Genomic DNA, 111,433 nt, shown 5'->3' with positions numbered 1-111,433 from the left:
CCGACCAGATCAGCCTGGAAGACGGCCTCGGCCGCGCCAAGCAGACGCTCAGCCACTTCATGCTCGCGCAGACCAACCGCACCTCGCTGGAGACCATGGTCTCCCTGGCCGGCGAGACCGTGCCGGAGAACCTCAACGACCTGGACTTCTCCCTGCTGCTGCCGTCGTTCGTGCTCAGCGAGCTGAAGACCGCGTTCCAGCTGGGCTTCATGATCTTCATCCCGTTCCTGGTGATCGATCTGGTGGTGGCCAGCGTGCTGATGGCGATGGGCATGATGATGCTCTCGCCGATGATGATCTCGCTGCCGTTCAAGCTGATGATCTTCGTGCTGGTGGACGGCTGGGCCCTGATGATGGGCACGCTGACCAGCAGCGTGCAGCCGTTCTAGCGGCCCTGACGGAAAACACGCCATGCTCACTCCGGAAAGCGCCGTCGATATCGTGTCAAACGCCGTGCACATCACCGCGCTGATCGTCTGCGTGCTGATCCTGCCCAGCCTGATCGGCGGCCTGCTGGTCAGCATTTTCCAGGCGGCCACGCAGATCAACGAGCAGATGCTCAGCTTCCTGCCGCGCCTGCTGATCACTCTGGGGATGCTGGTCTTCGCCGGTCACTGGATCCTGCGCACGCTCTCGGAGCTGTTCATCGAGTCGTTCCACCAGGCAGGCCGACTGGTCGGCTGATGCCATGCAACAAGGCGCATCCATCCTGCAGGCCTTCGACTACCTGCAAACGCTGCAGGCCTGGTGGTGGCCCTTCTGCCGGATCATGGCAGTGTTCGCCCTCGCGCCGATCTTCAGCCACAAGGCTATCCCGGCGCGCCTGCGCATCCTCCTCGGCCTGGCCCTGACCGTTGCCCTGGGCGCCGCGCTGCCGCGTCCGCCGGCCATCGATCCGCTGTCCGCGCAGGGCCTGCTGGTGGCGCTGGAGCAGGTCGCCTTCGGCCTGATGCTCGGCCTTTCGCTGATGCTGGTGTTCACCGTGTTCACCCTGGTGGGCGACGTGATCTCCACCCAGCTGGGCTTGAGCATGGCGGTCTACAACGACCCCATGAACGGCGTGTCGTCGTCCTCGATCCTCTATCAGCTGTACTTCATTCTGCTGGTGTTCCTGTTCCTCTCCATCGACGGCCACCTGCTGGTGGTGAGCATCCTCTACCAGAGCTTCATCTACTGGCCGGTGGGCAGCGGGCTGCACTACCTGGGACTGGAGTCGGTGGTCGGCAGCCTCGCCTGGGTGTTCTCCGCCGCCGTGCTGATCACCCTGCCGGTGGTGTTCTGCATGACCCTGGTGCAGTTCTGCTTCGGCCTCCTCAACCGCATCTCGCCGGCGCTCAACCTGTTCTCCCTGGGCTTCCCCATGGCGGTGCTGGCCGGCCTGGTGTGCATCTGGCTGACCCTGCCGGACATCCCCGAGAACTACCTCAAGCTCACCCGCCAGCTGCTCGACGCCATTGGCGTGATCTTCCGCGAGGGGCGCCATGGCTGACCAGCACAGTGCCCAGGAGAAAACGGAAGAGGCGTCCCAGCAGAAGCTCAAGAAGAGCCGCGAGGATGGCCAGGTCAGCCGCTCCAAGGACCTCTCCACGACCCTCTCGCTGCTCGCCACGCTCATCGCCCTGAAATTCTGCGTGGAGCACTTCTACGACGGCATCAGGCAAGGCTTCGCGCTGTCCTTCATCGACTTCAGGCACAGCGAGATCGGCCTGGACGACCTGCCGCTGGTGCTCGGCCATCACCTCGTGCTGTTCATCACCACGCTGCTCCCGCTGCTGGTGACCCCGCTGCTGGTGGTGCTGTTCTCGATGATCCCCGGCGGCTGGATCTTCTCCAGCAAGAACTTCATGCCCAAGCTGTCCAAGCTCAACCCCATCACCGGGCTCGGGCGCATCTTCTCGCTGCAGAACTGGACCGAGCTGGCCAAGTCGCTGCTGAAGATCGTCGTGCTGATCCTCGTCGCCCTCTACCAGCTGCACGGCGCCCTGCCCGGCCTGCTGGCGCTGCAGCGCAGCAACGTGCACAGCGCCATCGCCGCCGCCTTCGGCACCTTCTACGACATCACCGTGTCGCTGCTGGTGGTGTTCATCCTGTTCTCGGTCATCGACATCCCGATCCAGTACTTCTTCTTCAAGAAGAAGCTGCGCATGACCAAGCAGGAGCGCAAGGAAGAACACAAGAACCAGGAAGGCCGCCCGGAAGTGAAGGCGCGCATCCGCCAACTGCAGCGCCAGCTGGTGCACCGGCAGATCAGCAAGACGATCAAGACGGCGGACGTGGTGATCGTGAACCCGGTGCATTTCGCCGTGGCGCTGCGCTACGACCCGAAGAAGGCCCAGGCGCCCTACGTGGTCGCCAAGGGCCTGGACGAGACCGCGCTGTATATCCGCAAGATGGCCAAGGCCCACGACCTGGACGTGCTCGAACTGCCGCCACTGGCGCGCGCCATCTACGCCACTACCCAGGTGAACCAGCAGATCCCCGCGCAGCTGTACAAGGCCGTGGCCCACGTCCTCACCTACATCCTCCAGCTCAAGGCCTGGCGCTCCGGGCGCCGTGAGCGCCCGGAGCTGATCAGGAACGTCCCCATTCCCGAAGAACTGCTGAACAGAGTCTGACCATGCGCCTACTGCAGTCACTATTGCCGACCTTCCAGAGCGGCCGCATCGGCATCCCGCTGATCATCCTGTCGATCCTCTCGATGATCATCCTGCCGCTGCCGCCGCTGGTGCTGGACGCCCTGTTCACCTTCAACATCGTGGTGGCGATCCTGGTGCTGCTGGTCAGCGTGTCGTCGAAGAGTCCGCTGGACTTCTCGCTGCTGCCCACGGTGATCCTGGTCACCACGCTGCTGCGCCTGACCCTGAACGTCGCCTCCACCCGCGTGGTGCTGCTCGACGGCCACACCGGCACCGGCGCGGCGGGCAAGGTGATCGAAGCCTTCGGCCACGTGGTGATCGGCGGCAACTTCATCGTCGGCCTGATCGTCTTCGTGATCCTGATGATCATCAACTTCATGGTCATCACCAAGGGCGGCGAGCGCATCTCCGAGGTGACCGCGCGCTTCACCCTGGACGCCCTGCCCGGCAAACAGATGGCCATCGACGCCGATCTCAACGCCGGCCTGATCGACCAGAACGAAGCCAAGCGCCGCCGCTCGGAAGTGGCCAAGGAAGCCGACTTCTACGGCGCGATGGACGGCGCCTCGAAGTTCGTCCGTGGCGATGCCATCGCCGGCATCCTGATCCTGCTGATCAACCTGTTCGGCGGCCTGGCCATCGGCGTGTTCGTCTACGACCTGCCGGCGGGCGCGGCCTTCCAGCGCTACGCCCTGCTGACCATCGGCGACGGCCTGGTGGCGCAGATTCCGGCGCTGCTGCTGTCCACCGCGGCGGCGATCATCGTCACGCGGGTCAACGAATCGGCGGAAATCACCAGCCTGGTGCGCAAGCAGATGCTGGCCTCGCCGTCGCTGCTCTACACCGTTGCCGGCATCCTCGTGGTGCTCGGCCTGGTGCCGGGCATGCCGCACATCGCCTTCTTCGCCTTCGCCGCGCTGGTGGCCTTCATCGCCTGGCGGCTGTCGCTGGCCGGCCCGCCCATCGAGGCGCAGACCCTGGAGCAGACCGAAGCACTGAGCCAGGCCATGGACCAGGAGCGCGTACAGCAGCTGGGCTGGGAAGACATCCCGCTGGTGGAGCGACTGTCGATCTCGCTGGGCTACAAGCTGGTCAGCCTGGTCAACGAGGCCAGCGGCGCGCCACTGCCGCAACGGATTCGCGGTGTGCGCCAGACGCTCTCGGAGAACCTCGGCTTCCTCCTGCCGGAAGTGCAGATCCGCGACAGCCTGCGCCTGAAGGCCTCGCAGTACGCCATCCACATCAACGGCGAGCGCATCGATGGCGCGGAAATCCACGCCGACCGCCTGATGGCGATCCCTTCGCCGGAGCTCTACGGCGAGATCGACGGCATTCTCGGCGTCGATCCGGCGTACCGCATGCAGGTGGTGTGGATCCTCCCGGCAGACAAGTCGCGCGCGCTGAACCTGGGCTACCAGGTGATCGACTGCGCCAGCGTGGTCGCCACGCACCTGAACAAAGTGGTGCGCGAACACCTGCCGGACATCTTCAAGCACGACGACGTCGAGCACCTGATGCAGCGCCTGACCCTGCAGGCACCCAAGCTCGCCGAATCGCTGAAGGCGCAGCTGACCTACTCGCAGCAGCACCGCGTGTTCCGCCAGCTGCTGCAGGAGGAAGTGGCGCTCAAGGACATCGTCACCATCGCCAGCGCCCTGCTAGAAGGCAGCGAGACCACCAAGGACCCGGTGCTGCTGGCGTCCGATGTGCGCTATGCGCTGCGACGCAGCATCGTCTCGTCGATTGCCGGTGACCGCCCGGAGCTGACCGTGTTCGTGCTGGAGAACGCTCTGGAGAACACCCTGCTCGGCGCCCTGAGCATCGCCCAGCAGGCCGGCCCGGTGAGCCTGGACAACATCCCGGTGGAACCCAGCCTGCTCAACCAGCTGCAGCACAGCATGCCGGTGGTGAAGGAAAAACTGCGCAAGGAAGGCCACCCGCCGATCCTCACTGTGATGCCGCAGCTGCGCCCGCTGCTGGCCCGTTACGCGCGGGTGTTCAGCCCGGGGCTGCACGTGCTGTCGCAGAACGAGATTCCGGAGCGGGTGGGGGTGCAGATATTGGGGACGTTGGGGTGATGACGGTCTGAGAGTTCGGCGTGGGACCTGGCACCCTCTCCCCCCGCCCTCTCCCTGAAGGGAGAGGGTGCCGTTCGGCGTTCTGTTGTTGTCGCGGAGTCAGCCGGCGAGCTCTGACCTAAAGCCCCGCTCGGGACAGTCCCCTCTCCCTTCAGGGAGAGGGTTAGGGAGAGGGCCAGCCCGAGCTCCGGGCTACCCCCCTATCACGACAACCGCGCCCTCCCCAACAGACTGCGGTTGAAACTCACCGACATCGAGGTCACCAGTTCGGTGAATCCCGCACTCGGCCGATCCAGCTTGAAACCCTGTTCGAAGCGCGCGTTCTTGGCGTCCTTTTTCGACCACTGGCAGATCGCGGTGATATCCACCGAACGGGTGTGATCCTCGCGCACCGGTATCTCCAGGCGCATGTCGTAGCAGCTGCCGGGCGCCAGCGGCTCCTCCGTCACCAGCCGCAGGCCACCCATCGAGACATCCAGGACCACCCCCATGGGGTCACCGCTCAGGCGGTTGGTCACGTTGATCTGGCCAATGTGGCGGAAGGTCAAACGACGGTGCTTGCGCATGGCGGCCTCTTGTGGGGAGCGGGCTCTGGATTCAGGGAGCGAAACGCGCGCGCATCCTAGCAGCGCCAGACGCTCAAACGAACTCAAAAGCTATCAACTGGCCAGTATTCGACCGAAAATCGATCGCCTTCCATCGCCCAGTGCGGCGTTGCAACCCTGCAGCGGATACGCTGCAATCTGCGCTGCACGTTTGCGCGCAGTGCTGCGTTTTTGCCTACACCCTTTCGCGCAACCCTGCGGTGTATGGGCTTTCCAGGCTGGCATGCAACATGCCTCGCCTTCTTGCGCGCCTTCAGACGGCCGCATCGCCGTGTTGGGAATTTGCCTTGGAGATCTGCCTTGGAGGGAGAAATGGACCCACTGAAACTGCTGCTGGACAGAGGCCTGCTGCTGTCCGACAGCCTGACGTCCCAGGGACGCTTCATCGAGGTCTCCGCCGAGCAGACCGACCAGCTCGGCTACGCGCCCGGTTCCCTGGACGGCCAGGGCGCCGAGCTGGTCTACACCGCCGACTCGCTGAACGCGCTGATGCAACTGTTCGCCAGCCCGCCGGCGGATGAACGCGTGCAGGACCTGGAGCTGACCCTCATCCGCCACAACGGCGGCCTGCTGCCGGTACTCGCCAGCGGCGTGCTGCAGTGGCGCGACGGCGAGCCCGCGCGCCTGCACCTGGTGAAAATGCCGTTGGGGCCGATCAGTCGCCGCCTGGGCGAACTGCAGAGCGCCAACGAAGTGATGAGCCAGATGCTCTTCAGCGCGCGGGTGGCCTATTGGTGCATCGAGTTCGCCGAGTCGGTGGACGTGCGCGAAACGCCCGACGAGATCGTCCGCCAGGTGTTCGAGAACCGCTCCTACTGGCGCATGTGCAACCGCGCCATGGCCAACATCTACGAGATGCCCGCCGACGTCGATTTCAGCGAGCAGCCGGTGCGCCTCTACTGGCCACGCAGCCCGGCCAACGAAGAGTTCGTGCGGCGCCTGATCGAAGCGGAGTTCCACGTCGACGGCGCACTGTCGGTGGACCGCCGCCACGACGGCTCGCCGGCCTACGTGGAGAACGACGTGCGCGCCAGCATCCACAACGGCCGCCTGCTGCGCATGTGGGGCAGCCTGCGCGACGTCAGCCAGGAACTGCGCATGCAGCACGACGCCGAGCAGCGTATCGAGGCGCTGCGCCGGGTCTTCGACGCGGTGCCCGACGCCGTGCTGGTGATCGACGAGCAGGCCCAGCCGCAATGGCGCAACGCGGCCTTCGAGCAGACCTTCGGCATCACCCGTGCCGCCGGCCTGGCCTCCACGCTGAACCGCATGCCGCTGCCCGAGCGCACCTGGCAGGTACTCGACCTGCCCGACCAGTTCGGCAACTACCAGTCCTTCAACAGCCACTGCTCGCGCATCCTCATCCGCGAGGGCGTGGCCTGGCGCGTCTTCGTGCTGCGCTTGGCAAACAAGGCGACGGAGCTCCATCCATGAGCAAAGAAGCATGAGCGAAGAAGGCTTCTTCGCGCCGCTGCGCATGGGCATGCGCTCCTCGGTCAGCGCGTCGGGCGAGATGCTCTCCGCGTTGCTGGAGACGCCGGCGCTGCACGCCCTGCTCGACAGTTTCAGCGAGGCGGTGATCGTCTGCGACGGCGACTCGCGGGTGCGCTTCATCAACCTCGCGGCGGAACGGGTCAACCGCGTCACCCGCCTCGATGTGCTGGGCCTGAGCGACGTGGACTTCTTCCAGCGCTCGGCGCTGCAATTCGACGACTTCCAGCAGGCCCTGCGCCGCGGCGGCAAGAGCGCACTGACCCGCTCGCGCGACGGCCGGGTGTTCCTCACCCGCGCCCAGGCGGTGCCGACGACGGCCTACGAGAAGCCCTACAACCTGCTGATCCAGCGCGAATACGAGCCGGGCACGGCGGGCAGCCTGCGCAGCCCGTCCGGGCGCGCCTCGACCACCGACCTGCAGGGCCTGGGCGACCCGCAGGACAATGCGCTGCACATGTCCCCACTGCTCTCCTCCATCGCCGACATGGGCGTGCGCGCGTTCCGTCGCCGCGCCCGCCTGCTGCTGCTCGGCGAACCCGGCGTGGGCAAGACCGCCATCGCCCGGCACATCCACCGTGCCGCCGGCTGGGGCGACCGGCCCTTCATCGACGTGAACTGCGCGAGCATCCCGGAAACCCTGTTCGAGTCGGAGATGTTCGGCTATGAGCGCGGCGCCTTCACCGGCGCGCTGCAGTCAGGCAAGCGTGGCTACATCGAGAGCGCCTCGGGCGGTACGCTGTTCCTCGACGAGATCGGCGAGATCCCGCTGCAGGTGCAGGCCAAGCTGCTGAAGTTCCTCGAGGACGGCACCATCCAGCCGGTGGGTTCGCCGCTGTCGAAACAGGTCCAGGTGCAGGTGATCGCCGCGACCAACAAGGATTTGCGCGCCCAGGTGGCCGCCGGCGAGTTCCGCGCCGATCTCTACTACCGCCTGGCCGTGCTGCCGGTGGAGATTCCGCCGCTGCGCGCCCACCGCGACGACCTGCCCGTGCTGATGGACATCCTCCTGGCGCGCATCAACCGCGACCGCCAGCCGCCGCTGCGCTTGTCCTCGAACTGCCGCGAGCGGCTGCTGGCCTATGACTTCCCCGGCAACATCCGTGAGCTGGTGAACATCTTCGAACGTCTCGCCGTGCTGGCCGACGACGTGGCGGAGGAACTGCACCTGCCGCCGGAACTGCTCGGCGCGCCGCCGGCCGGCAGTCCTGTCGCTGCCGTCGCCACCGAGCCGGCGGCGCCCATCGACGACCAGCCGCTCAAGGCCCAGGTGCAGCGCTACGAGCGCCAGGTGATCCTGCGCGCGGTGCGCCTGTGCGGCAGCAAGCGCAAGGCGGCGATCCACCTGGGTATCGACGTCGGCACGCTGATCCGCAAGTTGCAGCGAGACGATTGAGCTCCGCGCCCCTGCATGAAACTCAACGCGGGGCCAGCCCTCTCCCCCGCCCTCTCCCTGAAGGGAGAGGGAGCTATCCGTGCCTCCTGACGCCGTGATTTTTCAGCTTGCGCCGAACTGGTCCCCTCTCCCTTCAGGGAGAGGGCAATCGGCGACACGGAACATCCAGTAGCCACTATTCCGCCTAGGAGCAGCCTTCTCTCGTGTCTCTGCGCGGCGAGACCGCCCGGTCACACCATCTTCCCGCGCCCGGCAGAAGTGCCCCTGCGACAATCCACCGCTGCAAGCCTGCCTACAGGCGTTGTCATTTCTGCTTACACCTGTGTTTCTGTTTTTTAATTTTATCCTTCAATTTCAATAACTTAACAATTTGGCACAGTCTGTGCCCTGTCTCCTTCGACCCGTGACCGTGCACGGGTCCTCGAATCGCGCCGGCGCTCCTGACCGAGAGAACCGGCAGTTCTGGAGGCACAAGAATAATGCTCATCACAGGTATCAAGAGCCGGCCGGTCTACGACCAGTTGCGCCCGCTCGCCGGTGGTCACCACCACATCATCGCCGGCCAGGGCAGCGGCGGCGCCGCCATGCTCCGCCTGCTCGCCGAGATGCCGCGCACCGCGCCCATCCGCGTGCTGTATTCCAGCGAGTCCTTCTCCGGCCAGGATCACCTCGCCGCGCTGCGCGACATCACCGACGTGGAACTGGCGATCTATCCGAGCAACCGCGCACTGGTCGATGACCTGCACGCGCTGCTGGGCCAGTCGCGCATGGGCACCCGTCTTTACCTGGCCGGCTCCGAAAGCTTCATCGGCACCGCCATGCAGGCCGCCGACGCAATCAACCTGAACAGGGACGAAGTGCTGCGCGAGCACGCCGGCTCCTTCGTGCGCCGCGTCTGGTGCGTGCACTGCGATGGCTACACCGAGAACGTCACCCAGCGCGTCTTCGACTGCCCGCACTGCGCCCGCACCCTGGTGGTCCGCGACCACTACTCCCGCCGCCTGGCTGCCTTCCAGGCAGTGAAGGCCGACGCCGAAGTCCCCGGCGAACTGCCCGATGCCGAGGAGCTCGACACATGAGCCAGTCCAACGGAACCCTGAATGTCCGCGTCACCCGCATCGAGCAGGTGACCCCGGAAATCAAGCGCTTCACCCTGGCCTCCACCGACGGCGCGCACCTGACCCCGTTCTCCGGCGGCAGCAACGTCGTGGTGCTGATGCCCCATGCGACCGGCACCTACCGCAACGCCTACTCGCTGATGAGTTCGCCCTACGACGCCAGCGCCTACCAGATCGCCGTACGCCGCGTGGAAGACGGCCGTGGCGGTTCGAAGCACATGCATGACGTGGTGAGGGAAGGCGACGAGCTGGAAATCCTCCGCCCGGTGAACCTGTTCCCGCTGAGCAAACACGCGCGCCTGCACCTGTTCATTGCCGGCGGCGTGGGCATCACCCCGGTGTGCTCGCAGCTGGCCGAGCTGCGCCTGCGCGGCACGCCCTTCGAAGTCCACCTGGCGGTGCGCGGCGACGCCCATGCGCGCCTGGGTGAAGAGCTGCTGCAGGAATACGGCGACGCCGTGCGCCTGTACCGCGACGACCGCGGCGAGCGCCTGAACATCGCCGCGGTGCTGGCCGACCGTCCGCTGGGCAGCGACGTCTACGTCTGCGGCCCCGAGGGGATGATCCAGGCCACTATCGACGCGGCCCATGCCCACGGCTGGACCGACAGCCACATCCACTACGAGCGCTTCCTCGAGCAGGGCAGTGTCGGCGAGGCGTTCCAGGTCACCCTGGCGCGCAGCGGCGCGACCATCGATGTCTCGCCCGACCAGAGCCTGCTCGAAGCCGCCGAGGCCGCCGGCCACGAAATCCCGTACCTGTGCCGCGGCGGTGCCTGCGGCATGTGCGAGACCAACGTCCTGGAACTGGACGGAGAAATCCTCCACACCGACGACTGGCTGTCCGACGAGGACAAGGCCGCCAACACCAAGATCATGCCCTGCGTGTCGCGCGCCAAGTGCTCGCGGCTGGTCATCGACTGCTGAGCCGGAGAACGACCATGACCATCCAATTCCGCCCCGACGAAACCTACCGCGACGATTACACCTACGCGAACAGCCAGGCCTGCATCGACCGCGCACCCTGGCCCTTCCCGGACGACGAGTACATGTACTCGATGAACCTGGAGCCGCATGTCTCGGTGGGCACCGACGCCTTCCGCGCGGTGTTCGACATCGACGAGCACTACATCAGCGAGTGCCGCGACCGTGCGATCACCCTGGAGAAAGACCCGGGCATGCACTACGTCTCTGCGCCGCACATGATGGAGGCGCAGTGGGACCTGCTCGAGCTGATCATGGAGGCCTATGCCAAGGACTATCCGGAGTACTTCTCCCTGGAGAAGGACGGCACCCGCTGGCACTGGACCAACAAGCTGCTGAATATCGACGACACCTTCACCTTCGGTGATCCGTCGACCCTCCCCTACGAGCCGATGGAGTACGTCACCCGCCAGGCCCAGGGCGACTGGGTCCTGCAGGAAGAGCGCGACGGCACCCTGTACTGGGGCGCGGGCATCGCCACCCAGCGCGCCGACTACTCGCTGCGCTTCAACCTGGGCATGGCCTGGCACGAGTTCCACGGCCCGGTGCCGCTGGTGAAGGAAACCGGCATGCTCGACCGCGCGCTGAAGTTCCTCCTGCGCCTGCGCAACGGCCACCCGGTGCGCCGCCTGAACTGGTCGCTGACGGTCAACCCGCGCCTGGACGTGTCCGCCGAGTCGCTGCCCGAGTGGGCGCCGGACCGCACCACGGTCACCGCCGAGAACGCCGGGAAAAAGGTCTACTTGCGCATCGAGCTGCAACCGCTGCACCGTCTGCCGCGCAGCAACGCCATCGTGTTCCCGATCCGCACCTACCTGCTGAGCCTGGAAGACATCGCCACCAATCCGGCGTGGGCCAAGCGCATGCACCGCGTGCTCAAGACCCTCGACCAGCAGCTCGTCGACTACAAGGGCTTCACCCGCTACCACCAGCAGGCGGTGCAGTGGCTCTCGCAGTTTGACGACGGCCAATAAGAAACCTCGCGACAGCACACACAACTACAAACCCGAAAAGGGAACCGGCGGGCGTCGTGAGGCCCGCCGGCCGATTGCCTTCTGCCCATCAACCCCCCGAGAGGAAACAACGATGAGTGGGTCTCCTGCCAAGCGTGCCGCTGGCGTAACCGATTCCGATGCCGAGCAGCTCGCTGCCCTCGGCTACAGCTCCAACTTCGAACGCAGCATGAGCCTGTGGGAGAACTTCTCCCTGGGCTTCACCTACCTGTCGCCGGTCGTCGGCGTCTACACCCTGTTCGGCCTGTGCCTGGCCGCCGGTGGGCCGCCGATGTTCTGGACCTACCTGCTGATCGGCCTGGGCCAGATGCTGGTGTGCCTGGTGTTCTGCGAAGTGGTCTCGCAATTCCCGATCTCCGGCGGCGTCTATCCCTGGGCACGCCGCCTGGTGGGCAAACGCTGGGCGTGGATGGTCGGCTGGGTGTATGCCTGGGCGCTATGCACCTCCATCGCCGGCATCGCCGTCGGCGCCAGCCCCTACATGGCTGCGATGCTCGGCTTCGACATGCACGGCAACGCCGCCATCGGCATCGCCCTGGCGCTGATCGCGCTGTCCACCGTGCTCAACCTGTCCGGCACCAAGCTGCTGGCCCGCGTCGCCATGTTCGGCTTCATCTGCGAGCTGGGCGGTGCGCTGCTGGTGGGCGGCTACCTGCTGATCTTCGAACGCCATCAGCCGTTCAGCGTGCTGTTCAACACCTTCGACATCAGGATCGACGGCAGCTACTGGCCGGCCTTCCTCGCCGCGTCGCTGGCGGGCCTGTTCCAGTACTACGGCTTCGAGGCCTGCGGTGACGTCGCCGAGGAAACCCCCAACCCCGGCAAGATGATCCCCAAGACCATGCGCATGACCATCTACATCGGCGGTGCCGCCGCGATGTTCGCGTGCCTGGCGCTGATCCTCTCGGTGCCGGACATCCAGCGGGTGATCAACGGCGAAGACACCGACCCGGTCACCACCATCCTCGCCAACGCCTTCGGCCCGGTAGGCTCGAAACTGGTGATGGCGGTGGTAATGGTGTCGTTCGTCTCCTGCGTGCTGAGCCTGCAGGCCGCCGCCAGCCGCCTGCTGTTCGCCTATGCCCGCGACGAGATGATCGTCGGCAGCAAGGCCCTGTCGAAGCTGAACACCAACCACGTGCCGGCCGTTGCGCTGGTCGTAGCGGGCGTGATGCCGGCGGCCATCGTCTGCCTGGGCCTGTTCATGGGCGACGCCGTGGCCACCATCGTCGGCTTCGCCGCGATTGGCATCTACGTGTCCTTCCAGCTGATCGTCATCGCCTCGCTGATCGCCCGCGCCAAGGGCTGGGTGCCCGGCGGCCACTTCAGCCTCGGCAAGTGGGGCGTGCCGGTGAACATCGCGGCGCTGATCTACGGCGTGGCGGCGATCACCAACATGGTCTGGCCGCGCACCCCGGATGCACCCTGGTACATGAACTACTCGATGATCCTCACCAGCGTCGTGGTGATCGGCGCGGGCCTGGTCTACATGCTGCTGGCCAAGCCCTATGACAAGGGCACCGCACCGGCGGGCGACGCGCACCGGATCTCCGGCCGCCAACTACCCGCGCGCGCTACGGGCGCGCTGACCGAACCGGCTTGATCGCAACGCTGACGCAATTCGGGCCATACGCCTGAGGGGCTGCGTCTGGATCGTCACCTAACCCTGGTGACGGTCCCCTGCGTTTGCGCAACGGACCCGCCATCCCCGCGATGGCCGGTCCGTTTTTTTATGCTCAGCCAGGAGCACACTATCGGCCGATCCACAACAGACAAAGGGAGAGCGTGACCAGCGACCCCAGCGTCGACACCAGGATGCTCCGCGACACCACCGCCGCCTCGCGCTGGTAGTACTCGGCGAGCATGAACGGCCCGGTGCCGGTGGGCAGCGCGCTGAGCAGCAGCGCCGAATCCGCCCACAGCGGCGGCAGGTCGAACACCTTGTAGGCGAGGAAGCCGGTGAGCAGCGGCTGGCCGACCAGCTTGATCGCCACCAGCGGCCAGGCGCCGACCTGCTCGCCCTCCTGTTTCTGCGCCAGGAACAGGCCCAGGGATACCAGCGCACAAGGCGTGGTCGCCGCCGCGAGCATGTCGAGGAAATGCAGCAGCGGCGCCGGCAGGCCGATACCGGTCACCGCCCACAAGCCACCGATGATCGGCGACACCACCAACGGGTTCTTGCCCAGCGCCTGCGTCACCACCCAAATGGCGCGGCCGATGTGCTTCTCCTCCTGCAGGCCGACCTCGATGCACACCACGGCGATGGCGAACAGCACGCAGACCACCAGCAGGGAGGCGATCAGCGCGGGCTCCAGGCCATCCTGGCCAAACACCAGCAGGCACAGCGGGATGCCCATGTAGCCGGTATTGGCGTAGGACGCACTGAGACCGTCGATGCTTGCCGCCGGCAGAGCGCGACCCTGCATCAGGCGCCAGGCGAGGGTGGCGAAGAACACCAGCAGGCAGCCGCCGGTGAAGGCGGCAAGGAAGCCCGGCTGCCAGATGTCCGCCCAGGTCGCGGTGGCGGTGACCTTGAACAGCAGCGCCGGCAGGCACAGCCAGACCACCAGCCTGTTGATCTCCGACGCCGCCTGCGGGCCGAGACGGTTGGTGCGCCGGCACAGCCAGCCAACCAGGATCAGCGCGAAGATCGGCAGGACGACGGCGAACACGGTGTGCATGGCAGGGAACCTGGAGAGCGGGAGCGGCAGGCGAGCATAGGGTTGCCAATCGATACCGTCCAATGCTTACTAGAGCACCAATTCATACCTAATCCGTATCGATGATCGACTTCCGTCAGCTGCGCTATTTCCTCGCCCTCGCCGAGCACCTGCACTTCGGCCGGGCCGCCGAGGCGCTGCACATCACCCAGCCGCCGCTGAGCCGGCAGATCGCCGCGCTGGAAGAGGAACTGGGCACGCCGCTGTTCGCCCGGCATTCACGCTCGGTGGAGCTGACCGCCGCCGGCCGCGACTTCCAGCAGCAGGCCCGCGCGCTGCTCGCCGGCCTCGACCTGGCCGTGCGCTCGGCACGCGCGACGGCACGCGGGGAGCGCGGCGAGCTGCGCATCGGCTTCACCATGCTGGCTGCCTGGACGCTGCTGCCGCGCCTGCTGAAAACCTTCGCCGACGGACATCCGGAGGTGAAGCTGGTGCTCAACGAGATGCTCCCGCGCGACCTGGGTCCGGCGCTGGAGAGCGGCGAGGTGGACGTCGCCCTGACCTTCCCCGAACGCGAGCCGGGTCAGCGGCTCTACCGCACGCTGCAACGCGAGCCGCTGTGCGCGGTGCTGCCGGCCGGGCATGGCCTGGCGCAGGGCGCGGAACTGGATGTGGCGAAGCTGGCCGGCGAACCCTTCATCACCTTCCCGCCGGCCACCGCGCCGGCGCTGCACGCGTCGGTGATGGAGTGCTGCCGGCAGCACGGCTTCGCCCCGGCGGTGCGTATGGAGACGCACCTGCAACAGACCATCGTCAACCTGGTGGCCGAGGGGCTGGGCGTGTCACTGGTACCGGACTCGATGCGGCGCATGCAGCTGCCCGGCGTGGCCTTCCGCGCCATCGGCCAATCGCCGCAGGTGGAGTACGGCGCCGCCTGGAGCCCGCACAACGACAACCCGTGCCTGGCAGCTTTCCTGCGCAGTGCGGGGGCCGTCGACGCCTGAGGCCCGGATCGGGCCCGCTCCTACAGGTTTACGCCGGCGCCGATACACGTAGGGCGGATAACCCGAGCCAAGTATGCGCCCTACCAAAGCCGCGCAATCACACCCGCCCGGTCACCGGAATGCACGCGCCGGTGATGGCCGCCGCCGCGTCCGAGGCGAGAAACAGCAGCGTCGCCGCCAGTTGCTCGGGCTTCACCCAACGGTCGAACTCGGCGGTCGGCATGTCGGCACGGTTCTGCGGGGTGTCGATGATGCTCGGCATCAGCGCGTTGACGGTGATGCAGGCGTCCTTCAGTTCGTCCGCCAGAGCCTCGGTCAGGCGCATGACGCCGGCCTTGGACGCCGCATAGGCCCCCATGCCCAGTGCCGCGCGGGTGGCGGCTGCGGCGGCAATATTGAGGATGCGCCCGTGTCCGCGGTCCTTCAGGTGCCCCAGCGCGGCCTGGCTGGAGACCACGGCGGTGCGCAGGTTGATGCGGTACATCAGGTCCCAGGTGTCCACGTCGCCGTCGGCCAGGGTTTCCCAGTGGAAGCCGCCGGCCACGTTGATCAGCGCGTCCAGGCCGCCGAAATACTGGTTGACCTGGTCCAGCGCGGCGCGAGCGGCAGCCGGGTCAGTGAGGTCGATGCCGCCGATCGACAACGCGCCGGCCTGTGGGAAGCGCGGGCCGACGGCGCGATCGAGCAGGGCGACCTGCCAGCCGGCCTCGGCGAATGCCTGGCCGACCACGCTGCCCAGATGGCCGAAGCCGCCGGTGATGGCGACGATCCTGTTCATGCTGCTACCTCGTGACAGTGGGAGAGGCGTTCTTATAGGGGTAGCAGGGGTGGCACGGAAGGTCGCGGGCGCCAGATGAGGGGACGGATCGGGACGTCGACGAAACCCTCCCCCGGAGGGAGAGGGCCTGCGTCGGCCTTACTTCACCAGGCGCGCATCCAGGCTGTTCTGCGCCAGCCGCTGCGCCTGCTCCTTGGTCATGCCCAGGTGCTCGTGCAGGGCGTGGAAGTTCTCGGTGACGTAGCCGCCGAAGTAGGCCGGGTCGTCCGAGTTCACCGTCACCTTCACGCCGCGTTCGAGCATGTCGAGGATGTTGTGCTCGCGCATGTGGTCGAACACGCAGAGCTTGGTGTTGGACAACGGGCAGACGGTCAGCGGGATCTGCTCGTCGATGATGCGTTGCATCAGGCGCTCGTCCTCGATGGCGCGCACGCCGTGGTCGATGCGCTCGATCCTGAGCAGGTCCAGGGCCTCCCAGATGTACTCCGGCGGGCCTTCCTCGCCCGCGTGGGCGACAGTGAGGAAGCCTTCGGCGCGGGCGCGGTCGAACACGCGCTGGAACTTGCTCGGCGGATGGCCGACCTCGGAGCTGTCCAGGCCGACGGCAATGAAGGCGTCGCGGAACGGCATCGCCTGCTCCAGGGTCTTGAACGCCTCTTCCTCGGACAGATGGCGCAGGAAGCTGAGGATCAGGCCATGGCTGATGCCCAGCTGCCTCTCGCCGTCCTTGAGCGCGCCCTGGATGCCGCGCAGCACGACTTCGAAGGGAACGCCACGGTCAGTGTGGGTCTGCGGGTCGAAGAACGGCTCGACGTGGATGACGTTCTGCAACTGGCACTTCTGCAGGTACGCCCAGGTCAGGTCGTAAAAGTCCTGCTCGGTACGCAGCACGTCGGCACCGGCGTAGTAGAGGTCGAGGAACTCCTGCAGGTTGTTGAACGCATAGGCCTTGCGCAGGCTCTCGACGTCGCCCCAGGGCAGGGCGACCTTGTTGCGCTCGGCCAGGGCGAAGAGCAGCTCGGGCTCCAGCGAACCTTCCAGGTGCAGGTGCAGTTCGGCCTTGGGCAGGGCATTGAGCCAGTCGTACATGGGTGAGGTCTCGTTATTCAGGCAATCGCGCCAATTATCGCACGGCCCGGCGCGGGTGCAGGCGAAGTTGCCGACGACGGGCGGCAGCCTGCGTTGCGACTCGCGTCCCGCTCACGCCCGGTGGCGGCTGGTGCGCTCACAGGGCATTGCCTAAGATGGCGCACTCGCTCTCTTATGGAATGGACATCCCCTCGATGCTGCGCGCGCTCAAAGACGAAAAATTCCTCCTCCTCGCCCTGCTGGTGGCCGTTGCGGTCTACCCGCTGGAGCACAGCCTTCTCAGCGGCGGCAAGCTGCTCGCGGGGATCACCGCCAGCGTTCTGCTGGCAGTGATCATCGGCGTCTCGCTACGGGTCGCGCACCACGCCGAAATCCTCGCGGAGAAGGTCGGCGAGCCCTACGGCACCATGATCCTCACCCTGGCGGCGGTGCTTGTGGAGGTGGTGATCCTGGCGATCATGATGAACCACAACCACTCGCCGACCCTGGCCCGCGACACCATCTATGCCGCGGTGATGCTCGACATGAACGGCATCCTCGGTCTGGCCGCGCTGCTGGGCGGCCTCAAGCACGGCGAGCAGTCGTACAACGACGACTCGGGCAAGACCTACGTGACCATGATCCTCACCGCCGTAGGCATCTCCATGGTGGTGCCGGAGCTGATCCCGGCCGAGCAGTGGAAGCTCTACTCCTTCTTCACCATCGGCTGCATGGTCATGCTCTACGCGCTGTTCCTGCGCATGCAGACCGGCCAGCACAGCTACTTCTTCAGCTACAACTACGCCACCCACGGCGAGCACGCCGAAGGTCACGAGGCCCCCGGCAACAGCAAGCAGTCCATGGGCCTGCTGGTAGTCGGCGTGGTACTGATCGGCGCGCTGGCCGAAGTGATGTCCAAGGCCCTGGACGCCGGCCTGGAAGGCAGCGGTGTGCCGCCCATCGTGCCGGCGCTGCTGGTGGCGGCGATCTCCGCCAGCCCGGAAATCCTCACGGCCCTGCGCGCGGCCATGGCCAACCGCATGCAGCCGGTGGTCAACATCGCCCTGGGCGCCTCGCTGTCGACCGTGATCCTCACCGTGCCGGTGATCGAAGCACTGGCGTTGTTCAAGGGCCAGCCGATCCAGATGGCGATGACCCCGCTGCAGACCGGGATGATGTTCATCACCCTGATGGTCGCCGGCTACAACCTGCACGACGGCAAGACCAACGCCATCGAAGGCATGACCCACTTCGTGCTGTTCGCCACCTTCCTGATGCTGTCGTTCATGGGACTCTGAGCATGCTCAAGATCTACCTCGCCGGCCCCGATGTGTTCCGCCGCGACGCCCTGGCGCAGGGCGAACGGCTGAAGGCGCTGTGTGGCGAACTCGGTCTGCACGGGCTCTACCCGCTGGACCATTCGGTACCCGAGGGCATCGCCCATCCCCCGGAGCAGGCGCGGTGGATCTACCAGGCCAACCTCGCGCTGATCGCCGAGGCCGATGCGGTGCTGGCCAATCTCAATCCGTTCCGTGGCGCCGAGCCGGACAGCGGCACAGCCTTCGAGCTGGGCTACGCCGCCGCGCTGGGCAAGCCGCTGTTCGGCTACATCGACGAAGGCGGCACCTGTGCCGAGCGCCTGCCCTGCGAGTGGCAAGGCGACGAGCCGGGCTGCGACCGTGACGGCAACCAGATCGAAAACTTCGGCCTGCCGCTGAACCTGATGCTCGGCGTGCCGGCGAAGATCGCCGTGGGCGGGGCGCGGGAGGCACTGGAGCTGCTTTGCAAGGAGCTGGTGCACGTGTAGGCGCGGGCCATGCCCGCGATTCGCCCGTAGGGGCGCTCCCACCTGCCGTTCAACGAAACAAAAAAACGCGCCCTCGGGCGCGTTTTTTTGTTTGGTTCGGCAGGGCGTCAGCGACGCCCTTCAAGCTTGAAGAAGAACACCTTGGTCGCCTGGCGGGCGACAATCCGGCCACCGCTGACACGGGGTTCGAAGCGCCACTTGTCCATGGCATCGCGCACGGCGTTGTCGAACATGCGCGGCGGCGTGGACTCCAGCACCTGGATGTCGGCGATGCGGCCATCGCTGGTGATGGTGAACAGCACCTTGACTCGCCCCTCGATACCACGGTTCAGCGCCATGCGCGGGTAGACCGGCGGGTCCATGCGCAGCGGCTTGATGTCGCTGTCGTTCAGGCTGCCGGTGGGCAGGCCGGCGGGGCCTTGCGAACCGGTGGGCGCGGCCTGGGCGCCCTGGGTGAACTGGCCAACGGTCGGCGCGGCGGGCGGCGGCGGTGCGGCCGGAGTCGGCGGCGCGGCAGCTTCCTCGGCGGGCTCCGGGTCCGGCTCGGGCTTGGGTTTCGGCTTGGGCTTGGACGATACCTTGGGCACGGCCTTCTCGGGCGGCTTGGGCTTGGGCTTGGGCTTTTCCACCGGCTTGGGCGGCTCGATCGGCTTCGGCGGTTCGGGCTCGGGCGGCGGCGGGGTCGGCGCAGCAGCGGGCGGCTGCTGCACTTCAGGCTTGGGCGGCAAGGTGACGACACTCACCTGCATGGCCTTGGGCATCTCGCCCGCGCCCAGATTCAGCTCGGCCGGGGTGGGCATCACCCAGACCAGCGCGGCGACGATGGCCACGTGCATGGCGATTGCCAGGCCCGAGGACGTCCACCAGCCACCGGGCGGCGGCGGTTGATCGCCTTCTTCCACACCTTCGATCGGCGCGGCATAGGGAATCAGGACCTCTTCAGGAACCACTTCTTCGTCACGACGGGGCCCCACACAGCTGACGAGTCGCAGGGTGGCCTCATTGACACGCTGGGCGTTCACGCTGGGCAAATGGGCGCTGTCATCCGCCGTGGCGGAAGTGAACAGCTGTTCCTCAGCGTCCACGGCAGGAACAGGGTCCGCCGCTTTGCGCGGTTGGGGTAACGACATGAGAAAGCCTGCGGGAAGAGTTCACGAAGCAGTATCCGCTGATAATTATTATCATTCACTCGTTACGCGAGGGCAACCTTATCTGTCAGATCGGCGCGATGGCACAGCGCAAAAGTCCGTCCTGCAGGGCCTGCGGATCGAGCTCGGCGGCCAGGATCAGCTCGATCCGGCTGTCCTTGCGCCAGGCGCTGGGCGTCCACGGCGCCGGCCCGACGGTACGGTTGCAGGCCAGCCACGCGTCTTCTGCGTGCAGCACGGCCTTGGCCCGCAACAGGCCGGGGACGCCGGCCAGCCAGGCGTCCAGATCGGCCGTACGGAAGTGCCAGTCGCGGTGGAAACGCCAGCCGACCGCCTGTCGACCGTCCTCGGCGCGCACCTGGCGCAATGGCGATTCGCGCCGCAATAGCATCGCCGGTTCGCCGGACACTGTGCCCTGCGGCAAATCAGCGCCCGCGTTCTCGATGGGCGTGCTCGGCAGCGCGTCCAGCGACAGGCGGCCCTGAGTCGTCCAGTGCCGCGGTACCGCTGGCAGTCGCGCAGCCAGGGCCGCACGCGCGGTGTCGTCCAGGGCTTCAGACTTGTTCAGCAACAGCATCGCCGCCTCGTCCAGTGCCAATTGCTGCGCCTCGGGCAAGGGCAATCCGGCGGCCAGTGCGGCGGCATCGAGTACCATCACCAGCGGCTGTACGGCCAGCACGCCCTGCCAGGGCGCCGCGCGCAGTTGCGCCAGCAGTTGCGCAGGATGGCCGAGGCCGGACGGCTCGATGAACACCCGTTGCGGCCGGGCCTTGCGCAGCAGGCGGCCCAGACCGACCTGGAACGGCGCGCCGTTCACACAGCACAGGCACCCCCCGGCGACTTCGCCCAGGGCGATGCCGTCGTCGTCGCGGGACAGCAGTGCGGCGTCCAGACCGACCTGGCCGAATTCGTTGACCAGCACGGCCCAGCGCTCGCCCGCCGGGCGTTGCGCCAACAGGTCCTGCAGCAGGCTGGTCTTGCCCGCCCCGAGGGGGCCGGCGATGAGATGAGTCGGGATCTGTTTCAACATTCGCCCATGGTGCCGCCTGACGCTCGCCGGGAAAAGCGCTAGAGTCGCGGCTTCCTCACGCCACCCCCGGATCGACCATGCGCCTGTTGCTGCCTCTCGCCCTCGCCTGCCTGCCCCTGCTCGCCCACGGCGAGGCCTGCGTGGTGCACAGCCAGGGCAAGGACGTCGACGTGCAAGTCTGCCAGCAGAACCGCACGATTCCGGAAAACCTGTTCCGCGAAGGCTTCTGCCAGCCGCAGCTGAAAGACCAGAAGGTCGAGGTGACGTACGCCGAGAATTGCCCCAGCGGCGCCTTCGGCATCTGCGAGAACGCGCAGACCCAGGGTGTGCCGTACCGCCAGGACATCCACTACTACGGCGTGGCCAGCGACGCGCGCATCCTCCAGCCGTACTGCGAAAGCCAGAGCAACGGCCACTGGCGCAAACCCCAGTAGCGGTCATCGCCCTGTCACACGCCTCGGGCTTACTGTCCCCGGGTACCTCACACCCTCCCGGCGCCCCACGCCGGACATGATCTTGGTGAATCGGGCCACTCTCCCCGGGTGGCCCATTTTTTTTGCCTGCGCGGACACCTCAGCCGAGCCAGTCGAGCGTGAGCAGCAGGCGCCGCTCACCCGGCGCCGGCAGCGGCGAGCGGTGGACGATGCCAGCACCGAGATTGCCGGCCCATTTCTCGCCCTTGAACAGCCCTACGTCGCCCGCCGCCATCTGGCGGATTTCAGCCCGGCTGACCGGTTCGGCCGCCGCATCGCCGAGCCGCGCGCGCGCCATCGCCCACTCCTCCAGCCACTGGCTGGCGGGCCCGGCGTAGGTGGTAACCAGGCGCAGTGGCACATGGTCGACGTGGAAGCGCGGGCACATCGCCTTGTCCAGGCTGCGCAGGCGCAGGCCGATGCGCCGCGCGCCGGTCAGGCAGGCGAAGGCCTCGGCCAGCCATTGCACATCGCTGCCGAACAACGTGCAGCCATCGAGCATGGCGTACTGGCGCAGCAGGTCACCCAGTTCGACGCGCTCATCGACCACCTCCAGGCTCTGCTTCAGGTCGACCGCCTGGGTGCCCAACCAGCCGGCGAAGGTAACGATCTCCGGGTACAGCGCACGTTGCCAGACGGCCAGGTTGACGTCTTCCTTGAGTACTTCGGCAAGCACCTGCGGATCGTCACCGAGCACCTGGCGCGGCCAGGCGGGCGTTTCGAGGGCGAGCATCAGGCGCCGGCCTCCCAGGGTTCGAACGGGTCGGGGAGTCGTTGCCAGGCGGTGCTGCCGGCGGCCATTTCATCATCGTCCAGCAGGCAGTGGTCCAGTTCGACGAACAGCCGCTCGACGTCCAGGTTCTGGCCGATGAACACCAGTTCCTGACGGCAATCGCCGCTGTCCTCGCGCCAGTGGCGCAGCACGCCCTGCAGCTCGGTGGTGTCCTGCGGCCAGTGCTCGCGCGGGACGAAGCGCCACCAGCGCCCGGCCAGGCCATGCCGCATCAGGCCGCCTGCCTGGGACCAGCTGCCGGCCTCGCGGTAGCGGCTGGCGAGCCAGAAGAAGCCCTTGGAGCGCAGCAGCCGGCCGTTGCTCCAGGGCTGGGCGAGGAAGTCATGGAAGCGCTGCGGGTGGAAGGGCCGGCGCGCCCGGTACACGGTGGAGGAAATGCCGTAAGCCTCGGTCTCCGGCAGGTGCTCGCCGCGCAGCTCCTTGAGCCAGCCTGGTGCCCGTTCGGCACGCTGGAAGTCGAAGCGGCCGGTGTTGAGGAGGCTCGCCAGCGGCACCTGGCCCATCACCATGGGCTGGATGTCGGCGTCAGGGTTCAGCTTGCGCAGGATCGCCAGCAACTCGTCGCGCTCGGCACTGCCGATCAGGTCGATCTTGCTCACCAGGATCACGTCGGCGAACTCCACCTGCTCCACCAGCAGGTCGCAGAGCGAGCGCTCGTCGTCCTCGCCGAGGGTTTCGCCACGCTCGGCGAGGCTGTCCTGGCCCTGGTAGTCGGCGAGGAAGTTCAACCCGTCGACCACCGTGACCAGAGTGTCCAGCCGCGCCAGATCGGACAGGCTGCGGCCCTGCTCGTCGCGGAAAGTGAAGGTCTCGGCCACCGGCAGCGGCTCGGAGATGCCAGTGGATTCGATCAGCAGGTAGTCGAAGCGACCCTCGCCGGCGAGGCGGCTGACCTCTTCCAGCAGGTCCTCGCGCAGGGTGCAGCAGATGCAGCCGTTGCTCATTTCCACCAGGCGTTCCTGGCCACGGTTGAGGCTGACATCGCGCTGCACCTCGCGGCCGTCGATGTTGATTTCGCTCATGTCGTTGACGATCACCGCGACCTTGAGATTCTCGCGGTTCTTCAGCACGTGGTTGAGCAGCGTGCTCTTGCCGGCGCCAAGGAAGCCGGACAGGACGGTAACGGGGAGTGGGGCATTCACGGGGCTGTTCAAGGGGATCATCTCCGGGGATTCAGGCTTCGCGGACGTGCAGTTCGCGCCGTTCCTGGCGCTCCTTGGCCTCGATGCACAGCGAGGCGGTGGGGCGCAGCAGCAGGCGGCGCAGGCCGATCGGTTCGCCGGTTTCCTCGCACCAGCCGTAGTCGCCCCGGGCCAGGCGCTCCAGCGCCTGGTCGATCTTGTCGAGCAGCTTCTTCTCGCGCTCCAGCAGACGCAGCTGCCACTGCCGAGACTCCTCGCGACTGGCGACATCGGCCTCGTCGCTGGCGCGCTCGGTATCCTGCAATGCCTGGAACTCCTCCTCGATGCGCCCCTGCAGTTCGTCGCGTTGCCCCAGCAGCAACGCACGGAAATAGCCCTGTTGCGCCTCGCTCATGTAGGCCTCGCCGGGCTGGGCGAGCAGTTCCTGTTCGGTCATGACCGTCTCCGGAAGGGAGTGATCTTTTATGTTATATTATAACAATGCAACTCCCTGCAATCAGAAGCCGACCACCGCGAATCGACAAGTCCGCTGCTGCCGTGCGATACCGGTATTCCGCTCCGCCCCTTCCGAGACCCCAGATGCCGCGCCGCGCCCTGCTGTCCCCTTTGCTAACACTGCTTGCGAGCCTGTGCGCCCTCGGCGCCCATGCCTCCGGACAGCTGCCGATCCCCTTCCCCGGCGAGGAACCGGCGCGCTGCGCCTGGTCGGCCAACGTGCTGGCCTGCATGGAGGATTCGGGCAGCCTCTACAGCATCGCCACGCAGGGGCGTGACACTTACCTGCGCGGCTTCAAGGCCAGCAGCGGTCGGCACTGGGCGCAGACCGGCACGCGCTACGGCAACCTGACGTTCTTCAGCGGGGTCGCCAGTGACGGGCAGATCTGGGTCGGCACCAGCCGGGGCATCGGCTGGACCAACATCAGCCGCTTCAGCAGTTCGACGGGCGACAGCGCACGCCTGAGTTGTGGGCGGGTCAGTGGCTGCAAGCAGCAGGCACGCTGACAAGCCCATTGCAGGATCGTCGCGTAGCAAATACGTTATGTTATAACAATTGCCAATCGTGACCCGCCATGACCGCCTTGCTGCCCGATATCGCCTGCCAGTCCACCCGCCTGCCCATCCCGCTCGACTGGGTCGGCATGCACGGCATCGCCGTGCCGCTGCGTATAGCCGGCGAGCGCGTCGCCGCCTTCGCCGATGCAGGCGTCAGCCTCGATGAGGCCGAGGCGCGCGGCATCCATATGTCACGGCTGTACCTGGCCCTGGAGGCGCTGGCCGACGAGGAGCTGTCACCCGCTCTGTTGCGCAGCCTGCTGGGGCAATTCCTCAAGAGCCACGCACAGCTCTCCCGGCGCGCCAGCCTGGCGCTGCGCTTCGAGTTGATGCTGCGGCGCAACGCGCTGGTCAGTCCACTGAGCGGCTGGAAGCGCTACCCCTGCGAGATCCACGCTCAGCTGGAAAACGACGTGCTGCAGCTGGAGTTGCGCCTGACGCTGGCCTACTCCTCCACCTGCCCCTGCTCCGCCGCGCTGGCGCGCCAGCTGATCCAGGAGCGCTTCGACAGCGACTTCGCCGGCCGCCCGCTGACGACCAGCGAGGTTCGCGCCTGGCTGAGGACCCCTCAGGGCATCGTCGCCACGCCGCACAGCCAGCGCAGCGAGGCTCGGCTGAGCCTGCAGTTTGACGGGGCTGCGCAGGTGTTCGCCTTCACCGAACTGATTGACCAGGCCGAAACCGCCCTCGGCACGGCGGTGCAGACGGCGGTGAAGCGCGCCGACGAACAGGCCTTCGCCCTGGCCAACGGCCAGAACCTGATGTTCTGCGAGGATGCCGCACGCCGGCTGCACCGAGCACTGATGCAGCGCGATGACGTGGCGGGCTTCGAGGTGCGAGTGGTGCATGCGGAAAGCCTGCACGCCCACGACGCGGTAGCGGTGAGCCGCTGGGTGCGCGATTAGACGCTCAGGTCAAGCGCCAGGCGAATCTGGTCACGGCACTGGATGCCATTCTCGAAGATCGGCTCGGGGTAGTGGCGAACGAAGTGATCGACGTCGATGCCAACGATGCGGAAGCCCACGCGCTGGTACAGGCCGAGCTGGGCCAGGCTGGAGTTTCCGGTGGCAATGGTCAGGCGCTGCAGTCCGGACTCGCGGGCCTGCTCGATAGCGGCCAGCAGCAGGCGCCGGCCCAGGCCTCGTTCCTGCCATTCCTCTTCCACCGCGAGGCTGGTGATCTCGCCGACGCCGGGTTCGCGCGGGGTCAGCGTGAGCACGCCGCGTACCGAATCCGCCTCATTCAACGCCAGCAGGCGAGAGTCGGGCAGGTAGCTCTCGATCTGTTCGCGGCTGGGATCGGCCTTGAGCAGGAGCGACCAGGGCGCCTGCGCGGGAGACAGTTCAACGAGGGACAGGTCGGGGAAGAAATTCACCATGATTCATCTACCAAAGAGTCAGTGGGGAAAGGGGGTTTAGCCTCCCGAGCCCCCCGATGCAAGCTTTTCTCACCACGCCACAAGCACATCGGGCCCACCAAGGCGGGCCCGATGTGCTGGCCGAAAAGGCTCAGGAGTAGATGTCGCGGCGGCTCCATGGCACTTCATGGCCACCGTCCGCCTGCGGCTTGCAGGCAAGAATCTGGTGCAGGTTGATCCAGCCCTTCTTGAAGCCGTAGGCGCAACCCGCCAGGTACAGACGCCAGATGCGCAGGGCCTGGTCCGGCACAAGTTTCGCCGCATCGGCCAGCCTCGCCTCGAGGTTGGCACTCCAGAAGTCCAGGGTGCGCGCGTAATGCAGGCGCAGCCCTTCAACGTCGACCACCTCCAGCCCCGCCTCGCTCATGCGCGCAATGGCCAGGGCCAGGTGCGGCAGCTCGCCGTGGGGGAACACGTAGCGATCGATGAAGTCGCCGGCACCGCGACCGACAGGACGGCCGTCGGTATTGCTGGAGGTAATGCCGTGGTTCATCACCAACCCACCCGGCCGCACGGCGTCGTACAGGTGCTGGAAGTAGAGACCCAGGTTGGCGTGGCCGACGTGCTCGAACATGCCGACACTGACCACCTTGTCATAACGGCCATCGCGGGGCAGATCGCGGTAGTCCAGCAACTCCAGCGTCACCTTGCCATCCAGGCCCTCGGCCTTGACCCGCTCGCGGCCAAGCTTGAGCTGTTCCTCGCTGAGGGTGATGCCGTGTACCTGCACGCCGAACTCCCGCGCGGCCAGGCGCGCCAGCCCTCCCCAGCCGCAGCCAACATCGAGCAGCGTCTCACCGGGTTTCAGGCGCAACTTGCGACAGAGGTGGCGCAGCTTGGCCAACTGGGCGGTGGCCAGGTCCTCGGTACCGGTCTCGTAGTACGCGCAGGAGTACACCATCTCCGGATCGAGCCAGAGCTGGTAGAACGCATTGGACAGGTCGTAGTGGTAATGGATGGCTTCGGCGTCGGTCGCCTTGTCGTGGCTTTCGCGCACGTAGTCGGCGTCACCCTCGTCCTCACCCAGCGCGGCGCTCAGGGCGTCGGCCGTGGCAATCACTTCCCTGATCGGCCCCTCGATGTCCATGCGGTTCTCGACGTAGGCACGACCGAGGATATCGAGGCTGGGATGGGTGATCTCGGTCAGCAGCGTGGGATCGCGAACGACGAGAGTTACCTGCGGGTCGGGGCCCAGGTCGAACGCCTGGGCTTCGCCGATGCGGATACGCAGCGGCAACTGCAGGGACAGCAACTCAGAGGGCAGATTGGCTTTCATGCAAACCTCCTGGTCACAGGGCTGAGGAACTATAGACCAGCACGTCCATAGTCTTCGTCTATGGCCTGGCCCGCGAAAAACTATCGGGCGCCGATCCCTGCAATGAATCTCAGGATTCCTTTGCAGTGGAGTACGCCCCGGCGGGTTGCGTTCCAAATAGAACTGCACGGCAAGATAGTTCGCCTGTAAAGCGTAGCAGCCGCTTCGCTGGTCATCTTTGTCAGCCCTGAGATAGAGCCTTTCCGGCTCGGTAACTATCGTGCCGGCGTGACAGATCGTCGCTGCCTTGCACTACACTGGGGCTCGCCCGCGCCCATCGGCCGGAGCACCTCTGCAGTGAAGGGGGCCTTTCTTGAATACCTTGTCCGAGCCGCGTCCAGCGGTCCGCACCGTGCTGGTCGGGCTGATGCTGGCAATCTTCCTCGGTGCGCTCGACCAGACCATCGTCGCCGTCTCCCTGCCGGCGATCTCCGCAGGCTTCGGCGATTTCAACCTGCTCGCCTGGGTCATCTCCGGCTACATGGTGGCGATGACCATCTCCATGCCGATCTACGGCAAGCTTGGCGACCTCTACGGGCGCCGCGTCCTGATGCTCTTCGCCATCGGCCTGTTCACCGTCGCGTCGCTGCTCTGCGGCGCCGCCCAGAGCATGGAGCAGCTGGTGATCGCCCGCGTCCTGCAGGGCATCGGCGCCGGCGGCATGATGTCGGTGAGCCAGGCGATCATCGGCGACATCGTCCCGCCGCGCGAACGTGGCCGCTACCAGGGCTACTTCAGCAGCATGTACGCGGTGGCGAGCATCGCCGGGCCGGTGCTGGGCGGCCTGCTCACCGAATACCTGTCGTGGCGCTGGGTGTTCCTGATCAACCTGCCGGTGGGCCTGGTTGCCCTCGCGGTGTCGCGCCAGACGCTGCGCGGCCTGCCCGTTCCGGGGCGCAAGCCGGTGATCGACTATCTCGGCACGCTGCTGATGATCGCGGGGCTGGGCAGCCTGCTGCTGGCGATCACCGAGGTGGGCCAGGGCGCACGCTGGAACGACCCGCAGATGCTCGCGCTGTTCGCCGCCGCGCTGGTGCTGATCGCTTTGTTCGTGGCACAGGAACGCCGCGCGTCGGAGCCGCTGGTGCCGATGCACCTGTTCGGCATTCGCGCCGCCACCCTCAGCTGGCTGATCAGCTTCTTCGCCAGCTTCCAGGTCATCTCGTTGTCGGTGCTGGTGCCACTGCGCTTCCAGTCGGTGACCGGCGCGGGTGCGGACAGTGCGGCGCTGCACCTGCTGCCGCTGGCCATGGGCGTGCCGATTGGTGCCTACTGCTGCGGCCGTCTCACGGCAATCATCGGCCGCTACAAGCCACAGATCGTCGGCGGTGCGCTGCTGATGCCACTGGCGATTGCCGGGCTGGCGCTGACGCCACCGAGTGCGTATTTCCTGTCCGGCATCTGCATGCTGCTGACCGGCATTGCCGCCGGCACGCAGTTCCCCACCAGCCTGGTGGCAGCGCAGAGCGCGGTGGAGACGAAACACCTGGGCGTGGCGACCAGCAACATCACGCTGTTCCGCTCGCTGGGCGGTGCGGTAGGGATTGCCCTGATGTCCGCGTTGCTGCTGGCGATGCTGCAGCCGTTGGCGGGGGAAGCGGGGCACGGGCTGTCGGCCAGCGCGCTGCTGGCCAGCCTCAGCGGAGCCGGCCACGAAGCGCAGCGGCTCACGCTGGATGGAGTTTTCGGGCACCTGTTCCTGATCAATGCAAGCTTCGGCGCCCTGGCCTTGCTGATCGCCCTGTCGTTGCCCGACCACGCGTTGCGCGGCCGGAGCAACGACTAGCGGGTTGCGCGGGTCAGTCCTCGTCGTTGAGGTAGCTGACCTTGCGCAGGTCCGGCAGCAGCAGGCAGACCAGCAGCGCCACACCGCACATGACCGAGACGTAGAGGTAGAACACCTCTTCCATGCCCATGGTCTTCAGGCCCAGGGCAGCGTACTCCGCCGAACCGCCGAAGATCGCGTTGCCCACCGCGTAGGACAGGCCCACACCCAGGGCGCGGATTTCCGGCGGGAACATCTCTGCCTTGATCAGTCCGCTGATCGAGGTGTACAGGCTGACGATGGCCATGGCCGCGATGATCAGCACAAAGGCCAGGTAGGGGCTGCTCACTGCTTTCAGCGCGGAGAGGATCGGCCAGGTGAAGATCATCCCCAGCGCGCCGAACCAGAGCATCGAAGTCTTGCGGCCGATCCGGTCGGACAGCGCGCCGAACAGCGGCTGCATGCACATGTAGCAGAACAGCGCGAAGGTCATCACGCCGCTGGCCACCTTCGGGTCCATCCCGGCGGTGTTGACCAGGTACTTCTGCATGTAGGTGGTAAAGGTGTAGAAGATCAGCGAGCCGCCGGCGGTGAAGCCGAGCACGGTGAAGAAGGCGCGCTTGTGGTGGGTGAACAGCTCGGCAAGGGTGCCCGACTCCTTGCGCTTGAGATTGGCTTCCTTGGCCGTCTCGTGCAGCGAACGGCGCAGGTAGAAGGCGATCACCGCGGTGATCGCACCGACCACGAAGGGAATCCGCCAGCCCCATTCCTTCAGTTCGTCGGTCGTCAGCAGTTGCTGCAGGATCACCACCACCAGCACCGCCAGCAACTGGCCGCCGATCAGGGTCACGTACTGGAAGGAGGCGAAAAATCCGCGCTGGCCCTTGAGCGCCACTTCGCTCATGTAGGTCGCGCTGGTGCCGTACTCGCCGCCCACGGACAAGCCCTGGAACAATCGAGCGAGCAGCAGCAGCGCCGGCGCCGCGACGCCGATGCTGGCGTAGGTCGGCATCACCGCGATCGCCAGCGAGCCGCCGCACATCATCAGCACCGAGATCATCATCGCGGTCTTGCGGCCCTTCTTGTCGGCGATGCGGCCGAACAGCCAGCCACCGATGGGACGCATCAGGAAGCCGGCGGCGAAGACCCCGGCGGTATTGAGCAGCTGCACCGTCGGATCGTCCGAGGGGAAGAACGCATGGGCGAAGTACAGCGCGGTGAAGGCGTAGACGTAGAAGTCGAACCACTCCACCAGGTTGCCCGACGAGGCGCCGACGATGGCGAGGATGCGCGAGCGGCGCTCGTGGGCGGAATACTGCGGTGCGGCAGGTGTGTTCATGGGGACTCTCTTGTCGTTGATTCTGGTCGGTACTGCTGCATCCCGTCTCGATGGACGGAAATCCTTCTGCCGTCCCGTGCCAGCGATCGACTCCAGGGAGAAGTTTTTCGGGGACACATCCAGAAACAGTATAGACATCTCCGATAGCCGGCTAACGAAATCCGCGGTTTCGACCGGCCCTTTCGGTTCGAATATCGGACACTTGTGAACGCGCGTTTGTCGTTTCCGATTGACCGGCCAGTAGCCAGCTTCTATCGTTGGCCCGCTCCCCACCCTGCGGGAGACTTGTCAGGTACCCCTCGCAGGGCCGGAGCCCGACCTTGTCCACAAGACAAGGTCGATTTCCATTCCCCTCGTGTAGCGGCCTCTGCCGCCTGGCCTCGGTGCCCCGTCCACACCCCCGGACGTGCAGGCACCGGGGGAATGTTGATTCCCCCGCCCGGTTTTTCCGCCTCCCTGAAACGAAAAAAGGCCCCCGAAGGGACCTTTTCCTGTGCGCCTGCGCTTATTCCACCGTGACGGATTTCGCCAGGTTGCGTGGCTGGTCGACGTCGGTACCCTTGAGCACGGCGACGTAGTAGGACAGCAACTGCAGCGGCACGGTGTAGAGGATCGGCGCCAGGCAGTCGTGGATCGCCGGCATGCCCACCACGTGGGTGCCCTCGCCATCGCTGATGCCGCTGCCGCCTTCGGCGAACACCACCAGTTCACCGCCACGGGCGCGGACTTCCTGCAGGTTGGACTTGAGCTTCTCCAGCAGTTCGTTGTTCGGCGCCACGGTCACCACCGGCATGTCGGCGTCGACCAGGGCCAGCGGGCCATGCTTGAGCTCGCCGGCCGGATAGGCCTCGGCGTGGATATAGGAGATCTCCTTGAGCTTCAGCGCGCCTTCCATCGCCACCGGATACTGGGCGCCACGGCCGAGGAACAGGGTGTGATGCTTCTCGGCGAACAGCTCGCTGACCTTCTCCACCACCTTGTCCATGGACAGGGCTTCTTCCAGGTGGGTCGGCAGCCGACGCAGCTCGGATACCAGCTCAGCCTCGACGCCGTCGTTCAGGCGATTCTGTACCTGGCCGATACCGAGGGTCAGCAGCAGCAGCGCGACCAGTTGGGTGGTGAAGGCCTTGGTGGAGGCCACGCCGATTTCCGGACCCGCATTGGTCAGCAGGGTCATGTCCGACTCGCGGACCAGCGAACTGGTGGCGACGTTGCAGATCGCCAGGCTGGACAGGAAGCCCAGCTCCTTGGCGTAACGCAGCGCGGCCAGGGTGTCGGCAGTCTCGCCGGACTGGGAAATGGTGACAAACAGGGAATCCGGGTGCACCGCGACCTTGCGGTAGCGGAACTCGCTGGCGACCTCGACCTGGCAGGGGATGCCGGTCAGGCTTTCCAACCAGTAACGGGCGACCATACCGGCGTGGTAGCTGGTGCCACAGGCGACGATCTGCACGGTGCGCACCTTGGCCAACAGCTCACGGGCCTGCGGGCCGAAGTTATCCACCAGCACCTGCCCGGTCCCCAGGCGGCCTTCCAGGGTGCGCTGAACCACGGCCGGCTGCTCGTGGATCTCCTTGAGCATGAAGTGGCGATAACCGCCCTTGTCGGCCGCCTCGGCGCCCTCGTGGTAGCGCACTTCCTCGCGCTGCACCGGGTTGCCGTTGACGTCCCACAGCTGAAGGCCGTCGCGGCGAATTTCAGCGATGTCGCCCTCTTCCAGGTAGATGAAGCGGTCGGTGACCTGGCGCAGCGCGAGCTGGTCGGACGCGAGGAAATTCTCGCCATGGCCCAGGCCCACCACCAGCGGACTGCCGCTGCGGGCGGCGAGGATGCGGTCAGGCTGCTTGCTGCTGATTACCGCCAGGCCATAGGCGCCGTGCAGTTCCTTCACGACGGCCTTGAGCGCGACCGTCAGGTCACCCAGCTCACCCAGGCGCAGGTGCAGCAGGTGGGCGATGACCTCGGTGTCGGTCTGCGAGGTGAACACGTAGTCGCGCGCCTTGAGCATTTCACGCAGGGGCTCGAAGTTCTCGATGATGCCGTTGTGCACGACAGCCACTTCGCCATGGGAGAAATGCGGGTGGGCGTTGGCTTCGGTCGGTGCGCCGTGGGTCGCCCAGCGGGTATGGGCAATGCCGAGGCGGCCGAGCAGCGGCTGCTCGACGATAGCCTGTTCCAGACTGGAGACCTTGCCCGCGCGACGGCGGCGGTCCAGCGCGCCGTTATTGTCGATCACCGCCACACCAGCGCTGTCGTAACCACGGTACTCCAGGCGCTTGAGGCCTTCGACGAGGATCGGGGTGATATTGCGCTCGGCGATGGCGCCTACGATTCCACACATGGCTTGGGTCTCCTGTCAGTCTTCGCAGCGCGCGCGGATTACTTTCACGCCGCGCGCCTGGATCAGTTCGAACGCGTCATCACTCAGGCGTTCGTCGGTAATCAGGGTCTGGACGCTGCTCCAGGGCAACTCCAGATTGGGAATGCGTCGGCCCAGTTTGTCGGACTCGGCCATGACGATCACCTCGCGTGCGACCTCGGCCATGACCCGGCTCAGGCCCAGCAGTTCGTTGAAGGTCGTGGTGCCGCGCTCCATGTCCAGTCCGGTGGCACCAATGAACAGCTGATCGAAATCGTAGGAGCGCAGAACCTGTTCGGCCACCTGACCCTGGAATGATTCCGAGTGCGGGTCCCAGGTGCCGCCGGTCATCAGCAACACCGGTTCGCACTCCAGCTCGCGCAGCGCATTGGCGACGCTCAGGGAATTGGTCATCACCACCAGGCCGCGCTTGCGGCCCAGCTCCGGGATCAGCGCAGCGGTGGTGCTGCCGCTGTCGATGATGATCCGCGCATGTTCGCGGATGCACGCTGCGGCCGCCCGGCCAATGGCCTGCTTGTAGCGCGACAGCGGCTGGCTCGGCTCGGCAATCAGCTCATGGGGCATCGGAACCGCGCCACCGTAACGGCGCAGCAGCAGGCCGTTGCCTTCCAGGGCGGCCAGGTCCTTGCGGATGGTCACCTCGGAGGTGGCGAAGCGGCGTGCGAGATCGTCCACGCTGACTTCGCCCTGCTCGGCGAGCAGCGCCAGGATGTCGTGGCGGCGTTGGGGAGTGTTGCGTTTCGACATGAACGACTAAGTTTCGATTCGAAAGAAAAGTGTGCGAATCAAAACCTATGTTCTTTCGGTCGTCAAGAGTTTCCGATCGAAATGAAATGCCTTCCTAGCGGAGCGGCCCATTCCGCTGGTCGCGCGCCTGCCGCCCTCCCGCAGGTCGAGACGCGTCGTCAGTCAGCTTCGAGACGATTGCGTCCCCCGCGCTTGGCGCGGTACAACGCCTGGTCGGCGCGCTCGAAAGCTGCTTCGGCAAGTTCTCCTTCGCGGAAGGCCGTCAGGCCCGCCGAACAGGTGATGCTCAGACGCTCGCCCTTGAAATGGAACGGGCAGGCTTCGATGGCGCCGCGCAGTACCTCGAGCAGCTGCTGCCCGCCTTCCATCGGCGTGGCCGGCAGCAGCACGACGAACTCCTCGCCGCCGTAACGGGCGATGAAGTCGGTCTTGCGCACCCGCTTGGCCAGTTCGTTGGCGATGATCTTCAGAACCTTGTCCCCGGCCAGGTGACCGAAGTCGTCGTTGATCCGCTTGAAGTGGTCGACATCCAGCACCGCCAGCAACAGGTCGCCGCCGTAGCGCTGCCAGCGCGCGACTTCCAGGTCCAGCCGCTCGCTCAGGGCGGCACGGTTGGGCAGGCCGGTCAGGGCATCGGTCATGGCCTTCTGGCGCTGGTCCTCGATGTTCGCCTGGAAGGTGCGGGCCTCTTCTTCCATGCTGGCGACGCGGGTCACCAGCGACTGGATGCGCTCGCCCACCTCGCGTTCACGCACTTCGCGCTCCTCGCGGAAGCGGTCCATGGTGCCGACCAGGCCCTGCAGGCGCGACTCGACGTTGCGCTTGAGGCCCTCCAGATCGGTGGCCTCCAGCACGCTGTCCTTCAGGCCGCTGACCTGCTCGCGCAGGGTATCGTCCAGATCACGGGCGCTGGAACTGGAGCCGCTGTGGCTCTCCTGGACGACCTGCAGGCCGTCGAGGAAAGCGCCCAGGCGTTCGTTGAGTTGATGCAGGTAGCCCTCGAACTCGCGCTGGCCACTGTCGTTGAGCGACAGCACCAGCACGCCCAGGTCATCCAGCACCGGCACCAGTTCGTACCAGTTGAGGCTGCCGTGGATGCGCGAGCGCAACGCCTCGGCCTGGACCTGCTGGGCCGCGGGTAGGTGCATTTCGTCCAGCAGGCGCAGCAGGCTCGCCTCGATGTGCGGCGCCACGGCGCTGTAGCCAGGCTCCGGACGTGGCGGCAGGGCATAGGGGTCGCTGGCATGGCGCGCGTCGTCGGGCGTGCCGAACAGGCCCGGCGGCACCGGCAGGCTGTCAAGTAGCGCGGAGTCGTCGTGGCCAGCTGGCTCTGCAAGGCCAGCCTGGGCAACGGATTCCGACACGGCGATCGATTCCGTTCGCTCGACCGGAAAGGGCGCCGCCACGCTGTCGGGCGCTGTCATAGGAACGTCAGATTCAGCCCGGGCCACCGGCTGAGCCGCGCGCTCAGCTACGGCGGCGACGGCCAGTGCAGGTGCAGGTGCAGGTGCAGGTGCAGGTGCAGGTGCAGGTGCAGGTGCAACGGATTGGGTCTCGGCAGGCAGCGGTGAGTCCAGCACCTCTGCCACCAGGGGTTCGGCATCCGCCGTGTCGACGGGCGCGCCAAGTGCCGCTTCCGCCTCGTCCGTCGCATCGTTCTCGCGACTACCGAACAGCCGCTGCAGGAAGCCGGGGCGCTGTTCACCGCCGCCATCGCCGAAATGGTCCAGTACCTGCCGCTGCAGACGGCTCAGCTCGGCCAGCAACGCCGGCAGCTCGCGGGAGGAACTGCCGCGGCTGGGGATGTCCTTGGCCAGGCGCTTGAGCGGCTTGCGCACGTCGCCCGGCATGTCCAGGGACAGCAGTTGCTGGGACAGCTGGCTGAGTGCTGCAACGTTCTGCTCGATGCGCTGCTGGCGCCGTTGCTCGGAATCAAGCACGGCCTTCTCCAGCTGGGGTATCAGGCGCGACAGGCCGGCGTCCATGTCGTCACGGCGCAGCACCTCGCGCAGCTCCTTCATGCAGGCGTCCACCGCCTTGTCGCTGCCTTCAGCGGCCAGACTGCTGCGCACCAGGCCGCGACGCAGCAGGTCGAGGCGGGCGTCCCAGCGGCGCTCGAGCTTTTCCTGCTGCTCGAGGTTGTCCAGGTATTTCTGCTTCCAGCGTTGGTCGTCGTCGCGACTCATTCAGGGGCCTCGCCGCGCAAGGCGAGCGACGAGGACGAACGCAGGGCATCCGGCAGGCGGATTTCCACGGCCACGGGCAGGTGGTCGGAAATCGGGTGCGGGAGGACACTGACGCGTTCCAGCGCCAGCTCGGAACTGAGCAGGATGTGGTCCAGGCAGCGCTGCGGGCGCCAGCTGGGGAATGTCGCTTCGACCTGCGGGGCAATGAGCTGGAGATCGCGCAATGGCGAACTTTCCAGCAGGTCGGTGGCATGGGTGTTCATGTCGCCCATCAGCACGTGGTGGCGGTAGTCCTGCAGCAGCTCGCGAATATAGGCGAGTTGGCGGGTGCGGGTCCGCGCGCCGAGGGCCAGGTGCATCATCACCACGGCCAGCGCGTCCTTGCCTTCGCCAAAGCGCATGAGGATCGCGCCGCGACCGGGCGGGCCGGGCAACGGGTGGTCTTCCAGGGCGGTGGGCTGCAGACGGCTGAGCAGACCGTTGCTGTGCTGGGCGATGCGCCCGAGATTGCGATTGAGCTGCTGGTACCAGTAGGGGAAGGCACCGAGCTGGGCGAGGTGTTCGACCTGGTTGATGTTGCCGGAGCGGATACTGCCGCCGTCGGCTTCCTGCAGGGCGACCACGTCGTAGTCGTGGAGCAGCTCGCCGATGCGCTGCAGGTTGGTGGCGCGCCCGGCGGCCGGCAGCAGGTGCTGCCAGCCGCGGGTCAGGTAGTGGCGGTACCTCTCGGTACTGATGCCGACCTGGATGTTGAAGCTGAGCAGGCGGAGCCGGCCGTCGTCGGGCAGGCCGGCGGGTGTCCCATGGGCGTCATTCACCCGCGGGATGCAGGCTCCTGCGACACGATCACGAGTCCGCCGGCGCAGCATCGTCGTCGGGCCTTATTGAGCGGCCTTGGCGTCGGCGCGTTCCTTGGCGATCAGCTGGTCAGCCAGCTGCAGCGCCTCGTCCGGGCCACCGGCCGAGCCGATGTCGAAGCGGTACTTGCCATTGACCACCAGGGTCGGCACGCCGCTGATCTGGTAGGCCATCGCCAGTTTCTTGGCCTTCTCGATCTGGCCCTTGATGGCGAAGGAGTTGTAGGTGCTGAGGAACTTGTCCTTGTCCACGCCCTGCTCGGCGACGAAGTCAGCCATCTCTTCCGGCGTGGTCAGGGCCTTCGGGTTGTTATGCAGTTTCTCGAAGATCGAGTGGTGCACCTTCTTTTCCACGCCCATGGATTCCAGGGTCAGGAACAGCTGACCGTGGATGTTCCACAGGCCGCCGAACATGGCCGGGATACGCACGAAGTGAACGTCGGCCGGCAGCTTCTCGACCCACGGATTGATGGTCGGTTCGAAAGCATAGCAGTGCGGGCAGCCGTACCAGAACAGCTCCACCACCTCGATCTTGCCGGGCTGGGAGACCGGGACGGCCTGGTTCAGCTCGGTGTAGTTCTTGCCCGCTTCGAAGTCGGCGGCGTTCGCATTCAGGGCGAACAGGCCGGCGAAGGCAAGAGCGGCGGTGAAAATCAGGTTACGCATGGTTCACTCCTTGGCTGAGCGGAACCGCCACGCTACGGCGCGGCGGGATGAAGCGGTTTGACCGGAGGGGCCGGACACGGTTCCAGCATTGTAGTGGGGGCGGATGCAAAAAAGGGCGGCCTAAGCCACCCTTTTTTCGATCAGGCGTTTCCGCCCGCGCCAGGCCGCTTAGTGCAGGCCTTCGATGTAGCTGGAGATCGCGGCGATGTCCTTGTTGGACAGCTTGCCGGCGATGCTGCGCATGATCATGGCGTCGCCGTCGTTGGTGCGCTCACCTTCGCGGAAGGCGGTCAGCTGCTTGGCGGTGTACGCGGCGTGCTGGCCACCCAGGTGCGGGAAGCCGGCTTCGGCGTTGCCCTGGCCTGCCGGGTTGTGGCAGCCGGTGCAGGCCGGCATGCCTTCGGCGAGCTTGCCGCCACGGAACAGGGCTTCACCCTGGGCGACCAGCTTGGGATCGGCGGCGCCGACGCTGCCGTTCTGGCTGGAGAAGTAGGCGGCGATGTCTGCCAGGTCCTCATCGCTGAGGTTGGTCAGCAGACCGGTCATTTCCAGCACGGTACGCTTGCCGTCCTTGATGTCGTGCATCTGCTTGAGCAGGTAGCGCTCACCCTGCCCGGCCAGTTTCGGGAAGTTGGGCGCCATGCTGTTGCCATCGGCGCCGTGGCAGGCACCACAGACAGCAGCTTTCGCCTGACCGGCCTTGGCATCGCCAGCGGCGTGCGCCACACCGACAAGACCCAGGGTCAACAGCAGACTCACGATCAATTTGTTCATCAGCTAATCCAATAACGGCTAAGGGTGAAAGAGTTAGGCCTGGGAGTTACTTCGACATCCACCGGATAATTGTCTGGTAATCCTCGGCGCTGCAGTCGGTGCACAGGCCGCGAGGCGGCATCGCGTTGAAACCGTTGGTCACATGTTGCACCAGCGTGTCCATGCCCTTGTCCAGGCGTGGCTTCCAAGCGGTGGCGTCGCCCTTCTTCGGCGCCATTGGCAACTGACCATTGTGGCAGGCGCCACAGGCTCTGTTGAAAACGGCTTCCGGATCCTGGGCCGCCAGGGCGCTGGACGCCAGCGCGGCAACGATGGCTGCGAACAGCAGTTTCTTCATGATTATCCTCATCGCAGGGAACATCCGCGTTCTTGATTGCGCGGACTCCAACGTTCCCGTGTGGCTCGACCCTGGGGGATAAAGCGCACACAAAATCCGCGGCATTATATACTTCAGATGCCCAAACGGAAACGAAACCGCCCCCCGCGACACCGCGTCGCACCCGCCGCGAAGTTACCCATGTCCTCTAAGAACGCTACGAAAAACCCGATTCTCGGCCTCTGCCAACAGGCCACTTTCCTCATCTCCGCCGCCAAGGTGAACCAGTGCCCGGAAGACTCCGGACTGGAAGTCGCCTTCGCCGGCCGCTCCAACGCGGGCAAGTCCAGCGCGTTGAATGCGCTGACCCACGCGAACCTGGCACGTACCTCCAAGACCCCCGGTCGCACCCAGTTGCTGAACTTCTTCCGCCTGGATGACGAACGCCGCCTGGTCGACCTGCCCGGCTACGGCTATGCCAAGGTGCCGATTCCGCTGAAGCTGCACTGGCAGCAGCACCTGGAAGCTTATCTCTCCAGCCGCAATGCGCTAGCCGGCGTGGTGCTGTTGATGGATATCCGTCATCCGCTGACCGATTTCGACCGCCTGATGCTCGACTGGGCCCAGGCCAGCCAGTTGCCGATTCACGTGCTGCTGACCAAGGCCGACAAGCTGGCCTACGGTGCGGCGAAGAACGCGCTGCTCAAGACCCGCAAGGAAATCCTCGACGGCTGGGGCGATGTCGCCACCCTGCAGCTGTTCTCGGCGCCCAAGCGCCAGGGTGTCGAAGAGGCGCAGATGGTCCTCGCCGGTTGGCTGGGGCTGCTGGACGAGGAAGAAGAGGAAGCCGGCGAGGAGGCCTGAGGCCGAATCGCGGGCAAAAAAAACCCCGAGCTTCGTATGGGGAGGGGGAAGTTCGGGGTTTAAGTCCGGACCGCTAGGGCGGGGTCCAGGAATCTGCCAACACTAAACACTGCAAAGGAGCATCGAAGGGCTTCACCAGCCATTCACGAGTTCTGACTCGGCTCCCTGCGGGAAAGTTCAGCACGTCACAAAAGATTTTTTCGGCCCACCGCGGAAGCGCCAGAGCAACTGCGCCAGAAGGCCCGCCTGGCGGGCCTTCCGACCGTTCGTCCAGTCGTCAGTGCGCCTCATCCCAGTTCGCGCCGACACCGGCCTCGACGACCAACGGTACGTCCAGCTGTGCCGCGCCACTCATCAGCGGCCGAATGCCATCACGGACCTGATCGACCAGGTCCTCACGTACTTCCAGCACCAGTTCGTCGTGTACCTGGAGGATGACGCGGGCGTCGATTCGGCTTTCCTGCAGCCAGTTATCCACAGCCACCATCGCGCGCTTCATGATGTCCGCGGCCGTGCCCTGCATCGGTGCGTTGATCGCCGTACGCTCGGCGGCCTTGCGCATGGCGCCGTTCTTCGAGGCAATTTCCGGCAGATAGAGGCGCCGGCCGAACAGGGTTTCGACGAAGCCCTGCTCGGCGGCCTGGGCGCGGGTGCGCTCCATGTAGGCCAGCACGCCCGGGTAGCGGGCGAAATAGCGATCGATATAGGCCTGGGCCTCCTTGCGCTCGACACCGATCTGCTTGGCCAGGCCAAAGGCGCTCATGCCATAGATCAGGCCGAAGTTGATCGCCTTGGCGCTGCGACGCTGATCGGACGTCACGTCTTCCAGCGCCACGCCGAAGACTTCGGCGGCGGTGGCCCGGTGCACGTCACGGTCGTGGCGGAAGGCGTCCAGCAGGCCTTCATCCTTGGCCAGGTGGGCCATGATGCGCAGCTCGATCTGCGAATAATCCGCCGCCAGCAGCTTGTAGCCCTTGGGCGCGACGAAGGCCTGGCGAATGCGGCGGCCCTCCGCAGTGCGGATCGGAATGTTCTGCAGGTTCGGGTCGCTGGAGGACAGACGGCCGGTCGCCGCCACTGCCTGGTGGTAGCTGGTGTGGATGCGCCCGGTGCGCGGGTTGATCTGCTCCGGCAGCTTGTCGGTGTAGGTGCTCTTGAGCTTGCTCATGGAGCGGTACTGCATGATCACCTTGGGCAGCTCGTAATCCTGCTCGGCCAGCTCGGCGAGGACGTTCTCGGCGGTGGACGGCTGGCCGGTGGCGGTCTTCGACAGCACCGGCAGGCCGAGCTTTTCATACAGGATGGCGCCCAGTTGCTTGGGCGAACCGAGGTTGAACTCCTCGCCCGCCAGGTCATAGGCCTGGCGCTGCAGCTCGACCATCTTCTCGCCCAGCTCGACACTCTGCTTGCCCAGCAGGTTGGCGTCGACCAGCGCGCCGTTGCGCTCGATGCGCGCCAGCACCGGCACCAGCGGCATCTCGATCTCGGTCAGCACCCTGGCCAGGGACGGGATGGCTTCCAGCTTCTGCCACAGGGTCTGGTGCAGGCGCAGGGTGACATCGGCGTCTTCAGCCGCATAGGGGCCGGCCTGTTCCAGGGCGATCTGGTCGAAGGTCAGCTGCTTGGCGCCCTTGCCGGCGATATCCTCGAAGCGGATGGTGCTGTGGCCCAGGTACTTGAGTGCCAGGCTGTCCATGTCGTGACGGGTCGCGGTGGAGTCCAGCACGTAGGATTCGAGCATGGTGTCGTAGGCGATGCCCTGCACGGAGATAGGCGTCGAGGCGTTGGCCAGAACGTTCATGTCGTACTTGGCATGCTGACCGACCTTGCGTTTCGTCGGATCTTCCAGCAGCGGCTTGAGCGACGTGAGCACCGCGTCGCGGTCCAGCTGCGCCGGCACGCCCATATAGCTGTGGGCCAGCGGCACGTAGGCGGCCTCGCCCTCCTTCACCGCGAAGGACACGCCCACCACTTGCGCCTGCTGCGGGTCAAGGCTGGTGGTCTCGGTGTCAAAGGCGATCAGGTCGGCGGCTTCCAGCTTCTTCAGCCAGGCATCGAAATGCGCTTGTTCCAGAACGATGTCGTACAGCTTCTCTGCCGCAGCAGCCGGGGCTTCCTCCAGTACCAGCTGCGGGCTGCCGGCCTTGGCCGCCTGGCGTTGCAGATCATCCAGCCCGGACTTGAATTCCAGGGTGCGATACAGCTCGGCCAGAGCCTCGCGGTCCGGCTCGCCGGGGTGCAGGGCATCGATCTCGATGTTCAGTTCGACATCGCACTTGATGGTGGCGAGCTTGTAGGACAGGTAGGCCATGTCCTTGTGCTCTTCGAGCTTGGCCGGCAGGCCCTTGGCGCCGCGGATCGGCAGTTCGGGCACCTTGTTCAGGCTGGCGTACAGCACATCCAGGCCGCCACCGACACCGGTGAGCAGGCCCAGGGCGGTCTTCTCACCGACACCGGGCACCCCGGGAATGTTGTCGACCTTGTCGCCCATCAGCGCCAGGTAATCGATGATCAGCTCAGGACCGACACCGAATTTCTCCTTAACGCCATCCACGTCGAGCGCGCTACCGGTCATCGTGTTGACCAGCGTAATGTGCCCGTCGACCAGTTGTGCCATGTCCTTGTCGCCGGTGGAGATCACCACTGCTCGGCCTCCAGCCGCGCTCTGCCGGGCCAGGGTGCCGATCACGTCATCCGCTTCCACGCCTTCCACGCACAGCAGCGGCAGGCCGAGGGCGCGCACGGTGGCGTGCAGCGGCTCGACCTGCACGCGCAGGTCGTCCGGCATCGAGGGTCGATTGGCCTTGTACTCGGCGAACATCTCGTCACGGAAGGTCCCGCCCTTGGCATCGAAGACCACCGCGAAGGGGCTGTCCGGGTATTGCTTGCGCAGGCTCTTGAGCATGTTCAGCACGCCCTTCACCGCTCCCGTGGGCATGCCGGTGGACGTCATCAGCGGCGGCAGGGCATGGAAAGCGCGATACAGGTAGGACGAGCCGTCCACGAGGACGAGGGGTGCTTGGCTCATGAGGGGAATCAACCTTTTCAGAAGGGCACGGGCTAAAATGTCCGTAGCCAATTCGACAAAGGGACAAGGTTATCATGCGTACGTTGAACCGCCTGTTGCTCGCCGCTCTGCTGGGTCTTGGCGCAACCACCGTGCTGGCGGCGGACGATGCCCCGACGCCGGAGCCGGATGTGACCATCCGCCAGGAGGGCGACAAGACCATCCAGGAATACCGTGTGAACGGATTCCTCTACGCCATCAAGGTCGTGCCCAAGCACGGCAAGCCGTACTTCCTGGTACGCCAGGACGGCAGCGACGGCAATTTCATCCGCTCGGACCAGCCCGACAAGCTGATTCCGCAGTGGCAGATATTCAGCTGGTAAACCTTCCCCTCCACGACGCTCCAGAGGATTGAGCATGTCGGTATTCACGCCTCTGGAACGTCCGGTCCTGGAAGACTTTCTCGCCCCCTACGGCCTTGGCCGCCTGCGGGATTTCCGCGGCATCGCCGAGGGATCGGAAAACAGCAACTTCTTCGTCAGCCTGGAGCGGGGCGAATTCGTCCTGACCCTGGTCGAGCGTGGCCCGGTGCAGGAGATGCCGTTCTTCATCGAACTGCTCGACGTGCTGCACGAAGCCGACCTGCCGGTGCCCTACGCCCTGCGCACCAGGGACGGCGAGGCGCTGCGCCACCTCGAAGGCAAGCCGGCGCTGCTGCAACCGCGCCTGGCCGGCCGTCACGAACGCTCACCGAACACCCATCACTGCCAGGAAGTCGGCGCTCTGCTGGCTCGCCTGCACCTGGCGACCCGCGAGCGGATCATCGAGCGCCCCAGCGACCGCGGCTTGAGCTGGATGCTGCAGGAAGGCGAGACGATGCAGTCGCACCTGTCCGGCAACGCCGCGCCCCTGCTGGGCGATGCCCTTGAGGAGATCGCCCGCCTGCTGGCCGAACAACCGGCGTTGCCGCGCGCCAACCTGCACGCCGACCTGTTCCGCGACAACGTGCTGTTCGACGGCCCGCACCTGGCGGGGGTTATCGACTTCTATAACGCCAGTTCCGGCTGGATGCTCTACGACCTGGCAATCACCGTGAACGACTGGTGCTCGACAGACGACGGCGCCCTCGACGGCCCGCGCGCCCGCGCCCTGCTCGCGGCCTACGCGGCCAAGCGGCCGTTCACCGCCCTGGAAGCCGAGCTGTGGCCGGAGATGCTGCGCGTGGCGTGCGTGCGCTTCTGGCTGTCGCGGCTGATCGCCGCCGAGGCATTTGCCGGGCAGGACGTGCTGATCCACGACCCGAGCGAGTTCGAACGACGCCTGGCGCAGCGGCAGACGGTGGGGATTCATTTGCCGTTCGCCCTGTAACTCGTTCGGCGAATCAATCATCGTCTGTAGGAGCAACGGTCTTCTTTTCGTCAGTCCGTGCCAGCTCCCGCCCTCCCCCTGGCTGCGCGCCCCGCTCACAGGGAGAGGGGGCGATAGTGCCGACTGACGCTTAGGTTTCATCCTGCGCCGAACGGTCCCCTCTCCCGCTTGCGGGAGAGGGTCAGGGTGAGGGGCCTTTGTCTTGAAGCGGGTGAGTGAGGATCGAACGAGGAGTCGGCATCCCTGCCGTAACTCCTCTGCTCAAGGTCAGCCCCGGCCTGACCATCCATGGTCAGTCGTTCGCCGGCGCGACATATACGTCGCGTCGCTCCAGCTCACCCACATTTCGAATGCCCGCAGTTCAGGCAGGTGGCACAACCATCCATCTGCACCACCGCCATGGTGTTGCACTTGCCGCACAGTTGGGCGCCGGCTGGGAAGCCTTCGCCGGGCTCGGCCTTGTTGGTGCCTTGGGCGGCTTCGTAGGCGGCGCGCTTCTCGGCGAGGTACAGGCGCTGCTCCTCGTCCAGCTGCGGGCCTTCCATCAGGCCGATGGCGACCAGGTGGCGCTCCACCACGGCGCCGATCTCGGCGACGATCGACGGCATATAGATGCCGCCGCGCTTCAGGTAGCCACCACGCGGGTCGAACACCGCCTTCATCTCCTCCACCAGGAAGGTGCAATCGCCGCCCTTGCGGAACACCGCGGACATGATCCGGGTGAGCGCGACGATCCACTGGAAGTGGTCCATGTTCTTCGAGTTGATGAAGATCTCGAAGGGTCGGCGCTGCTCATAGGGGGTATCCGGGTTGAGCACCACGTCGTTGATGGTCACGTACAGCGCGTGCTCGAACAGCGGCGACTTGATCTTGTAGGTCGCGCCGACCAGCAATTCCGGCCGCTGGAGGGTTTCATCCATCTTCACCACGGCGGCCGCCGCGGCGGCTTCCACACGGGCCTTTTCCTCGGCCACGTCCACCACCTGGAAGCCTTTGATCTTCTGGTTGATCTTGACGCTCATGAGTCTCTCCAGGGGTATCAGTACTTGCCGTAATAGCCTTCTTTCAGGGCATCGAAGAGGTTGGCGGCGGTATGGATCTCGCCGTCGTATTCCACTTCCTCATTGCCCTTGAGTTCCACCACGCTGCCATCCTCCAGCTCGAAGCGGTACAGCGTCTTCTCCAGGTCCGACTCTTTCACCAGCACGCCCTGGAAGGCCGCCGGGTTGAAGCGGAAGGTGGTGCACCCCTTCAGGCCCTGGCGCCACGCGTAGCGGTAGATGTCCTTGAAGTCCTCGAACGGGTAGTCGGTCGGCACGTTGGCAGTCTTGGAGATCGACGAGTCGATCCACTTCTGCGCCGCGGCCTGGATGTCCACGTGCTGCTGCGGGGTGATGTCGTCGGCGGTGATGAAGTAGTCCGGCAGGCGGTGCTTCTCTTCCTCGGCGCCGGGCACGGCGTGGTTGTCGACCTGGTCGCGGTAGGCCAGCAGCTCGTAACTGAAGACCGAGATTTTCTCCTTGGTCTTGCGCCCGGCGCGGATCAGGTTGCGCGAATAGTGGTGGGCGAAGCTGGGCTCGATGCCGTTGGAAGCGTTGTTGGCCAGGCTCAAGCTGATGGTGCCGGTCGGCGCGATGGAGCTGTGGTGGGTGAACCGCGCACCGTGCTCAGCCAGTTCCTCGATCAGCTGCGGCGCGTGCTCGGCCACGCGCTGCATGTAGCGCGAATACCTGGCGTGCAACACGCGGCCGGCCACCTTGTCGCCGACCTTGAGGCCATCGGCCTTCATTTCCGGGCGCTTTCGCAGCATCTCGGCGGTGACGTCGTATTCCTTGACCAGCGCCGGCGCCGGGCCTTTCTCACGGGACAGCTCCAGCGCCACTTCCCAGCCGACCAGGGCCATCTCGCGCGCCACTTCCTCGGTGAACACGCAGGCTTCCGGACTGCCATAGCGAAGCTTGAGCAGCGTCAGCGCCGAGCCGAGGCCGAGGAAGCCCATGCCGTGGCGACGCTTGCCGAGGATTTCCGCGCGCTGCTGCTCCAACGGCAGCCCGTTGATCTCCACCACGTTGTCGAGCATGCGGGTGAACACGCGGACCACTTCGCGGTAGCGCTCCCAGTCGAAACGCGCGTTGTCGCCGAAGGCGTCGACCACGAAGGTGGTCAGGTTCACCGAGCCCAGCAGGCACGAGCCATAGGGCGGCAGCGGCTGCTCGCCGCAGGGGTTGGTGGCGCGGATCGCCTCGCACCACCAGTTGTTGTTCATCTCGTTGACCCGGTCGATCAGGATGAAGCCGGGCTCTGCATAGTCGTAGGTGGACACCATGATCATGTCCCACAGGTGCCGCGCCTTGACCCGGCCATAGACCTTGCAGGCCACGCGGCCATCGTCCCCCACCAGGTACTCGTCGTGCAGCGGCCAGTCGCGCCAGACCACTTCGTCGGCATCCTTCAGGTCGACTTCGTCGCGCTCCTTCTGGTGGATCGGGAACACCAGCGGCCAGTCCTCGTCGTCCTCCACAGCATTCATGAAGCCGTCGGTGATCAGCAGGCTGAGGTTGAACTGGCGCAGGCGGCCGTCTTCGCGCTTGGCGCGGATGAATTCGCGCACATCCGGATGGCTGACGTCGAAGGTGCCCATCTGCGCGCCCCGCCGCCCGCCGGCGGAACTGACGGTGAAGCACATCTTGTCGTAGATATCCATGAACGACAGTGGCCCGCTGGTGTGTGCGCCGGCGCCGGAGACATAGGCGCCGCGCGGGCGCAGGGTGCTGAACTCGTAGCCGATGCCGCAGCCGGCCTTGAGCGTCAGGCCCGCCTCGTGGACCTTCTCCAGGATGTCGTCCATGGAGTCGCGGATGATCCCGGAGACCGTGCAGTTGATGGTCGAGGTGGCCGGCTTGTGCCCCTGGGCGCCGGCGTTGGAGATGATCCGTCCGGCCGGGATGGCGCCGTTGCGCAGGGCCCAGAGGAAACGCTCGTACCAGTGCTCGCGCAGCGCCTTGTTGGTCTCGACGTCGGCCAGGGCGCGAGCGACGCGCTGCCAGGTCTCGTCGACACTGCCGTCGATGGGCTTGCCGCTCTTGTGCTTGAGGCGGTACTTGCTGTCCCAGATGTCCTGCGAGGCGGGTTGCAGGGCGAGAACTCCGTGGTCGGCGCCGCGTGGGCGCGCATCGGTCTTGGCCATCCGGGAAAGAACCTCCTGTCGGTTGGGTGGCAGTCGCAAATGGAGCGCGAGTAGACCCCATATGTAGGCATAGTTTCCTGACCGCCATCAATATCTTGTGTTAGAAGCACCCCAACGGAAACGATAGACGGTTGAGCGGCAGGCGTCGCAAAAGATGCGTTCAGCCGACGATTGGCGCGGAACCAGGGGAGGAAAGGGCGGGAAATTTCAGGCAGAGAAGGTGCGGCGATCAGGCACGGGGATGGCGTTTTGCCGCGCCATCAGGGAACTCGGGTGCGAGCGGAGGCACCCTCTCCCTAACCCTCTCCCTGAAGGGAGAGGGGACCGTCCTGTGCGAGCTGGCAGCTCAACGTTTGCCGGCTAACCCTGCAGTTTCAAAGCATGCCGAACGGCTCCCTCTCCCTTCAGGGAGAGGGCTGGGGGGAGAGGGCCCCAGGCAGAGGATTTTTCCGAGAAGCCCAACTCAGAGCTTCTCCAGACACCCCGCGAACTCGTCCGCCAGGTTGCCCAGCAGATGCTCGTACCCCTGGGCATCCACCTTCACCCCGACGCCCAGGTCATCCAGTTCGGCCAGGCGGACCGGGAGGCCCTGGCTCAGGGTGTCGGCCAGGCGCGGGCGGATCGGCGGTTCGCTGAAGATGCAGGACGGGCCGGCCTTCTGCAGCTGGGCACGCATGGCGGCCACATGACGGGCGCCCGGCTGGACATCGGCGGAGACGGCAAAGACCCCGGCGTGTCGCAGGCCATAGGCCTCTTCGAAATAGTCGAAGGCCTCGTGGAAGACGAAGAACGGCTTGCCCTTGAGCGGGTCGATGCGCTGCTTCAGGCGGGCGTCGAGGGTTTCCATGCGCTCGTCGAAGGCCTTCAGGTTGGCCTGGTAGCGGCTGGCGTTGGCCGGATCCGCGATCGCCAGGTCCTCGGCCATGCGCGCGGCGATCACCTGGGCATTGGCCGGCAGCAGCCAGAGGTGCGCATCGATCATGCCGGGTCGATGATCGTGGTCGTGCCCCAGGTCGTCGTGGTCATCAGCGTGGTCCGGATGGTTCGACCCGCTGAAATCGGCGAACTTGCGCAGGTGCATGCCGGCCTGGTCCTGCAGCGCCACGCTCGGTCCCTTGCGGCTGTCCAGCACCTTGGGCAGGAAGTTCTCCAGGTCCGGGCCGACCCAGTAGAACAGCTGCGCATCGCGCACGCGGCGGATGTCGGACGGGCGCAGCGAGTAGCTGTGGGGCGATGCCCCCGGCGGCAGCAGCACGTCCGGCGTGCCTTCACCGTCCTGGATGGCAGCGGCGATCAGTTGCAGCGGCTTGATGCTGGTCAGCACGCTGACCTCGGCGCGCAAGGGGAGGCTGAGCAGCAGCGCGCAGGCGGCGGTCAGCAGGGCGGCGGGACGGAAGGACACGGCGGCACTCACACAGGGGAGAGATGAAAGAGTAATATAATAACGTCTCTGAACCCGAGCGTCGCCGCCGCATGTACAAGATCGCCCCCAAGACTCCCCTCGCCTGCCGCCCGCACGACCACGCCAATTGCGTGAGCAGCGCCCTGGCCGACGCTGACGCGCTGTGCGCGCGCCAGGGCGTGCGCCTGACGGAGCTGCGCCGGCGCGTGCTGGAGCTGGTCTGGGCGAGCCACAAGCCGCTGGGCGCCTACGACATCCTCGCCGTACTGAGCGAGGAAGACGGCCGCAAGGCGGCGCCACCGACGGTTTATCGCGCTCTGGATTTCCTCCTGGAAAATGGCCTGGTGCACCGCATCGCCTCGCTCAACGCCTTCATCGGCTGCGCCCACCCGGAACATGCCCATGAAGGCCAGTTCCTGATCTGCCGTGCCTGCCACACCGCCATTGAGCTGGAGCAGCCGGCCATCAGCGACGCCATCGTCGCCGGCGCCAAGGGCGTCGGCTTCGCCGTCGAAACCCAGACCGTCGAAGTGGTCGGCCTCTGCGGCGCCTGCGCTCCCGGCCAGCGGGAGGCGTGATGAGCGACACCCTGATCCGCCTGCAAGGCGTCGGCGTCAGCTATGCCGGTCAGGCGGTGCTGCAGAACGTTGACCTGACCATCGCCCCCGGCGAGATCGTCACCCTGATCGGCCCCAACGGTGCCGGAAAGACGACCCTGGTGCGCAGCGTGCTCGGCCTGCTCAAGCCCGACACCGGCAGCGTCTGGCGCCAACCGAAGCTGTCCATCGGCTACATGCCGCAGAAGCTCCACGTCGACCCGACCCTGCCGCTGACCGTTTTCCGCTTCCTGCGCCTGGTCCCCGGTGTGCAGCGTTCCCACGCGCTCGACGCACTGAAGGAAGTGGGTGCGGCCCACGTAATCGACAAGCCGCTGCAGAGCGTTTCCGGTGGCGAGCTGCAGCGCGTGCTGCTGGCCCGCGCCCTGCTGCGCAAGCCGGAACTGCTGGTGCTCGACGAGCCCGTGCAGGGCGTCGACGTCGCCGGCCAGGCCGAGCTGTACCGCCTGATCGGCCGCCTGCGCGACCGCCTGGGCTGCGGCGTGCTGATGGTCTCCCACGACCTGCACCTGGTGATGAGTGCCACCGACAAGGTGGTCTGCCTGAACCGTCACGTCTGCTGTTCCGGGCACCCGGAACAGGTCAGCGGCGACCCGGCCTTCGTCGAGCTGTTCGGCCAGGATGCCCGCAGCCTGGCGGTCTATCACCACCACCACGACCATTCCCACGACCTGCACGGCGAGGTGGTGAAACCCGCCTTCCCCGCCGGCACCCGCTTCACTCCGGTCCACCAGCACGGCCCCGACTGCAACCATGGCTGATTTCCTGCTCAACGCCCTCCTCGCCGGGCTGGCCCTGGCGGTGGTCGCCGGGCCCCTGGGTTCGTTCGTCGTCTGGCGACGCATGGCCTATTTCGGCGACACCCTGTCCCATGCCGCCCTGCTCGGCGTGGCCCTCGGCTTCCTGCTGGACGTCAGCCCGACGCTGGCGGTGACCGTCGGCTGCGTACTGCTCGCCGTGCTGCTGGTCACCCTGCAGCAGCGCCAGCCACTGGCCGCCGACACTCTGCTGGGCATCCTCGCCCACAGCACGCTGTCGCTGGGCCTGGTGACCCTGAGCTTCATGAAGGAAGTGCGTGTCGACCTGATGGCCTACCTGTTCGGCGACCTGCTTGCCGTCAGCCAGACCGACCTCTTGTGGATCATTGCCGGCAGCGCTCTGGTGCTGGGGCTGATCTGCTGGCTGTGGCGACCGTTGCTGGCGATCACCGTGCACGAGGAACTGGCGCGGGTCGAAGGCCTGCCGGTCACCGCCATCCGCCTGGCGCTGATGCTGCTGATCGCCATCGTCATCGCCGTGGCGATGAAGATCGTCGGCGTGCTGCTGATCACTTCGCTGCTGATCATCCCCGCCGCCGCCGCCCAGCGGCATGCGCGCAGCCCGGAGCAGATGGCCTTCGGCGCCAGCCTGATCGGTCTGGTCGCGGTGTGTGCCGGGCTCTCGCTGTCCTGGTTCAAGGACACCCCCGCCGGCCCCTCCATCGTGGTCAGTGCAGCGGCCCTGTTCCTGCTGAGTTTTGTCCTGCCGCGCCGGACAGTGTAGAATTTGGCGATTTTTTGATCAAAAGAGACCCTGACGCATGAAGTCGTTCGTCATCCGCCTGTTCGCGCTGATGGCCATGGCGCTGGCCCTCGCGGCCTGCCAGAGCACCGCGAGCCATCCGCCCAGCAGCAGTGGCTTCGAGACCGAACTGGCCGCCGGCCGCCTGGAGTCCGCGCAGCTTGCGCTGGGATCCGAGCAGGAAGACACCGCCCAGCTCGCCGAGCGCCGCAAGCGCCTCGCCGACGCCTACCTTGAGCGCAGCCGCGAGGCCCTGGCCAAGGGCGACGTCAACGGCGCGACCACCGCCCTGACCCGTGCCCGCTCGCTGATGCCGCGCGCGCCCGGCGTCGCCGCCGACGTGAGCGGCCTGCGCAAGCCGGCCTCGCCCACCAGCCAGCCGACCTGCACGCCATGACCCACGGGCGCCCGTCCGCGGCGCCCGTTATTTCCTTTTGTTCCGTGCTTAGCTGAACAAGGATTAATCAGCCATAAAAAAGCAGGTTAAAATGCGCGGTTTTGGCTGACCGCCTACGCTCGTTGCCAACGCCTGTTCATCCGACGGCCCCGGCAGCGACAGCGCCTCTCCGTACCCACAAGGTTCGCTACGTGATCGAATTCCACGACGTCCACAAGACCTATCGCGTCGCCGGACGCGATATCCCGGCCCTGCAGCCCACCCGCCTGTCCATCGAAGGCGGCCAGGTCTTCGGCCTGATCGGCCATTCCGGCGCCGGTAAGAGCACCCTCCTCCGCCTGATCAACCGCCTGGAAGAACCCAGTGGCGGACGCATCGTCATCGACGGCGAGGACATCACCGCCCTGGACGCCGACGGCCTGCGCCGCTTCCGCCAGCGTGTCGGGATGATCTTCCAGCACTTCAACCTGCTGGCCTCCAAGACGGTCGCCGACAACATCGCCATGCCGATGAAGCTCGCCGGCACCTTCAGCGCCGCCGAGATCACCGCCCGGGTGGACGAACTGCTCGAGCGCGTCGGCCTCAAGGACCACGCGCGCAAGTATCCGGCACAGCTCTCCGGCGGCCAGAAGCAGCGCGTCGGCATTGCCCGCGCGCTGGCCTGCCGTCCGACCATCCTGCTCTGCGACGAGGCCACCAGCGCCCTTGACCCGCAGACCACCGGCCAGGTCCTGCAGTTGCTGGCGGAGATCAACCGCGAGCTGAAGCTGACCATCGTCCTGATCACCCACGAAATGGACGTGATCCGCCGTGTCTGCGACCAGGTCGCGGTGATGGACGCCGGGCGCATCGTCGAACAGGGCGAGGTCGCCGACGTATTCCTCCATCCGCAGCACGACACCACCCGCCGTTTCGTCTTCGAGGCCGAGCGCGTCGACGAAGACGAGCAGCACGATGACTTCGCCCACGTGCCGGGCCGCATCCTGCGCCTGACCTTCCGCGGCGAGGCGACCTACGCACCGCTGCTGGGCACCGTCGCGCGCCAGACCGGCGTGGACTACAGCATCCTCGCGGGGCGTATCGACCGCATCAAGGACCAGCCCTACGGCCAGCTCACCCTGTCCCTGGTGGGCGGTGACATCGAGGCCGCCATGGCGCAGCTGAACGCCGCCGAGGTCCATGTGGAGGTGCTCCGGGCATGAGCGACTTTTTCGTAAACATCGATTGGTCGGAAATCCTCCAGGCCAGCCTCGACACCTTCTGGATGCTCGGCGGTTCGCTGCTGTTCACCGTCATCCTCGGCCTGCCGCTGGGCGTGCTGTTGTTCCTCACCGGGCCCAAGCAGATGTTCGCCAACCGCGGCATCTACGGCGTGCTGGCGTTCATCGTCAACGTGCTGCGCTCGCTGCCGTTCATCATCCTGCTGATCGTGCTGATCCCGCTCACGGTGATCCTGGTCGGTACCTCGCTGGGCGTCGCCGGGGCCATCCCGCCGCTGGTGGTGGGTGCCACGCCGTTCTTCGCGCGCCTGGTGGAAACCGCCCTGCGCGAGGTGGACAAGGGCATCATCGAAGCCACCCAGGCCATGGGCGCCAGCACCCGCCAGATCATCTGGAACGCCCTGCTGCCCGAAGCCCGTCCGGGCATCATCGCCGCCATCACCGTTACCGCCATCACCCTGGTGTCCTACACCGCGATGGCCGGCGTGGTCGGCGCCGGCGGCCTCGGCGACCTGGCGATCCGCTACGGCTACCAACGCTTCCAGGACGACGTGATGCTGCTCACCGTGGTGATGCTGGTGGTGCTCGTCCAGATCCTGCAGACCGTCGGCGACAAGCTGGTGGTCCACTATTCCCGCAAATAACCACAAGGCCCGCCGGATGCGGGCCGACCAAGGAGCCAACCATGAAGAAGCTGTTCGCCGCGTTCGCTGCCGCCGCAGTCATCGCCACCCCGCTGGCCCAGGCCGCCGAGAGCCTGACCGTCGCCGCCACTCCGGTGCCGCACGCCGAGATCCTCAACTTCGTCAAACCCATCCTGGCCAAGGAAGGGGTTGAGCTGAAGGTCAAGGAATTCACCGACTACGTGCAGCCCAACACCCAGGTCGCCGAGAAGCGCCTGGACGCGAACTTCTTCCAGCACCAGCCGTACCTGGATGAGTTCAACAAGACCAAGGGCACCAGCCTGATCGCCGTCACCGGCGTGCACATCGAGCCGCTGGGCGCCTACTCCACCCAGTTCAAGAAGCTCGACGAACTGCCCTCGGGCGCCACCGTGGTGATCCCCAACGACGCCACCAACGGCGGCCGCGCCCTGCTGCTGCTGGACAAGGCCGGCGTGATCAAGCTGAAGGACAACAAGTCCATCACCGCGACCCCGAAAGACATCGTCGAGAACCCGAAGAACATCAAGGTGCGTGAGCTGGAAGCGGCCACCCTGCCGCGCGTGCTGACCCAGGTCGACCTCGCCCTGATCAACACCAACTACGCCCTGGAAGCCAAGCTGAACCCCACCAAGGACGCGCTGGCCATCGAAGGCGCCGACTCGCCCTACGTGAACATCCTGGTGGCCCGTCCGGACAACAAGGACAGCGACGCCATGCAGAAGCTGGCCGCCGCCCTGCACAGCCCCGAGGTGAAGCAGTTCATCCTCGAGAAGTACAAGGGCGCCGTCGTTCCGGCCTTCTGATCGCCGCGACGCTGACGCGTATGAAAAGCCCGGTCGAATGACCGGGCTTTTTCGTTTCAGCACCCCGCAAAGCCGCGCGCCAGGGCCTTTGATCAAAAAATCACCAACCTTTCCTGCATATTTTCCATGCCGCAAAGGCATCGGCTTTTTGCCGATCCGCTGAAACCCACGAATGCTGCGGCCTGCAGCGATCCGCCGAAAACCTATAGCACCGAAAGTTATTTAAATAAGAGAAACAATCACTTCAAGAGCTAAGACGCTCCGCCAATCATGCAGGTCCGTTTCAAGCGCGACGTAGAGCCGCGCAGACCTGCAAGGAGATCGTTCATGGCTCAACCCCAGCATGCCCTCGCGCCGGATGCCTTCCTGCGCCACGTGCCCGGCGGCGACCTGGTCGATCTCGGTCGTCCGCTGCGCCATGCGCTGGAACTGGGCCGCCATGTCCCGGCAAAACCCCGCGCGCTGAGCCGCCGTGAAGCCGTCCTGCTCGGTCTGTTCGCGCTTACGCTGCACGGCGCGGTGATCTACTGGCTGAGCCAGCAGCCCACCCCGCAACTGCCAGAGGTGCCACCACAGGTGCCGCCGATGACCATCGAATTCACCGCGCCGACGCCGCCTGTCGTCGAACCACCGCCGCCCGAGCCGATTCCCGAGCCGGTAGTACAAGAGCCGCCGCCTCCGGTGGTGGACGAGAACGCGGTGAAACCGCCACCGCCCAAGCCGATCCCCAAACCCGTCTCGAAACCTAAGCCGAAGCCGGTCCCCAAGCCCGTGCCCAAGCCGGTCGAGCAACCCACGCCGCCCAAGGCCGAAACCCCGCCGCCACAGCCGGCTCCGCCCGCTCCGGCGGCACCGGCGGCACCGGCGCCAGCTCCGCTGACGCCGCCGTCGGCCAACGCCGGTTACCTGAAGAACCCGGCGCCGGAATACCCGCCACTGGCCCAGCGCCGTGGCTGGGAAGGCACCGTGCTGCTGCGCGTGCATGTTCTCGCCAGCGGTAGCCCGAGCGAGATCCAGGTGCAGAAGAGCAGCGGCCGCGATGCCCTGGACGATGCCGCGGTGCGTGCGGTGAAACGCTGGAGCTTCGTCCCCGCCAAACGCGGCGACGTGGCCCAGGACGGCTGGGTCAGCGTACCCATCGACTTCAAATTGCATTGATTCCATTTGCCCAGATCAGCCGCACGAGAACCGCGGAAGGAGAACACCCATGAGTCTGCCCCTGAACCCCCTGGAATCCGTCGAAGGCGCAGTCATCTGGCTGCTGGTCGGCTTCTCCGTCGTGACCTGGGCGCTGGCCCTGGTGAAAGGCGTCCAGTTCACCCGCCAGAAGTCCCAGGACAAACGCTTCCAGAAGCAGTTCTGGAGCGCCACCAGCCTCGAATCGGCCGGTGACCAGGCCGCCGGCAAGCCCGGCGCTGGCGCCCGAGTCGCCCAGGCCGGTTTCGCCGCCATCCAGGTGCAGGACAACGGCCAGCCGGACCTCGCCCAGTCGATCAACCACCAGGACCGCCTCGAGCGCGCCCTGCGCCAGCAGATCCAGCGTGAGCGCCGCTCCCTGGAGTCCGGGCTGGCGGTGCTTGCCTCGATCGGCTCCACCTCGCCCTTCATCGGCCTGTTCGGCACCGTGTGGGGCATCATGGAAGCGCTCAAGGGCATCAGCGCGGCCGGCTCGGCGAGCCTCGAAACCGTCGCTGGCCCGATCGGCAGCGCACTGATCGCCACTGGCGTGGGTATCGCCGTCGCCGTCCCGGCGGTGCTGGTCTACAACTACTTCCTCCGTCGCCTGAAGCTCACCGCTGCCGACCTCGACGACTTCGCCCACGACTTCTACAGCCTCGCGCAGAAGAGCGCCTTCCGCGTCGTCACCCTGCCCACTGCCGCGCGCAAACCGGCTGCCGGCGCCAGCGTGAAGGAGGCGAGCTGACATGGCCTTCTCGACCCAGGACAGCGACGAGGTTCTCTCCGAGATCAACGTGACCCCGCTGGTGGACGTGATGCTGGTGCTGCTGGTGGTGTTCATCGTCACCGCCCCCCTGCTAACCAACGCCATCCCGATCAACCTGCCCAAGACCGAGGCAGTCGCCCCGCCGGAGCAGAAGGACCCGCTGGTGGTGAGCATCGACGGGGCCGGCAAGTGGTTCATCAACAAGGACGAAATCCAGCCGGACCTGCTGCAAAGCAACCTGGCGGCGGCCAAGGCCAAGGATGCCGAAGTACGTGTGCAACTTCAGGCAGATGAAACGGTGAACTACGGCCAGGTGGCCAAGGCCATGGCCTCCATCGAGAAGGCAGGCATCACCAAGCTGGCGGTAATCACCGCGCGCTGAGGACCTGTAAGACACCTGAAACAGAGCGGGTGTAGAAAGGGACCTCCACAACGTACCGAGCTTCAAGGCCGCTCTCCCAATACTCAGGCAGGGGTGAGCGGCCTTTTTTTATCTGTGGATTCCTGGCTCACCGAGTCGTCGGTGACACCCTATCCCTAACCCTGAGTACGGGAGTTCCCCTGCCAGAAAGCCCCACCGCCCCCGCCGTTCGTCGTCATCCCCGCCCCGGCAATAAACCTATGCCTTTCAGGCCCTTCCGCGGCCGCCGCAGTTCTACTAAGTTGATGACAGTCTGGAGACCTGAGGGGTACCGCATGACATCGTCTCCCGCTTCGGAAGGCCCGTTCTATCCGCCGACACTGGGGGTGCCGGAACGCTTCACACCCGCACAACTGCGCGCCTCGCTCGACATCACCATGAGCGAACACGGCGCCGGCCCTGTGTGGCTGTTCGCCTACGGTTCGCTGATCTGGCGCCCGGAATTCCCGGTGGCCGAGGCCCGACGCGCACGGGTGCACGGCTACCACCGCGGCCTCTACCTGTGGTCGCTCACCCACCGCGGCACGCCGGAAGCACCGGGCCTGGTGCTTGGCCTGGATCGCGGCGGCTCCTGCGCCGGCTTCGCCTTCCGCCTGCCCGACGACAACCTCGATGCCAACCTCTATGCGCTCTGGGAACGGGAGATGCCCTACGCCTCCTACCGCCCGGAATGGCTGAACTGCCGCCTCGACGACGGCAGTCGCGTGCGCGCCCTGGGCTTCGTCCTGGAGCGCCACCTGCCCAGCTACGCCGGCTCCCTGCCCGACAATATCGTCCAGCACGTGCTCGACAGCGCCCAGGGACACTTCGGCACCACCCGCGAGTACGTCGAGCAGACGGCGCGCGCCCTGCGTGAATACGCCATGCCCGACCTCAACCTGGAAGGCATCCTCGCGCGTTGCTGCCCGCTGCGGCGAATGCAGGAATAAGCGCTTATAGCCGTTTGCTTAGTTGAAATACTGCATAAGCAAAGAATTTCTTATTCCTTAACGTATATTAAAACCCTCCCTAGAATGTCTTTCATGACGATTCGAGAGGGCCGATCCATGCGCAATGAACGCATCCGCTACCTGATCGTGCCGGGCTGGCACGGTTCCGACGACGCCCACTGGCAGAGCCACTGGCAGCGCGCCCTGCCGAATGCCGCGCGGGTGCAGCAACAGGACTGGATCACCCCGCAGCACAACGACTGGGTCGCCGAGCTGGACCGCGAGATTCGCCGCGAACCGGGGCGCGTAGTGCTGATCGCGCACAGCCTGGGCTGCGTCACCGTCGCCTCCTGGGCAGCCCGCGCCGACCGACGCGCCCTCGCCCAGGTCGCCGGTGCCCTGCTGGTCGCGCCAGCCGACGTGGAACGGGAAACCTGCCACGAGGCCCTGCGCAACTTCGCGCCGATCGCCGCACAGACCCTGCCCTTCCCTGCGGTGCTGGTGGGTTCGGACAACGACGCCGCCTGCAGCCCGCAACGCGCGCTGATCCTCGGTCGCGCCTGGGGGAGCGAGACGGTGATCCTGCCCTCCGCCGGGCACATCAACGTGAAATCCGGCCACGGCGCCTGGGAATCGGGCTACCGTCACCTGTACCGCCTGCAGTACCTGATCGACCAGCAATCGCGCCAGCGCGCCTGATCCCACGCATGAAGGCGCGCGGTGTGACGTCCGCGCCTATCCCCTCTTGGCGCGGATTCGGCTAGGGTGAGGCATAGCCCCACGCCGGAGACCGCCATGCCACCGTTGCACGACCTGTCCGCCGTCGAACTGCTCGCGCTGTACCGCTCCCACCAGCTCTCTCCCGTCGAGTACCTCGAGCACCTGATCGCCCACATTGATCGCTGGGAGCCCCGGCTCTGCGCGCTCTTCGCCTTCGACCCGCAGCGGGCGATAGAGCAGGCGCGACGCTCGGAGGCGCGCTGGATCCGCTGCGCGCCCTGTGGCGAGCTGGATGGCGTGCCGGTAACCATCAAGGAGCTGATCGCCACCCGCGGCGACCCGATTCCCCAGGGCAGCGCGGCCACCCTGCTGCAACCGTCCGCCGGCGATGCTCCGCCCGCCGCGCGGATGTTCGAGGCTGGCGCGATCCTGCTGGGCAAGACCACGGTGCCGGACTTCGGCATGCTCTCCTCCGGGCTCTCCAGCTTCCACGAACTGGCGCGCAACCCCTGGGACCTGCGCATGAACCCCGGCGGCTCCAGCGCCGGCGCCGCCTCGGCCGCCGCCGCCGGCTACGGGCCCCTGCACATCGGCACCGACATCGGCGGCTCGGTGCGTCTGCCGGCGGGCTGGTGCGGCCTGGTCGGCTTCAAGCCGAGCTTCGGGCGCATTCCCATCGACCCGTACTACACCGGACGCTGCGCCGGGCCCATGACCCGAACGCTGGATGATGCAGCGCTGATGATGAAGCACCTCAGCCGCCCGGACTGGCGCGACGCCACGTCGCTTCCACCGGCGGACCTGGACTGGCACATCGAACCGCTGGACGTGCAGGGGTTGCGTATCGGCCTGCAGCTCGACCCCGGCTGCGGCCTGCAGCCGGACGCGGAAGTCCGTGCTGCCGTCGAGGCGGTCGCGCGGCGCTTCGCCAATGCCGGTGCGGAGATCGTCGAGGTGCAGCCGATCCTCGACCGCGAGCTGCTCGACGGTCTGGACAAGTTCTGGCGCGCACGCCTGTGGGCCGAGCTGGAAAACCTGCCCCGCGAGCGCCAGGCCAAGGTGCTGCCCTACATCTACCAGTGGGCAGAAGGCGGCGCCTCGATCAGCGGCGCCGACGCGGTGCGCGGCTACAACCGCACTTTCGACATGCGTCGACGGGCCGCCGAGCAGTTCCACGAAGTAGACTTCCTGCTCTCGCCGACCAACCAGGTCGCCGCCTTCCCGGCCGAATGGGCCTCGCCCACCAACGACCCGGCGCTGCCCTTCGAGCACATCGGCTTCACCGTGCCCTGGAACATGTCCGAGCAACCGGCACTCTCGATCAACTGCGGCTTCACCAGCAGCGGCATGCCCATCGGCCTGCAGATCGTCGGCCCGCGTTTTGCCGACATCGCCGTGCTGCGCCTGGGCAAGACCTACGAACACTGGCGCGGCTCCGTCAGCCGCTGGCCGCAGCCGCCGGGAGTCAACTAGGCTCAGACCCACCGCCGACCACAAGGAACCGATCGCGCGCCCATGCAGTACACCACCTACATCGCCCACTTCCTGGTCGTCATCCAGTTGCTGGGGATCATCGCCGCCGTCCACGCCGTGCTCAGCGTGCGCACCGCTCAAGGCGCCATCGCCTGGGCGACATCGCTGGTGTTCATGCCGCTGCTGACGCTGGTGCCCTACCTGGTGTTCGGTCGCAGCCGCTTCGACGCCTACATCGGCGCACGCCGGCAGGCCAACGATGAAATGCACGTGGCGGCCGCCGAGCTGGACTGGCGCCCCTGGGTGGAAGAGGCCCTCGCCGCGCGCCAGTACCATGCCTACAAGTCGCTCAAGGCCATGGTCGGGCTGGCGCGCATGCCGACGCTGGCGAACAACAAGGTGCGCCTCCTGGTGAACGGCAAGGCCTCCTTCGACGCGATGTTCGAGGCCATTTCCAGCGCACAGAAAGTGATCCTCGTGCAGTTCTTCATCATCCGCGACGACGCCCTCGGCCAACGCCTCGCACAGTTGCTGCTGGAGCGCGCGGCCAACGGCGTGGATGTGTTCCTGCTGTATGACGGGATCGGCAGCCACGCCCTGTCGCGCCGCTACATCGAGCGCCTGCGCCAGGGCGGTGTGCAGGTACACGCCTTCAGCACTGGCAGCGGGATGATCAACCGCTTCCAGGTGAACTTCCGCAATCACCGCAAGATCGTCGTGGTCGACGGCGTGCGCGGCTTCGTCGGCGGGCATAACGTCGGCGTCGAATACCTGGGCGAGAAGCCACCGCTGGCGCCCTGGCGCGACACCCACATCGAACTGCACGGCCCAGCCGTCGCGTGCCTGCAGGAGTGCTTCGCCGAGGACTGGTTCTGGGCCACCCACACGCTGCCGACACTGATCCTGCCCGATGGCTACGACGACGCCGGCATGCTCTGCCAGGTGGTGCCCAGCGGCCCGGCGGACACCCAGGAAACCTGCTCGCTGTTCTTCGTCGAATCGATCAACGCGGCGGTGGAACGGGTGTGGATCACCACGCCGTATTTCGTCCCGGACGAAGCCGTCGCCGCCGCCCTGCGTCTGGCGGTGCTGCGTGGCGTGGACGTGCGCATCCTGTTGCCCTCGCGGCCGGACCACAGGACGGTCTACGCCGCCTCCAGCCTCTATGCGCTGGAGGCCGTGCGCGCCGGCGTGCGGGTATTCCGCTACCAGCCGGGATTCCTGCACCAGAAGGTGGTGTTGATCGACCACGACAGCGCCGCGGTGGGCAGCGCCAACCTGGACAACCGTTCGTTCCGGCTGAACTTCGAGATCATGGTGATCACCGTCGACGAAGGCTTTGCCCGCGACGTGGAGGCCATGCTGGAGGAAGATTTCGCCCAGTCGGTGGAGATGACCCTGGACGACCGCAAACGCGTGCATCGGCTGCAGCAACTGGGGATGCGGGTGGCGCGGCTGGTGTCGCCGATTCTCTGAAGATTCGGAGCGAGGCTGGCCCTCTCCCCCGCCCTCTCCCTGAAGGGAGAGGGAGCCGTCCTCTGCATCGATACTTTTCGAAGTCAGCCGGAGGGCGCAGAGATATCCGCGTCTGCCGGACAGTCCCCTCTCCCTTCAGGGAGAGGGTTAGGGAGAGGGTGCTAACCCCGCGCGTCAGGACCAGCAGGTAAATATCATCCAAAAGAAAACGCCCGGTTCACTCGCGTGAACCGGGCGTTTCTTTCTCTAGCGCGAGGTCATCAGGCTGGCGCGGAGGAGCGGATCAGGTGGTCGAAGGCGGAGAGCGACGCCTTGGCGCCTTCGCCGACCGCGATCACGATCTGCTTGTACGGTACGGTGGTCACGTCACCGGCGGCGAAGATGCCCGGCAGCGAAGTCTCGCCGCGAGCGTCGACGATGATCTCGCCACGCGGGGTCAGCTCGATGGTGCCCTTGAGCCATTCGCTGTTGGGCAGCAGGCCGATCTGCACGAAGATGCCTTCCAGGTCGATGGACTTGAACTCTTCCGAGTTGCGGTCCTTGTAGACCAGGCCGGTGACCTTCTGGCCATCGCCTTTCACTTCGCTGGTCAGCGCGCTGGTGATCACGTCCACGTTCGGCAGGCTGAACAGCTTGCGTTGCAGCACGGCGTCGGCGCGCAGCTTGCTGTCGAACTCCAGCAGGGTCACGCGGCTGACGATACCGGCCAGGTCGATGGCCGCCTCGACGCCGGAGTTGCCGCCGCCGATCACCGCCACGCGCTTGCCCTTGAACAGCGGGCCGTCGCAGTGCGGGCAGAAGCACACGCCCTTGGCCTTGTACTCCTGCTCGCCCGGCACGCCCATTTCGCGCCAGCGGGCGCCGGTGGCCAGGATCACGGACTTGGCCTTGAGGCTGCCGCCGCCCTCGAACTGCACTTCGTGCAGGCCGCCGGCGGTCTTCGCCGGAATCAGCGCGCTGGCGCGCTGCAGGTTCATGATGTCGACGTCGTAGTGCTTGACGTGCTCTTCCAGCTGACGCGCCAGTTTCGGGCCTTCGGTTTCGGTCACCGAGATGAAGTTCTCGATGGCCATGGTGTCCAGCACCTGGCCGCCGAAGCGCTCGGCTGCGACGCCGGTACGGATGCCTTTACGCGCGGCGTAGATGGCTGCCGCGGCGCCAGCCGGGCCACCGCCGACGACCAGCACGTCGAATTCTTCCTTCGCCGACAGCTTCTCGGCTTCGCGGGCAGCGGCGCCGGTGTCGATCTTGGCGAGGATTTCCTCCACGCCCATGCGGCCCTGGCCGAACACTTCACCGTTGAGGTAGATGCTCGGCACCGCCATCACCTGGCGGCGCTCGACTTCTTCCTGGAACAGCGCGCCGTCGATGGCGACGTGGCGAATGTTCGGGTTGAGCACGGCCATCAGGTTCAGCGCCTGGACGACGTCCGGGCAGTTCTGGCAGGACAGCGAGAAGTAGGTTTCGAACTCGAACGAACCCTGGATGCCCTTGATCTGCTCGATCACGTCGGCATCAAGCTTGGACGGGTGACCGCCGACCTGCAGCAGCGCCAGCACCAGGGAGGTGAATTCGTGGCCCATGGGGATGCCGGCAAACGCCAGGCCGATGTTCGCCCCCGGGCGGTTCAGCGCGAAGGACGGCTTGCGCGCGTCGCTGCCATCTTCACGCAGGGTGATCTTGTCGGTGAGGCCGACGATTTCATGCAGCAGCTCGCTCATCTCGCGGGATTTGTCGCTGTCATCGAGGGACGCGACGATCTCGAACGGCTGCTGGACCTTTTCCAGGTAGGCCTTCAACTGGGTTTTAAGGGTGGCGTCCAACATGATTCAAATCCTCGGAATTTGAGCAAAGGGGTTCCCCGGCAGGCTTTTCAGCCCACCCTACGCACGCTTTTGGCTTGGGTAGGGAGGATGCCGGTAGGCATCCTCGGGGTACTACGTAAAACGGATTGGGAAGCGTCGTGAGCAAGCGCTCAGGCAAGGCGAAATCAGGCGTGGGCGCGGAGTCTACAAATTGTAAATGACAAGGCCCGCGCCTGATTTCAACGCAGCATGAGCGCTGCGCAACAGCTTCCCGGCCGTTTTTAGATCTTGCCGACCAGGTCCAGGGAAGGAGCCAGGGTCTTCTCGCCTTCTTTCCACTTGGCCGGGCAGACTTCGCCCGGGTGAGCGGCGGTGTACTGGGCAGCTTTCAGCTTGCGCAGGGTTTCGCCGACGTCACGAGCGATCTCGTTGGAGTGGATTTCAACGGTCTTGATGATGCCTTCCGGGTTGATCACGAAGGTGCCACGCAGGGCCAGGCCTTCTTCCGGGATGTGCACGCCGAAGGCGTTGGTCAGCTGGTGGGTCGGGTCGCCGATCAGCGGGAACTGGGCTTTGCCAACGGCCGGGGAAGTTTCGTGCCACACCTTGTGGGAGAAGTGGGTATCGGTGGTCACGATGTAGACCTCGGTACCGGCCTTCTGGAACTCGGCGTAGTTGTTGGCGGCGTCTTCGATCTCGGTCGGGCAGTTGAAGGTGAAGGCTGCCGGCATGAAGATCAGAACGGACCACTTGCCCTTGAGGGATTCTTCGGTGACTTCGATGAACTTGCCGTTATGGAAAGCGTTGACCTTGAACGGTTGAACGGGGGTGTTGATCAGGGACATTAGGCAATTCCTCAATGAGAGTTTGTCGTTTAATCGAGTGGTCGATCGGTTGAAATTCGACAGGGGCAAGATTATCGCCTGATGACAGAAAAGGCCCATTGATTTAGGGCATCACGAATATTGAGTATCTCTATCGAGATATCTATAAAAGGAAGAAGTTTCCTATCAAGCGAAACGCGCCATCCACCCTGCGGACGGCTGTCGCGAGGCCTCTGGCCTGCGGTGTTGCGCCCTGCCCCTGCAACCCGGCGGCACGCGCCGGTCCGACCACCTTCGCCTGAAAGCGCCGCGAGAACAACGCCAATCGCGACGTACGGCACCTGGATCAATGTTCATAAGCGGCGATTTTCCTGCCCCACTGGTCAAGCCTGCCCACCGGCCTATGCTTGTGCCTGAGCGCCGTTCGCCACGGCTCCCGACGCCCACGGACAGCCTTCGAGACGCGGCGCCGCCGCACGCATGACGACGAGGACTCCCGATGATCCAGTTCCTGCTCGGCGACGAAACGGTCCAGGCCGACGGCTTCGCGCCCGAGACCAGCCTGCTCGACTACCTGCGCATCCACCGCGCACGCACCGGCACCAAGGAGGGCTGCGCCTCGGGCGATTGCGGCGCCTGCACCGTGGTGCTCGCCGAACCCGACGGCGATGCATTGCGCTACCGCGCGGTAAACGCCTGCATCACGCTGCTGGGCGCAGTCCATGGTCGCCAGGTGCTGACGGTGGAGCACCTCGGCACTCCCGACACACTGCATTCGGTGCAACAGGCGATGGTGGACTGCCACGGGTCGCAGTGCGGCTTCTGCACGCCGGGCATCGTCATGTCGTTGTTCGCCTGGCACCACTCACCCCTGCCGCATGACCGCGAAACGGCGCTGACCGCGCTCTCCGGCAACCTGTGCCGTTGCACCGGCTACCGGCCGATCCTCGACGCCGCCACGCAGATCGCCGGGCTACCGTGCCTCGACAGCTTCGCGCAGAACACCACGCTGACGGTCGCGCGCCTGCGTGAGATAGCCACCGCCGGCACGCTGCGCGACGCCGAGGCGCAGGCGTGGTTGCCCGGCTCGCTGGATGAGCTCGACGCCCTGCTGCAGGCCCGCCCGACTGCCCGGCTGATCGCCGGCGGCACCGACCTGGCGCTGGACGCCACGCAGAACCTGAAGGCCTTCCCGGCGCTGATCCACCTCGATCGGCTGAGTGAACTGCAGCGCCTGGAAGTCCATCCCGATCATCTGCTGATCGGCGCGGCGCGGACCTACGCCGACTGCCTCGACGCGCTCAGCGAATTCCCCGGCGTCCCCGCCCTGCTGGAGCGCCTGGGTTCGCTGCAGATCCGCCAGCGCGGCACCCTGGGCGGCAACATCGCCAACGCCTCGCCCATCGGCGACATGCCACCGGTGCTGCTGGCACTGGATGCGCGCCTGCGCCTGCGCAGGGCGGGTGCCGTGCGCGACGTCCCCATCGACAGCTTCTTCACCGGCTACCGCACGACCATCCTGCAACCTGGCGAGTACATCGAGGCGGTGCTGATACCGCGCCTGCGCGGCAACCAGCGGTTCCGCGTCGACAAGGTCTCCAAACGCCGTGACGACGACATCTCCGCCGTGTGCCTGGCCCTGCGCCTGGACCTCGACGACGCCGGCAGCGTCATCGACGCGCGCCTCGCCTGCGGCGGTATGGCCGCCACGCCGTTACGCGGCACGCAGACCGAAGCAGCCTTGCGCGGCAGGCCTTTCGACGCTGCGGCCGTTGCCGCGGCACAGGCCGCGATTCCGCTGGACTTCCAGCCCATCGACGACCTGCGCGCCAGCGCCGCCTATCGCCTGAAAGTGGCGCAGAACCTGTTGCAGCGCGCACTACTGGAGTGGCCAGGATGCTCTGCGGAGGTGTGTCATGCGTAGCCTGCCACCGCTGGCCAGCAACGGCGTCGCGGTCGCCATCCACAGCGCGGGCAAGCCCCGTGAACACGACAGCGCCACGCTGCACGTGCGCGGTGCTGCCCGCTACGTGGACGACCTGAGGGAACCTCGCGAGCTGCTGCACGCCGCCGTCGGCCTGACTGAAATCGCCTGCGGCGCCGTGCTGTCCCTTGACCTCGACGCCGTGCGTAGCGCACCCGGCGTCATCGCCGTGCTCACCCTGGGCGACGTCCCCGGCCATACCGACATCGGCCCGGTGTTCCCCGGCGACCCACTGCTGGCCGGCGACCGGGTGAAGTACCACGGCCAGGCACTGTTCGCGGTCGCCGCCGAAAGCCTGATCCAGGCGCGCCGGGCGGTACGCCTGGCGAAGGTCGAGTACGCGCGGGAAGACCCACTGATCGATCCGCTGCGAGCCAAGGCCGAGGAGCGTTTCGTGCGCCCGCCGCACCACATGCACCGGGGCGATGCGCAGGCAGCGCTGGAGAGCGCCCCACAGGTACTGGAAGCCCACCAGTTCATCGGCGGCCAGGAACATTTCTACCTCGAAGGCCAGGCCTCGCTCGCCCTGCCCGGTGACGACGGCGGGATGCTGGTGCATACCTCCAGCCAGCACCCGAGTGAAGTGCAGAAGCTGGTGGCCGAGGTGCTGGCGATCCCACTGGCCAAGGTCACGGTGGAAGTGCGGCGCATGGGCGGCGGCTTCGGCGGCAAGGAAACCCAGGCCGCTCCCTTCGCCTGCCTCGCCGCGCTGCTGGCGAGCAGGACCGGTCGTGCGGTGAAGCTGCGCCTGCCGCGTGCCGACGACATGCGCCTGACCGGCAAGCGCCATCCCTTCCACAACCACTACCGTATCGGCTTCGACGACGAGGGCCGGCTGCTCGCTGCGCAGCTCGACGTGGTGGGCGACTGCGGTCATTCGCCAGACCTCTCCGACGCCATCGTCGACCGCGCGATGTTCCATGCCGACAACGCCTACTTCATCCCCGACGTGGCCATCTCCGGCTACCGCAGCTTCACCAATATCGTCTCGCACACCGCCTTCCGTGGCTTCGGCGGGCCACAGGGGATGATGATCATCGAGCGCGCGATGGACGACATCGCCCGCACGGTGGGCAAGGACCCGCTCGAAGTGCGCAAGCTCAATCTCTATGGAGGAATTGGACGGGAGCTGACGCCCTACCACCAGAAGGTCGAGCACAACCTGCTGGGCGAACTGATTGCGCGGCTGGAACAGAGCAGCGACTACGCCGCGCGGCGCTCGGCGATCCACGAGTTCAATGCGCGGAGCCCGGTACTGAAGAAGGGCCTGGCGCTGACGCCGGTGAAGTTCGGCATTTCTTTCACCGCGCAGCACCTCAACCAGGCGGGCGCGCTGGTCCACCTCTACACCGACGGCAGCATCCAGCTGAACCACGGCGGCACCGAGATGGGCCAGGGCCTGAACATCAAGGTCGCGCAGATCGTCGCCGAGGAATTCCAGGTGCCGCTGGAGCGCGTGGTGATCACCGCAACGCGCACCGACAAGGTGCCCAATACCTCGCCCACCGCCGCCTCCAGCGGCACCGATCTGAATGGCATGGCGGCCCGCGACGCCGCACGCACGCTGAAGAAGCGGCTGATCGACTTCCTCGCCGAACGCGATGGCGTGAAGCCGCAGGAGATTCGCTTCGAGCACGGCGGGGTGACGGTCGGGGCGCAGCACCTGGGCTTCACCGAGGTCATCCAGGCGGCCTACTTCGCGCGCATCCAGCTCTCTGCCACCGGCTTCTACCGCACACCGAAGATTTTCTACGACCGCGAGAAGGGCCAGGGCCACCCGTTCTTCTACTTCGCCTACGGCGCGGCAGTGTCGGAGGTGGAAGTGGACACGCTGACCGGTGAATACCGCGTGCGGCGGGTGGACATCCTCCACGACGTCGGTCGCAGCGTGAACCCGGCCATCGACATCGGCCAGATCGAGGGCGGCTTCGTCCAGGGCATGGGCTGGCTGACCACCGAGGAACTGCGCTGGGACGACTCGGGCAAGCTGCTCACCGTTGGGCCGGCGACCTACAAGATCCCGGCGGCGAGCGACGCACCGGAAGATTTCCGCGTGGCGCTGTTCGACCGTCCCAACGAGGAGGACAGCGTGTACCTGTCCAAGGCCGTGGGCGAGCCTCCGTTCATGTTGGCAATCTCGGTGTGGTCGGCGCTGCGCGATGCCATCGCCAGCCTGGCGGATTACCGGCTGAGCCCCGACCTGGATACGCCGGCGACGCCGGAGCGGGTGCTCTGGGCCTGTGAGGCGATGCGCCAGTCTCAGCAAGAGCACCCTCTCCCTAGCCCTCTCCCGCAAGCGGGAGAGGGGACCGTTCGGCGCGAGGCGAACCCACGCATTCAACCGACATCTGCGGCGTCAGACGACCCACTGACCGCGACCGCTGCAGCGGACAGCCCCCTCTCCCTCCGGGAGAGGGTTGGGGTGAGGGAAAATCCGCCAACTCCCGACTCGACCCAGGAACCCCAACCATGACCCGTCACTGGATGGACGCCATCGCCCGCCTGCGCGACAGCGCCGAGAGCTACGTGCTGATCACCGTGATCGGCGTGCAGGGCTCCACGCCGCGGGAGTCCGGCAGCAAGATGCTGGTCACCGCCGGGGAAACCGTCGACACCATCGGCGGCGGCCACCTGGAATTCGCCGCCATCGAACACGCGCGCCAGTTGCTGCTGGCCGGCAAGGACTGCCAGGCGCTCGAACACTTTCCCCTTGGCGCACGGCTGGGCCAGTGCTGCGGCGGGCGCGCCAGCCTGCTGTTCGAATGCTTCGCCGCACGCGGGCCGCAGGTCGTGCTGTTCGGTGCCGGCCATGTGGGCCGCGCCCTCGCGCCGCTGCTGTCGGGGCTGCCGCTGCGCCTGGAATGGGTGGACAGTCGCGCGGCCCAGTTTCCTCAGTCGGTTCCCGCGGGCGTGCTCACGCGCCTGCTGGAGGAGCCGGAAGACGCCGTGCACGAAGCACTGCCGGGCAGCTACTTCCTGGTCATGACCCACAACCATCCGCTGGACTACGCCATCGCCGAGGCCGTGCTCAAGCGCGGCGATGCCGGCTTCCTCGGCATGATCGGCTCGCGCACCAAGGCCCGTCGCTTCCAGATGAGGCTCGAGCAGCAGGGTTATCCACAGGAGGTGATCGCGCAGATGCATTGCCCCATCGGTCTCTCCGAAGTCCCCGGCAAGCGCCCGCTGGAAGTGGCCATCTCGGTCGCCGCCCAGGTCATCGCCCGCTATCAGCAGGACGCGCCACCGCGCCAGACACGCGAAGGCGTCGAGTGGGCAGCGCTGTGTAGCGAAGGCGCGTGCAGCGACGAGCCGGACAGCGCAAAAACCTGACCAGTGGGACAACAGTTTTTCCCGCCGCCGCCGATACACTCAACGACCCCGTCTCTTCGCCCGCCCCCCCGCGGGCGTTTCGTTGTGCGTTCGGAGGAAAACAAGAACATGCGCCTGCGAAGTATCCAGACCCAACTCATCCTCAGCATGGGCGCTGCCCTGCTCATCAGCCTGCTCATCGTCCTCGGCCTGTATGCCGTACTGGTCAATCGCCTCAGCGAGCGCTACCTGCTCCAGCAGGCGCTGCCGGCGAGCATCCAGGCGATCGCCAACGACTTCGAGAAGCGCCTCACCGGCCCCATCACCGCCGCGGCCGGCATCGCCGACAACACCCTGGTGCAGGACTGGCTGGCCGCCGGCGAAAGCCCGGAGAAACTGGCCGAGTTCACCCGCTACCTGAGCGGCATCCGCGCCTCGCAGAAGGCTTTCGCCGCGCTGATCACCTCCAACGCCAGCGGCGCCTACTACAGCGACAAGGGCAAGGAACGCACGCTGAGCCGCAGCGATCCGAAGGACAGCTGGTACTTCCAGTTCATCGACAGCGGCAAGCCGCGCATGTGGAACATCGACACCGACGGCAGCACCGGCGAGCTCGCGCTGTTCATCGACCAGCGCGTGGAGCGTGACGGCAAGCTCCTGGGTATCGCCGGCCTGGGCCTGGAGATGCGCGAGTTGTCGACGCTGATTCGCGACTTCCGTTTCGGCCAGTCCGGCCGCGTGTACCTGGTGAAGAACGACGGCCAGGTACAGATCCATCCTGATCCCGCGCTGCCCAAGGGACGTAACCTCGGCGACCTGATCGGCGCCAGCGCTGCCAGCGCGCTGCTCGGCCAGCAAGGCTTCCACAGCGCCCGCTTCGAGCGCGACGGCGAGGACTACCTGGCCGCCAGCCTGCCGCTGCACGACCTCGGCTGGACCCTGGTGAGCGAAGTACCGGAGGCGGAGATCTACGCCGATGCCCGCGAGGCGCTGGCCTTATCCGGCCTCGCCGGAGCTCTGGTCGCCCTGCTCTGCCTGGCACTGGTGGTGCTGATGGCGCGCAGCCTGGCCAGGCCGATCCGTCAGGTCACCAGCGCCCTGCTGGAGATCGGCGGTGGCGGCGGTGACCTGACACGTCGCCTGGATGACAGCCGTGCCGACGAACTGGGCGACCTGGCCCGCGGCTTCAACCGCTTTCTCGAAGGCCAGCGCGCACTGATCGGCGCCGTGCTCGCCACCAGCCAGCAGTTGCTGCGCACCGTCGGCGAAGTGGCGCAGGTGGTGGACAACACCGCCGATCGCGCTGGCCGGCAGCAGGAAATGACCGACATGGTCGCCACCGCGGTGAACGAAATGGGCAGCACGGTGCAGGAAATCGCCCGCAACGCCGAGCAGGCCGCCAGTGCCTCGCAGCAGGCGCGCGAGGAGGCCGGCGAAGCGCGGCGGGTGGTCGGCGGCTCCCTGCAGGTCGGCCAGCGCATGTCCGGAGAGATCGGCGAGGCCGCCGGCGCCGTGGGCGAGCTGGCCGGGCAGGTGGCGAGCATCGACCAGGTGCTCGCGGTGATCCGTGGTGTTTCCGAGCAGACCAACCTGCTCGCCCTCAACGCGGCCATCGAGGCAGCGCGCGCCGGCGAACTGGGCCGCGGCTTCGCCGTGGTCGCCGATGAGGTGCGCACGCTGGCCAGCCGCACCCAGGGCTCCACCGACGAGATCCTCGCGATCATCCAGCGCCTGAAGGACGGCGCGGAAGCCGCGGTACGCTCGATGCAGTCCAGCCAGCAGACCACCGGGCAGAGCCTGGCCGCCAGCGAACAGGCCGGCGCCTCGCTGGGCGCCATCGCCGACCAGGTGGAACGCATCAGCGACATCAACCACCAGGTCGCCACAGCCACCGAGGAGCAGTCGGCGGTGACCGAGGAGATCAATCGCAACGTGCAGGGCATCGCCGATCTCGCCCACGCCACCACCCGCGAAGTGCAGCACGGGCGCGAGCAGTGCCGGCAACTGCGCAACCTGACCGACGACCTGGCGCGGCAGATGGCACAGTTCCGCCTTTGAAGGCTCTGGCACCGGCGTTGCGCCGGTGCCTTTTCCCCAGAGTTACCCACAGATTTTCCAAGCGAAGCGGCAGGCTTTCCGCTATAGCAGGCGGGTGATGGCGGCCGATCAGCGCACGAAGTGTCACGCCAGCGAGACACCTTGCCCACAACTTGCCCACAGATTGTCCAGAGACTTGCCCCCACCCCTGGACAGGCTACCTGCCAATCCGCCGAAAAGCCCGAACCCAGGCCCTGCAAGCCCTGCATCAGCCCAACGAATAACTCACCGAACGCTCGGAGGTGACAACGCGCGCCGTATCCGGGGTATTTCACCCACATCTTATCCACAGCTTGTTCATATTTTGCTCAACAGGGCGAAGACCGATTGCTCAAAAAATGATCGATGATCCGCAGGCCACGAAGCACTTGGGCAGGAGAAGTCCTGCCACAGGTTATCCACAGGCGGTTCCACGACAATTGGGGAGAAGGATCAGGTGTCCAGCAACGCCGCCTGAACGCGACCGCGGCTGAGGTCGTTGAGCAGTTTCTGCAGCGGTTCGACCTGGGTGGTCGGCAGGTTCAGCGTCATGCGCACGCCTTCCGCGCCAAAGGTCTCGTCTTCGACGCTGGCACCCAGCGCCAGCACCCGCGCCTTGAACAACGCGTGCTCGGCAAAGCTGCAGTCGAACGCCAGCCGGCTGCTGGGTACGAGCTCGATGCGCTCGGCGTCCTGCAAACATTTCGCCGCGCAGCCGCCATAGGCGCGGGCCAGACCGCCGGTACCGAGCTTGATGCCACCGAACCAGCGACTGACCACGACCACCACGCGGTCCATGTCCTGCCCTTCGATGGCGACCAGCATGGGGCGGCCAGCGGTGCCGCCGGGCTCGCCGTCATCGCTGAAACGGTACTGGTTACCCAGCTTCCACGCCCAGCAGTTGTGCCCGGCGCTGGGGTCGCGGTGCGCAGCGAGGAAGGCCTGGGCCTCGGCCTCGCTGGCGATGGGAGCAGCGACGCAGTGGAAGCGGCTCTTGCGGATGTATTCTTCGTACACCGCAAGGCCGGCGAGGGTGAAGCTCATGCGGAGGCTGGCGGCGGCGTCAGCCCGCAACCCTTGAGGATGATGCGGATGAGGTTGTCGCTGGCGGCGCTGAAGTCCTGTTTGGACAGGCGCTTGCGGCCGGTGACGAAGCCGATCTGGGTGGCGAAGTCGGCGTAATGCTGGGTACTGCTCCAGATCAGGAAGATCAGGTTCACCGGGTCCACGGCCTCCATCTTGCCGGCGTCGATCCAGGCCTGGAACACGGCGGCGCGGCCGGAGAACCAGGTGCGGTAGTCCTGGCTGAAGTGCTCGGACAGGCATTCGCCACCGCTGATGATCTCCATCGCGAACACCCGCGAGGCCTGCGGGTAGCGACGGGAGAACTCCATCTTGGCGCGGATGTAGGTGGCGAGCGCGATGGCCGGGTCATCGTCCACGGTGAGGTGGTTGAAGGTGCTGTCCCACAGCTCGAGGATGTTGCTCAGCACCGCCACGTACAGCCCCAGCTTGTTGCTGAAGTAGTAGTGCAGGTTGGCCTTGGGCAGGCCGACGCGCTGGGCGATGGTGTTCATGCTGGTGCCCTTGAAGCCGTGGCGAGCGAACTCTTCCTCGGCGGCGGCGAGGATGGCTTCCTCGTTCTTCTGGCGAATGCGGCCGGCGGGCTTTTCGCCGTTGGTCGCGGTATGGGCGGGTACCTGGAGGGTCATGCGGGATGTCCGTGCATTGAGCGGGGGCGCTGCATGGATAACCCAGCACGGGAGGCGGCATCAAGGGCCGTCGATGACTTTCTGCGCCGGAGCGCAAAGGCCCCGCCATGACGGCAGGGCCTTTCCAGCATCAGAAGTGGTACTTGACCAGTGCGCTGACGGTGTTCTGGTCGGTGGTGAAGTACTGCGAATCCTTGATGCCGTACTTGTCGGACCAGTAGTCGTACTCGATACCCACGTACAGGTGCTTGGCCTCGTAGCCCAGGGACTTGCCCAGGTCGTACTTGAGCTGCGGGTTGAAGTGCAGGTTGGCGTGGTAGTCGCTCTGGTTGCGCTCGCTGGAGCTGGCGCTCTTGTTGTTGACGACCCAGTCCATGAAGCCGTCGAACAGGATGTCGGAGTTGCCCACCGGGATGGTGATGGCCCAGGCCGGGGTGACCTGCCAGGCCCCGGACGGCACGCGGTTGCCATCAGGCTTGCGGTAGTAGAAGTTCAGCTGGAAGTAGTCGAAGCCCGGCAGCGCCAGGTCGAAGCCCGGGCCAACCAGGTAGGACTCGACGTCGCCTTCGCCGAATTCGTAGGTGGTGGCCAGCAGCACGTCCTTGACCGGCCCGAAGGACAGGTCGGCACCGGTGATCTTGCCGAACGACAGGCGCGGGCTGAACTCGCCGTAGTAGGTGTTCTTGCCGTTGGTGGCGCTTTCTTTTCCGTTGTAGTTGATCTGGTCGACGAAGAACCAGATGTCACCCCAGGTCCAGGCGCTCGCACTCTCGAAGGTGAAGGTCTGCTGGATCGGCGGGTCTACCTTGAAGTTCTTGCCCCACAGGTAGGTCAGGCTTTCGTTGTGCCAGATCAGCGGGCCGTCGTTGGAAGCCGGCGCCGGGGTCAGGTCTTCACCGCCAGCCATGGCCTGCCCGGCCGCGAGCAGCCCGCCGGCGAGCAGCAGGGATGCGAGAGTGCGAGTCATGCGTTGCTCCTAATCAGTGCAGTCGTGTTGCGTTTTTAATTGTCGGTGGAACCTGTCCGGTTGGTCAGGCCTGGCGAGGAAAAGCAAGATTGGCGCCAATCCTGACCAGATGTTCCACTTTTATGACGAACCCCTTCAGGTCCGCTCCTTTGGCAGGGAAGACGCAGGTGCACGGGCCGGGCCATTTCCTGACTCACAGGACAACTTCGCCTGTTTCGAGGGCATCGGCCCCAGCAGGAGGCACTGAAATGGCGATCGCCGACCGGAAGATTGGATACACGACGAACATGTGTTGAAACGAATCAACACAATTTATGTATACAACTATCCTGTGGGAAATCTACACAACAGCCGCAGGACCACACCACGCGTTTTTCCGGGCGCGGATAATGCCAGACAAGGGCCTTCACCACACCTGCCAAAGTGCCTCGGACCGCCCGGCGGTCGCCTTGCCGGAGGCTTCCTCCCGGTGTCGAACGCCGCCGTTCGGGACGGCAATGGCTCCGATCCGGCTTGAGGCACGTGGAGCGGCCTGCCAGACTGCGCCATCCAGCGACATTACCTGCAGATAGATCGATGAAAGGACAAGCTCCCGAACTGCAACGCCTGATCCCCGTGCTCGACCGCCTGCCCCGGCCGGTCTATGCGCGGGCCGAGCGGCTGCGCGCGGGCTCCTGGACGAGCCGGCACCATCACGCCTGGGTCCAGTTGTCCTATGCGATTACCGGGGTGCTGGGTGTACACACGGCCGAGGGCAGCTTCTTCGCGCCGCCACAGCGGGCGATCTGGATTCCGGCCTTCCTCGATCACGAAGTGGTGACCTCGACCCAGGCGGACATGCGCAGCCTGTATATCCGCGACGACGCCTGCCAGTGGGCGCCGGACCGCTGCCGGGTGCTGGAGGTGACGCCGCTGGCCCGCGAGCTGATCAAGAGCTTCTGCGAGCTGCCGGTGGATTATCCACAGGGCGACAGCGCCGACTCGCGACTGGTGCAGGTGCTGCTGGACCAGTTGCGCCACCTGCCGGAGGTTGCCTTCTCCCTGCCGATGCCGCAGGAAAGCCGCTTGCTGCAGTTGTGCCAGACGCTGATCGACCACCCCACCGACAGCCACACGCTGGGCGACTGGGCGCAGCGCATCGGCACCTCGGAGAAGACCCTGTCGCGGCTGTTCCAGCGCGAAACCGGGATGACCTTCCGTCTCTGGCGCCAGCGCCAGCGCCTGCTGGCGTCCCTCGGCTCGCTGGAAGCCGGCGACAGCGTGACGGCGGCGGCGCTCGACTGCGGCTATGACTCCACCTCGGCGTACATTGCGTCGTTCAAGGGCTTGTTCGGGTTTACGCCGGGGGAATTATTCAAGCAGCGCTGAATCCTGAGTCAATCGCCTTTGCCAGGTCGGCACTATCCGACATCAAATCCAAATGGCGCTGCCCAGTGTGCGAAAAAGATCATGCTTCCGTTATACTCGCCACACGTAGAGTACTCACTAACGGCCGGACTTCATGCAAGCAGACAGCATTGAAATGCATAACTGGAAAATAGGATTATCGGACAGCCTAGTTCAGTATTTTCGCTCGCCCGCCATCCTACACCCTGCCGCCGCGTTCATTTCAGCACTCCTGATATATACAAACCTCAGAGCGACGGAAGCAACAGGGTGGACCACTCTCGGGATAATTATTTTCGGAATCCTGACTCTTATACGAGCACCTCGCTTTATAGTATACGGCGCTCTGGCCATTGGAATGGTATCACTCATTGGATGGTATGTTTGCGTTGACGCATTAGGGCCACAGGCAAATGTCGCTGATCGAGCAGAGGCGGTCATTATATCGGCCCAGGCTCTTATTAATGGTGAAAACCCATGGTCACACGCCACACACTACTCCAACCCAATCACTACCGGACCATCCAGTATTCTCCTCGCACTGCCCTGGGTCGCCACCACTGGTAATCTCTCTGAGATTACCTTTGTACTCTGGGTGACATTCCTGGCCTTCATGCTGATCGGCGATTGCATGGCAAGGAACAATCTCTTCCCCGTGGGCTGCCTAATCACGCTGATCCCTGTTTCCGGCTTTTTTACCACATGGCATCTGGCGTTGGATGAGCTGTACTTTGCCGCGATTCTACTTCCCTCAGTGTGGTTCTTGCTTAGAATGAACTGGTTCTTCGCTGCTGGCATGGCGATGGGTTTCCTGCTACTAAGCCGGGCAAATTATGCCTTTGCCGTTCTGGCGATCGGGGTTTGGTGGATGTGGAGCGGAGCATTCAGTTGGGCTCGCTCCTGGAAACTATTGGCAGGTGGAGTATTTTATTGCATAGCCACTCTTTTGCTATTTTGGTTCATTGGCGGCGAGCGCTTCCTCAAAGTGAATTTTATCACCATCAATTCGACAATTGGCTCCGCTGCCATTTTCATTCCAGACTACATTGCTAAAAGTGAATGGTTATCCCAGGCAGTTGGCGCGCTGACAAATTCCAACGCTCGGCTATTGCTCGCGATATCTATCTGTATAGGGATCTGCTGGAGGTTACGAGGCTCCGAGAATCCATTCTTCCAGGTGGCAGCCTCTATGTTTGTCGCTCACACGGTCGTCTTCTACCCTCAATACTTGGATAACTATATTCTTCTATTTGTAGTCCCAATGATATATGGAGTCATGTACTTAAGACCCGCAAGAGCGGAGTAAGAAGCAGCGCTTTTCGCTAAGCCAGGGTCACGATCCAAGCCAGCCCGTCCTATGTTGTTTGAGACTTGGTACGCCAAGTCTCAAATCTTCACAGCTGTACCTCTGCAATAAGCCTCGCGCCACTGAGCGGATTTCCGCTCAGTGCCCCCTATCGCTCAGCATATCTCTGCCGACGCGCGCCCCTCCAATACACGTGCACCTCAGTAACGGTGTGGCTTCTACCAGTTGGCACGCTGCCTGCTATCGCCCTCGACACTGCGCCGCCCTCGCGGCGCGCCGGCGTGACGTTCCGAGTAGTCCGCACGCCTGACGACAACAACGACAAAGAGGAATACCCATGGATAGCGCAAGCGCCGTCTCCGCTTCTGCCGCACCCCGCACGACTTCCCAGCGCATCAAGTCGATCTTCAGTGGCTCGGTCGGCAACCTGGTCGAGTGGTACGACTGGTACGTCTACGCCGCCTTCTCGCTGTACTTCGCCAAGGCGTTCTTCCCCCAGGGCGACATGACCGCCCAGTTGCTGAACACCGCCGCGATCTTCGCCGTGGGCTTCCTCATGCGTCCGATCGGCGGCTGGCTGATGGGCATCTACGCCGACCGCAAGGGCCGCAAGGCGGCGCTGCTGGCCTCTGTGCTGCTGATGTGCTTCGGCTCGCTGATCATCGCCCTGACCCCCAGCTATGAAACCATCGGCGTCGGCGCCCCGATCCTGCTGGTGCTCGCGCGCCTGCTGCAGGGCCTGTCGGTCGGCGGCGAATACGGCACATCCGCGACCTACCTGAGCGAGATGGCGAACAAGGAGCAGCGCGGCTTCTTCTCCAGTTTCCAGTACGTCACCCTGATCTCCGGCCAGCTCATCGCCCTGGCGGTGCTGATCGTGCTGCAGCAGACCCTGACCACCGAGCAGCTGGAAAGCTGGGGCTGGCGCGTGCCGTTCTTCATCGGTGCCCTGTGCGCGGTCGTGGCCATGTTCCTGCGTCGCGGCATGGAAGAGACCGAGTCCTTCACCACCAAGAAGGAAGAGCCCAAGGAAAGCCTGATGCGCTCGCTGCTGCGCCATCCGAAGGAAGTCCTGACCGTGGTCGGCCTGACCATGGGCGGTACCCTGGCCTTCTACACCTACACCACCTACATGCAGAAATACCTGGTGAACACGGTGGGGATGAGCAAGAACGACTCGACCATGATCTCGGCGGCCACCCTGTTCCTGTTCATGCTGCTGCAGCCCATCGTCGGCGCGCTGTCGGACAAGATCGGCCGTCGTCCGATCCTGATCGCCTTCGGCGTCCTGGGCACTGTCTTCACCTACCCGATCCTCAGCACCCTGCACACCATCGACACCTGGTGGGGCGCGTTCTTCCTGATCATGGCCGCACTGGTCATCGTCAGCGGCTACACCTCGATCAACGCCGTGGTGAAGGCCGAGCTGTTCCCCACCGAGATCCGCGCCCTGGGCGTGGGCCTGCCCTACGCGCTGACCGTGTCGATCTTCGGCGGCACCGCCGAGTACGTGGCGCTGTGGTTCAAGAGCATCGGCATGGAGAGCGGCTTCTACTGGTACGTCACCGCGTGCATCGCCTGCTCGCTGCTGGTCTACGTGACCATGAAGGACACCCAGAAGCATTCGAAGATCACCACCGACTGATTGGGCTCCTTGCTCAGGCCCCGGCGCACACGCCCGGGGTTTTTTATCCACAAGGCCCGGCTCATGCCGGGCCTTGTCGTTCCGGGACCCGGCATTTCACATTGCCGCGACACCCGCCCTTGATATCCTCGCCGGCGACTCTCCCGGCAGATCAGGCCCATGAACCCTCCGCAGATTCCCCTCGGCCCGTTGCAGGCCCGCGCGTTGCGCGGCGCGTACAGCGGCCCCTTCGATCTCGACCTGGCGCCCGGCCGCTGCACGGTGCTCAGCGGACCGTCGGGCATCGGCAAGAGCCTGCTGCTGCGCATGCTCGCCGACCTCGACCCGAACCAGGGCCGCGTCAGCCTCGCCGGCGTCGACCGCGAAAGCCTGCCGGCCAGCACCTGGCGACGCCTGGTGACCTACCTGGCAGCCGAGTCCGGCTGGTGGGAGGACGACGTCGCCGCGCACTTCGGCGATCTGGACGCCGTGCGCCCGTTGCTGCCACAGGTGAACCTCGACCCGGCACTGCTGCAGGCCCAGGTCATGCAGCTCTCCACCGGCGAACGGCAACGCCTGGCGCTGCTCCGTGCGGTCGTGCAGAACCCCCGCTTCCTGCTGCTGGACGAACCGACGGCAGCGCTCGACCCGGACAGCCGCGAGGCCGTCGAACAACTGCTGCGAGGCCTGCAGGCACACGGCACGGGCCTGCTGCTGGTCAGCCACGACGCCGAACAGGCACGTCGCCTGGGCGATGTCCGGCTGCTGCTCGACAGCCAGGGGCTGCGCGAGGTCAGCGTATGACGCCACTCCAGCTGAGCCTGCCGGAACTGGCCCTCGCGGCCCTGCTGATCGTCGCTGCCGCCGCGTTGTCCTGGGCACTGCGCCTCGGCCTGCAGCGCACCCTGCTGATCTCCGCCGTGCGCCTGGTGGTGCAGCTGGTGCTCGTCGGGCTGTTCCTGCGCCAGGTGTTCGCCCTGTCCTCGCCCTGGCTGACCGCCCTGGTGGTGGCAGGCATGCTCGCGGCCGCCACGTTCGAAGTCGGTTCCCGTCAGCGGCGCCGCCTCGCCGGTTTCTGGCACCTGGGCATCGGCGGCAGCACGCTGGGTGTCGCCACGCTCGGCATCGCGCTGTTCGCCCTGTCCAGCAGCCTGCGCCCGCAACCCTGGTATGACCCGCGCCACGCCATTCCCCTGGTGGGCATCATCCTCGGCACCGCGATGAACGCCGCGAGCCTGGCCCTGAACCAGGTCTTCGCCAGCGTCACCCGCGAGCGCGCCGCCATCGAGGCGCGCCTGGCGCTCGGCGCGGATCGCTACACCGCGCTGGATGGTGTGCTGCGCCGCGCCCTCTACACCGGCCTGATCCCCACGCTGAACCAGATGGCCGCCGCCGGCATCATCACCCTGCCGGGCATCATGACCGGGCAGATTCTCGCCGGCATGGACCCACTGGACGCCGCGCGCTACCAGATTCTGCTGATGTTCCTGCTCACCGCCGCCGGCTTCGCCACCGCCCTGGGCGCGGTCTGGCTATCGGCCTGGCGGCTCACCGACGAGCGCGACCGGTTGCGCCTGGACCGCCTGCGCGCGGAGAACTGAGCAGGTATGCTGAGGGCTTTTCAACGGTACCGGAGAACGCCATGAGCACTGCCAAATCCGCCCTGATCATCGGCGCCTCGCGCGGCCTCGGTCTGGGCCTGGTGCGCGAGCTGCTGGAGCGCGGCTGGGACATCACCGCCACCGTGCGTGACGCCGCCAACGCCGGCGAACTGGCGGCGCTGCCGGTGCGCGTCGAATCCCTGCTGCTCGATGACGCGCAGTCCCAGGACCGCCTCGCCGAAGCCCTGGCCGGCGCCCGCTTCGACCTCATCTACATCAACGCCGGCATCTACGGTCCGCCGCACCAGTCGAGCATCGACGCCAGCCTCGCCGAGGTCGGCCAGCTGTTCATGGTCAACGCTATCGCCCCGCTGCGCCTGGCCGAACGCCTGCTGCCGCGCCTGGATGCCGAACACGGCGTGCTGGCCTTCATGACCTCGGAACTGGGCAGCGTCGCCGGCAACCAATCCGGCGGCATGGCGCTGTACCGCGCGAGCAAGGCAGCGCTCAATTCGCTGACCCGCAGCTTCGTCGCCGAGCTGGGCGAGACCGGCATCACCCTGCTCAACCTGCACCCGGGCTGGGTGCGCACCGACATGGGCGGCGAGTCCGCGCCGCTGGACGTGCCGACCAGCGTGAAGGGCCTCGCCGACCAGGTCGAAAGCCACGCCGGCCGTGGCGGCCAGTTCTACCTGGACTACCAGGGAACGACGATCGACTGGTGACGGCTCGCGCCGTGGGCGTTACCATGCGCCCACGTCTGACTTCCGGGTCAACGGACCTGGATCAGCAGACAGGGTGAACACTGAGCTGGCTTCCCATGACCCCATGGAGCCGGATCGCTACGAACGGCTCCGTCCGTTTGGAGAACTCACCCATGTCTTCCCCGCGTCTCTGGCTGCGCAACCCGCTGGCCATCTTCACCGCCAACGACCTCGACGCCCGTGGCGGCCTCGTGGTCCAGGACGGCCGCATCGTCGAACTGGTCGCCGCCGGCCAGCAGCCTTCAACTCCCGTCCAGCAGACCTTCGACGCCAGCCAGCACGTGCTGACGCCCGGCCTGATCAACACCCACCACCACTTCTACCAGACCCTCACCCGCGCCTGGGCGCCGGTGGTCAACCAGCCGCTGTTCCCCTGGCTGAAGACGCTCTACCCGGTGTGGGCGCGGCTGACCCCCGAGCAGCTCGGCGTGGCCACCCAGGTCGCGCTGGCCGAACTGCTGCTGTCAGGCTGTACCACCGCCGCCGACCACCACTACCTGTTCCCCGACGGTCTGGAGCAGGCCATCGACGTGCAGGCCGGTGTGGTCCAGGAACTGGGCATGCGCGCCATGCTCACCCGTGGCTCGATGAGCCTGGGCGAAGCCGATGGCGGCCTGCCGCCGCAGCAGACCGTGCAGAGCGCCGAGGCCATCCTCGACGACAGCCAGCGTCTGATCCGCGCGTACCACCAGCGCGGCGAAGGCGCCCAGGTGCAGATTGCCCTGGCGCCCTGCTCGCCGTTCTCGGTCACCCCGGAAATCATGCGTGCCAGCGCCGAACTGGCCGAACGCGAGGACGTGCGCCTGCACACCCACCTCGCCGAAACCCTCGACGAGGAAGACTTCTGCCTGCAGCGCTTCGGCCAGCGCACGGTGGATTACCTGGACAGCGTTGGCTGGCTCGGCCCGCGCACCTGGCTGGCCCACGGCATCCACTTCAACGACGAGGAAATCCGCCGTCTGGGCGAAGCCGGTACCGGTGTCTGCCACTGTCCCAGCTCGAACATGCGCCTGGCCTCGGGCATCTGCCCAACCGTGGCGCTGGAAGCCGCCGGTGCACCGGTGGGCATCGGCGTGGATGGCTCGGCCTCCAACGACGCGTCGAACATGATCCTCGAAGCCCGCCAGGCCCTGTACATCCAGCGCCTGCGCTATGGCGCCGAGCAGATCACCCCGGAACGCGCCCTGGGCTGGGCCACCCGGGGTTCGGCGAAGCTGATCGGCCGCAGCGACATCGGTGAGCTGGCCGTGGGCAAGCAGGCCGACCTCGCGCTGTTCAAGCTCGACGAACTGCGCTTCTCCGGCAGCCACGATCCGCTCTCGGCCTTGCTGCTGTGCGGCGCCGACAAGGCCGACCGGATCATGATCGGCGGCACCTGGCGCGTGGTGGATGGTGAGGTGGAAGGCCTCGACCTCAAGCGCCTGATCGCCGACCACACCCAGGCGGCGCGCCAGCTGCTCGGTACGCTGTAAGCCCCCGACCGGGAGCATCCTGCGCTCGAGTCTCCCCTCTCCCCCGCCCTCTCCCTGAAGGGAGAGGGAGCTGTCCGTGCCGGCTGACGCTGCCGTTTCATCCTGCACCGAACGGTCCCCTCGCCCTTAGGGAGAGGGAACCAGGCAGAGAGAGTCGGCGGGAGGCAGTTGCGATCCGCCTCTGTCTCACCTCTTCACCGTGGCTCCGGATGCCATCCCGGCCGGCACGTTTTGTCATCGAAAAATCGCTACAGCCCGCGTCACACAAGGCCTGCGAGCTACCGCCCGTCGCCCTCCGGACAGCGACGATGAACGGCCATTCAGCGAAAACCCCTCTAGATCAAGGGTCTATCCCTGGTGACGGGAATGTGCCGCCAGTTTGACATCACCCAACGGCACTCTAGTTTTAAATCGCTGGGCCGAATTCCTGCTCAAGACGTTGTCAGCAGCCGTTTGGCCCGGATACCGGCGCCCGGCAATGGAGTGCACTGAATGCGCGATTCACAGTTGAGCCCCCAGGCGGTTCAAGCAGCCAGCCAGGATTGGCCACGGCGCCTCATCATCCAGACCCTGCCCTGGGCGGTCGTGGCTGTACTGTGCGCGGTTGGCGTGCCGTTCTGGTGGATGCTGCCGGTGGGCTGGCTCTCGAGCCTGGTGCTGAGCAGCCTGCTGTGCGGTACCGGGAAGGCCGGCGGCGATGCCCAGGCGACCAACCTGCGCAACGACGAACTGCCGCACTGGCGACCACTGCAGGAAGGCATGGAAGGCCATCTGGCTTCGCTCAACGGTCATACCCACCAAATCGACAGCCTCCTGCACCAGGCCATCCGCCAGTTGACCGACAGCTTCCATGCCCTCGCCGAGCGCATCGACACCCAGCGCGGCCTGTCCCACTCGTTGATCGAGCGCTACGACGGTCGCGGCCACATGGACGGTGACATCGACTTCCAACGCTTCATCCACGCCACCCAGGAAACCCTCGGGCTGTTCGTCGAAGCCACCCTGGAAACCAGCCGCACCTCGCAGCAACTGGTGGAACGCATGGACCGCGTGACCCACAAGATCGCCGAGATCCTGCAGTCCACCCAGGACATGGACGCCATCGCCAAGCAGACCAACCTGCTGGCCCTTAACGCCGCCATCGAAGCCGCCCGCGCCGGCGAAAGCGGCCGGGGCTTTGCCGTGGTGGCCGACGAGGTCCGCGCGCTGTCGACCCGCTCCACGCACTTCTCGCAAGCCATTCGTGAACACGTCGACGTGGTCTACCACGAGATCAAGGATGCCGAAGGCGCCATCAGCCAACTGGCGGACAAGGACATGACCTTCGCCCTGGATTCGCGCCAGAAGATCCAGAGCATGCTCGACGACCTCGACACCATGAACCAGCACACCGTGAAGGTGGTGCAGGAGCTGGACCGCATCTCCCTGGAAGTAGGCGACGGCGTCAACGCCGCAGTCACCGCCCTGCAGTTCCAGGACATGAGCAGCCAGCTGCTCGGCCAGATCGGCAAGCACAGCGCCCGCCTCGGCGCCCTCGCCGTCGGCCTGGGAGCGCTGGATGGCCGCGAACCCGGCGAGTGGGGCGAACGCCTGCGCGGCGAAGTCGCCGAGCTCGGCCGCCCTCTGAGCAACCCGGTCGCCCAGACCAGCCTCAACGCTGGCGAGGTGGAACTGTTCTGACCTGAAGGCAACGCAGGAGCCCCGACATGCTGCAGCCCGTCTTCGAATACCTGGCCAACCTCGCCCTCATCGGCTGAGCCCCACACACCATTTCCGCGCGCCGGGATGGCGCGAGCTTTCGTGCGCCTGGCGACAACAAACGCATTGCAATCCGAGGAGAACCAACGCAATGGGAAAGCAGATTCTGATCGTCGATGACTCGGCCTCCATCCGGCAGATGCTGAGCTTCACGCTCAAATCCGCCGGCTATGAGGTGGACGAGGCCGTGGACGGCAAGGACGGCCTGGGCAAGGCCCAGCGCAAGACCTACAACCTGGTCTTCACCGACCAGAACATGCCGAACATGGATGGCCTGACACTGATCCGCAGCCTGCGCGACATGGCCGGCTACCGTGGCACGCCGATCCTGATGCTCACCACCGAATCCAGCGACGCCATGAAGCAGCAGGGCAAGAGCGCGGGCGCCACCGGCTGGCTGGTGAAGCCGTTCGACCCGCCGAAACTGCTGGAAGTGACCCGCAAGGTCCTGCCCTAGGGGAACCCTGAATGGCGACCGGAATGGAGCAATTCCTCCAGGTGTTCTTCGAGGAAACCGACGAACACCTGGCGACCCTCGAACTCCTGCTGATCGGGCTCGACCTCGATCAGCCGGACGCCGAGACGCTCAATGGCATTTTCCGCGCGGCCCACTCGATCAAGGGCTCCAGCGGCATGTTCGGCTTTGAAGACCTGACCGCCGTGACCCACGAACTGGAAACCCTGCTCGACCGCATCCGCTGCGGGCAGACCGCCCTGCACGCGGACATGATCGGCGTGTTTCTCGAAGCCCGTGACGTGCTGCAGCGCCTGCTCGATGCGCACCGCAGCCAGATACCCGATCCGGACGTACCGGTGGCCGCCACCGTGGAACGCCTGCGCGCCTGGCTCGCGGAGCCTGTCGTGCATGCTGCCGATGAGGGTGTCGGCTTGTTCGATGAGCCGCGCCTGGCATCTGACGCCAGCGCCAGCGACGACGCGTTCGGTTTCTTCGATGATGCGCCCGGCACTCCCGGCGCCAGCACAACCAGCGCCAGCAGCGATGACGACTTCGGTTTCTTCGGCGACGCCCCCGGCGCGCCGGACGCCAACCCCGTCGAGCCCTACGGCATCTTCGACAAGGCGCCTGGCGCCCCCGCGGTGGCTGCACGGGTTGCAACGCCCAGCGAACAGCCCAAGGCCGCGCCCGCCGCAGCCGCCAAGCCAGCCACCCGCACCGACAGCGAATCCAGCTCCATCCGCGTCAGCGTCGAGAAGATCGACAGCCTGATCAACCTGGTGGGCGAGTTGGTGATCACCCAGGCCATGCTCAGCCAGCTCAGCGAAGACCTCGACCCCACGCACTTCGAGCGCCTGCAGCAGGCCCTGGCACAACTGGAGCACAACACCCGTGACCTGCAGGAATCGGTGATGTCGATCCGCATGCTGCCGATCAGCTTCATCTTCAGCCGCTTCCCGCGCCTGGTGCACGACACCTCCGCGCGCCTGGGCAAGCAGGTCGAGCTGATTCTGCACGGCGAGCACACCGAGCTGGACAAGAGCGTCATCGAAAAGCTCAGCGACCCGCTCACCCACATCGTCCGCAACAGCATCGACCACGGCATCGAGACACCCGCCGAACGCCTGGCCGCGGGCAAGCCGGCCCAGGGCTCGGTGAAGCTCGCCGCCAGCCACCAGGGCGGCAGCGTGGTGGTGGAGATCTCCGATGATGGTCGTGGCCTGTCCCGCGAGCGCATCCTCGCCAAGGCCCGCGAAAAGGGCCTGCCGGTGCACGACGGAATGAGCGACGCGGAGGTCTGGCAACTGATCTTCATGCCCGGCTTCTCCACCGCCGAAGCGGTCACCGAGCTCTCCGGCCGGGGTGTGGGCATGGACGTGGTGCGGCGCAACATCCAGGCCATGGGCGGACGGATCGATATCGATTCGGCGCCCGGCATGGGCACGCGCATGAGCATCCGCCTGCCGCTGACCCTGGCCATCCTCGACGGCCTGATCGTCGCCGTGGAGAAGGTCAATTACGTCGTCCCGCTGACCTACATCGTCGAATCGCTGCAGGCCCGCGCCGACGACGTGCGCGGACTGGCCGGCGAGGAATCGACGGTGATCCGCGTGCGTGGCGAATACCTGCCGCTGTTCTCTCTCAACCAGTTGCTGCGCATTGGCGCGGACCCCGTGCCGCCGGAGCGGGGGATCGTGGTGATCCTCGAATCCGAGGGCAAGAGCTTCGCGCTGCAGGTGGACGAACTGGTTGGCCAGCAGCAGGTGGTGATCAAGAGCCTGGAGCAGAACTTCCGCCGGATCGACGGGATCGCCGGCGCCACCATCATGGGCGACGGCAGCGTTGCCCTGATCCTCGATGTCGATGCCCTGCCACGCCTGGCGGCGCAAGGAGAAACCACCCATGAGCGCAGCTGAAGCCACTGTCGCGACAAGCCCCGCGCAGGAATACCTGACCTTCACCCTGGGCCGCGAGGAGTACGCCATCGACATCCTGCGCGTGCAGGAGATCCGTGGGTACGACCAGGTCACGGCGATCGCCAACGCACCGGCCTTCATCAAGGGCGTGATCAACCTGCGTGGCGCCATCGTTCCCATCGTCGACCTGCGCATCAAGTTCAACCTGGCGGACATCAGCTACGACCAGTTCACCGTGGTGATCATCCTCAACGTCGGCCGGCGCATCGTCGGCGCGGTGGTGGACTCGGTCTCCGACGTGATCGCCCTGGCCGGCGACGAGATCAAGCCACGCCCCGAATTCGCCGCCAGCTTCGACACCGAGTACCTGCTGGGCCTGGCCACCGCCGGTGAGCGGATGCTCATCCTGGTGGACATCGAAAAACTCATGACCAGCCGCGAAATGGCGCTGGTCGACGAAACCGCCGCCTGATCGCGACCGAGGACAATCAACATGGGTCTGTTCAACGCACACGCTGTGGCGCAGCAACGCGCCGACCGCATCACCGCCATCCTCCACAGCCTGGTGGACGGCAACCTCGACGTCGCCATCGGCGAAGCGCCTGCCGCCGGCTACGAGCGCCTCTACGACGGACTGCGCAACGTCCAGCGCAGCCTGCGTGAGCAGCGCGCCGAACAGGCCCAGGTGGAAGCCCTGGAAGCCGGTCTGGTGGAAATGACCCGCCAGCACGAGCTGGGCTGGATCGACGAGGTGATCCCGGTGGACAAGTTCGCCGGCCGCCCGGCGCGAATCGCCAAGGGCATCAACGACCTGGTCGCCGCGCACATCGCAGTGAAGATGAAGGTCGTCGCCACTGTCACCGCCTACGGCAAGGGCGACTATTCGGTGGACATGGATCGCCTGCCGGGCAAGAAAGCCATCATCACCGAGGCCATCGACGGCGTGCGCGACAGCCTCAAGGCCAACGCCGATGCCGCCGAGTACAACGCGCGGATCAAGAGCGCGCTGGATAACGTCTCGGCCAACGTGATGATCGCCAACAACGATCTCGACATCATCTACATGAACCGCACCGTCACCGAGATGCTCGGCAATGCCGAGGCCGACATCCGCAAGCAGCTGCCGAACTTCAACGCCAGCCGCCTGATGGGCGCCAACATCGACATGTTCCACAAGAACCCGGCGCACCAGCGCGGCATGCTCGCGCACCTCACCGCGCGGCATAAGGCCGAGCTGAGCCTGGGCGGCCGCCGCTTCGCACTCGACGTGGTGCCGGTGTTCAACGATGCCGGCGAGCGCCTGGGCTCGGCGGTGCAGTGGACCGACCGGACCGAGGAGTTCCGCGCCGAGCAGGAAGTCTCGCAACTGGTCGACGCCGCCGTCGCCGGCGACTTCACCAAGCGCATCGAGGCCTCCAACAAGGAAGGCTTCTTCCTCAAGATTGCCAACGGCCTGAACAACCTGGTGGACACCGCCGACAAGGGCCTGCGCGATGTCACCCGCGTGCTTGGTGCCCTGGCCCAGGGCGACCTGACCCAGCGCATCGACACTGATTACCAGGGCACCTTCGGCGAACTCAAGGACTACGCCAACGAGACCGCGCAGAGCCTGTCGCGGATGCTCGGGCAGATCCGCGAAGCGGCCGATACCATCCACACCGCTGCCAGCGAGATCGCCAGCGGCAACGCCGAGCTTTCCACCCGTACCGAGCAGCAGGCGTCGAGCCTGGAAGAAACCGCGTCGAGCATGGAAGAGCTGACCAGCACCGTGAAACTCAACGCCGAGAACGCGCGCCAGGCCAACTCGCTGGCGGTCAACGCGTCCGAAGTCGCCACCCAGGGCGGCAGCGTGGTGCAGAAGGTGGTCGGCACCATGTCAGCCATCAACGACTCGGCACGCAAGATCGCCGACATCATCGGGGTGATCGACGGCATCGCCTTCCAGACCAATATCCTCGCGCTCAACGCGGCTGTCGAAGCGGCGCGTGCCGGCGAACAGGGCCGCGGCTTCGCGGTCGTGGCCGGAGAAGTGCGCACCCTGGCGCAGCGTTCCGCCGCCGCCGCCAAGGAGATCAAGACGCTGATCAACGACTCGGTGGACAAGGTCGAGAGCGGCAACACCCTGGTCGCCCAGGCCGGCCAGACCATGAGTGACATCGTGGTCGCCATCAAGCGCGTCACCGACATCATGGCCGAGATCGCCGCCGCGTCCGCCGAGCAGAGCAGCGGCATCGAAGAGGTGAACGGCGCGGTGTCGCAGATGGACGAGATGACCCAGCAGAACGCCGCGCTGGTGGAAGAAGCCGCCGCCTCGGCCGAGGCCCTGCAGGAGCAGGCCGGCATGCTCAACCAGCAGGTTGCGGTGTTCAAGCTCGAATCCATCGCGGCCACCGTGGTGCCGCTGGCCTCCGCCCGCCCGGCCCGTGCCGAGCCGGCTGCGCATGCTTCGCGGGCCGCCCGTGGCGTGGCGAAGGCAGTGCGTGCCAAGGGCAAGGAGGACGACTGGGAAGAGTTCTGATCGGGCGGGGCTGAAGGACAGCGGTGGCCGGAGCAATGGGAGGGTCGGCCGCCGCGCGCGGACCAGGGATGGTCAGGCGATACCACCGCACACAGTGATCCTGTAGGAGCGGGCCATGCCCGCGACAGTCCGGCACGATACGGAGCGCGGGCATGGCCCATACGTCTGATCCGCACGCAACCCGCTCACCACCGAGACAACCCGATGTCGATCAACCTGCCCGCCCCCGAGCACGAATTCCACTACACCCGCCGGGACTTCCAGCAGGTGCGTGAGCGCCTGTACCGGCACGCCGGCATCAGCCTCTCGGAGAACAAGCAGCAACTGGTCTACAGCCGCCTCTCGCGACGCCTGCGCAGTCTGCGCCTGGGCAGCTTCGCCGAGTACTTCGCCTACCTGGAGCACCACGAGGAGGAGTGGCAGCAGTTCGTCAACGCACTGACCACCAACCTCACCGCCTTCTTCCGCGAGAAGCACCACTTCGATCACCTCGGCCGCTTCGCCGCCGATCAGTTGCGCGACCACCAGCCACTGCGTTTCTGGTCCACCGCCTCGAGCACCGGCGAGGAACCCTACTCCATGGCCATGACCCTGGTGGACGCGCTGGGCAGCTTCGCCCCACCCATCGAACTGATCGCCTCGGACATCGACACCGGCGTGCTCGGCCAGGCGCGCCAGGGCATCTACCCGCTGGAACGCCTCGAGGCGCTGAGCCCGGCGCAGAAGAAGCGCTTCTTCCTCCGCGGCACCGGCGGCAATGCCGGCAAGGCGCGGGTGGTGCGCGAACTGCGGCAGATGATCGACTACCGGCAGATCAACCTGCTCGACCGCGACTGGGGCATTGCCGGTGGCCTGGACGCGATCTTCTGTCGCAACGTGATGATCTATTTCGACAAGCCGACCCAGACCCGCCTGCTCGAACGCATGGTGCGTCTGCTGCGATCCGGCGGGCTGTTCTTCGCCGGGCACTCGGAGAATTTCGTCCACGCCAGCCACCTGGTGCGCTCGGTGGGCCGCACGACCTACCAGGCCGTGGGGAGTCCTTGATGGGCGCAGCCCTGGACCAGCCCAATCGCTATTACGACCCGCGCTTCGGCATGGACGCGGTGAAACTGTTGCCGGGCGAGTGCTACGTCACCGCCGACCCGGTGATGCTGGTCACCGTGCTCGGCTCCTGCGTCTCGGTGTGCCTGCGCGACCGCAGCAGCGGCCTGGGCGGCATGAACCACTTCATGCTGCCCGGCGACACCGGCGTGCAGGGCCTGCTGTCCAATTCCGGGCGCTACGGCGTGCACGCCATGGACCTGCTGATCAACGGCCTGATGCGCCGGGGTGCCCAGCGCCGGTATTTCGAGGCCAAGGTGTTTGGCGGCGGTTCGGTGCTGAAGAACCTCAGCGCCGACGTCGGCCAGCGCAACGTCGAGTTCGTCCTGCAGTACCTGGAGAACGAGGGCATCCCGCTGGCAGCCCAGGACCTGCTCGACGTCTATCCGCGCAAGGTCTATTTCTTTCCCGGCAGTGGCCGTGTGCTGGTGCGCAAGTTGCGCACCCTGGCCAACGACACCGTGCTGCAGCGCGAGCGGCAGTACTGCCAGCAACTGTCCCGCCGGGAGCGTGGCGGGAGCATCGACCTGTTCTGAAAGGAGGGACGAGCGATGACAGTCAAGGTCCTGATCGTCGACGACTCGGCGCTGATCCGCAGCCTGCTCAAGGACATCATCCAGAACGACCCAGAGCTGCAGCTGGTGGGCGCCGCGCCCGACGCCTTCGTCGCCCGCGACCTGATCAAGCAGCATTCGCCGGATGTCATCACCCTCGACGTGGAAATGCCGCGCATGGACGGCCTGACCTTCCTCGACAAGCTGATGAAGGGACGGCCGACCCCGGTGCTGATGATCTCCTCACTCACCGAAAAGGGCTCCGAGGCGACCCTGCGCGCGCTGGAGCTGGGCGCCATCGACTTCATCGCCAAGCCGCGGCTGGGGATCGCCGAAGGCATGCAGGCCTACGCCGAGGAAATCTGCGCCAAGCTCAAGACCGCTGCCCGCGCTCGTCTGCCGCGCGCCCGTCCGGCCGCCTCGACCGGCATACCGGCAACCAGCAACGCGCCGCTGCTGAGTACCGAAAAGATCTTCGCCATCGGCGCCTCCACCGGCGGCACCGAGGCGATCAAGGAAGTCCTCCAGGGCCTGCCACCGGACTGCCCCGGCACCGTGGTCACCCTGCACATGCCGCCGGGCTTCACCAAGTCCTACGCCGACCGCCTGGACCGCCAGACGCGCCTGTCCGTGCGCGAAGCCCGCGATGGCGACCGTATCCTCCCCGGCCACGTATTGCTCGCCCCCGGCGACTACCACATGGAAGTGCAGCGCAGCGGCGCCAACTATGTCGTGCGGCTGCACCGCGAGGCGGCGGTGAACGGCCATCGCCCGGCTGTGGACGTCATGTTCAATTCCCTCGCCCGCTGCGCCGGGCGCAACCTCATCGCCGCACTGCTCACCGGCATGGGCAAGGATGGGGCCCGTGGCTTGCAGGCGATCCGCCAGGCCGGCGGCCACACAGTGGCCCAGGACGAGGCCACCTGCGTGGTCTACGGCATGCCCCGCGAGGCCGTGGACCTGGGTGCAGCCAAGGAAGTCCTGCCACTGGAACGCATCGCCGGCTCGCTCCTGCAGCAGGCGCGCCAGAGCGGAAGCGGTAACCGCGTCTAGTTCTGCAGGACTCCTCCGGCGGCACCGAGCGACTTTTCGCACAGCGTCTAGACTCAGGCCAATTGACCGGCGCCAATATTATGGCGATCCGATATCAATTTGGTTTGATTGTGCCCGTATACAAAATGCACAATTGAGCTTTCGCCAAAAGACCGGCACACGGCGGGCGACACGGGGAATCAAGATAGCCATGGCGGCAAGATGGGGGTTGCGCGGCAAATCGGTGGTGGCATTGCTCATCGCCTGTCTCCTGGCGCTGGTACCGGCAGTCATGCTGGGCTGGAAAGCCATGGAAGACATCCGCACGCATTTCGGCCTCGCCTTCGCGAGAAACTTCACGCTGCTCAACCAGCAGAAGATCATTGCGCCGGTGATCCGCGAACTGGCGCTCTCGCGGCGCCTGGCCGAGTCCGTGGTGACGCAGGACTGGCTGCTGGCCGAGAACGATCCAGCGCGCCGTGCGCTGTTCTTCCGCGAGGCCGAAGGCTTCCGCGCCGACCAGCACAACTACTCCTACTTCGTCGTAGTGGACTCCTCGCGCCACTACTACTTCAACGACTCCAGCTCGCCGCTCTCCAACTCCCCGCGCTATACCCTCAGCGACACCGACCCGCAGGACCGCTGGTACTTCGATACGCTGGCTCGCGATGAGACCTACAACATCAATGTCAACTACGACGCCAAGCTGAAAGTCACCAAGGTCTGGTTCAACATGGTGGTGCGCGCCGGCAACGAGAAAGTCGGCCTGGCCGGTGGCGGCCTGGACCTCACCGAATTCCTCGACCAGTTCATCTCGCGCCGCGAAGCCGGGGTGACGCCAATGATCGTCGACCCCGACGGCGCCATCCAGGCGCACCCGGACACCCGCCTGATCGCCTACTCCTCGGGCTCCAGCGGGCAGGCCAAGCACCACGTCTACGACCTGCTGGCCAATGACCAGGAACGCACCGCCCTGCGCCAGACCCTGCGCCAGGCCGAGGCCAATCCCGGCGAAGTGGAAACCCTGTGGGGCACCATCGACGGCAAGGAACAGCTCATCGCCACCGCCTACATCCCGCAACTGCGCTGGCACGTGCTCAGCGCCATCGACCTGCACGCCGCCCAGGTGCTCGACAGCCGCTGGATCTGGCCGCTGGTGGGCACCCTCGCCGGGCTGCTGGCGATCCTGCTGATCGGCTTCGCCTACACCGTCGACCTGCTGGTGCTGCGCCCGCTGCGCGGCCTCAAGCAGTCGGCCAAGGCGATTGCCGCCGGGCAGTACGACAGCCCGCTGCCGCGTACCCGCCCGGATGAGATCGGCGAGCTGTCCAGCGCCTTCGCCAGCATGGCCGACCAGGTCCGCCGACACACCGAGGAACTGGAAGACAAGGTCCAGCAGCGCACCCAGGCCCTGGAAGCAGCCAACCGCGAGATGGCCGCCGCGCAGAAGAAGATCGGCGACTCCATCGACTACGCCAGCCTGATCCAGCGCGCCATCCTCCCGGATCGCCAGCTGCAGGCGTCCCTGGGCGAGCACCATTTCGTCCTGTGGAAGCCGCGCGACGTGGTGGGCGGCGACTTCTACATCTACCGCGAAGGCCCGGTGGACAGCCTGATCGGTGTCGTCGACTGCGCCGGCCACGGCGTGCCCGGTGCGCTGATGACCATGCTCGCCCTGGCCGCCATCGACCACGCCATCGACAGCGTGAAGAGCCATGACCCGGCGGCCATCCTGCGCGAGACCGACCATGTGATGCGCGGCATGCTCGGCCAGGAAGAGTTCACCCACTCGCTGGCCACCAACATGGACGCCGGTCTGGTGCGGGTCGATCACCAGCGCAAGCTGCTGCACTTCTCCGGGGCGAAGATTTCCCTGTTCGCCAGCGACGGCAACGACGTGCGCGAGTACAAGGGCGCACGCCGCGCCATCGGCGACAAGCGCCAGGGCGACTACCAGGATGTGGAAATCCCGATGGAAGCCGGTTGGACCTATTACCTGTGCACCGACGGCTTCCTCGACCAGGCCGGCGGCGAGCATGGCTTCGGCTTCGGCAACAGCCGATTCGCCGACCTGCTGCGCAACCACGCGCGCCGACCGCTGGCCGAACAGGCCGACGTGTTCGCCGCTACCCTCGCCCAGTACCAGGGCGAGCAGCCGCAGCGCGACGACATCACCATTCTCTCTTTCCGCTTCGACTAGGGGTTAATCCATGGAATCGCTAGATCTGTTGGCCATGCGCGAAAGCTACACCCGGCAACGCATATTGCTCTGCTTCAACGGGCCCATCTCGCGCAGCCTGATCGAGGAAATCGGTCACGCGCTGCGCAACTACATGCAGGCCGAACAGGCGCACCCCAGCGAAGCGATGGACGTGTTCGCCGTCTACATCGAGATGACCCAGAACATCCGCCACTACGCCAGCCTGCGCGGCTACAACGACCAGGAGGCCTCGGCCACCGTGGCGATTGCCCGCGATGACGAAGGCCACTACGTGGTCTCCGCCGGCAACCTGGTGGAACTGGCCGACGGCCAGGGCCTGGTGCGCAGCATCGACGCCATCGCCGGGCTCGACAAGGCCCAGCTCAAGGCCGCCTACAAGGAACAGCTGCGCCGCCCGCGCGACGCCGAAGCCTCCACCGGCGCAGGTCTTGGCCTGCTGGACATCGCCCGCAAATCCAGCGCGCCGCTCAAGACCTCCCTCACCGAACAACCCGACGGCCGCGCCTTCTTCAGCCTGCGCGCCGTGATCTGAACTGCGAAATTCAGGAAGACCCGACATGAGCGATCTCAACGTCACCGGAACCCAATCAACCCCACAGATCCATGGCGACTGGCAGGCCGGCATCCTCGCGATGCAGGGCGACTCCTACCCGGAGAACTCCTATGAGCTGTTCGGCCAGGTCATCGAGTGGGTCGAACGTTTCCTCACCCAGGAGCAGCGTCCGCTGGAACTCGACCTGCGCCTGCTGTACCTCAACACCAGCTCGATCAAGGCCATGATGGACATCTTCGACCTGCTCGAAGAAGCCCACGGCCAGGGCCGCACCACCCGCGTGGCGTGGCACTACGACCGCCGCAACGAGCGCGTCGCCGAACTGGCCGAGGAATTCCGCGAGGACTGTACCTTCCCGTTCGTCATCCAAGCCTACGACGAGTAACGGCCATGACTAGCGAGCGCGAGCTGGACCTGCTGATCGAAGAGCTGCTGGCCGACCCCCAGTACGAAGGGCATCCCCTGCGCGAGGCCCTGTACCAGAAGCACCAGCAATCCCTCGACCAGCTCGCGCGCCTGGAGCGCATCGCGCGGATTTCCGACGGTTTCCAGTCCATGGCCCGGCAGCAGAACAGCACGCTGTCCGAGCGCTACCACAAGCAACTGCGCCAGCTGGAAAAGGTCGCGCGCATCTCCGACCGCTACCAGGACATGATGCGTGACCTCAACGTCGCGCTGAAGGAAGCCTCGACCCACGACACCCTCACCGGCATCGCCAACCGCCGCCTGCTGATGGAGCGCCTGCGCGAGGAAAGCGAGCGCGCCCAGCGTCACGGCGAGTCCTACGTGCTGGCCATGCTCGACGTCGACCGCTTCAAGCAGGTCAACGACACCTGGGGTCACGAAGTGGGCGACCGCGTGCTGGTGGAAATCGGCCGCGCCATGGAGTCCGCCCTGCGCCAGTACGATCTCTGCGGCCGCTGGGGCGGCGAGGAATTCCTGCTGATTCTGCCCGACACCCGCCTGGCCGACGCCGCCGCCATCATCGAGCGTGTGCGCAACGACATCCGCTGCCTCGCCGTACGCGTGGGCACCAACGCCCTGTCCGTCACCGCCAGCTTCGGCGTCGCCGAACACCATCCGGGCGAGAGCTACTCCCAGACCCTCAGCCGCGCCGACGCCGCCCTGCTGGACGCCAAGCGCAGCGGGCGCGACAAGTGCGAGTTCGCGCAGGCGTAAGCCGGCGCAGGGCACACGGACGCTCCACCCGGTTGGCATCCCGGGGCGAACCCGATTAAGGTCCATGGACCACATGCAAAGGATGCAGCATGGCCACCAAGCCCCCAGTCCCCCGCCAGCAGAAGCACCTCGCCGTCCTGATCGACGCCGACAACGCCCCCGCCGCCATCGTCGAAGGGTTGTTCGAGGAGATCGCCAAGTACGGCGTCGCCAGCGTCAAGCGCATCTACGGCGACTGGACCAAGCCCAACCTGGGCAAGTGGAAGCAGGTCCTGCTGGACCACTCCATCCAGCCCATGCAGCAGTTCGCCTACACCAGTGGCAAGAACGCCACCGACAGCGCGTTGATCATCGACGCCATGGACCTGCTCTACACCCGGCGCTTCGACGGTTTCTGCCTGGTCTCCAGCGACAGCGACTTCACCCGACTGGCCGCACGCCTGCGTGAAGAGGGCCTGACCGTCTACGGCTTCGGCGAGGAGAAGACGCCCAAGCCGTTCGTCTCCGCGTGCGACAAGTTCATCTACACCGAGATCCTGCGCGCCGCGCCAGAGCCCGTCGCAGACCCTGTGCAGACCACCGATAAGTCCGTCGCCCCCAGCACCACGGAAACGCCAAGGCCTGCCAGCAAGACCAAATCGCAGAAGGTCCCGCTGGACTTCATCGCCAAGGTGCTCGACGACATCGATGGCGACGATGATGACTGGGTGCAACTCGGCGCCCTGGGACAGAACATCAGCAAGCTGCAGCCCGCGTTCGACCCACGCTTGTATGGCTTCAAGAAGCTCAGCGACCTGATCAAGGGACATCCCAAGCGCTTCGAGCTGCAGGCACGGGGCACCAGTGGCACCGGTGGCAAGGACCTGTACGTGCGCAACGTCGGCCCCGCGCGCTGATACTGCACCAGCGCAATGAACGGGCCGATCGCCGGGCGTTAGACTGCGCGGCAAACCCGCAACGGAGACGCCCCATGCGCCCCTGGCTGATCGCCCTCCTCCTGACCCTGGCCGCCGGCACCGCACACGCCGGCACCCTGCGCTGCGGCACCAGCCTGATCAACGAGGGCGATCCGATGGACGAGGTGCTCGCCAAGTGCGGTGAACCGGTCAAACGCGACATTGTCCCGCCGACCCCGCCGCGGCGCGGGCAGGACGGCAAGATCATTCCCGGCGGCCCACAACTGGAAACCTGGATGTACGGCCCCAGCAACGGCGCCTATCGCTACCTGCGCTTTCGCGATACCACGCTGGAACTGATAAGGACCTCCCGGAAAGAGGAAATCTGAACGCAGGGCGCAGCTGGAGGCCCCTGCATTTGCGCACCGCCGTACCCGCCGCTACCAAAGGCGCCTACCCATCGCGGCGGCATCTCCCTAGACTGGTCGCCTTCGCCAATCCGGAGGGCACCATGCACAGCCAATTCGATTTCACCCTCGGCATCGACCCACAGGCACGCGACGTCGTGGTCAAGGGCCTGCTCGCCTACAACCTGGGGCAGATGGGCCGCAGCAACACCTACGACGACTTCGAGCTCTACGCCCGCAGCAACGACGGCGAAGTAGTCGGCGGCATGTTCGGCCAATCCGGCATGGGCTGGCTCTACATCGACTACCTCTGGCTGCAGGACGACCAGCGCGGCAGCGGCCTGGGCAGCCAGCTCATCGCCCTGGCCGAAGACGAAGCCCGCCGCCGCGGCTGTGTCGGCCTGTTCCTCTACACCTACAGCTTCCAGGCTCCCGGCTTCTACGAGAAACAGGGCTTCGAACGCATGGGCGTCCTCGAAGACTGCCCGCCGGGGCATCAGCGCATCTACCTGAAGAAGCACCTGGGCTGATCGCCGGGTCCGGCACAGGCGAGGCAGTTTGCACACGCCGCCTTCGCTCACCTGAAAACAAAAAAGGCCGGTCAACTGACCGGCCTTTTTTGTTAGCTATTCACCCTCAGCCATTGCTGGGGAAGGCGAACTGCGCCGCTTCGTGCGACTTGCGCTGCGGCCAGCGCTGGGTAATGGCCTTGCGCTTGGTGTAGAAGCGCACGCCATCCGGGCCGTAGGCGTGCAGGTCGCCGAACAGCGAACGCTTCCAGCCGCCGAAGCTGTGGTAGGCCACCGGTACCGGCAGCGGTACGTTGACGCCGACCATGCCGACTTCGATCTCGTCGCAGAACAGGCGGGCCGCTTCACCGTCGCGGGTGAAGATGCAGGTGCCGTTGCCGTATTCGTGGTCGTTGATCAGCTGCATGGCTTCTTCCAGGCTGTTCACACGCACGATGCACAGCACCGGGCCGAAGATCTCTTCCTGGTAGATGGTCATGTCCGGGGTCACCTTGTCGAACAGGGTGCCACCGACGAAGAAGCCGTTCTCGTGGCCGGCAACCTTGTAGTTGCGGCCGTCGACCAGCAGCTGCGCGCCCTGTTCGACGCCGGCGTCGATGTAGCCGGTGACTTTCTGCTGGGCAGCGCCGGTGACCAGCGGGCCCATGTCGAGGCCGCAGGAGGTGCCGGCGCCGATTTTCAGGGCCTTGATCTGCGGAACGATCTTCTCGACCAGCGCGTCGCCGATCTGGTCGCCCACGCACACGGCGACGGAGATGGCCATGCAGCGCTCACCGCAGGAGCCGTAGGCCGCACCCATCAGGGCGCTGACGGCGTTGTCCAGGTCGCAGTCGGGCATCAGCACCGCGTGGTTCTTGGCGCCGCCCAGGGCCTGCACGCGCTTGCCGCGCTTGGTGCCTTCGGAATAGATGTACTCGGCGATCGGGGTCGAGCCGACAAAGCTCAGGGCTTTGACTTCCGGAGCCTCGATCAGCGCGTCCACAGCGGTCTTGTCGCCGTGCACCACGTTCAGCACGCCCTTGGGCAGGCCGGCTTCTTCGAACAGTTCGGCGATCAGCAGGGTAGAGCTCGGGTCACGCTCGGACGGCTTGAGGATGAAGGTGTTGCCGCAGGCGATGGCCAGCGGGTACATCCACAGCGGCACCATGGCCGGGAAGTTGAACGGGGTGATGCCGGCGACCACGCCGATCGGCTGGAAGTCGCTCCAGGCGTCGATGTTCGGGCCGACGTTGCGGCTGTATTCGCCCTTCAGGATTTCCGGGGCGGCGCTGGCGTACTCGACGTTCTCGATGCCGCGCTTGAGTTCACCGGCAGCGTCTTCCAGGGTCTTGCCGTGTTCTTCGCTGATCAGCTGGCTGATGCGCGCTTCGTTGGCTTCGAGCAGTTGCTTGAAGCGGAACAGCACCTGGGCGCGCTTGGCCGGCGGGGTGTTGCGCCAGGCCGGGAAGGCGGCCTTGGCGGCGTCGATGGCCTGCTGCACGGTTTCGCGGCTGGCCAGCGGGACCTTGCGGATGGCTTCGCCGGTGGACGGGTTGAAAACGTCGGCGGTGCGGCCGGTGTCGGCGATCATCTCGCCGCCGATCAGGTGCTTGACGGTGGTCATGGGAAGTCTCTTCTCGCTGAAAGTGTGGGGGCGGGCTCTCTCAAGAGCCCCCTCTCCCTAGCCCTCTCCCTGAAGGGAGAGGGGATTTGTACGGTGCACGGGTCGAGCGTCGAGGCTCGCCGGGAAGGCCACTCTACGGTGACATCCGCCGGCATGCCTTCTCGCGTGCCCGCGCGCTCAGTGGCTGTGCGGGTGGTCGTCGCTCTTGAGCTCGATCTCGATGAAGGCCACTTCGTGATCGCAAGGGTTGATCACGTTATGTTCGGTACCGATCTGGCGGGTGTAGCTCGCACCCAGGACCAGCGGCGCGCGCCGCTCGCCCTCGGGGGTCTCAAGCAGCAGTTCGCCGTTGGTCACCGGGACCACGACGTATTCCATGCCGTGGCGGTGCCAGCCGGTCTCGGCACCGGGGGCGAAGCGCCACTCGGTGACCAGGACCTTGTCGTTGTCGATCTGTACCGTCGGGACGGCCTTCGGACGCTCGCTCACTTACGCCACCCCATTGAGGGCGTCGCCGACGGCGCTGAACAGGCGGTCCAGGTCTTCGGGCTTGGCGTTGAAGGTCGGGCCAAACTGCAGGGTGTCGCCGCCGAAGCGCACGTAGAAGCCTTCTTTCCACAGCTTCATGCTGGCTTCGAACGGACGCACGATGGCGTCGCCGTCACGGGCGCCGATCTGGATCGCGCCGGCCAGGCCGCAGTTGCGGATGTCGATGACGTTCTTCGCGCCCTTCAGGCCGTGCAGGGCCTTCTCGAAGTAGGGAGCCAGTTCCAGCGACTGCTGGATCAGGTTCTCTTTTTCCAGCAGGTCCAGCGCGGCGATGCCGGCGGCGCAGGCGACCGGGTGCGCGGAGTAGGTGTAGCCATGGCCGAACTCGACGGCGTATTCCGGCAGGTTCTGGCCCATGAAGGTGTCGTAGATTTCGCTGCTGGCAATCACGGCACCCATCGGAATCGCACCGTTGGTGACCTGTTTGGCGACGTTCATGATGTCCGGCTTCACGCCGAAGAACTCGGCGCCGGTGGCCTTGCCCATGCGGCCGAAGGCGGTGATCACTTCGTCGAAGATCAGCAGGATGTTGTGCTGGTCGCAGATTTCGCGCAGGCGCTGCAGGTAGCCCTTCGGCGGTACCAGGACCCCGGCGGAACCGGACATCGGCTCGACGATGACGGCGGCGATGTTCGAGGCGTCATGCAGTTCGATCAGCTTCAGCAGTTCGTTGGCCAGCTCGACGCCGCCAGTCTCGGCCATGCCCTGGGTGAAGGCCATGCCCGGCTGCAGGGTGTGCGGCAGGTGGTCGACGTCCATCAGCTGGCCGAACATCTTGCGGTTGCCACCGATGCCGCCCAGGGCGGTGCCGGCGACGTTCACGCCGTGGTAGCCACGGGCGCGGCCGATCAGCTTGGTCTTCTGCGCCTGGCCTTTGAGGCGCCAGTAGGCGCGGGCCATCTTGATCGAGGTGTCGGCGCACTCGGAGCCCGAACCGGTGAAGAACACGTGGTCGAGACCGGCCGGGGTCAGCTGGGTGATCTTCTCGGCCAGCTTGAAGGACAGCGGGTGGCCGTACTGGAACGCCGGGGAGTAGTCGAGGGTGGTCAGCTGCTTGGCGACCGCGTCGGCGATTTCCTTGCGCGAGTGACCGGCGCCGCAGGTCCACAGGCCCGACAGGCTGTCGTAGATCTTGCGGCCCTTGTCGTCCACCAGCCAGCTGCCTTCGGCGGCCACGATGATGCGCGGATCTTTATGGAAGTTGCGGTTGGCGCTGAAGGGCATCCAGTGGGCCTTCAGGTTCAGTTCGCTGGCCACCGACGGGGTGACGTTCACTTGCTGGTTCATGCAGCTTGTCCTCGAAGACAGTCTTGTTGGGCGCGCAGGCCGCGTCGGGCCTGGTGCGATGCTCGTAGATTGGGCCTGACTTAACGTGAGTTAAAGCTTATTCTTCTCACGTTCAGTTTCGGATTGGTAAAACTAAAATGGCGAAACAACGAGCGCCTTCCCTGGGCCAGGTCAGCGACTTCGAGATCCGCCTGCTGCGCATCTTCAAAACCATAGTCGAGTGCGGCAGCTTCTCGGCCGCCGAGAGCACGCTGGGCATCAGCCGCTCGGCCATCAGCCTGCACATGGGCGACCTGGAAAAGCGCCTGGGGATGCGCCTGTGCCAGCGCGGCCGGGCGGGCTTCGCGCTGACCGACGAGGGCCGCGAGGTGTACCGCGCGACCCAGTCGCTGCTGGCGGCGCTGGAGGGCTTCCGCGCCGAGGTCAACGAGCTGCACCAGCACCTGCGCGGCGAGCTGAACATCGGCATCATCAATAACCTGGTGACCCTGCCGCAGATGCGCATCACCCACGCCCTGCGCGCGCTGAAGGCCAGCGGGCCGGGCGTGCGGATCAACATCGGCATGACCACGCCCAACGAGATCGAGCTCGGGGTTCTCGACGGACGGTTGCATGTCGGCGTCGTGCCGCTCATCAGCCCACTATCGGGGCTGGAGTATTCCGCCCTCTATGAAGAGCGCTCGCTGCTGTTCTGCAGCCAGGAACATCCGCTGTTCGAGCGCGACGACGCGAGCATTACCGTGCCGGAAATCCATGCCTGCGACGCGGTGGCGCCGAGCTACCGCATCCCAGCCGAGGCGCAGGAGCGCCACCAGGAACTGCGCGGCAGTGCCAACGCCTCGGACCGCGAGGGCATGGCCTTCCTGATCCTCACGGGTAGCTACATCGGCTACCTGCCCGACCACTATGCCGCCGACTGGGTCGCCCAGGGCCGCCTGCGCCCACTGCGGCCGGAGCGCTTCCACTACGACATCCCGCTGACCGTGGTGACCCGCAAGGGCCGCCGGCCGAACCTGGTGCTGGAGCGGTTCATCGAGGCGGTGGCGGAAAGTCGCTGACCGAGGCATCGATAGGTAGGAGCGAGCTTGCTCGCGAACAGAGTCCGCTGTGGGGCGTGTTCGCGAGCAAGGGCTAGGCGTCCCCTCGGTCCTAAAAAGAGCCGCCCGCACTGAACAGGCCACATTTTGCCTATCCAATTTGTCGCCCCAGCCACCAAAAATCCTATATCCCCTCCCCTGCAGCCCGCGGGCCGCGGGGTTTGCGTGGGTGCAGCTTTTCCCTAGCCTGCGACTACAAAAAACATAATTTCGCTATTCACAGCCTCTGAACAGAATGCGGCCAACACCTCATCGCAAGCCGCAACAAGAACAAACGTGATCAGAGTCTGAGGAAGCAAGCCATGACCGACCTGAATCCAGGCGCCTTCGGCAAGAAGTCGCTTGATAACCTGGAAATCGACACGCTGGTCGTTGGCGCCGGACAAGCCGGCGTGGCCATGAGCGAGCACCTGACCCAGCAGGGCGTGCCGCACATCGTGCTGGAAAAGAGCCGCATCGCCGAAGCCTGGCGCACCGGCCGCTGGGACTCGCTGGTCGCCAACGGCCCTGCCTGGCACGACCGCTTCCCGAACATGGAATTCCCGGTCGGCCCGGACGACTTTCCGGCCAAGGAGCAGGTAGCCGACTACTTCGTCGCCTACGCCAAGCAGTTCAACGCACCGATCCGCACCGGCGTGGAAGTGAAGAAGGTCACCCGCAACGAAGGCCGCCCCGGCTTCAGCGTGGAAACCTCCGAGGGCACCCTGCAGGCCCTGCGCATCGTCTCCGCCACCGGGCCGTTCCAGCGCCCGGTGATCCCGGCCATCGCCCCGAAGGACGAAGGCCTGTACCAGATCCACTCGGCCCAATACTTCAACCCGCAGCAACTGCCCGAGGGCGCGGTGCTGGTGATCGGTGCCGGCTCCTCCGGCGTGCAGATCGCCGACGAGCTGAACCGCGCCGGCAAGAAGACCTACCTCTCCGTGGGCGCCCATGACCGTCCACCGCGCTCCTACCGCAACCGCGACTTCGTCTGGTGGCTGGGCGTGCTCGGCCTGTGGGACGCCGAGGAAGTGCAACCCGGCCGCGAGCACGTGACCATCGCCGTGAGCGGTGCCCGTGGTGGCGAGACCATCGATTTCCGCCGTCTGGCCAACGAGGGCATCACCCTGACCGGCCTGACCAAGTCCTTCGCTGACGGCAAGGTGACCTTCCAGGACGACCTGGTGGCCAACCTGAAAGCCGGCGACGACAACTACCTCGGCCTGCTCGACGCCGCCGACGCCTACATCGAGCGCAACGGCCTGGACCTGCCGCTCGAGCCGGAAGCCCGCAAGGTCTACCCGGACGCCGAGTGCATCCGCCACCCGATCCAGCAGCTGGACCTGGCCGAGGCCGGCATCACCGCGATCATCTGGGCCACCGGCTACGCCGTGGACTTCAAGTGGTTGCAGGTGGATGCCTTCGACGACAAGGGCAAACCCAAGCACCAGCGCGGCGTGTCCCGCGAGCCGGGCGTGTATTTCGTCGGCCTGCCATGGCTGTCGCGCCGCGGCTCCTCGTTCATCTGGGGCGTGTGGCACGACGCCAAGCACGTGGCCGGCCACATCGCCACCCAACGCCGTTATGTCGAATATCAGGATGCCTCGCAGCGCGAAGGCTCCGTTCCGAAAGCCGCTTCCTGGGAGTAAGAGATGCCTACCCACACCCGCATCCGCATGTTCAACACCAAGGACACCTACCCGAACCAGTCCCTGGACAACGACCTCTGCCAGGCCGTTCGCGCCGGCAACACCGTGTACGTACGCGGCCAGGTCGGTACCGACTTCGAGGGCAATCTGGTCGGGCTGGGTGACCCGCGTGCCCAGGCCGAACAGGCGATGAAGAACGTCAAGCAACTGCTGGAAGAAGCCGGCAGCGACCTGTCGCACATCGTCAAGACCACCACCTACCTCATCGACCCGCGCTACCGCGAGCCGGTGTACCAGGAAGTCGGCAAGTGGCTGAAGGGCGTGTTCCCGATCTCCACCGGCCTGGTGGTGTCGGCCCTCGGCCAGCCGCAGTGGTTGATGGAAATCGACGTCATCGCGGTCATTCCGGACTGAACGCTACTGCGCTAGGCCAAGCGGCATTGGGGCCGGTCGAGAAAATGCTCATTTGCTACAGCAAACTCCGCTTTTCTCGACCAACCCCGCCTTGCCTGGCCGTCGCTCGTGACGCTTTCAAGCGTGCAGGCGATGCGGATTATCCGCATCGCCCTTTGTCGTTTTAGCTACCAGAACAAGCAAGGAGCCACCATGACCTTCTCCATCGTCGGCCGCTGCGCCGAAACCGGACAACTGGGTATCGCCATCAGCTCCTCGAGTATCGCCGTGGGCGCCCGCTGCCCCTGGGTACGCGCCGGCGTCGGCGCGGTCGCCACGCAGAACATCACCCTGCCGGCCCTCGGCCCGCAGATCCTCGACCAGCTCGAAGCCGGCCTGGAGCCGGGCGCGGCGCTGGACAAGGCACTCTCCAGCAACGGCTACAGCCAATACCGCCAGGTGACGGTGATCGACCAGCACGGCAAGGTCGCGCTGTTCACCGGCAGCGAAGCGCTGGGCGTGTACAACGCCGTGGCCGGCGAAAACTGCGTGGCGGCGGGCAACCTGCTGTCGTCCCCCGCGGTGATCGAAGCCATGACCCAGGCCTTCGAAAGCGCCAACGGCTGCCTGGCCGAGCGCCTGCTCGCCGCAATGCAGGCAGCGATGGCCGCCGGTGGCGAAGCCGGCCCGGTGCATTCGGCCGCCCTGAAAGTGGTCGGCGATCTCGTCTGGCCAATCGTCGACCTGCGCGTGGACTGGGCGGACGAAGCGCCAATCGATGAGCTGGAAAAACTCTGGGTGGCCTACAAGCCGCAGTTGGAGGATTACCTCGTCCGTGCCCTCGACCCGACCAAGGCACCGAGCTACGGTGTGCCGGGCGACGAGTAACGCCATGTATCTGTGGGAGCGAGCTTGCTCGCGAACCTGGCCCCCGCCGCGGAGGCTGTTCGCGAGCAAGCTCGCTCCTACAAAAAGCGCTCTTCCATGCAGGACCCGACCATGCCTTCCAGCCGTGAAATCCTCGCCGACCTGATCGCCTTCGACACCGTCAGCCGCCACTCCAACCTGGCGCTGATCCACTACATCCGCGACTACCTCGCCGGCTTCGGCATCGCCTGCGAGCTGTTCCACGATGCCGAAGGTGGCAAGGCCAATCTCTACGCCACGCTGGGTCCGCAGGATCGCGGCGGCGTGTGCCTCTCCGGGCACACTGACGTGGTGCCGACTGACGGCCAGCCGTGGACGGTCCCGCCGTTCGAGCTGACCGAACGCGACGGCCGCCTCTACGGACGCGGCACGGCGGACATGAAGGGCTACATCGCCTGCGTGCTGGCGGCGGTGCCGGCGTTCCTCGCCCAGCCGCTGCGCCTGCCGGTGCACCTGGCCTTCTCCTACGACGAGGAAGTCGGCTGCCTCGGCGTGCGCTCGCTGCTCGCCGCGCTGGAGCACCGCGAGCACAAGCCGATGCTGTGCATCATCGGCGAACCCACCGAACTCAAGCCGGTGCTCGGCCACAAGGGCAAGCTCGCCATGCGCTGCCAGGTGCACGGCGCGCCGTGCCACTCGGCCTATGCGCCCCAGGGCGTGAACGCCATCGAGTACGCGGCGAAGCTGATTGGCCGCCTCGGCGAGATCGGCACCCGCCTGGCGGCTCCCGAGCGCCATGACCCGCGCTTCGACCCGCCCTATTCCACCGTGCAGACCGGCGTGATCAGCGGTGGTCGCGCACTGAACATCGTGCCCGCCGAGTGCCAGTTCGATTTCGAGGTACGCGCGCTGCCCAGCGACGACCCGCAAGAGGTCGCCGACGACCTGCGCGCCTTCGCCGAGACCGAGCTGCTGCCGAAGATGCGCGCCGTGAAGGCCGAGACGGACATCCGCTTCAGCGAGATTTCCGCCTATCCGGCATTGGTGACTGACCAGCAGGCCCAGGCCGCCGAGCTGATCGCGTTGCTGAGCGGTTCGCGGGATTTCACCACCGTCGCCTACGGCACCGAGGGCGGGCTGTTCCACCAGGCCGGCATCCCCACCGTGGTCTGCGGCCCGGGCAGCATGGACCAGGGCCACAAGCCGGACGAGTTCGTCAGCCTGGAGCAGTTGGCCAGGTGCGATGAGATGATGGGCCGGCTGGCGGAGTGGTTGCGCGGCTGAGCCTGGCAACCACTGCGCAGGAGCGGACGTCGTCAGCGAGCGCCGGCCAGTCGCGGGCGTGGCCCGCTCCTATAGGTCGAGTGCTGCGCGGTCAGGCAAACGCCGCGCGCAGCTCGTCCAGGCTCGCGAAGTAGTGGGCCGGGTTCTCCGCCATCAGCTCGTCGCGGCTGCCGAAGCCATAGCCGACACCCGCCGCGGACAGGCCATTGCGGTGCGCACCGATCAGGTCGTGCTTGCGGTCGCCGATCATCAGGGTCTGCGCAGGATCGAGCTGTTCGATGCCCAACAGGTGCTCGATCAGCTCGACCTTGTTGGTGCGGGTACCGTCCAGCTCGCTGCCATAGATCACCTTGAAGTGCCGGGCAAAGCCGAAGTGGCGGGCGATTTCCGCCGCGAACACCGTCGGCTTGCTGGTGCAGATGAACAACGTGCGGCCCTGGCCGCCGAGCAGTTGCAGCAGCTCGGCGACACCGTCGAACACCTTGTTCTCGTACAGCCCGGTGTCCTTGAAGCGCACGCGGTAGTGGTTCACCGCCTCCCAGGCGCGCGCCTCGTCGAAGTCATAGGTGCTCATGAAACACTGCAACAGCGGCGGGCCGATGAAGTGCTCGAGCTGGCGCAGGTCGGGCTCGTCGATTCCCAACTGGGCGAGGGCGTACTGGATCGAACGGGTGATGCCCTCGCGCGGGTCGGTGAGGGTACCGTCGAGGTCGAAGAGGATGTTCTGGTAATGCATGGGATCAGCGTCCGGCCGCGAAAGTCGGGCGGGAAGGATACTGCGCATGGCCGCCTGCGCGAAGCACCGAACGCCGAACGACACCTCAGGGCGCCGCGCCCTGCCCCTGCTTGAGCACGCGGAAGCCGCCGCTGACGCTCACCGGCTCGGCCTCGCCGGCGCCGTAGGTCCGGACCGTGGACGAATCGTCCTGCTCGTCCTCCGGCTGCGCCAGACGGCCGGTCAGGCTCTGCTGCACACGGGCGCCAAGGTGATCGACACCGGACATCACCCCGCCGTCCGGATCACGCATGAGCGCCAGCCACTGTTCGTCGAAGGCGGCATTGATCTCCTTGCGCAGCTGGGTCTCCACTTCGGGCCGGTCGTGGTCATTGCCGGCCATGCTGAACAGCGTGAAGGCCACCGAAATCACCGAGCCGGCGACCTTGCCCGCCGCGCTCGCCACCACGCCGGCGATGCTGCGGTTGCGCAGTTCGTGGACCAGCTTGGCACTGGTGCGCTGGGCCACCGGCGAGACACCGCTGACCCGGGTGCCGGCGCCCGCCTTGCCCGCCGCCGTGCGGATGTTCTGCATCAGCGCGGCAAAGGCCGGCAGCTTGCCGATGTCCTTGGCATACACCACCTCATACAGCGAAGCGTTACGACTGGAGGGTGGGCCGAGGGAGATCGCCGGGATGCCCATCAGGTGCTCGGCGAAGGCCTTCTGCGGGATGCCGCGGCGCTGCGGAATGTCCTTCACCGCCACCGTCAGCAGTTCAATGTAATGGCGGGTGGCCTGCTCCATCACCGCGTCGGGGTCGACCTGTTTCGCCACCGGAATCAGCACCTGCTTGCGGTACTGCTCCTGCAGGTAGACGGCGAGCTTGTCGACGGTGGGATCGAGGTCGCCGTGGGAGCCCATCTTGTACCAGGCGACCTTCATGCTCAGCCATTCCTGGGTCCAGTAGCTGGAGAACCAGGGGATGAAGGTCTCGTCGGTGCGCTGGTAGACCAGGTCCATCCACTGCTGCATGGCCTGTTCGGCGTAGGCGCGGGCCTGGGACGTGGCGGCCAGCGACGCGGCGCTGATGTCGGCGTCGACCTGGTGCCAGGTGGCCTCGGGGACGGGAGCGACCGGCTGCGCGGGGTGATGGGCGCAACCACTCAGCGCTAGCAGGAGCAGGGCAATGGCACCGCCGCTCCGCCAGGGCGAAACGGTGGTGCAGGGAGAGCACAGACTGATCATGGCTGCTCGCCGGCTCGGCGGCGCCGCTGTGGCGGGCCGCCCGCTGCTGAACCCGGCCGGGCACGCGCTGGCGTCCGGTCACCTCGGCTCAGTATAGGGCGCGAGGTCCGGCGCGGCGGGCCGTCCGGCGGAGCGGCCGCGATGCAGGGGAGGCGTTATCCGCCATCAGGCCATCGGCAAATGGGCGAACCGCCCACGGCAGGGCGGCTCCGATCAGCCCGCGTACCCCTCGGCGAGGTGCTGGTCCTTCAACTTCACGTAGTTGCCGGCCGTGTAGCTGAAGAACGCGCGCTCCTTGTCGGTCAGCGGGCGCGCCTTCTTCACCGGGCTGCCGACATAGAGGAAGCCGCTCTCCAGCGTCTTGCCCGGCGGCACCAGGCTGCCGGCGCCAAGGATCACCTCGTCCTCGATCACCGCGCCGTCCATGACGATGGAGCCCATGCCCACCAGGATGCGGCTGCCGATGGTGCAACCGTGCAGCAGCACCTTGTGCCCGATGGTGACGTCGTCGCCGAGGGTCAGCGGGAAGCCGTCCGGGTTGAAGGGGCCGGCGTGGGTGATGTGCAGCACGCTGCCATCCTGCACGCTGGTGCGCGCGCCGATGCGGATGCGGTGCATGTCGCCGCGGATGGTGACCAGCGGCCAGACCGAGCTGTCCGCGCCGATCTCCACGTCGCCGATGACCACGGCGCTGGCATCGACGAAGACGCGCTCGCCGAGGGATGGCGTTTTGCCCTGATAGGTTCGAATCGTCACGATAGTCTTACTCTGGCTGCGGTTACGGCCGATTGTATTTAAGATGGCCGGGTGTTTCTTCAGCCAAGGTGCCACCGTGAGCGCGAATCCTCTCCTGCAGAGCTACGACCTGCCGCCCTTCTCGTCCATTCGCCCCGAGCACGTGAAGCCGGCCATCGAGCAGATCCTCGCCGACAACCGCGCGGCCATCGCGCGCATCCTCGCCCAGCAGAACGGCACCCCGACCTGGGCTGGCCTGGTGCTGGCCATGGACGAACTGCATGACCGCCTGGGCAAGGCCTGGAGCCCGGTCAGCCACCTCAATGCGGTGTGCAACAGCGCCGAACTGCGCGACGCCTACGAAGGTTGCCTGCCACTGCTGTCCGCCTACTGGACCGAGCTGGGCCAGAATCGCGAGCTGTTCAAGGCCTACGAGTCGCTGGCCGCCAGCACCGAGTCGAAGGACTTCGACGTCGCCCAGAAGACCATCCTCGAACACGCCCTGCGCGACTTCCGTCTGTCGGGTATCGACCTGCCGGCCGAGCAGCAGCAGCGCTATGCCGAGATCCAGACGCGCCTGTCCGAGCTGGGCAGCCGCTTCTCCAACCAGCTGCTGGACGCCACCCAGGCCTGGACCAAGCACGTCACCGACGAAGCCGCGCTGGCCGGCCTGACCGACTCCGCCAAGGCGCAGATGCAGCAGGCGGCCCAGGCCAAGGAGCTGGACGGCTGGCTGATCAGCCTGGAATTCCCCAGCTACTACGCGGTGATGACCTACGCCGAAGACCGCGCGCTGCGCGAAGAGGTCTACGCCGCGTACTGCACCCGCGCCTCTGATCAGGGCCCGAACGCCGGGCAGAACGACAACGGCCCGGTGATGCAGGAAATCCTCGACCTGCGCCAGGAGCTGTCGCGCCTGCTGGGCTTTGCGAACTTCGCCGAGCTGTCCCTGGCCACCAAGATGGCCGAGACCCCCGAGCAGGTCCTGCACTTCCTCCGCGACCTGGCCGTGCGCAGCAAGCCCTTCGCCGCCCAGGATCTTGCGCAGCTCAAGGCCTACGCCGCCGAGCAGGGTTGCCCGAACCTCTCCAGCTGGGATGCCAGCTACTTCGGCGAGAAGCTGCGCGAAGCGCGCTACAGCGTGTCCCAGGAAGCGCTGCGCGAATACTTCCCGATCGACAAGGTGCTCTCCGGCCTGTTCGCCATCGTGCAGAAGCTCTACGGCATCCAGATCCGCGAGCTCTCCGACTTCGAGCGCTGGCACCCGGACGTGCGCCTGTTCGAGATCGAGGAAAACGGCCAGCACGTCGGTCGCTTCTACTTTGACCTTTACGCCCGCGCCAACAAGCGGGGCGGCGCCTGGATGGACGGCGCCCGCGACCGTCGCCGCACCGCCGCTGGCGAGCTGCAGGCACCGGTGGCCTACCTGGTGTGCAACTTCACCCCGGCGGTCGGCGGCAAGCCGGCGCTGCTGACCCACGATGAAGTCACCACGCTGTTCCACGAATTCGGCCACGGCCTGCACCACCTGCTGACCCGCGTCGAACATGCCGGCGCCTCGGGCATCAACGGCGTGGCCTGGGACGCGGTGGAGCTGCCGAGCCAGTTCATGGAGAACTGGTGCTGGGAGCCCGAAGGCCTGGCGCTGATTTCCGGTCACTATGAAACTGGCGCGCCGCTGCCCCAGGACCTGCTGGAGAAGATGCTCGCGGCGAAGAACTTCCAGTCCGGCCTGATGATGGTCCGCCAGCTGGAGTTCTCCCTGTTCGACTTCGAGCTGCACGCCACCCACGGCGACGGCCGCAGCGTGCTCGACGTAATCGAGGCGATCCGCGATGAAGTCGCGGTGATGCGCCCGCCGGCGTACAACCGCTTCGCCAACAGCTTCGCGCACATCTTCGCCGGCGGTTACGCAGCCGGTTACTACAGCTACAAGTGGGCCGAAGTGCTGTCCGCCGACGCATTCTCCCGCTTCGAGGAAGAAGGCGTGCTCAACCCGGCGACCGGCGCGGCCTTCCGCGACGCGATCCTGGCCAAGGGCGGCTCCCAGGAGCCGATGGCGCTGTTCGTGGCCTTCCGCGGCCGCGAGCCGTCGATCGACGCCCTGCTACGCCACTCCGGCCTGTCCGAGGAGGCAGCCTGATGAGCGAGGTGAAGAAACGCTTCATTGCCGGGGCCGTCTGCCCGGCCTGCAGCGAGCAGGACAAGATCCTCATGTGGGACGTGGACGGCGTACCGCACCGCGAATGCGTGGCCTGCGGCTACTCCGACACCCTCAACGCCCAGGGCCAGTCGGTGCCGAAGGAGCTGTCCACACGGGTCAACACCAGCGCCCTGGAAAAGCCCAAGGACCCGAAAGTGCAGGGGGTGCAGTTCTTCCCCAATCCGAAGCTGAAGAAGCCGCAGGATTGATCCACCAGCCAAGGATGGCGCATGAAATACCCGATTCTCCCGAGCCTGCTGCTCGCGCTCGCCACCCCGGCGAGCGCGGCGTTTCACATCGAGCCGATCAAGGCGACGCATCCCAATGGCTCTGAATACAGCTTCCCGCGGCTGACGGACCAGAGCGAGGCTGCAGCCAACATCAATACCTGGCTGCAGGCGGTCAGCCTGCAGAAGCTGCCAGGACGCTATGGGAAATCGGCGTTCGAGGATGTCTGGCCGGAAGACAACGATGGCTGGCAAGGCGTGACCAGCATGGACTTCCAGGTGGACAGCAACGAGCCGGGCTACCTCAGCGTGGACATTGCCTACGAGTACATGTCGGCCTATCCGTCCCAGCACAACACCACCTACAACTTCGATGCACGCACCGGCCAACCCATCCAGCTGCGTGATCTTTTCACCCCGGATGGCCAGCAATGGCTCCGCCAGCAGGCAAGCGATGCACGGGTGAAGCGTATCGAGGGATTCCTGGCAGGCGATCTACCGCAGAAGGACCTGCGCCTTCGGGATAACCTCGAGGAAGCCCAGGTACAGAAGCAGATCTACGAAGACTGCCTGGCCTATGTTCGCGACGATGACCTGCACTCCAACAACCTGATCCTCGGCGCGGTTGAATTGACGCTGGTTCGCGAGCTCTGTGCGCCTCACGTTGTCCAGGCGCTGGACGATCTCGGCGAATACAGCAACAACTGGAAGTACACCGACCTCACCGCTCGCCTGAGCAATTACGGCCGCTGCCTGCTGGTGGACAAGCGCACCGACTGTCACCGCGCCAACGCAACGCTTTCGGCCAGCGTATGGCGGGGCAAGCTGGATGGCCGCTATCCCATCACCCTGGTGCTCGGAAACGAGAACCCGGACGGCACCCTTGGCGGCGCCTATTTCTACGACAAGTACGCCCGCTACATCAGCCTGAGCGGCAAGCGCGACGCCCAGGGAGACCTCACGTTAGGTGAGGCCGGACCACCGCCGGCCCGCTTCTCGCTGACGCCGAGCGCGGCCGGCCTGAGCGGGACATGGCAGCAGGACGGTGGGAAATCGCTGCCAATTGACCTGCAGTGAGCCCGGTCGCGCCATGGCCGGCTAGTCTGTAGGGCATCGCCACAAGGAATCCGCCAGATGCCGCCACCGACCCGAAGGAAGCGCCCCCGTGCTTGACCGCTTTGGCATGCTCGAGGTGATGCGCGCCTCGCGCCTGACGCAGTTTCCGATCAACCCCGTGCTGCGCGAGACCCACGGCTTCAAGGGGCGACTGACCTTCTTCCTGCTGCTGGCCGGCGCCCTGGTGTTCACCTTCGCCGCGCTCGGGCATGACATCCACGCCAGCGGCACGCACCTGGAACCGGGCTGGTCGGTGCTGGTGCTGGTGATCGCACTCCTGATCGCATTGGGTTTCGAATTCATCAACGGCTTCCACGACACTGCCAACGCGGTAGCCACGGTGATCTATACCAATGCCCTGCCCCCGCGCTTCGCCGTGGCCTGGTCAGGCGTGTGGAACTTCCTCGGCGTGCTCTTCTCCAGCGGCGCGGTG

General features: G+C 66.0%; 104 protein-coding genes and 1 pseudogene (2 of these 105 cut by a window edge). 71 read left to right on the top strand and 34 right to left on the bottom strand.

All coding sequences use genetic code 11. The features are described 5' to 3' along the window. The 5 genes in view from fliP to AC1ZV1_RS01035 are tightly spaced (at most 22 nt apart) and all read left to right on the top strand, a layout consistent with a single transcriptional unit that may run on beyond the window. Positions 1 to 389 carry the 3' portion of a flagellar type III secretion system pore protein FliP gene (gene fliP, locus AC1ZV1_RS01055; protein ID WP_484295146.1) on the top strand. The gene continues 379 nt to the left of window position 1, outside the view, so 389 of the gene's 768 nt are visible here — the last part of the coding sequence; the start codon falls outside the window, past its left edge; it ends in the stop codon at positions 387 to 389. A gap of 22 nt (positions 390 to 411) precedes the next feature. Beyond that, positions 412 to 684, top strand: coding sequence for a flagellar biosynthetic protein FliQ (locus AC1ZV1_RS01050; RefSeq protein WP_017521278.1), 273 nt, complete (start codon positions 412 to 414; stop codon positions 682 to 684). Positions 685 to 688: 4 nt separating this feature from the next. Next, positions 689 to 1,489, top strand: coding sequence for a flagellar biosynthetic protein FliR (fliR, locus tag AC1ZV1_RS01045; protein ID WP_484295145.1), 801 nt, complete (start codon positions 689 to 691; stop codon positions 1,487 to 1,489). Next, complete coding sequence (gene flhB / locus AC1ZV1_RS01040) at positions 1,482 to 2,615, top strand: flagellar biosynthesis protein FlhB (RefSeq protein ID WP_484295144.1); 1,134 nt, start codon at positions 1,482 to 1,484, stop codon at positions 2,613 to 2,615. Before fliR ends, flhB begins: the two co-directional genes overlap by 8 nt. A gap of 2 nt (positions 2,616 to 2,617) precedes the next feature. Beyond that, positions 2,618 to 4,714, top strand: a complete 2,097-nt coding sequence (locus tag AC1ZV1_RS01035; RefSeq protein WP_484295143.1) for a flagellar biosynthesis protein FlhA — start codon at positions 2,618 to 2,620, stop codon at positions 4,712 to 4,714. Positions 4,715 to 4,917: 203 nt separating this feature from the next. On the opposite strand, the gene AC1ZV1_RS01030 is transcribed toward AC1ZV1_RS01035, so the two are convergent. Further along, positions 4,918 to 5,280 carry a PilZ domain-containing protein gene (locus tag AC1ZV1_RS01030; protein WP_484295142.1) on the bottom strand — a complete coding sequence of 121 codons (363 nt, stop codon included), beginning with the start codon at positions 5,278 to 5,280 and terminating at the stop codon, positions 4,918 to 4,920. Between the two features lie 351 nt (positions 5,281 to 5,631). Between AC1ZV1_RS01030 and AC1ZV1_RS01025 the strand changes: the two genes are divergently transcribed. The 6 genes from AC1ZV1_RS01025 to AC1ZV1_RS01000 all read left to right on the top strand — a co-directional run bounded on the left by AC1ZV1_RS01025 (position 5,632) and on the right by AC1ZV1_RS01000 (position 12,923). Beyond that, positions 5,632 to 6,753: a PAS domain-containing protein gene (locus AC1ZV1_RS01025; RefSeq protein WP_484295141.1), complete on the top strand. Its 1,122-nt coding sequence runs from the start codon at positions 5,632 to 5,634 to the stop codon at positions 6,751 to 6,753. A 10-nt stretch (positions 6,754 to 6,763) separates the two neighbouring features. Next, on the top strand, positions 6,764 to 8,206 hold the full coding sequence (locus AC1ZV1_RS01020; protein WP_484295140.1) for a sigma-54 interaction domain-containing protein: 1,443 nt from the start codon (positions 6,764 to 6,766) through the stop codon (positions 8,204 to 8,206). 479 nt (positions 8,207 to 8,685) lie between these two features. Continuing rightward, a complete protein-coding gene (locus AC1ZV1_RS01015; protein WP_484295139.1) occupies positions 8,686 to 9,285 on the top strand; it encodes a dimethylamine monooxygenase subunit DmmA family protein in 600 nt (199 codons plus the stop codon). Further along, the gene (locus tag AC1ZV1_RS01010; protein WP_484295138.1) at positions 9,282 to 10,250 is read left to right on the top strand and encodes a PDR/VanB family oxidoreductase; all 969 of its coding nucleotides are present in this window, start codon (positions 9,282 to 9,284) and stop codon (positions 10,248 to 10,250) included. Before AC1ZV1_RS01015 ends, AC1ZV1_RS01010 begins: the two co-directional genes overlap by 4 nt. 14 nt (positions 10,251 to 10,264) lie before the next feature. Continuing rightward, positions 10,265 to 11,281 (top strand): heme-dependent oxidative N-demethylase family protein, encoded by a 1,017-nt coding sequence (locus AC1ZV1_RS01005; protein ID WP_484295137.1) that lies wholly within the window; start codon positions 10,265 to 10,267, stop codon positions 11,279 to 11,281. A gap of 112 nt (positions 11,282 to 11,393) precedes the next feature. Next, positions 11,394 to 12,923 carry an APC family permease gene (locus AC1ZV1_RS01000; protein WP_484295136.1) on the top strand — a complete coding sequence of 510 codons (1,530 nt, stop codon included), beginning with the start codon at positions 11,394 to 11,396 and terminating at the stop codon, positions 12,921 to 12,923. A 148-nt stretch (positions 12,924 to 13,071) separates the two neighbouring features. On the opposite strand, the gene AC1ZV1_RS00995 is transcribed toward AC1ZV1_RS01000, so the two are convergent. Then, positions 13,072 to 14,001: an AEC family transporter gene (locus AC1ZV1_RS00995; protein WP_484295135.1), complete on the bottom strand. Its 930-nt coding sequence runs from the start codon at positions 13,999 to 14,001 to the stop codon at positions 13,072 to 13,074. Positions 14,002 to 14,102: 101 nt separating this feature from the next. Here AC1ZV1_RS00995 and AC1ZV1_RS00990 point away from each other — a divergent pair, with 101 nt between their 5' ends. Beyond that, positions 14,103 to 14,984: a LysR substrate-binding domain-containing protein gene (locus AC1ZV1_RS00990; protein ID WP_484295134.1), complete on the top strand. Its 882-nt coding sequence runs from the start codon at positions 14,103 to 14,105 to the stop codon at positions 14,982 to 14,984. 97 nt (positions 14,985 to 15,081) lie between these two features. Here AC1ZV1_RS00990 and AC1ZV1_RS00985 read toward each other — a convergent pair whose 3' ends face one another. Beyond that, a complete protein-coding gene (locus tag AC1ZV1_RS00985) occupies positions 15,082 to 15,762 on the bottom strand; it encodes an SDR family NAD(P)-dependent oxidoreductase (protein WP_484295133.1) in 681 nt (226 codons plus the stop codon). 138 nt (positions 15,763 to 15,900) lie between these two features. Beyond that, the gene (locus tag AC1ZV1_RS00980; RefSeq protein WP_484295132.1) at positions 15,901 to 16,851 is read right to left on the bottom strand and encodes an adenosine deaminase; all 951 of its coding nucleotides are present in this window, start codon (positions 16,849 to 16,851) and stop codon (positions 15,901 to 15,903) included. 194 nt (positions 16,852 to 17,045) lie between these two features. On the opposite strand from AC1ZV1_RS00980, the gene AC1ZV1_RS00975 reads away from it, so the two are divergent. Beyond that, the gene (locus AC1ZV1_RS00975) at positions 17,046 to 18,128 is read left to right on the top strand and encodes a calcium:cation antiporter (protein ID WP_484295131.1); all 1,083 of its coding nucleotides are present in this window, start codon (positions 17,046 to 17,048) and stop codon (positions 18,126 to 18,128) included. A gap of 2 nt (positions 18,129 to 18,130) precedes the next feature. Then, complete coding sequence (locus tag AC1ZV1_RS00970; protein WP_484295130.1) at positions 18,131 to 18,637, top strand: nucleoside 2-deoxyribosyltransferase; 507 nt, start codon at positions 18,131 to 18,133, stop codon at positions 18,635 to 18,637. 107 nt (positions 18,638 to 18,744) lie between these two features. On the opposite strand, the gene AC1ZV1_RS00965 is transcribed toward AC1ZV1_RS00970, so the two are convergent. Further along, entirely contained in the window at positions 18,745 to 19,767 is a 1,023-nt protein-coding gene (locus AC1ZV1_RS00965; protein WP_484295129.1) for an energy transducer TonB, read from the bottom strand. Positions 19,768 to 19,852: 85 nt separating this feature from the next. Continuing rightward, positions 19,853 to 20,815, bottom strand: coding sequence for a CobW family GTP-binding protein (locus AC1ZV1_RS00960; protein ID WP_484295128.1), 963 nt, complete (start codon positions 20,813 to 20,815; stop codon positions 19,853 to 19,855). Between the two features lie 77 nt (positions 20,816 to 20,892). Between AC1ZV1_RS00960 and AC1ZV1_RS00955 the strand changes: the two genes are divergently transcribed. After that, complete coding sequence (locus AC1ZV1_RS00955) at positions 20,893 to 21,249, top strand: NADH:ubiquinone oxidoreductase (RefSeq protein WP_484295127.1); 357 nt, start codon at positions 20,893 to 20,895, stop codon at positions 21,247 to 21,249. Positions 21,250 to 21,388: 139 nt separating this feature from the next. Here the strand turns inward: AC1ZV1_RS00955 and AC1ZV1_RS00950 are convergent, their stop codons facing one another. The 3 genes from AC1ZV1_RS00950 to dksA are packed head-to-tail and all read right to left on the bottom strand — an operon-like array spanning position 21,389 to position 23,659. Further along, entirely contained in the window at positions 21,389 to 22,021 is a 633-nt protein-coding gene (locus tag AC1ZV1_RS00950; protein WP_484295126.1) for a DUF1826 domain-containing protein, read from the bottom strand. Next, positions 22,021 to 23,223, bottom strand: a complete 1,203-nt coding sequence (gene zigA / locus AC1ZV1_RS00945) for a zinc metallochaperone GTPase ZigA (RefSeq protein ID WP_484295125.1) — start codon at positions 23,221 to 23,223, stop codon at positions 22,021 to 22,023. The genes AC1ZV1_RS00950 and zigA overlap by 1 nt, the downstream gene beginning before the upstream one ends. 31 nt (positions 23,224 to 23,254) lie before the next feature. Then, positions 23,255 to 23,659, bottom strand: a complete 405-nt coding sequence (gene dksA, locus AC1ZV1_RS00940; RefSeq protein ID WP_484295124.1) for an RNA polymerase-binding protein DksA — start codon at positions 23,657 to 23,659, stop codon at positions 23,255 to 23,257. A gap of 143 nt (positions 23,660 to 23,802) precedes the next feature. On the opposite strand from dksA, the gene AC1ZV1_RS00935 reads away from it, so the two are divergent. Then, on the top strand, positions 23,803 to 24,225 hold the full coding sequence (locus AC1ZV1_RS00935; RefSeq protein ID WP_484295123.1) for a hypothetical protein: 423 nt from the start codon (positions 23,803 to 23,805) through the stop codon (positions 24,223 to 24,225). 68 nt (positions 24,226 to 24,293) lie between these two features. Continuing rightward, positions 24,294 to 25,181, top strand: a complete 888-nt coding sequence (gene folE2, locus AC1ZV1_RS00930; protein WP_484295122.1) for a GTP cyclohydrolase FolE2 — start codon at positions 24,294 to 24,296, stop codon at positions 25,179 to 25,181. Here folE2 and AC1ZV1_RS00925 read toward each other — a convergent pair. Next, positions 25,178 to 25,654 carry a GNAT family N-acetyltransferase gene (locus tag AC1ZV1_RS00925; protein WP_484295121.1) on the bottom strand — a complete coding sequence of 159 codons (477 nt, stop codon included), beginning with the start codon at positions 25,652 to 25,654 and terminating at the stop codon, positions 25,178 to 25,180. The two genes, folE2 and AC1ZV1_RS00925, sit on opposite strands and share 4 nt — an antisense overlap. 130 nt (positions 25,655 to 25,784) lie before the next feature. After that, positions 25,785 to 26,969, bottom strand: a complete 1,185-nt coding sequence (gene cfaB, locus AC1ZV1_RS00920; protein ID WP_484295120.1) for a C17 cyclopropane fatty acid synthase CfaB — start codon at positions 26,967 to 26,969, stop codon at positions 25,785 to 25,787. A 406-nt stretch (positions 26,970 to 27,375) separates the two neighbouring features. Here cfaB and AC1ZV1_RS00915 point away from each other — a divergent pair, with 406 nt between their 5' ends. Further along, the gene (locus AC1ZV1_RS00915; protein ID WP_484297680.1) at positions 27,376 to 28,794 is read left to right on the top strand and encodes an MDR family MFS transporter; all 1,419 of its coding nucleotides are present in this window, start codon (positions 27,376 to 27,378) and stop codon (positions 28,792 to 28,794) included. A gap of 13 nt (positions 28,795 to 28,807) precedes the next feature. Here AC1ZV1_RS00915 and AC1ZV1_RS00910 read toward each other — a convergent pair whose 3' ends face one another. From AC1ZV1_RS00910 to AC1ZV1_RS00875, 8 genes are all read right to left on the bottom strand, one after another. Further along, positions 28,808 to 30,112, bottom strand: coding sequence for an MFS family transporter (locus AC1ZV1_RS00910; protein ID WP_484295119.1), 1,305 nt, complete (start codon positions 30,110 to 30,112; stop codon positions 28,808 to 28,810). A gap of 505 nt (positions 30,113 to 30,617) precedes the next feature. Continuing rightward, on the bottom strand, positions 30,618 to 32,453 hold the full coding sequence (gene glmS / locus AC1ZV1_RS00905) for a glutamine--fructose-6-phosphate transaminase (isomerizing) (RefSeq protein WP_484295118.1): 1,836 nt from the start codon (positions 32,451 to 32,453) through the stop codon (positions 30,618 to 30,620). 15 nt (positions 32,454 to 32,468) lie between these two features. Next, positions 32,469 to 33,239 (bottom strand): DeoR/GlpR family DNA-binding transcription regulator, encoded by a 771-nt coding sequence (locus AC1ZV1_RS00900; protein WP_484295117.1) that lies wholly within the window; start codon positions 33,237 to 33,239, stop codon positions 32,469 to 32,471. 158 nt (positions 33,240 to 33,397) lie between these two features. Continuing rightward, the gene (locus AC1ZV1_RS00895) at positions 33,398 to 35,425 is read right to left on the bottom strand and encodes a GGDEF domain-containing protein (RefSeq protein ID WP_484295116.1); all 2,028 of its coding nucleotides are present in this window, start codon (positions 35,423 to 35,425) and stop codon (positions 33,398 to 33,400) included. Continuing rightward, on the bottom strand, positions 35,422 to 36,294 hold the full coding sequence (locus AC1ZV1_RS00890; RefSeq protein ID WP_484295115.1) for an endonuclease/exonuclease/phosphatase family protein: 873 nt from the start codon (positions 36,292 to 36,294) through the stop codon (positions 35,422 to 35,424). The genes AC1ZV1_RS00895 and AC1ZV1_RS00890 overlap by 4 nt, the downstream gene beginning before the upstream one ends. Positions 36,295 to 36,306: 12 nt before the next feature. Then, positions 36,307 to 36,948 carry a thiol:disulfide interchange protein DsbA/DsbL gene (locus tag AC1ZV1_RS00885; RefSeq protein WP_484295114.1) on the bottom strand — a complete coding sequence of 214 codons (642 nt, stop codon included), beginning with the start codon at positions 36,946 to 36,948 and terminating at the stop codon, positions 36,307 to 36,309. Positions 36,949 to 37,116: 168 nt separating this feature from the next. Next, entirely contained in the window at positions 37,117 to 37,722 is a 606-nt protein-coding gene (locus AC1ZV1_RS00880) for a c-type cytochrome (protein WP_484295113.1), read from the bottom strand. A gap of 46 nt (positions 37,723 to 37,768) precedes the next feature. After that, on the bottom strand, positions 37,769 to 38,059 hold the full coding sequence (locus tag AC1ZV1_RS00875; RefSeq protein WP_484295112.1) for a c-type cytochrome: 291 nt from the start codon (positions 38,057 to 38,059) through the stop codon (positions 37,769 to 37,771). A 180-nt stretch (positions 38,060 to 38,239) separates the two neighbouring features. Here AC1ZV1_RS00875 and yihA point away from each other — a divergent pair, with 180 nt between their 5' ends. After that, positions 38,240 to 38,902 carry a ribosome biogenesis GTP-binding protein YihA/YsxC gene (gene yihA, locus AC1ZV1_RS00870; RefSeq protein WP_484295111.1) on the top strand — a complete coding sequence of 221 codons (663 nt, stop codon included), beginning with the start codon at positions 38,240 to 38,242 and terminating at the stop codon, positions 38,900 to 38,902. Between the two features lie 277 nt (positions 38,903 to 39,179). On the opposite strand, the gene polA is transcribed toward yihA, so the two are convergent. Further along, positions 39,180 to 41,930, bottom strand: coding sequence for a DNA polymerase I (gene polA, locus AC1ZV1_RS00865; protein WP_484295110.1), 2,751 nt, complete (start codon positions 41,928 to 41,930; stop codon positions 39,180 to 39,182). Positions 41,931 to 42,004: 74 nt separating this feature from the next. On the opposite strand from polA, the gene AC1ZV1_RS00860 reads away from it, so the two are divergent. Next, the gene (locus AC1ZV1_RS00860; RefSeq protein ID WP_045213413.1) at positions 42,005 to 42,292 is read left to right on the top strand and encodes a DUF2782 domain-containing protein; all 288 of its coding nucleotides are present in this window, start codon (positions 42,005 to 42,007) and stop codon (positions 42,290 to 42,292) included. Between the two features lie 34 nt (positions 42,293 to 42,326). After that, positions 42,327 to 43,277, top strand: coding sequence for a homoserine kinase (locus AC1ZV1_RS00855; RefSeq protein ID WP_484295109.1), 951 nt, complete (start codon positions 42,327 to 42,329; stop codon positions 43,275 to 43,277). 335 nt (positions 43,278 to 43,612) lie between these two features. On the opposite strand, the gene AC1ZV1_RS00850 is transcribed toward AC1ZV1_RS00855, so the two are convergent. The 3 genes from AC1ZV1_RS00850 to znuA form a co-directional block, all read right to left on the bottom strand. Beyond that, entirely contained in the window at positions 43,613 to 44,299 is a 687-nt protein-coding gene (locus tag AC1ZV1_RS00850; RefSeq protein ID WP_017521239.1) for a TSCPD domain-containing protein, read from the bottom strand. Between the two features lie 17 nt (positions 44,300 to 44,316). Further along, entirely contained in the window at positions 44,317 to 46,464 is a 2,148-nt protein-coding gene (locus tag AC1ZV1_RS00845; RefSeq protein ID WP_484295108.1) for an adenosylcobalamin-dependent ribonucleoside-diphosphate reductase, read from the bottom strand. A 463-nt stretch (positions 46,465 to 46,927) separates the two neighbouring features. After that, positions 46,928 to 47,866, bottom strand: a complete 939-nt coding sequence (znuA, locus tag AC1ZV1_RS00840) for a zinc ABC transporter substrate-binding protein ZnuA (RefSeq protein WP_484295107.1) — start codon at positions 47,864 to 47,866, stop codon at positions 46,928 to 46,930. Positions 47,867 to 47,937: 71 nt separating this feature from the next. On the opposite strand from znuA, the gene zur reads away from it, so the two are divergent. The 14 genes from zur (at position 47,938) to cls (ending at position 60,092) form a co-directional block, all read left to right on the top strand. Then, positions 47,938 to 48,444, top strand: coding sequence for a zinc uptake transcriptional repressor Zur (zur, locus tag AC1ZV1_RS00835; protein ID WP_484295106.1), 507 nt, complete (start codon positions 47,938 to 47,940; stop codon positions 48,442 to 48,444). Then, on the top strand, positions 48,444 to 49,244 hold the full coding sequence (gene znuC, locus AC1ZV1_RS00830; RefSeq protein WP_484295105.1) for a zinc ABC transporter ATP-binding protein ZnuC: 801 nt from the start codon (positions 48,444 to 48,446) through the stop codon (positions 49,242 to 49,244). The genes zur and znuC overlap by 1 nt, the downstream gene beginning before the upstream one ends. Continuing rightward, positions 49,237 to 50,025, top strand: coding sequence for a zinc ABC transporter permease subunit ZnuB (znuB, locus tag AC1ZV1_RS00825; protein ID WP_169935180.1), 789 nt, complete (start codon positions 49,237 to 49,239; stop codon positions 50,023 to 50,025). The genes znuC and znuB overlap by 8 nt, the downstream gene beginning before the upstream one ends. Positions 50,026 to 50,062: 37 nt before the next feature. After that, positions 50,063 to 50,440: a hypothetical protein gene (locus AC1ZV1_RS00820; RefSeq protein WP_484295104.1), complete on the top strand. Its 378-nt coding sequence runs from the start codon at positions 50,063 to 50,065 to the stop codon at positions 50,438 to 50,440. Positions 50,441 to 50,631: 191 nt separating this feature from the next. Next, a complete protein-coding gene (locus tag AC1ZV1_RS00815) occupies positions 50,632 to 51,642 on the top strand; it encodes a methionine ABC transporter ATP-binding protein (protein WP_138519899.1) in 1,011 nt (336 codons plus the stop codon). Then, positions 51,639 to 52,304, top strand: a complete 666-nt coding sequence (locus AC1ZV1_RS00810; RefSeq protein WP_024766991.1) for a methionine ABC transporter permease — start codon at positions 51,639 to 51,641, stop codon at positions 52,302 to 52,304. The genes AC1ZV1_RS00815 and AC1ZV1_RS00810 overlap by 4 nt, the downstream gene beginning before the upstream one ends. Positions 52,305 to 52,345: 41 nt before the next feature. Next, entirely contained in the window at positions 52,346 to 53,128 is a 783-nt protein-coding gene (locus AC1ZV1_RS00805) for a MetQ/NlpA family ABC transporter substrate-binding protein (RefSeq protein WP_484295103.1), read from the top strand. Positions 53,129 to 53,455: 327 nt separating this feature from the next. Further along, positions 53,456 to 54,286, top strand: coding sequence for an energy transducer TonB (locus AC1ZV1_RS00800; protein WP_484295102.1), 831 nt, complete (start codon positions 53,456 to 53,458; stop codon positions 54,284 to 54,286). Positions 54,287 to 54,335: 49 nt separating this feature from the next. Continuing rightward, complete coding sequence (locus tag AC1ZV1_RS00795; protein WP_081518836.1) at positions 54,336 to 55,052, top strand: MotA/TolQ/ExbB proton channel family protein; 717 nt, start codon at positions 54,336 to 54,338, stop codon at positions 55,050 to 55,052. Position 55,053: 1 nt separating this feature from the next. Beyond that, positions 55,054 to 55,455 carry an ExbD/TolR family protein gene (locus tag AC1ZV1_RS00790; RefSeq protein ID WP_024766994.1) on the top strand — a complete coding sequence of 134 codons (402 nt, stop codon included), beginning with the start codon at positions 55,054 to 55,056 and terminating at the stop codon, positions 55,453 to 55,455. A gap of 314 nt (positions 55,456 to 55,769) precedes the next feature. Continuing rightward, complete coding sequence (locus AC1ZV1_RS00785) at positions 55,770 to 56,423, top strand: gamma-glutamylcyclotransferase (RefSeq protein WP_484295101.1); 654 nt, start codon at positions 55,770 to 55,772, stop codon at positions 56,421 to 56,423. Between the two features lie 117 nt (positions 56,424 to 56,540). Further along, positions 56,541 to 57,122 carry an alpha/beta hydrolase gene (locus AC1ZV1_RS00780; protein ID WP_484295100.1) on the top strand — a complete coding sequence of 194 codons (582 nt, stop codon included), beginning with the start codon at positions 56,541 to 56,543 and terminating at the stop codon, positions 57,120 to 57,122. 96 nt (positions 57,123 to 57,218) lie between these two features. Beyond that, positions 57,219 to 58,616 (top strand): amidase, encoded by a 1,398-nt coding sequence (locus AC1ZV1_RS00775; protein ID WP_484295099.1) that lies wholly within the window; start codon positions 57,219 to 57,221, stop codon positions 58,614 to 58,616. Positions 58,617 to 58,658: 42 nt separating this feature from the next. After that, entirely contained in the window at positions 58,659 to 60,092 is a 1,434-nt protein-coding gene (cls, locus tag AC1ZV1_RS00770; protein ID WP_484295098.1) for a cardiolipin synthase, read from the top strand. Between the two features lie 260 nt (positions 60,093 to 60,352). On the opposite strand, the gene ahpF is transcribed toward cls, so the two are convergent. Both ahpF and ahpC read right to left on the bottom strand, forming a co-directional pair. Continuing rightward, the gene (gene ahpF / locus AC1ZV1_RS00765; protein ID WP_484295097.1) at positions 60,353 to 61,918 is read right to left on the bottom strand and encodes an alkyl hydroperoxide reductase subunit F; all 1,566 of its coding nucleotides are present in this window, start codon (positions 61,916 to 61,918) and stop codon (positions 60,353 to 60,355) included. A 260-nt stretch (positions 61,919 to 62,178) separates the two neighbouring features. Continuing rightward, entirely contained in the window at positions 62,179 to 62,742 is a 564-nt protein-coding gene (gene ahpC / locus AC1ZV1_RS00760) for an alkyl hydroperoxide reductase subunit C (RefSeq protein WP_017517843.1), read from the bottom strand. Between the two features lie 478 nt (positions 62,743 to 63,220). On the opposite strand from ahpC, the gene xdhA reads away from it, so the two are divergent. The 5 genes and pseudogenes from xdhA (at position 63,221) to AC1ZV1_RS00735 (ending at position 70,072) form a co-directional block, all read left to right on the top strand. Further along, positions 63,221 to 64,645, top strand: a complete 1,425-nt coding sequence (gene xdhA, locus AC1ZV1_RS00755; RefSeq protein ID WP_484295096.1) for a xanthine dehydrogenase small subunit — start codon at positions 63,221 to 63,223, stop codon at positions 64,643 to 64,645. Continuing rightward, on the top strand, positions 64,638 to 67,178 hold the full coding sequence (gene xdhB, locus AC1ZV1_RS00750) for a xanthine dehydrogenase molybdopterin binding subunit (RefSeq protein ID WP_484295095.1): 2,541 nt from the start codon (positions 64,638 to 64,640) through the stop codon (positions 67,176 to 67,178). Before xdhA ends, xdhB begins: the two co-directional genes overlap by 8 nt. Beyond that, positions 67,175 to 68,035: a xanthine dehydrogenase accessory protein XdhC gene (gene xdhC / locus AC1ZV1_RS00745; RefSeq protein WP_484295094.1), complete on the top strand. Its 861-nt coding sequence runs from the start codon at positions 67,175 to 67,177 to the stop codon at positions 68,033 to 68,035. The genes xdhB and xdhC overlap by 4 nt, the downstream gene beginning before the upstream one ends. 108 nt (positions 68,036 to 68,143) lie before the next feature. Further along, positions 68,144 to 69,157: pseudogene (locus tag AC1ZV1_RS00740) on the top strand (cache domain-containing protein); the annotation flags it as partial. Positions 69,158 to 69,334: 177 nt separating this feature from the next. Beyond that, positions 69,335 to 70,072 carry a methyl-accepting chemotaxis protein gene (locus AC1ZV1_RS00735; protein ID WP_484297679.1) on the top strand — a complete coding sequence of 246 codons (738 nt, stop codon included), beginning with the start codon at positions 69,335 to 69,337 and terminating at the stop codon, positions 70,070 to 70,072. A gap of 471 nt (positions 70,073 to 70,543) precedes the next feature. On the opposite strand, the gene AC1ZV1_RS00730 is transcribed toward AC1ZV1_RS00735, so the two are convergent. The 3 genes from AC1ZV1_RS00730 to AC1ZV1_RS00720 form a co-directional block, all read right to left on the bottom strand. Then, complete coding sequence (locus tag AC1ZV1_RS00730; protein ID WP_484295093.1) at positions 70,544 to 71,134, bottom strand: IMPACT family protein; 591 nt, start codon at positions 71,132 to 71,134, stop codon at positions 70,544 to 70,546. Continuing rightward, positions 71,131 to 71,802 carry a TetR/AcrR family transcriptional regulator gene (locus tag AC1ZV1_RS00725; protein ID WP_484295092.1) on the bottom strand — a complete coding sequence of 224 codons (672 nt, stop codon included), beginning with the start codon at positions 71,800 to 71,802 and terminating at the stop codon, positions 71,131 to 71,133. The genes AC1ZV1_RS00730 and AC1ZV1_RS00725 overlap by 4 nt, the downstream gene beginning before the upstream one ends. Positions 71,803 to 71,932: 130 nt before the next feature. Beyond that, positions 71,933 to 72,769, bottom strand: a complete 837-nt coding sequence (locus AC1ZV1_RS00720) for an outer membrane protein OmpK (protein ID WP_484295091.1) — start codon at positions 72,767 to 72,769, stop codon at positions 71,933 to 71,935. Positions 72,770 to 73,345: 576 nt separating this feature from the next. Between AC1ZV1_RS00720 and AC1ZV1_RS00715 the strand changes: the two genes are divergently transcribed. The 22 genes from AC1ZV1_RS00715 (at position 73,346) to AC1ZV1_RS00610 (ending at position 96,047) form a co-directional block, all read left to right on the top strand. Beyond that, positions 73,346 to 74,137, top strand: coding sequence for an AraC family transcriptional regulator (locus AC1ZV1_RS00715; RefSeq protein ID WP_484295090.1), 792 nt, complete (start codon positions 73,346 to 73,348; stop codon positions 74,135 to 74,137). A gap of 133 nt (positions 74,138 to 74,270) precedes the next feature. Next, positions 74,271 to 75,461: a hypothetical protein gene (locus AC1ZV1_RS00710; RefSeq protein WP_484295089.1), complete on the top strand. Its 1,191-nt coding sequence runs from the start codon at positions 74,271 to 74,273 to the stop codon at positions 75,459 to 75,461. Between the two features lie 337 nt (positions 75,462 to 75,798). Then, complete coding sequence (locus tag AC1ZV1_RS00705) at positions 75,799 to 77,106, top strand: MFS transporter (protein WP_484295088.1); 1,308 nt, start codon at positions 75,799 to 75,801, stop codon at positions 77,104 to 77,106. A 159-nt stretch (positions 77,107 to 77,265) separates the two neighbouring features. Beyond that, a complete protein-coding gene (locus AC1ZV1_RS00700; RefSeq protein ID WP_484295087.1) occupies positions 77,266 to 77,889 on the top strand; it encodes an ABC transporter ATP-binding protein in 624 nt (207 codons plus the stop codon). After that, the gene (locus AC1ZV1_RS00695; protein WP_484295086.1) at positions 77,886 to 78,686 is read left to right on the top strand and encodes an ABC transporter permease; all 801 of its coding nucleotides are present in this window, start codon (positions 77,886 to 77,888) and stop codon (positions 78,684 to 78,686) included. The genes AC1ZV1_RS00700 and AC1ZV1_RS00695 overlap by 4 nt, the downstream gene beginning before the upstream one ends. A 41-nt stretch (positions 78,687 to 78,727) precedes the next feature. After that, positions 78,728 to 79,411: an SDR family oxidoreductase gene (locus AC1ZV1_RS00690; protein WP_484295085.1), complete on the top strand. Its 684-nt coding sequence runs from the start codon at positions 78,728 to 78,730 to the stop codon at positions 79,409 to 79,411. Positions 79,412 to 79,563: 152 nt separating this feature from the next. After that, entirely contained in the window at positions 79,564 to 80,922 is a 1,359-nt protein-coding gene (locus tag AC1ZV1_RS00685; protein ID WP_484295084.1) for an 8-oxoguanine deaminase, read from the top strand. 492 nt (positions 80,923 to 81,414) lie between these two features. Next, positions 81,415 to 82,602 carry a methyl-accepting chemotaxis protein gene (locus tag AC1ZV1_RS00680; RefSeq protein ID WP_484295083.1) on the top strand — a complete coding sequence of 396 codons (1,188 nt, stop codon included), beginning with the start codon at positions 81,415 to 81,417 and terminating at the stop codon, positions 82,600 to 82,602. Between the two features lie 169 nt (positions 82,603 to 82,771). Next, complete coding sequence (locus tag AC1ZV1_RS00675; RefSeq protein ID WP_045213473.1) at positions 82,772 to 83,137, top strand: response regulator; 366 nt, start codon at positions 82,772 to 82,774, stop codon at positions 83,135 to 83,137. A gap of 11 nt (positions 83,138 to 83,148) precedes the next feature. Then, complete coding sequence (locus AC1ZV1_RS00670; RefSeq protein WP_484295082.1) at positions 83,149 to 85,053, top strand: chemotaxis protein CheA; 1,905 nt, start codon at positions 83,149 to 83,151, stop codon at positions 85,051 to 85,053. Beyond that, positions 85,040 to 85,525, top strand: coding sequence for a chemotaxis protein CheW (locus AC1ZV1_RS00665; protein WP_484295081.1), 486 nt, complete (start codon positions 85,040 to 85,042; stop codon positions 85,523 to 85,525). The genes AC1ZV1_RS00670 and AC1ZV1_RS00665 overlap by 14 nt, the downstream gene beginning before the upstream one ends. 21 nt (positions 85,526 to 85,546) lie before the next feature. Further along, the gene (locus AC1ZV1_RS00660; protein WP_484295080.1) at positions 85,547 to 87,571 is read left to right on the top strand and encodes a methyl-accepting chemotaxis protein; all 2,025 of its coding nucleotides are present in this window, start codon (positions 85,547 to 85,549) and stop codon (positions 87,569 to 87,571) included. A 204-nt stretch (positions 87,572 to 87,775) separates the two neighbouring features. Further along, positions 87,776 to 88,618 carry a CheR family methyltransferase gene (locus AC1ZV1_RS00655; protein ID WP_484295079.1) on the top strand — a complete coding sequence of 281 codons (843 nt, stop codon included), beginning with the start codon at positions 87,776 to 87,778 and terminating at the stop codon, positions 88,616 to 88,618. Next, positions 88,618 to 89,211 carry a chemoreceptor glutamine deamidase CheD gene (gene cheD, locus AC1ZV1_RS00650; RefSeq protein WP_484295078.1) on the top strand — a complete coding sequence of 198 codons (594 nt, stop codon included), beginning with the start codon at positions 88,618 to 88,620 and terminating at the stop codon, positions 89,209 to 89,211. The genes AC1ZV1_RS00655 and cheD overlap by 1 nt, the downstream gene beginning before the upstream one ends. 15 nt (positions 89,212 to 89,226) lie before the next feature. Continuing rightward, positions 89,227 to 90,282, top strand: a complete 1,056-nt coding sequence (locus tag AC1ZV1_RS00645) for a protein-glutamate methylesterase/protein-glutamine glutaminase (RefSeq protein ID WP_484295077.1) — start codon at positions 89,227 to 89,229, stop codon at positions 90,280 to 90,282. Positions 90,283 to 90,472: 190 nt separating this feature from the next. Next, on the top strand, positions 90,473 to 92,461 hold the full coding sequence (siaA, locus tag AC1ZV1_RS00640; RefSeq protein ID WP_484295076.1) for a biofilm regulation protein phosphatase SiaA: 1,989 nt from the start codon (positions 90,473 to 90,475) through the stop codon (positions 92,459 to 92,461). A gap of 10 nt (positions 92,462 to 92,471) precedes the next feature. After that, positions 92,472 to 93,014: a biofilm regulation protein kinase SiaB gene (gene siaB, locus AC1ZV1_RS00635; RefSeq protein WP_484295075.1), complete on the top strand. Its 543-nt coding sequence runs from the start codon at positions 92,472 to 92,474 to the stop codon at positions 93,012 to 93,014. Between the two features lie 25 nt (positions 93,015 to 93,039). Then, the gene (gene siaC, locus AC1ZV1_RS00630) at positions 93,040 to 93,420 is read left to right on the top strand and encodes a biofilm regulation phosphoprotein SiaC (protein WP_484295074.1); all 381 of its coding nucleotides are present in this window, start codon (positions 93,040 to 93,042) and stop codon (positions 93,418 to 93,420) included. 5 nt (positions 93,421 to 93,425) lie between these two features. Beyond that, on the top strand, positions 93,426 to 94,214 hold the full coding sequence (siaD, locus tag AC1ZV1_RS00625) for a biofilm regulation diguanylate cyclase SiaD (RefSeq protein WP_484295073.1): 789 nt from the start codon (positions 93,426 to 93,428) through the stop codon (positions 94,212 to 94,214). Positions 94,215 to 94,303: 89 nt separating this feature from the next. Continuing rightward, positions 94,304 to 95,110, top strand: coding sequence for an NYN domain-containing protein (locus tag AC1ZV1_RS00620; RefSeq protein WP_484295072.1), 807 nt, complete (start codon positions 94,304 to 94,306; stop codon positions 95,108 to 95,110). A 74-nt stretch (positions 95,111 to 95,184) separates the two neighbouring features. Beyond that, positions 95,185 to 95,499: a DUF2845 domain-containing protein gene (locus AC1ZV1_RS00615; protein WP_484295071.1), complete on the top strand. Its 315-nt coding sequence runs from the start codon at positions 95,185 to 95,187 to the stop codon at positions 95,497 to 95,499. 122 nt (positions 95,500 to 95,621) lie between these two features. Further along, a complete protein-coding gene (locus AC1ZV1_RS00610) occupies positions 95,622 to 96,047 on the top strand; it encodes a GNAT family N-acetyltransferase (protein ID WP_484295070.1) in 426 nt (141 codons plus the stop codon). 106 nt (positions 96,048 to 96,153) lie between these two features. Here AC1ZV1_RS00610 and AC1ZV1_RS00605 read toward each other — a convergent pair whose 3' ends face one another. The 3 genes from AC1ZV1_RS00605 to aptA form a co-directional block, all read right to left on the bottom strand. After that, on the bottom strand, positions 96,154 to 97,650 hold the full coding sequence (locus tag AC1ZV1_RS00605) for a CoA-acylating methylmalonate-semialdehyde dehydrogenase (RefSeq protein WP_024766243.1): 1,497 nt from the start codon (positions 97,648 to 97,650) through the stop codon (positions 96,154 to 96,156). Between the two features lie 177 nt (positions 97,651 to 97,827). Further along, complete coding sequence (locus tag AC1ZV1_RS00600) at positions 97,828 to 98,139, bottom strand: cupin domain-containing protein (RefSeq protein WP_054910633.1); 312 nt, start codon at positions 98,137 to 98,139, stop codon at positions 97,828 to 97,830. Beyond that, a complete protein-coding gene (gene aptA / locus AC1ZV1_RS00595) occupies positions 98,140 to 99,486 on the bottom strand; it encodes an omega-aminotransferase AptA (RefSeq protein WP_484295069.1) in 1,347 nt (448 codons plus the stop codon). Positions 99,487 to 99,623: 137 nt separating this feature from the next. On the opposite strand from aptA, the gene AC1ZV1_RS00590 reads away from it, so the two are divergent. The 5 genes from AC1ZV1_RS00590 to argE all read left to right on the top strand — a co-directional run bounded on the left by AC1ZV1_RS00590 (position 99,624) and on the right by argE (position 104,758). Continuing rightward, entirely contained in the window at positions 99,624 to 100,544 is a 921-nt protein-coding gene (locus AC1ZV1_RS00590; protein WP_484295068.1) for a LysR family transcriptional regulator, read from the top strand. A 341-nt stretch (positions 100,545 to 100,885) separates the two neighbouring features. Further along, a complete protein-coding gene (locus tag AC1ZV1_RS00585; protein ID WP_484295067.1) occupies positions 100,886 to 102,214 on the top strand; it encodes a flavin-containing monooxygenase in 1,329 nt (442 codons plus the stop codon). 3 nt (positions 102,215 to 102,217) lie between these two features. Further along, on the top strand, positions 102,218 to 102,628 hold the full coding sequence (locus AC1ZV1_RS00580) for a RidA family protein (protein ID WP_259758411.1): 411 nt from the start codon (positions 102,218 to 102,220) through the stop codon (positions 102,626 to 102,628). A gap of 192 nt (positions 102,629 to 102,820) precedes the next feature. Further along, a complete protein-coding gene (locus AC1ZV1_RS00575; RefSeq protein WP_138519939.1) occupies positions 102,821 to 103,495 on the top strand; it encodes a DUF1028 domain-containing protein in 675 nt (224 codons plus the stop codon). A 111-nt stretch (positions 103,496 to 103,606) separates the two neighbouring features. Then, positions 103,607 to 104,758 carry an acetylornithine deacetylase gene (gene argE / locus AC1ZV1_RS00570; protein WP_484295066.1) on the top strand — a complete coding sequence of 384 codons (1,152 nt, stop codon included), beginning with the start codon at positions 103,607 to 103,609 and terminating at the stop codon, positions 104,756 to 104,758. Positions 104,759 to 104,849: 91 nt separating this feature from the next. Here the strand turns inward: argE and AC1ZV1_RS00565 are convergent, their stop codons facing one another. The 3 genes from AC1ZV1_RS00565 to AC1ZV1_RS00555 all read right to left on the bottom strand — a co-directional run bounded on the left by AC1ZV1_RS00565 (position 104,850) and on the right by AC1ZV1_RS00555 (position 107,475). Continuing rightward, on the bottom strand, positions 104,850 to 105,494 hold the full coding sequence (locus tag AC1ZV1_RS00565) for an HAD family hydrolase (protein ID WP_484295065.1): 645 nt from the start codon (positions 105,492 to 105,494) through the stop codon (positions 104,850 to 104,852). Positions 105,495 to 105,579: 85 nt separating this feature from the next. Continuing rightward, positions 105,580 to 106,719, bottom strand: coding sequence for a hypothetical protein (locus AC1ZV1_RS00560; protein WP_484295064.1), 1,140 nt, complete (start codon positions 106,717 to 106,719; stop codon positions 105,580 to 105,582). 213 nt (positions 106,720 to 106,932) lie between these two features. Beyond that, positions 106,933 to 107,475, bottom strand: a complete 543-nt coding sequence (locus AC1ZV1_RS00555) for a gamma carbonic anhydrase family protein (protein WP_484295063.1) — start codon at positions 107,473 to 107,475, stop codon at positions 106,933 to 106,935. 76 nt (positions 107,476 to 107,551) lie between these two features. On the opposite strand from AC1ZV1_RS00555, the gene prlC reads away from it, so the two are divergent. The 4 genes from prlC to AC1ZV1_RS00535 all read left to right on the top strand — a co-directional run. Then, entirely contained in the window at positions 107,552 to 109,597 is a 2,046-nt protein-coding gene (prlC, locus tag AC1ZV1_RS00550; protein WP_484295062.1) for an oligopeptidase A, read from the top strand. Then, entirely contained in the window at positions 109,597 to 109,866 is a 270-nt protein-coding gene (locus AC1ZV1_RS00545; protein ID WP_448678539.1) for a YheV family putative zinc ribbon protein, read from the top strand. The genes prlC and AC1ZV1_RS00545 overlap by 1 nt, the downstream gene beginning before the upstream one ends. Positions 109,867 to 109,887: 21 nt before the next feature. Next, positions 109,888 to 110,961 (top strand): hypothetical protein, encoded by a 1,074-nt coding sequence (locus AC1ZV1_RS00540; protein ID WP_484295061.1) that lies wholly within the window; start codon positions 109,888 to 109,890, stop codon positions 110,959 to 110,961. 106 nt (positions 110,962 to 111,067) lie between these two features. Then, positions 111,068 to 111,433 carry the 5' end (the start) of an inorganic phosphate transporter gene (locus tag AC1ZV1_RS00535; protein WP_484297678.1) on the top strand. Its footprint extends 1,239 nt past the window's final position, so only the first 366 of its 1,605 coding nucleotides appear in the window; it begins with the start codon at positions 111,068 to 111,070; the stop codon falls past the right edge of the window.

The organism is Pseudomonas sp. BB438, assembly GCF_057180225.1.
Note: the sequence above shows the minus strand (reverse complement) of the source record. Positions and strands in the feature narration are given on the sequence as shown.

What these genes read in the sequence shown, in the direction of transcription:
- AC1ZV1_RS01050 (WP_017521278.1), top strand. Translation starts at nt 412, where the DNA reads ATGCTCACTCCGGAAAGCGCCGTCGATATCGTGTCAAACGCCGTGCAC.
- fliR (WP_484295145.1), top strand. Translation starts at nt 689, where the DNA reads ATGCAACAAGGCGCATCCATCCTGCAGGCCTTCGACTACCTGCAAACG.
- flhB (WP_484295144.1), top strand. Translation starts at nt 1,482, where the DNA reads ATGGCTGACCAGCACAGTGCCCAGGAGAAAACGGAAGAGGCGTCCCAG.
- AC1ZV1_RS01035 (WP_484295143.1), top strand. Translation starts at nt 2,618, where the DNA reads ATGCGCCTACTGCAGTCACTATTGCCGACCTTCCAGAGCGGCCGCATC.
- AC1ZV1_RS01030 (WP_484295142.1), bottom strand. Translation starts at nt 5,280, where the DNA reads ATGCGCAAGCACCGTCGTTTGACCTTCCGCCACATTGGCCAGATCAAC.
- AC1ZV1_RS01025 (WP_484295141.1), top strand. Translation starts at nt 5,632, where the DNA reads ATGGACCCACTGAAACTGCTGCTGGACAGAGGCCTGCTGCTGTCCGAC.
- AC1ZV1_RS01020 (WP_484295140.1), top strand. Translation starts at nt 6,764, where the DNA reads ATGAGCGAAGAAGGCTTCTTCGCGCCGCTGCGCATGGGCATGCGCTCC.
- AC1ZV1_RS01015 (WP_484295139.1), top strand. Translation starts at nt 8,686, where the DNA reads ATGCTCATCACAGGTATCAAGAGCCGGCCGGTCTACGACCAGTTGCGC.
- AC1ZV1_RS01010 (WP_484295138.1), top strand. Translation starts at nt 9,282, where the DNA reads ATGAGCCAGTCCAACGGAACCCTGAATGTCCGCGTCACCCGCATCGAG.
- AC1ZV1_RS01005 (WP_484295137.1), top strand. Translation starts at nt 10,265, where the DNA reads ATGACCATCCAATTCCGCCCCGACGAAACCTACCGCGACGATTACACC.
- AC1ZV1_RS01000 (WP_484295136.1), top strand. Translation starts at nt 11,394, where the DNA reads ATGAGTGGGTCTCCTGCCAAGCGTGCCGCTGGCGTAACCGATTCCGAT.
- AC1ZV1_RS00995 (WP_484295135.1), bottom strand. Translation starts at nt 14,001, where the DNA reads ATGCACACCGTGTTCGCCGTCGTCCTGCCGATCTTCGCGCTGATCCTG.
- AC1ZV1_RS00990 (WP_484295134.1), top strand. Translation starts at nt 14,103, where the DNA reads ATGATCGACTTCCGTCAGCTGCGCTATTTCCTCGCCCTCGCCGAGCAC.
- AC1ZV1_RS00985 (WP_484295133.1), bottom strand. Translation starts at nt 15,762, where the DNA reads ATGAACAGGATCGTCGCCATCACCGGCGGCTTCGGCCATCTGGGCAGC.
- AC1ZV1_RS00980 (WP_484295132.1), bottom strand. Translation starts at nt 16,851, where the DNA reads ATGTACGACTGGCTCAATGCCCTGCCCAAGGCCGAACTGCACCTGCAC.
- AC1ZV1_RS00975 (WP_484295131.1), top strand. Translation starts at nt 17,046, where the DNA reads ATGCTGCGCGCGCTCAAAGACGAAAAATTCCTCCTCCTCGCCCTGCTG.
- AC1ZV1_RS00970 (WP_484295130.1), top strand. Translation starts at nt 18,131, where the DNA reads ATGCTCAAGATCTACCTCGCCGGCCCCGATGTGTTCCGCCGCGACGCC.
- AC1ZV1_RS00965 (WP_484295129.1), bottom strand. Translation starts at nt 19,767, where the DNA reads ATGTCGTTACCCCAACCGCGCAAAGCGGCGGACCCTGTTCCTGCCGTG.
- AC1ZV1_RS00960 (WP_484295128.1), bottom strand. Translation starts at nt 20,815, where the DNA reads ATGTTGAAACAGATCCCGACTCATCTCATCGCCGGCCCCCTCGGGGCG.
- AC1ZV1_RS00955 (WP_484295127.1), top strand. Translation starts at nt 20,893, where the DNA reads ATGCGCCTGTTGCTGCCTCTCGCCCTCGCCTGCCTGCCCCTGCTCGCC.
- AC1ZV1_RS00950 (WP_484295126.1), bottom strand. Translation starts at nt 22,021, where the DNA reads ATGCTCGCCCTCGAAACGCCCGCCTGGCCGCGCCAGGTGCTCGGTGAC.
- dksA (WP_484295124.1), bottom strand. Translation starts at nt 23,659, where the DNA reads ATGACCGAACAGGAACTGCTCGCCCAGCCCGGCGAGGCCTACATGAGC.
- AC1ZV1_RS00935 (WP_484295123.1), top strand. Translation starts at nt 23,803, where the DNA reads ATGCCGCGCCGCGCCCTGCTGTCCCCTTTGCTAACACTGCTTGCGAGC.
- folE2 (WP_484295122.1), top strand. Translation starts at nt 24,294, where the DNA reads ATGACCGCCTTGCTGCCCGATATCGCCTGCCAGTCCACCCGCCTGCCC.
- AC1ZV1_RS00925 (WP_484295121.1), bottom strand. Translation starts at nt 25,654, where the DNA reads ATGGTGAATTTCTTCCCCGACCTGTCCCTCGTTGAACTGTCTCCCGCG.
- cfaB (WP_484295120.1), bottom strand. Translation starts at nt 26,969, where the DNA reads ATGAAAGCCAATCTGCCCTCTGAGTTGCTGTCCCTGCAGTTGCCGCTG.
- AC1ZV1_RS00915 (WP_484297680.1), top strand. Translation starts at nt 27,376, where the DNA reads ATGCTGGCAATCTTCCTCGGTGCGCTCGACCAGACCATCGTCGCCGTC.
- AC1ZV1_RS00910 (WP_484295119.1), bottom strand. Translation starts at nt 30,112, where the DNA reads ATGAACACACCTGCCGCACCGCAGTATTCCGCCCACGAGCGCCGCTCG.
- glmS (WP_484295118.1), bottom strand. Translation starts at nt 32,453, where the DNA reads ATGTGTGGAATCGTAGGCGCCATCGCCGAGCGCAATATCACCCCGATC.
- AC1ZV1_RS00900 (WP_484295117.1), bottom strand. Translation starts at nt 33,239, where the DNA reads ATGTCGAAACGCAACACTCCCCAACGCCGCCACGACATCCTGGCGCTG.
- AC1ZV1_RS00895 (WP_484295116.1), bottom strand. Translation starts at nt 35,425, where the DNA reads ATGAGTCGCGACGACGACCAACGCTGGAAGCAGAAATACCTGGACAAC.
- AC1ZV1_RS00890 (WP_484295115.1), bottom strand. Translation starts at nt 36,294, where the DNA reads ATGCTGCGCCGGCGGACTCGTGATCGTGTCGCAGGAGCCTGCATCCCG.
- AC1ZV1_RS00885 (WP_484295114.1), bottom strand. Translation starts at nt 36,948, where the DNA reads ATGCGTAACCTGATTTTCACCGCCGCTCTTGCCTTCGCCGGCCTGTTC.
- AC1ZV1_RS00880 (WP_484295113.1), bottom strand. Translation starts at nt 37,722, where the DNA reads ATGAACAAATTGATCGTGAGTCTGCTGTTGACCCTGGGTCTTGTCGGT.
- AC1ZV1_RS00875 (WP_484295112.1), bottom strand. Translation starts at nt 38,059, where the DNA reads ATGAAGAAACTGCTGTTCGCAGCCATCGTTGCCGCGCTGGCGTCCAGC.
- yihA (WP_484295111.1), top strand. Translation starts at nt 38,240, where the DNA reads ATGTCCTCTAAGAACGCTACGAAAAACCCGATTCTCGGCCTCTGCCAA.
- polA (WP_484295110.1), bottom strand. Translation starts at nt 41,930, where the DNA reads ATGAGCCAAGCACCCCTCGTCCTCGTGGACGGCTCGTCCTACCTGTAT.
- AC1ZV1_RS00860 (WP_045213413.1), top strand. Translation starts at nt 42,005, where the DNA reads ATGCGTACGTTGAACCGCCTGTTGCTCGCCGCTCTGCTGGGTCTTGGC.
- AC1ZV1_RS00855 (WP_484295109.1), top strand. Translation starts at nt 42,327, where the DNA reads ATGTCGGTATTCACGCCTCTGGAACGTCCGGTCCTGGAAGACTTTCTC.
- AC1ZV1_RS00850 (WP_017521239.1), bottom strand. Translation starts at nt 44,299, where the DNA reads ATGAGCGTCAAGATCAACCAGAAGATCAAAGGCTTCCAGGTGGTGGAC.
- AC1ZV1_RS00845 (WP_484295108.1), bottom strand. Translation starts at nt 46,464, where the DNA reads ATGGCCAAGACCGATGCGCGCCCACGCGGCGCCGACCACGGAGTTCTC.
- zur (WP_484295106.1), top strand. Translation starts at nt 47,938, where the DNA reads ATGTACAAGATCGCCCCCAAGACTCCCCTCGCCTGCCGCCCGCACGAC.
- znuC (WP_484295105.1), top strand. Translation starts at nt 48,444, where the DNA reads ATGAGCGACACCCTGATCCGCCTGCAAGGCGTCGGCGTCAGCTATGCC.
- znuB (WP_169935180.1), top strand. Translation starts at nt 49,237, where the DNA reads ATGGCTGATTTCCTGCTCAACGCCCTCCTCGCCGGGCTGGCCCTGGCG.
- AC1ZV1_RS00820 (WP_484295104.1), top strand. Translation starts at nt 50,063, where the DNA reads ATGAAGTCGTTCGTCATCCGCCTGTTCGCGCTGATGGCCATGGCGCTG.
- AC1ZV1_RS00810 (WP_024766991.1), top strand. Translation starts at nt 51,639, where the DNA reads ATGAGCGACTTTTTCGTAAACATCGATTGGTCGGAAATCCTCCAGGCC.
- AC1ZV1_RS00805 (WP_484295103.1), top strand. Translation starts at nt 52,346, where the DNA reads ATGAAGAAGCTGTTCGCCGCGTTCGCTGCCGCCGCAGTCATCGCCACC.
- AC1ZV1_RS00800 (WP_484295102.1), top strand. Translation starts at nt 53,456, where the DNA reads ATGGCTCAACCCCAGCATGCCCTCGCGCCGGATGCCTTCCTGCGCCAC.
- AC1ZV1_RS00795 (WP_081518836.1), top strand. Translation starts at nt 54,336, where the DNA reads ATGAGTCTGCCCCTGAACCCCCTGGAATCCGTCGAAGGCGCAGTCATC.
- AC1ZV1_RS00790 (WP_024766994.1), top strand. Translation starts at nt 55,054, where the DNA reads ATGGCCTTCTCGACCCAGGACAGCGACGAGGTTCTCTCCGAGATCAAC.
- AC1ZV1_RS00785 (WP_484295101.1), top strand. Translation starts at nt 55,770, where the DNA reads ATGACATCGTCTCCCGCTTCGGAAGGCCCGTTCTATCCGCCGACACTG.
- AC1ZV1_RS00780 (WP_484295100.1), top strand. Translation starts at nt 56,541, where the DNA reads ATGCGCAATGAACGCATCCGCTACCTGATCGTGCCGGGCTGGCACGGT.
- AC1ZV1_RS00775 (WP_484295099.1), top strand. Translation starts at nt 57,219, where the DNA reads ATGCCACCGTTGCACGACCTGTCCGCCGTCGAACTGCTCGCGCTGTAC.
- cls (WP_484295098.1), top strand. Translation starts at nt 58,659, where the DNA reads ATGCAGTACACCACCTACATCGCCCACTTCCTGGTCGTCATCCAGTTG.
- ahpF (WP_484295097.1), bottom strand. Translation starts at nt 61,918, where the DNA reads ATGTTGGACGCCACCCTTAAAACCCAGTTGAAGGCCTACCTGGAAAAG.
- ahpC (WP_017517843.1), bottom strand. Translation starts at nt 62,742, where the DNA reads ATGTCCCTGATCAACACCCCCGTTCAACCGTTCAAGGTCAACGCTTTC.
- xdhA (WP_484295096.1), top strand. Translation starts at nt 63,221, where the DNA reads ATGATCCAGTTCCTGCTCGGCGACGAAACGGTCCAGGCCGACGGCTTC.
- xdhB (WP_484295095.1), top strand. Translation starts at nt 64,638, where the DNA reads ATGCGTAGCCTGCCACCGCTGGCCAGCAACGGCGTCGCGGTCGCCATC.
- xdhC (WP_484295094.1), top strand. Translation starts at nt 67,175, where the DNA reads ATGACCCGTCACTGGATGGACGCCATCGCCCGCCTGCGCGACAGCGCC.
- AC1ZV1_RS00735 (WP_484297679.1), top strand. Translation starts at nt 69,335, where the DNA reads ATGACCGACATGGTCGCCACCGCGGTGAACGAAATGGGCAGCACGGTG.
- AC1ZV1_RS00730 (WP_484295093.1), bottom strand. Translation starts at nt 71,134, where the DNA reads ATGAGCTTCACCCTCGCCGGCCTTGCGGTGTACGAAGAATACATCCGC.
- AC1ZV1_RS00725 (WP_484295092.1), bottom strand. Translation starts at nt 71,802, where the DNA reads ATGACCCTCCAGGTACCCGCCCATACCGCGACCAACGGCGAAAAGCCC.
- AC1ZV1_RS00720 (WP_484295091.1), bottom strand. Translation starts at nt 72,769, where the DNA reads ATGACTCGCACTCTCGCATCCCTGCTGCTCGCCGGCGGGCTGCTCGCG.
- AC1ZV1_RS00715 (WP_484295090.1), top strand. Translation starts at nt 73,346, where the DNA reads ATGAAAGGACAAGCTCCCGAACTGCAACGCCTGATCCCCGTGCTCGAC.
- AC1ZV1_RS00710 (WP_484295089.1), top strand. Translation starts at nt 74,271, where the DNA reads ATGCAAGCAGACAGCATTGAAATGCATAACTGGAAAATAGGATTATCG.
- AC1ZV1_RS00705 (WP_484295088.1), top strand. Translation starts at nt 75,799, where the DNA reads ATGGATAGCGCAAGCGCCGTCTCCGCTTCTGCCGCACCCCGCACGACT.
- AC1ZV1_RS00700 (WP_484295087.1), top strand. Translation starts at nt 77,266, where the DNA reads ATGAACCCTCCGCAGATTCCCCTCGGCCCGTTGCAGGCCCGCGCGTTG.
- AC1ZV1_RS00695 (WP_484295086.1), top strand. Translation starts at nt 77,886, where the DNA reads ATGACGCCACTCCAGCTGAGCCTGCCGGAACTGGCCCTCGCGGCCCTG.
- AC1ZV1_RS00690 (WP_484295085.1), top strand. Translation starts at nt 78,728, where the DNA reads ATGAGCACTGCCAAATCCGCCCTGATCATCGGCGCCTCGCGCGGCCTC.
- AC1ZV1_RS00685 (WP_484295084.1), top strand. Translation starts at nt 79,564, where the DNA reads ATGTCTTCCCCGCGTCTCTGGCTGCGCAACCCGCTGGCCATCTTCACC.
- AC1ZV1_RS00680 (WP_484295083.1), top strand. Translation starts at nt 81,415, where the DNA reads ATGCGCGATTCACAGTTGAGCCCCCAGGCGGTTCAAGCAGCCAGCCAG.
- AC1ZV1_RS00675 (WP_045213473.1), top strand. Translation starts at nt 82,772, where the DNA reads ATGGGAAAGCAGATTCTGATCGTCGATGACTCGGCCTCCATCCGGCAG.
- AC1ZV1_RS00670 (WP_484295082.1), top strand. Translation starts at nt 83,149, where the DNA reads ATGGCGACCGGAATGGAGCAATTCCTCCAGGTGTTCTTCGAGGAAACC.
- AC1ZV1_RS00665 (WP_484295081.1), top strand. Translation starts at nt 85,040, where the DNA reads ATGAGCGCAGCTGAAGCCACTGTCGCGACAAGCCCCGCGCAGGAATAC.
- AC1ZV1_RS00660 (WP_484295080.1), top strand. Translation starts at nt 85,547, where the DNA reads ATGGGTCTGTTCAACGCACACGCTGTGGCGCAGCAACGCGCCGACCGC.
- AC1ZV1_RS00655 (WP_484295079.1), top strand. Translation starts at nt 87,776, where the DNA reads ATGTCGATCAACCTGCCCGCCCCCGAGCACGAATTCCACTACACCCGC.
- cheD (WP_484295078.1), top strand. Translation starts at nt 88,618, where the DNA reads ATGGGCGCAGCCCTGGACCAGCCCAATCGCTATTACGACCCGCGCTTC.
- AC1ZV1_RS00645 (WP_484295077.1), top strand. Translation starts at nt 89,227, where the DNA reads ATGACAGTCAAGGTCCTGATCGTCGACGACTCGGCGCTGATCCGCAGC.
- siaA (WP_484295076.1), top strand. Translation starts at nt 90,473, where the DNA reads ATGGCGGCAAGATGGGGGTTGCGCGGCAAATCGGTGGTGGCATTGCTC.
- siaB (WP_484295075.1), top strand. Translation starts at nt 92,472, where the DNA reads ATGGAATCGCTAGATCTGTTGGCCATGCGCGAAAGCTACACCCGGCAA.
- siaC (WP_484295074.1), top strand. Translation starts at nt 93,040, where the DNA reads ATGAGCGATCTCAACGTCACCGGAACCCAATCAACCCCACAGATCCAT.
- siaD (WP_484295073.1), top strand. Translation starts at nt 93,426, where the DNA reads ATGACTAGCGAGCGCGAGCTGGACCTGCTGATCGAAGAGCTGCTGGCC.
- AC1ZV1_RS00620 (WP_484295072.1), top strand. Translation starts at nt 94,304, where the DNA reads ATGGCCACCAAGCCCCCAGTCCCCCGCCAGCAGAAGCACCTCGCCGTC.
- AC1ZV1_RS00615 (WP_484295071.1), top strand. Translation starts at nt 95,185, where the DNA reads ATGCGCCCCTGGCTGATCGCCCTCCTCCTGACCCTGGCCGCCGGCACC.
- AC1ZV1_RS00610 (WP_484295070.1), top strand. Translation starts at nt 95,622, where the DNA reads ATGCACAGCCAATTCGATTTCACCCTCGGCATCGACCCACAGGCACGC.
- AC1ZV1_RS00605 (WP_024766243.1), bottom strand. Translation starts at nt 97,650, where the DNA reads ATGACCACCGTCAAGCACCTGATCGGCGGCGAGATGATCGCCGACACC.
- aptA (WP_484295069.1), bottom strand. Translation starts at nt 99,486, where the DNA reads ATGAACCAGCAAGTGAACGTCACCCCGTCGGTGGCCAGCGAACTGAAC.
- AC1ZV1_RS00590 (WP_484295068.1), top strand. Translation starts at nt 99,624, where the DNA reads ATGGCGAAACAACGAGCGCCTTCCCTGGGCCAGGTCAGCGACTTCGAG.
- AC1ZV1_RS00585 (WP_484295067.1), top strand. Translation starts at nt 100,886, where the DNA reads ATGACCGACCTGAATCCAGGCGCCTTCGGCAAGAAGTCGCTTGATAAC.
- AC1ZV1_RS00580 (WP_259758411.1), top strand. Translation starts at nt 102,218, where the DNA reads ATGCCTACCCACACCCGCATCCGCATGTTCAACACCAAGGACACCTAC.
- AC1ZV1_RS00575 (WP_138519939.1), top strand. Translation starts at nt 102,821, where the DNA reads ATGACCTTCTCCATCGTCGGCCGCTGCGCCGAAACCGGACAACTGGGT.
- argE (WP_484295066.1), top strand. Translation starts at nt 103,607, where the DNA reads ATGCCTTCCAGCCGTGAAATCCTCGCCGACCTGATCGCCTTCGACACC.
- AC1ZV1_RS00565 (WP_484295065.1), bottom strand. Translation starts at nt 105,494, where the DNA reads ATGCATTACCAGAACATCCTCTTCGACCTCGACGGTACCCTCACCGAC.
- AC1ZV1_RS00560 (WP_484295064.1), bottom strand. Translation starts at nt 106,719, where the DNA reads ATGATCAGTCTGTGCTCTCCCTGCACCACCGTTTCGCCCTGGCGGAGC.
- AC1ZV1_RS00545 (WP_448678539.1), top strand. Translation starts at nt 109,597, where the DNA reads ATGAGCGAGGTGAAGAAACGCTTCATTGCCGGGGCCGTCTGCCCGGCC.
- AC1ZV1_RS00540 (WP_484295061.1), top strand. Translation starts at nt 109,888, where the DNA reads ATGAAATACCCGATTCTCCCGAGCCTGCTGCTCGCGCTCGCCACCCCG.